The organism is Citreicoccus inhibens (assembly GCF_019039035.1).
Lineage (GTDB): Bacteria > Myxococcota > Myxococcia > Myxococcales > Myxococcaceae > Citreicoccus > Citreicoccus inhibens.
Genome location: NZ_JAHNZT010000008.1, coordinates 1 through 115,343 on the forward strand (window position 1 = coordinate 1; position 115,343 = coordinate 115,343).

At 68.7% G+C, this 115,343-nt stretch carries 53 protein-coding genes and 2 pseudogenes (1 of these 55 running past the window's edge); 32 read left to right on the plus strand and 23 right to left on the minus strand.

Annotation, left to right across the window (positions count from 1 at the left end; translation table 11 throughout):
- Positions 1-224: 224 nt before the first annotated feature.
- A pseudogene (locus tag KRR26_RS12600) lies at positions 225-518 on the plus strand (transposase domain-containing protein); the annotation flags it as partial.
- Here KRR26_RS12600 and KRR26_RS37815 read toward each other — a convergent pair.
- From KRR26_RS37815 to KRR26_RS12620, 6 genes and pseudogenes are all read right to left on the minus strand, one after another.
- Positions 406-792 (minus strand): transposase, encoded by a 387-nt coding sequence (locus tag KRR26_RS37815; RefSeq protein ID WP_407931717.1) that lies wholly within the window; start codon positions 790-792, stop codon positions 406-408. The pseudogene KRR26_RS12600 and the gene KRR26_RS37815 overlap by 113 nt on opposite strands.
- 796 nt (positions 793-1,588) lie before the next feature.
- Positions 1,589-15,154, minus strand: coding sequence for an RHS repeat-associated core domain-containing protein (locus KRR26_RS12605; protein WP_217079921.1), 13,566 nt, complete (start codon positions 15,152-15,154; stop codon positions 1,589-1,591).
- Between the two features lie 219 nt (positions 15,155-15,373).
- Positions 15,374-16,375 (minus strand): annotated as a pseudogene (locus KRR26_RS37820) (hypothetical protein); the annotation flags it as partial.
- Positions 16,375-17,154 carry a peptidylprolyl isomerase gene (locus KRR26_RS37390; RefSeq protein ID WP_217079922.1) on the minus strand — a complete coding sequence of 260 codons (780 nt, stop codon included), beginning with the start codon at positions 17,152-17,154 and terminating at the stop codon, positions 16,375-16,377. The pseudogene KRR26_RS37820 and the gene KRR26_RS37390, both read right to left, overlap by 1 nt.
- Before the next feature lie 71 nt (positions 17,155-17,225).
- Positions 17,226-46,265 carry an Ig-like domain-containing protein gene (locus KRR26_RS12615; protein ID WP_217079923.1) on the minus strand — a complete coding sequence of 9,680 codons (29,040 nt, stop codon included), beginning with the start codon at positions 46,263-46,265 and terminating at the stop codon, positions 17,226-17,228.
- A gap of 41 nt (positions 46,266-46,306) precedes the next feature.
- A complete protein-coding gene (locus tag KRR26_RS12620; RefSeq protein WP_217079924.1) occupies positions 46,307-47,161 on the minus strand; it encodes a peptidylprolyl isomerase in 855 nt (284 codons plus the stop codon).
- A gap of 214 nt (positions 47,162-47,375) precedes the next feature.
- Between KRR26_RS12620 and KRR26_RS12625 the strand changes: the two genes are divergently transcribed.
- Together KRR26_RS12625 and KRR26_RS12630 are read left to right on the plus strand one after the other, a co-directional pair.
- Entirely contained in the window at positions 47,376-48,338 is a 963-nt protein-coding gene (locus KRR26_RS12625) for a peptidylprolyl isomerase (protein WP_217079925.1), read from the plus strand.
- 160 nt (positions 48,339-48,498) lie between these two features.
- Positions 48,499-49,914, plus strand: a complete 1,416-nt coding sequence (locus KRR26_RS12630; protein WP_217079926.1) for a B12-binding domain-containing radical SAM protein — start codon at positions 48,499-48,501, stop codon at positions 49,912-49,914.
- Here KRR26_RS12630 and KRR26_RS12635 read toward each other — a convergent pair.
- From KRR26_RS12635 to KRR26_RS12650, 4 genes are all read right to left on the minus strand, one after another.
- Positions 49,907-50,728, minus strand: a complete 822-nt coding sequence (locus KRR26_RS12635; RefSeq protein ID WP_120208924.1) for an acyl-CoA desaturase — start codon at positions 50,726-50,728, stop codon at positions 49,907-49,909. The genes KRR26_RS12630 and KRR26_RS12635 overlap by 8 nt on opposite strands.
- Positions 50,729-50,778: 50 nt before the next feature.
- Positions 50,779-55,056 carry an AAA family ATPase gene (locus tag KRR26_RS12640; RefSeq protein ID WP_217079927.1) on the minus strand — a complete coding sequence of 1,426 codons (4,278 nt, stop codon included), beginning with the start codon at positions 55,054-55,056 and terminating at the stop codon, positions 50,779-50,781.
- 19 nt (positions 55,057-55,075) lie between these two features.
- Positions 55,076-55,477, minus strand: a complete 402-nt coding sequence (locus KRR26_RS12645; RefSeq protein WP_120208921.1) for a hypothetical protein — start codon at positions 55,475-55,477, stop codon at positions 55,076-55,078.
- 180 nt (positions 55,478-55,657) lie between these two features.
- Positions 55,658-56,197 carry an SLOG cluster 4 domain-containing protein gene (locus KRR26_RS12650; RefSeq protein WP_120208919.1) on the minus strand — a complete coding sequence of 180 codons (540 nt, stop codon included), beginning with the start codon at positions 56,195-56,197 and terminating at the stop codon, positions 55,658-55,660.
- A 691-nt stretch (positions 56,198-56,888) separates the two neighbouring features.
- Here KRR26_RS12650 and KRR26_RS12655 point away from each other — a divergent pair.
- From KRR26_RS12655 to KRR26_RS12790, 28 genes are all read left to right on the plus strand, one after another.
- Entirely contained in the window at positions 56,889-57,866 is a 978-nt protein-coding gene (locus KRR26_RS12655) for a sigma-54 interaction domain-containing protein (RefSeq protein ID WP_120208916.1), read from the plus strand.
- A 549-nt stretch (positions 57,867-58,415) separates the two neighbouring features.
- Positions 58,416-59,006: a DUF4255 domain-containing protein gene (locus tag KRR26_RS12660; protein WP_158611540.1), complete on the plus strand. Its 591-nt coding sequence runs from the start codon at positions 58,416-58,418 to the stop codon at positions 59,004-59,006.
- Positions 59,003-59,902: a hypothetical protein gene (locus tag KRR26_RS12665; RefSeq protein ID WP_217079928.1), complete on the plus strand. Its 900-nt coding sequence runs from the start codon at positions 59,003-59,005 to the stop codon at positions 59,900-59,902. The genes KRR26_RS12660 and KRR26_RS12665 overlap by 4 nt, the downstream gene beginning before the upstream one ends.
- A gap of 9 nt (positions 59,903-59,911) precedes the next feature.
- Entirely contained in the window at positions 59,912-61,873 is a 1,962-nt protein-coding gene (locus KRR26_RS12670; RefSeq protein ID WP_217079929.1) for a phage tail sheath family protein, read from the plus strand.
- 17 nt (positions 61,874-61,890) lie between these two features.
- Entirely contained in the window at positions 61,891-62,343 is a 453-nt protein-coding gene (locus KRR26_RS12675; RefSeq protein ID WP_120208909.1) for a phage tail protein, read from the plus strand.
- A gap of 1 nt (position 62,344) precedes the next feature.
- A complete protein-coding gene (locus KRR26_RS12680) occupies positions 62,345-65,131 on the plus strand; it encodes a hypothetical protein (protein WP_217079930.1) in 2,787 nt (928 codons plus the stop codon).
- 2 nt (positions 65,132-65,133) lie between these two features.
- Positions 65,134-65,622 carry a phage tail protein gene (locus KRR26_RS12685; RefSeq protein WP_120208906.1) on the plus strand — a complete coding sequence of 163 codons (489 nt, stop codon included), beginning with the start codon at positions 65,134-65,136 and terminating at the stop codon, positions 65,620-65,622.
- Entirely contained in the window at positions 65,622-66,359 is a 738-nt protein-coding gene (locus KRR26_RS12690; protein WP_120208904.1) for a CIS tube protein, read from the plus strand. Before KRR26_RS12685 ends, KRR26_RS12690 begins: the two co-directional genes overlap by 1 nt.
- A gap of 12 nt (positions 66,360-66,371) precedes the next feature.
- Entirely contained in the window at positions 66,372-66,545 is a 174-nt protein-coding gene (locus KRR26_RS12695; protein ID WP_158611539.1) for a hypothetical protein, read from the plus strand.
- An 18-nt stretch (positions 66,546-66,563) separates the two neighbouring features.
- A complete protein-coding gene (locus KRR26_RS12700; protein ID WP_217079931.1) occupies positions 66,564-67,640 on the plus strand; it encodes a phage late control D family protein in 1,077 nt (358 codons plus the stop codon).
- Positions 67,637-68,353, plus strand: coding sequence for a phage baseplate assembly protein V (locus tag KRR26_RS12705; RefSeq protein WP_120208901.1), 717 nt, complete (start codon positions 67,637-67,639; stop codon positions 68,351-68,353). The genes KRR26_RS12700 and KRR26_RS12705 overlap by 4 nt, the downstream gene beginning before the upstream one ends.
- Positions 68,353-69,900, plus strand: coding sequence for a hypothetical protein (locus KRR26_RS12710; RefSeq protein WP_217079932.1), 1,548 nt, complete (start codon positions 68,353-68,355; stop codon positions 69,898-69,900). The genes KRR26_RS12705 and KRR26_RS12710 overlap by 1 nt, the downstream gene beginning before the upstream one ends.
- 4 nt (positions 69,901-69,904) lie before the next feature.
- Positions 69,905-70,297, plus strand: coding sequence for a GPW/gp25 family protein (locus KRR26_RS12715; protein ID WP_120208898.1), 393 nt, complete (start codon positions 69,905-69,907; stop codon positions 70,295-70,297).
- 6 nt (positions 70,298-70,303) lie between these two features.
- Positions 70,304-72,580 carry a baseplate J/gp47 family protein gene (locus KRR26_RS12720; RefSeq protein WP_217079933.1) on the plus strand — a complete coding sequence of 759 codons (2,277 nt, stop codon included), beginning with the start codon at positions 70,304-70,306 and terminating at the stop codon, positions 72,578-72,580.
- A 2-nt stretch (positions 72,581-72,582) separates the two neighbouring features.
- Positions 72,583-75,357, plus strand: coding sequence for a phage tail protein (locus tag KRR26_RS12725; protein WP_217079934.1), 2,775 nt, complete (start codon positions 72,583-72,585; stop codon positions 75,355-75,357).
- Positions 75,354-76,751: a hypothetical protein gene (locus KRR26_RS12730; protein WP_217079935.1), complete on the plus strand. Its 1,398-nt coding sequence runs from the start codon at positions 75,354-75,356 to the stop codon at positions 76,749-76,751. The genes KRR26_RS12725 and KRR26_RS12730 overlap by 4 nt, the downstream gene beginning before the upstream one ends.
- A gap of 3 nt (positions 76,752-76,754) precedes the next feature.
- A complete protein-coding gene (locus KRR26_RS12735) occupies positions 76,755-78,068 on the plus strand; it encodes a hypothetical protein (protein ID WP_120208890.1) in 1,314 nt (437 codons plus the stop codon).
- A 21-nt stretch (positions 78,069-78,089) separates the two neighbouring features.
- Complete coding sequence (locus tag KRR26_RS12740; RefSeq protein ID WP_120208889.1) at positions 78,090-79,268, plus strand: hypothetical protein; 1,179 nt, start codon at positions 78,090-78,092, stop codon at positions 79,266-79,268.
- A gap of 42 nt (positions 79,269-79,310) precedes the next feature.
- Positions 79,311-81,167 carry a DOMON domain-containing protein gene (locus tag KRR26_RS12745; RefSeq protein ID WP_120208887.1) on the plus strand — a complete coding sequence of 619 codons (1,857 nt, stop codon included), beginning with the start codon at positions 79,311-79,313 and terminating at the stop codon, positions 81,165-81,167.
- Positions 81,168-81,219: 52 nt separating this feature from the next.
- Positions 81,220-83,271 carry a hypothetical protein gene (locus tag KRR26_RS12750; RefSeq protein ID WP_147423025.1) on the plus strand — a complete coding sequence of 684 codons (2,052 nt, stop codon included), beginning with the start codon at positions 81,220-81,222 and terminating at the stop codon, positions 83,269-83,271.
- 10 nt (positions 83,272-83,281) lie between these two features.
- Positions 83,282-85,402, plus strand: coding sequence for a hypothetical protein (locus tag KRR26_RS12755; RefSeq protein WP_217079936.1), 2,121 nt, complete (start codon positions 83,282-83,284; stop codon positions 85,400-85,402).
- Between the two features lie 10 nt (positions 85,403-85,412).
- Positions 85,413-87,449, plus strand: a complete 2,037-nt coding sequence (locus KRR26_RS12760) for an ATP-binding protein (RefSeq protein WP_217079937.1) — start codon at positions 85,413-85,415, stop codon at positions 87,447-87,449.
- Between the two features lie 17 nt (positions 87,450-87,466).
- Positions 87,467-90,859 (plus strand): phage tail protein, encoded by a 3,393-nt coding sequence (locus tag KRR26_RS12765; RefSeq protein ID WP_217079938.1) that lies wholly within the window; start codon positions 87,467-87,469, stop codon positions 90,857-90,859.
- Between the two features lie 8 nt (positions 90,860-90,867).
- On the plus strand, positions 90,868-91,764 hold the full coding sequence (locus KRR26_RS12770; RefSeq protein WP_217079939.1) for a WD40 repeat domain-containing protein: 897 nt from the start codon (positions 90,868-90,870) through the stop codon (positions 91,762-91,764).
- Positions 91,765-91,818: 54 nt separating this feature from the next.
- Complete coding sequence (locus tag KRR26_RS12775; protein WP_217079940.1) at positions 91,819-91,974, plus strand: hypothetical protein; 156 nt, start codon at positions 91,819-91,821, stop codon at positions 91,972-91,974.
- 25 nt (positions 91,975-91,999) lie between these two features.
- A complete protein-coding gene (locus KRR26_RS12780; protein ID WP_217079941.1) occupies positions 92,000-94,243 on the plus strand; it encodes a glycosyltransferase in 2,244 nt (747 codons plus the stop codon).
- The gene (locus tag KRR26_RS12785) at positions 94,240-94,992 is read left to right on the plus strand and encodes a glycosyltransferase family 32 protein (RefSeq protein ID WP_217079942.1); all 753 of its coding nucleotides are present in this window, start codon (positions 94,240-94,242) and stop codon (positions 94,990-94,992) included. The genes KRR26_RS12780 and KRR26_RS12785 overlap by 4 nt, the downstream gene beginning before the upstream one ends.
- A 157-nt stretch (positions 94,993-95,149) precedes the next feature.
- The gene (locus tag KRR26_RS12790; RefSeq protein ID WP_233577339.1) at positions 95,150-96,970 is read left to right on the plus strand and encodes a tetratricopeptide repeat protein; all 1,821 of its coding nucleotides are present in this window, start codon (positions 95,150-95,152) and stop codon (positions 96,968-96,970) included.
- Positions 96,971-96,997: 27 nt separating this feature from the next.
- Here KRR26_RS12790 and KRR26_RS12795 read toward each other — a convergent pair whose 3' ends face one another.
- From KRR26_RS12795 to KRR26_RS12820, 6 genes are read right to left on the minus strand one after another with little or no spacing between them, the layout of a single operon-like run.
- A complete protein-coding gene (locus tag KRR26_RS12795; RefSeq protein ID WP_217079943.1) occupies positions 96,998-98,086 on the minus strand; it encodes an NAD(P)/FAD-dependent oxidoreductase in 1,089 nt (362 codons plus the stop codon).
- Positions 98,087-98,131: 45 nt separating this feature from the next.
- Positions 98,132-98,584: a DUF6691 family protein gene (locus tag KRR26_RS12800; protein ID WP_120208872.1), complete on the minus strand. Its 453-nt coding sequence runs from the start codon at positions 98,582-98,584 to the stop codon at positions 98,132-98,134.
- The gene (locus KRR26_RS12805; protein ID WP_120208870.1) at positions 98,581-99,006 is read right to left on the minus strand and encodes a YeeE/YedE family protein; all 426 of its coding nucleotides are present in this window, start codon (positions 99,004-99,006) and stop codon (positions 98,581-98,583) included. Before KRR26_RS12805 ends, KRR26_RS12800 begins: the two co-directional genes overlap by 4 nt.
- A 45-nt stretch (positions 99,007-99,051) precedes the next feature.
- Positions 99,052-99,900: a sulfite exporter TauE/SafE family protein gene (locus KRR26_RS12810; RefSeq protein ID WP_120208868.1), complete on the minus strand. Its 849-nt coding sequence runs from the start codon at positions 99,898-99,900 to the stop codon at positions 99,052-99,054.
- A 7-nt stretch (positions 99,901-99,907) separates the two neighbouring features.
- Positions 99,908-100,216 (minus strand): rhodanese-like domain-containing protein, encoded by a 309-nt coding sequence (locus KRR26_RS12815; RefSeq protein ID WP_120208866.1) that lies wholly within the window; start codon positions 100,214-100,216, stop codon positions 99,908-99,910.
- Between the two features lie 8 nt (positions 100,217-100,224).
- Positions 100,225-100,926, minus strand: coding sequence for an MBL fold metallo-hydrolase (locus tag KRR26_RS12820; protein ID WP_217079944.1), 702 nt, complete (start codon positions 100,924-100,926; stop codon positions 100,225-100,227).
- A gap of 89 nt (positions 100,927-101,015) precedes the next feature.
- Here KRR26_RS12820 and KRR26_RS12825 point away from each other — a divergent pair, with 89 nt between their 5' ends.
- Positions 101,016-101,825: a sigma-70 family RNA polymerase sigma factor gene (locus tag KRR26_RS12825; protein ID WP_120208863.1), complete on the plus strand. Its 810-nt coding sequence runs from the start codon at positions 101,016-101,018 to the stop codon at positions 101,823-101,825.
- 6 nt (positions 101,826-101,831) lie between these two features.
- Here the strand turns inward: KRR26_RS12825 and KRR26_RS12830 are convergent, their stop codons facing one another.
- From KRR26_RS12830 to KRR26_RS12860, 7 genes are all read right to left on the minus strand, one after another.
- Positions 101,832-104,111 (minus strand): lantibiotic dehydratase, encoded by a 2,280-nt coding sequence (locus KRR26_RS12830; RefSeq protein WP_217079945.1) that lies wholly within the window; start codon positions 104,109-104,111, stop codon positions 101,832-101,834.
- The gene (locus tag KRR26_RS12835; protein ID WP_120208860.1) at positions 104,108-105,772 is read right to left on the minus strand and encodes a hypothetical protein; all 1,665 of its coding nucleotides are present in this window, start codon (positions 105,770-105,772) and stop codon (positions 104,108-104,110) included. Before KRR26_RS12835 ends, KRR26_RS12830 begins: the two co-directional genes overlap by 4 nt.
- Positions 105,769-108,111: a lantibiotic dehydratase gene (locus tag KRR26_RS12840; RefSeq protein ID WP_217079946.1), complete on the minus strand. Its 2,343-nt coding sequence runs from the start codon at positions 108,109-108,111 to the stop codon at positions 105,769-105,771. Before KRR26_RS12840 ends, KRR26_RS12835 begins: the two co-directional genes overlap by 4 nt.
- Before the next feature lie 49 nt (positions 108,112-108,160).
- On the minus strand, positions 108,161-111,415 hold the full coding sequence (locus tag KRR26_RS12845) for a serine/threonine-protein kinase (RefSeq protein ID WP_217079947.1): 3,255 nt from the start codon (positions 111,413-111,415) through the stop codon (positions 108,161-108,163).
- A 5-nt stretch (positions 111,416-111,420) separates the two neighbouring features.
- Complete coding sequence (locus tag KRR26_RS12850; protein ID WP_321202790.1) at positions 111,421-112,239, minus strand: hypothetical protein; 819 nt, start codon at positions 112,237-112,239, stop codon at positions 111,421-111,423.
- A 38-nt stretch (positions 112,240-112,277) separates the two neighbouring features.
- Positions 112,278-114,965 (minus strand): TonB-dependent receptor plug domain-containing protein, encoded by a 2,688-nt coding sequence (locus tag KRR26_RS12855; protein ID WP_217079948.1) that lies wholly within the window; start codon positions 114,963-114,965, stop codon positions 112,278-112,280.
- A 223-nt stretch (positions 114,966-115,188) separates the two neighbouring features.
- On the minus strand, positions 115,189-115,343 hold the end of the coding sequence (locus KRR26_RS12860; RefSeq protein WP_120208855.1) for a PhnD/SsuA/transferrin family substrate-binding protein. The gene runs 757 nt beyond the window's last position; only the last 155 of its 912 coding nucleotides appear in the window; its start codon lies off the right edge, out of view; the stop codon is at positions 115,189-115,191.

Genomic DNA, 115,343 nt, shown 5'->3' on the forward strand with positions numbered 1-115,343 from the left:
GACCACGGACCCGCCCCAGGCGCACCTCCTACCTCCGCCCTGAACACCCTTCCGGTCGCGGCGCTCGCCGAACACGGCACCCATCCGTCTTCAACCGCTCTCCACACGTCACTCGCCGGACGGTTACCTTCCGGTCGCGGCGCTCGCCGAACACGGCACCCATCCGTCTTCAACCGCTCTCCACACGTCACTCGCCGGACGGTTACCGCCGAACACGGCACCCATCCGTCTTCAACCGCTCTCCACACGTCACTCGCCGGACGGTTACCGACAACAACGCCGCGGAGCGGGCGTTGCGCGCCATGGCCCTTGGCAGGAAGAACTACCTCTTCGTCGGCAATGACGAGGCAGGTCGCAATCTGGCGGGGCTCAGTTCCCTGGTCGCGACGTGCGAAGCGAACGGCGTCAATCCCGAGGCGTACCTCGCCGACGTCCTGATGCACCTTGGCAGCCACTCCGCGTCGCGCTTGGACGAGTTGCTGCCGCACCGCTGGCAGCCGTCCTCCGCCCCCGCGCCTGACTCCTCTTGAGGTGATGCATGCCTTTGCATCCGGCCAACACCAACGCGCGGCGAGCATGCGGCGCGAACGGAAAGGTGCGTCCTTCGAACGCCACCCGTCGGTCGGTTACGAAGCGATTGCGCCACGCATACACCGTCGGCTCGCTCACTCCGTGACTCTTCGCGGTCTCCGGCACCGAGGCTCGCTCCACCTCGCGCAGAATCGCGATCATCTGATCTTCGCTGAACCGACCCTTCTGCACCGCCTGCCTCCGCTGTTCCCGGAGCGGCACCTTCTCGAGCTTCAACTGATCCGAAAATCCCAGAACATGTCACACCGTCGCGTTCGTCAAATGCGCCACCAACCAACTCAGCGTGGTGGCTATCTTGCCTCGAAGTGGGCAATCAGTTGCGGCCACCCATCGATCGAGGCACGGCATCTCATGTCTCTCACAACAACCCCGCCTGCGGAAAATCCAAGCAACCGGCAATCCTTCATCCCAGAAGGCCCGCACAATAGTCCGCCGCAGCATCTCCAGGCCAGCCCGCAGAGACAAAAACCAACCAACCGCCCAAGACCAACCCCACCAAAAAAACAAAACAAACACCAAGACAAAAGACAAAATAAAACCCACACGCCCACACAACACAATCCCACCCACCTCCCGCAAGTCCCTGAAGGAGAACCATGCCTCATTTGCCATCAGAGGCAACATGCACTCCCCCCTTAGTTGTCACAATATATCTCCCACTGCAAACTGGACACTCCCGCCCTGAATACAACACCCCATGAATAGCACAGCGATTGACACAATCTACCGGACGGCAATCCATCTCCGAGATCACTCCAGAATCCGCCTCGGCAAATCCAGGAAGGACCCTCAATACCTCCACGGCATCAACCCAACCACAGAAATGACAAACACGCACCCATCCTCCCGATCCAACAATCAACCCCAGCTCCTCCAGCGCCTCGGCCACCAAAACATCGCGCGTTCTCATAATCCACTTAACAACCTCAGACTCCCCCCCCGCCTTCAAGCGACACCATGCATCAAAATAGACAGACAACTCCATACCATCCCTCCACTAACGAATTGTTCCTCGTTCAGCCTGACTTCTAAGCCACTTCACCGCGCCGCCAGCATTTCGATCGTAATCCATATTATGCTCATCGATCGAAAACCTAAATGGCGGATTAACATTGCCTCGCACATCCTCCAGAGGGACCACCACTGAACTCCGCTGGGGAGATCCAACCCATTGCTTCTCCCAGAGAGCGGCCTGGTCTCCCTCAAAGGCCACCAACATACCATTCCGGAAAACAACATCACCACTAGCAACCGTCACTCCTCTAGGATGAGTATGAAAAATCAACATTGTCTTCGCATCTATCGCCCCCGCTGACACTGCCCCCGCATCTCCAGAGTATAGTGTATAGTACCCACCACCACCATTCCTTCCGGGGCCGTAGGTGTAGGTAACAGAAAATTCAATACCATTGTGCTTTCGCGTTAGGTTCCGCATTTCAGCCACGGTCGGGCGTCGTGGAATTCGCACACCACGAGAACCTGGCAGATTCTCGCCGACCTTACCTCCATAAAGCAAGTCACCAACAGGGTCTCCGGGCTCCCGGAGGACACCTGTCGCGACTGATGAACTGACTTCACCAGAAGCTTCACCTACAAGAGCCTTCGCGCCTTCGGAACGCGACATGACTCCTGAGCCAGGCTCGGTTCTTGCCGCCGGTAGGAATCTTAGCGAACCGAGAGCCAAGCGAAATCCGCCGCCCAGTACCGCTCCACGGATGCTGACATCGAGCGTCTGCGAGAGGTCGAACGAGTTGCGCCCATCAACAGCCAGTTCGACTCCCTGCTCCGCCGAGTCACCAAGGCCTCCAAGGAGGAAGCCCTCACCTGCTTCCAGTCCTACCCCCAACGCTAGCGTTGCAGCGCGACCCAACCCCCAACGCGTAGCCAAGCTCTCCGCTGCAGTCCCGGCGCCACCCACCAACCCCATTGTCGCCGCAATAATCAGCCCTTTTGAGGCACCAATCACAGCTTCACGGGTGTCCTGAACGGCCTGCTCGCTCTGAGTTAACAAAGTTGCAAGGGGGAATCCTGCGTGAGCCCACGTGGCGGCTGCTTCCAACTGTTCACGCGACTGACTTGGATGAGCAAGCATCCCTTGGTCAGCAAGTTTCTTCGCCGTCAGGGCTCTTCGATAGTCTTCAATTGTGTCGCCAGGCGCTTGTCCATCCGGATCAATAAATCGAATCGGGTTGCCGTTGGCATACAGCCAGGTTTGCATACCCGTTGGTACGGCCAGAAAGCTACCGGCTCCGATTGGGTCCTCAGATAGGAAGCGCCCTGTCCCTGAGTTGTACCACCGCTGCTGAGCGTAGGTAAGGCCCACATCCGCGTCCCAGGCATGGCCCGTGTACCCAATACTGGACTGAGTTGAAGTCGGCGCCGTGTCACTCCGGTACCCACCCCATGCGTCGTACCGCGACTCAGCTAGGATACCACCTGCATTCACCCGCCCCACTGCACTGCCAAGTCCATCGTGGAGAATGCGCTCGGAGCCCACGCCAATCACGAGGCCCAATGCGCGTGTGTACACCAACGCGGACGGTCCAGGCAGGCGTTCCTCGAGCAGCTCTCCGTCGCCCCACTGGTAAGTCGATAGAGACGCAGTGCCCGTCTTTCGCTGGACTCGGAGGCCGTCCCAGCCGTAGGTGTATGCAGTCGTGACGCTGCTACCTCCAGTTGGCGTCACGACAACCTTGGCCAGCCGCCCCGCTCCATCCCAGCCGTATGCCTTTTGAATGCTGGCGGACTTCTCAGACGTCACTCGGCCCGAGACGTCCGTCACATAGGTTACGAGCCGTTTGCGAGACTCATCCGACTCGAGCTCGTTGAAGACCCCTTCCAGTCCGCCTCGCGCGTCGAAGGTGTAACGCCAATGGCGGTCGGCTATCTGGTTGCCGAAACTCGACGACGACAACGACAATGCCCCTGCATAGCCTGACGCGGTCTCTTTCTCTTGCAGTCGCGTGCCATCATCGGCCAGACGGTAAAGCACAGCCTTTCCGCCTGGGTATCGGACTCCGGCCAGCCGGTCTGCGTCGTCGTAGCCATACTCCGTGACTTCTGTGTCCGTACCCGCCGCCCCCTGATACGTCTCCTTGAGTCGGTTACCTCGCCCATCATACTCATACTCAAACAGACTGTAGCGATCCGGTGCGGAACTCAGAACACTGCAGGCGGCGTCTTTCGTGCCATTCAGGATGGCCTTCATCCGGCCGCGCGAGTCGTAGCAACGGCGCTCCACCACATTGCTCCCCTTGACAGCAAGCAAACGTGCGCCACCGGCTTCCCATTCGAGCGCCGAAATCCCTGCAGGCCCCGTTACGGCATTGATCCGGTCCAGAGAATCGAATCCATACCCCACGGTTCCAGCCGCCGACTTTACGCTGTTCCGCTGGCCGTTCGTGGCGTATCCGAAAGTGACATCCTCCGTGCCTCGCGACTGTTTCCACAGTCGCCTGCGTGCGTCGTAGTGATATGCGCTCTCCACCGTCCCGCTCGCCCCGCGCGACTCCAGCATTTTCCACGGTTGGTCCGCGCCCGTGTACCTCAGCGTCACCGAAGTCAGCGTGGTGTTCCCAGCACTCGCGGGCCCTGGTTCGTAGGTCACAGTCGAGGCTCTGCCTCGCCCGTCCATGAGCGTGCGGATCGTGTCTCCGTTGCCGTCGACCTGTACCGCAACACCCGCGGCCCAGGTCGTCTGCCAGCGAGCGCTTCCCCGCGTCCGCAACACCTGCCGCCCCAAACTGTCATAGGCATACGTCTGCTCGGCCGTTGGGCTCCCGATGGGTGGCGTCACCTTGGTCAGCCGCAGGAGACCATCGTACGCGTACTCAAAGGAATTGGTACTTCCCGACTGGGTTACACCCAGCAGTTCGCCTCGCGCACCTCGCTCGTACTCCCAGACCTTCTCGTCAGCCGTTCCATAGGCAAACGATACCTTCACGACGCTACCATTGGCGTCGTACGCGTACTGGGTGCCGTCGTAGTCCCCCAGCTTCCCGTATCGCCTGGTCTTGAGCAGCCCTCGCGGCCAGTACTCGTAAAGCGTTTCGCGCCCGTCTGGGTCCTCACGCTTCTGGAGTTGGCCGTCGTTGTAGTAGGTGTACTTTGTCTCTTCGAGCCCCGTGGCCGCGGCCGCGCCAAACCTCTCGGTTTTCAAGACACCGTCGACATACGAATACGTCGTTGGCTGCGCTCCCGAGGGTTGCGCCTTCAGCACCTTGCCAGAAGCGTCATACTCCCAGGTGTCTGTCTCTGAGCCGATCGCCCGGGAGAGAACGTTCCCCAAAGAGTCCATCTTGTAGGTCGACACCTGCGTGTAGGTCTCCCCGCTCACGGTGTCTTTCTGCGTCTGAGTGGCCGTGCGATTCATCCAGGCCGTCGTCGTCTCGTAGAGATACGACTGGGTCCCAGATGCCCAGGTCTCCAGTTCATGGAGCGCCCGGCCCTGGTCATCCCGCTCCCGGTACTCGGTCTTCGCGGTCCACCCTGAGCCTTCCTTCACTTCGCGGGACAACGCCCAAGGCCCATCCCACGTCACGTCCAGCGTGCGCGTCGTTCCTCCCCCCGAGACCTCGAGGTTCACCAGACGCCCGCGCGAGTTCTCCTTTCGCTTGGTGATGATCGTGTTCCCGTCCCCAAGGATCGCTGTCTCCGTGACCTGCTGATCCGCGACGCTGTAGTCATAGGCCCACTTCATCTGCGGCGTCGACTTGTACGCGGCGATCGTCTTCGTCGAGAGACGCCCGAGTTCGTCGTAGTCGTAAGTGCACGTGAAGTGCACGTCAGGCCGATTCTCGACATGCACCCGTCCGGCATTGTCGAGTTCGTAGACCGAGGAAAACCCCTCAGCGTCGACCTCTTGTGTCTTGTTCCCAAGCGGGTCGTAGTAGGTCTTGGTGACAGCGTTCGTCGGGGAGGTATAAGACCAAACCTGCCCCCGCTCCGTGTACTCGAACTTCTCCACGGACGGCTGGCCATCAACGCTGCGGTGCACCTCCAGAACGCGGCCCGCGGGGTCCAAGAACTGCGTCTCGGTCTCCGTCCGCTTCGCCTGCGCGTTCTCGTCGATGACGCGCGACACCACGACCTTCAGCGGCCCCGTCGTGTAGGTTCGGGTCTCCAACTGCGTCAGTTCGCCTGTCGTTGTCTTCACGACCCGCTTGCGCTCAGTCAGGCGGCCCAGCACGTCCCCATAGACATACGTTTCGACCAGGCCCGACTCTCGGTCTTCCAGCCGGGTCAGCCGTCCTGCGCTGTCGAACAGTCGACTGGCGTGGACCGCACCCGTCGGACTCACGCTGTCGACACGTTGTGAATGCCCCATCGGGTCCAACGTCGTCATCACCTGCCCATGCGATCCCTGGGTGCGGCGCAGTTCATTTCCTTGCGCATCCAACTGCACGGTCTCGACATCGTTCTCGCCCCAGTCCCACGACACAGGGCGCCCGAGTCCGTCATAATCAATCTTGGTCTTCCGCCCCAGGCTATCGGTCGTCTCGATAGGGTTGCCCTCGACGTCTCGCGAGTACACCGCCTCGCTCAACAGGCCCTCCCGTAATTCCACTTTCACCTGAGTCAGGTTGCCCGACTCGTCATAGAAATAGTGGTGAGGGTGCCCCATCTCGTCGACCACCCTGGCCAACCGTCCTCCCTGCGCGTACGCATAGGAGCGTGTGACCTCGCGGGCAGGGTTTCCCACTTGAAAGGATTCAGAATCAAGTACTCCATCAACATACCTCATCGTTCGTTGATGGTTTGCGCTCGTTCCCGACGTCGCCTTGTTGAGGGCCTCGGTCACAGCCAGGACCAAGGTCCCGTCCGGCTCCGAGGTCTCTTGATAGGCATAACTCCAGCTCTCCGACGGAGTTCCTTGCCGCGTGAACCCGAGTTGCCGGCCCAGTGCATCATAACGATAGGCAGTCAAAGCCCCTGTCTCATTCTCAGAAGCAGAGAGCAGGCGGCCATAGCTGTCATACGTCAATGTGCGCGTCAGCGTGGCGAGGCCCGTGGTAACCGGAGCCAGTGTCAGCACCGAAAGCTGCGGCTGCCCTAGCGCATTGAACTGAGCGAACTGAACCAACCGTCCCGCCGAGTCCCGATACGACAACAGGATACCGTCCGCGTCGTACACCGCATTGGACATAACGGTCTGAGTATCCTGACCTTTCTTGACCGAAAGCGACTGGAGTTCACCGTTCGCGGAGCGGGGCGACTGCATCGTGACCAAGCCCTCCCCCGTCGAGACGGAAGTGGCCTCTGGCACACCAAACTGCGGATTCCACACATGCTGGGTCAGCGTGCCGTCCGTGGGCAATCCGCGCACCGGCGCACTTCCTGCGGGGACTCTGGTCAGACGCTGTTCAAGCAACTGCAAGCGGTCATTGGGCGTGCGCTCCACAGTTCGCAAAGACCGCGCAATCGAAGCAGTCTGGAAGACTGGGCCACCCCGATCATCGCTGCCCCATCTCGCTGTTCCAGCGCCCGCAGGCGTAGCCATGACTTTGTAGTTTCCCGAGTCATTCAGCGTCAGGCTCACCGGGACGTTGTCGGGCAACGTCACGCTTCGCGTTCTTGCGCCATAGTTGATGCTCAACTGCCCATCCTTCATCCCCGATTCCTTGACCCCTGAGACAAGCTCCAATGCGGTCAGATGCACGTAGGGTGGGCTCGTGACATTTCGATAATAGGCCGCACGCCAAACCGTTGGCTCATCCGCGGTCTCGGTAGCACCGTGGATGATTCGCGCGGTCTCCAGTTCGTTGCTGGAATTCCACCGATCATTCGCGCTCACGGACGACGAGAGCGGGACATAGGAGTATGCGTAGATCTGAGAGGGCTCTCCTGGAGTCCGGACCGCCCGCGTGAGATTGCCACGGTCGTCTCGGCTGAATGTCACCTTGTAGAGTTCCGTCACCCCAGACATGAGCGAGACAGACTTCAACCATTGCACCACGCTCTGTTTGGAGAGCTGCACCAACTCTGGGAGGGGATGCGGACCGGCGGCGACAATGGGCTCATACTCGAAGCTCAGTGCGAGGCTGCCTTTCTCGCCCAAGCGTTGGACAGTGCGGACCATGTCCGTCTGGCCGTCGTACGTCAGCGTCGTCCAGCCCAGACCATTCTCTCGACCGTGCGCATCCGCGTAGCGGGTCAGCAACCATCGTCGACGTCCCTCCGACTGCGCCCCCTGCGCGGGACGGTTGAACTCGAAGCGCTCGCCCGTGGACGTCGTGAAGACGACCTTGTCAGCTCGCTGCGTTTCGTCCGGCAACTCCAGCGGCGCATCTACCGTCAACTCGTGCCCATGCGAGTTGTCCGTCTTGCAGGAAGTCACGCTCCCAGCGTGTCCAGCGCGCACGTCCTTCGCACACGCGGGGAAGGCAAATGCCTGGCCGTTGATGACGACCAGGTAGCGACCCACTTCCTCTTCACGCACCCAACCTTCGTAGTTGTGCGTCCACCCCACTCCGAGTGGGCGCATCTCGTTGCTCTGATTGTTGTACGTGCGAGTAAATCCCATGCTGCCCGCGAGGAATGGAACCGAGAAGTCCTCATGCGTGAAGGACAGGAGCCCCGATGCCAGATTGACGCCATTCAGCGTCGGCTGCCCCACAGGCGCGGCATTCGAACTCGTGAATGAGCCCAGGGGGCGCCCCAGCCCACGGACAAGACGCTCCTTCTTCGGCGCAACGGGATCCACAACCAAGTACAGGGCAAACGCGGCCTCCTTGTTCCCCGGCATGCGCCCGCGCGCCAGATAGGCAGGCAGTGGCAGGCGGAACCGCCGCGTCCCCGCCGCCGTCATGCTTCGCGATTGCTGGAGTTCGGCCTTGATGCTGCCGCGCCCGGTGTCGGTCACGGTGTACTTGCCATCAGGCTGGCGCTGGACAGAGACCTCCTTCAAGAGATTCTCGGCCTCGGGGGCACACCCTTCATTGAGGCACAGCTTGACCACTCCCGCGGTGATCTTCGCGGGGTCGAGCATGAAGTCAGCCATCGCGGGCCTCGAGATGGGGCGCCCCACCGCTGGCGTTCCATCCGGCAGGGACTTCTCCACCGCGGCGTCGGCCGTGTACGACATGGAGACGGTCAGGTCATCCTTGCGCGCCGCCAACCCCTGGAAGTTGAAGCGGTACAACACGTTCTCGGCATTGCCGCTCAGGTACAGCTCGACGTAGAGGATGTCGCTCGCACTGAGGACGTCCGCAAGCGAGTCACCTCCACAGCTCGCGGTGATGGTATGCGCGGATGCGTCCAGCGTCAGCGGGCAGTCGATGCCGAATTGATCCGACCCCAAGCGCACCCGGTAATCACCACTCAGAGTTCCCGCGCGCCCCGGATCCTCAGGAGCCAGGAGGCTCGCCAGGAATTCATACGAGAGGTCCTGCGGGCTACTCTCGGGCAAGGCGTTGGGTCCCGTCTCCAGCGGCCGTGAGCCAGCGCTCCCTGTCGCGGTCACCTTCGGGGAATCCAGAGCCAGCACTCGGAACTCGTGCTCCCGCGCATAGTCGTACTGATCTGAAACCGCGCCAGCCGAGTCGAGACGACGGAACACGCTCTTCAGGAACAGAGCCCGTGCAGGCAGGCCCGGTGGATTCGTTCCACGCGGGTTCGGCTCCTCGAAGTGCGGCGGCGTTGCCTCGTTCTCGGCCGGGCTGACGTAGCCGTCGCCGTCCCGGTCTCGCTCGAGCAGGCGATTGCCCACCACGTGCAGGTAGTAGTTCGCGCGGACCAGGTTGTTGAGGGTCTTCTGCTTCCCCTCCTGATTGACCATTCGCAGCGACGCTTGGATGTTGACCGTATTCTGGCCTGGAGCCACCTGGAATGTCGTGACAGCCGGCTGCTCCACCGCCGTCCCCGTCACGCGGACAATCTGCCCCTCGAGCGCGGGTACCCCCTTGGGCACGTCACGCAGCTCCTGATCGTCCTTCAGACACGTCGCCCACTGCACTGGAGAGGCTGTGGGCGCGAGCTCGGAGCAGTAGACCTCCAGCGGAGTGCCATCCCGAGCGTCATCGTCGGTCAGGACTCCGGGAGCACAGATGCCACCGTCCGACATGAATCCTCGGACGCACGTCGCTCCGCCAGCGTCAGCGCCAGGGACTCCGCCGTCCTCTCCCGTCCGAGGCGCCCCCTGCTTCGCGCGGCGCACCCGCCAATGCGTCACCACCTGCACCGCGTCATCCCGCGTCGTCCCAGCGCCCCCCGTCCGGATGAGATGCGCCGCCGCGCTCTGCTTGAAGCCGTCATCCTGGGCGCGCCGCTGCACGCGGACGTCGATTTCGGGCGGATAGAGGTCCACGTCTCCGGGGATGCCCAGCTCCGCCTGGGTGCAGTGGGAGATGGAGAACGTCTGGTCTCCTTCCTGAATCTTCAGGAGGCCATTTGCATCCGCCGCGCACAGGCCGTCCGCCCCACGGGTCGAGGTGCTAGCGGGGGGCACCGTCACCGTCGACATGCCCGCGTAACCGGTGGCGTGGTTCACCGCGAAGACCACCAGCCGGTCCCCCGGAACCAACCACAAGAAGCTCCCCGAGGTTCCTCCACACTCGGCCCGGAAGAACTGCTTGTCCGCCTCGGTCTTTTGCCCCGAGGCCTCCAACTCCTGACATCGCTCTCGGGTCGCACGCGACACGCCATGGGTGGGCCCGAGCCTCACGCGCGAATACTCGCCCTGCGCTCTCTGCGGCGGGTGTTGAGCGTCCTCGCACACCTCTGCCAGCGGCCGCGTCACCGCGTACTTCGCCAGCGGGTGCTCCAGGTCATCCTCACGGAAGAAGTGCACCTCGGTCGTCGCCGCATCGTCCTCCGACACGGTGCGGAGCTGGCCTGAGACTGGATCCACCGTGGTCTGCGTCACGCCCTTGCAAATGCCAGGGACAGGACTGCCGTCCTTGGTCTTGAACGTGACGCGACCATGCAACAACCGAACATCCACGAGGACGTCCGCCCGCGTCGTTCCCCCCGGAGACAGCCAGAAATCAGGTGAGCAGGTCGAGAAGGAACTCCCCACGCTGTCGAAGCGGGTGTTGCCATTGGCATCCAGACGCGCCACCCACCGAGGCCCCAAGGGGATGTCCGCGCACGCAATGCTCATCGTGTTCGACGCGAGCAGCGGGACCAACGTGGAGTACTGGCCCGAAGCCGCCGTCGTCGCCGAGGTGTCGACCGTGCTGGTGATGTCCACCCGGACGCCCTGGAACCGAGCGGAGCCCTGCAGCGGGTCCTTCTCTCCCTCCTCCGAGCTGTCCGACTCCTTCACGAGAGTCAGCTTCGCGCGCCGAGGAGGCCCACTGCCGGCGTCCTCGACAATGGGCTCTAGCTGCGCCTTCAGACGGATGGCACGCGTGTCAAACCGCGTCGTCCCCGTCAGGGTGAACGTGGTGGCCCCAGGCGCAAGCGTCACCTCCGTGAAGAGGTAAACCTCGTCCTCGCCCTGGACGTGCCACTCTTCCCCTGCCTCTGGAGCCAGACGCCCGCCCGTCGGAGAGATGCCCTCCACTGTCGCGGTAACGACCGTCGGCGCGCCTCCCGGTGTCCTCGTCGATGAATACTGCGCAGAGAACTCAAGCGGGAGCGTGTAGGGCAGCTCCACCTCCACCGTCTTCGACAACGACTCGGCAGCAGGTGTCTTCAGCGTCAGCGCGGTGAGGTCTTCTCTCGGTGTACGCACGACGCCCCAGACGCGAGACGTCCCGCCAGGGAACGTGTCCAGGACTCCCAGCCCCACTCCCAGCGCAGCGCCCCATTGAGCATGGGCCGTACCAAGCACGGCCTCGCTCATCCGCTGCCACAGCGTGGGCGGAGAGCGGGCTGGCAGGAGTTCATTGAACCCCAGTCCGCCATCCGTCCCACCACCAGTGCTTCCCGGTACGCCACCGGCCCGAGCGATCGCGGCCTCGACCTGGAGCTGCTGCTCCGGCGTTATCTCCATGTAGCCGAAGTACTCGAATGAGGCCGAGGCCACGTCACCGTCTGAGACAATCCCCTCGGGGGTGACATGCCCGAAGCCCACTCGCTTGAGCGCGAGGCGCTTCTCATCCTGCGCGAGCAGCACCACCATCCGCCCCACCGCGAGCGATGTCCGATTGGGCAGCGTCAACTTCACGGACTTCATGAAGTGAACCTGCTCGGGCCCCAGTTGCCACAACGCCGCCACCGCAGCGCGGTCCTCAATGGGCACTGGCCGCGCGTACGGCGGCAACTCCGTCGCAGTGAGGAAGCCCGATAACGAGCCGTCCACGAAGGACACGCCGCCAGCTGGCACCTCCAACGTCATGGCCCCCTGCGTGCCGTTGAAGCGAACCGTTCCACCACTCGTGCCATCCACAGCCTGCGCGGAAGCACTGTTCACGGCCACCAACATGATCGGCCGGTCCTTCGTCTCCTGCCCCGCCGAGACGACAAGACTGCGCCGAACCGTGGGCAGCACCCTGCCATCCGAGGTCGTCCCCCCCTCGAACCGAAGCACCACCACGCCCGGCTGGATGCCCAGCAGCGCCCAGTTGCCGTCTGGTCCCGTCCGATCCGACGCGTCCTGTCCCACGACTTGCACGCGGACGCCCGACAGCGGCTGAAAACGCTCGTCCAGCACCACGCCACGAACCACCGTCAACGGGCGACGCACCGTGAACTCGCTAGAGAACGTGGCCTGCTGGTCTGGCCCTTGGCCGGCCTTCATGCCGCTCACCTTCACGATGACGCGCTCGCCCACGGGGAGGGCCTTGCGCGCCACGAAGGTCATCGTCTGACCTCCGGGCGCCAGCGAATAGCCGCCCTCCAGGAGTTCGCCGCGTGCCCGCACTTCGAAGTGTTGCGCTGCGGTCGTCTCATCCACGGGCTTGTTGAAGGCCACGCTCACCAGCGCATCCGTCTCCACGCCCTCCGTGCCCGAGGCCGGATCCACCCCGGTCACTGCCAGTGGCTCCTGCGTCGCGTCGCGGTAGCGCACCGTCACTCGCGCCGAGCTAGAGAGCCCCTGCGCATCCGTCGCGGTGACATCAATCGCGTTCTCGCCCAGGGACAGGGGCACCTGCGCCTCATAGACACCGGGCGACACCAATGCCGCGGCTCCCGTGCCGATGGAAACCGAGGACACCTGCGACGCGGAGGACACCCGAGCGCGCACCATGACAATGGGCTGCTCGGCCTGTGTGCCATCCAGCGGCGACAAGATCGTCACCACCGGGGCAACGCTTGGAATGAACAGGTGTTGCACCAGCTCGCGGTGGTTCCCCGCCAGATCCTCCGCGACGAGCTCAATGTCGTTGTTGCCCGCTTGGAGCGACAGCGCCACCGAGAAGCCTCCGGCCACAACCGGCACCGAAATGCCCCGCACCGTCAGGCTCGCGAGGTTCGCGTCCCCCACGGTCCCTTGGAGGAGATACGGGCTCTCCGAGACCAACGCGGGGTTGCTCGCAGGCCGAGTCACCTGGAGATAGGGCGCCGTGCGATCCACCGTCACTGTGCGCTGAGCCGCAGCTGTTCGCCCCATCGCGTCCGTTACTTGAATGGACAGGGATTGCGTTCCTTCCAACAGCGCCAGGGAGGCGCTGAAGTGCCGAGACGACACTGCGGCGGGCGCGCCATTCACCGTCACCTGGAGCGGGAGCACGCCCTCGTCCACCCGGCCTGTCACGGCGAAGCGCATTCCTCCCACCATGGTGCCGTCCGCGGGAGCCTCCACCACCAGTGACGGGGGCGCCTCGACGGTGCCGGCATCCCGTACGGGAGTGCCCGCATCCGTCCCCGAAACTCCAGCATCCTGCTGGGGCGGCGTTCCTGCATCGGCACTCCCCAAGCGGACCAGGTTCAACGTGGACTGCGCGGACTGCCCCAGCCGGTCCTCCACACGAACGAGCACCGCCCTGGGGCCTACGGGCACATCCAACGTGTGCGCGAAGCGACCGCCTGCGCCCACTGGAACCGCGACACCATCGACCGTGAGCCGAGGTGTGTCCGTGGGGTCCCCAACGGTCGCCTCCCCCCGTACCGTGACGAAGGACTCCGTAAACCGGTACCCCTCGGGAGGATCCGTCACCACCAAGGTGGGAGCAGCCGTGCCCACCGAGAGAACCCGCGTGACGGTGGAGGTATTGCCCGCCGCGTCGGTCGCGCTCACCACCACCTCGCGCTGGCCGGACTGCAGGACATACGTGGTGGAGAAGGCCCCGCCCCCCTCCAGCACCACCGGCGAGCCCCCGATCTTCACTGTCAACTCAGTCAAGTCGGTTGCGGTTCCGGATACCGCCACCGAGTTTCCCGTCACCGGGAAATGATCAATGGGCGCAGTCACAGTCAACGCCGGCGCCACGGTGTCTTTCACCAATTGAAACGACAACGCGGTCGAGTTGCCCGCATCGTCAAAAGCAATCACCTCGAACGCATTGCCACCTTCCATGAGTGGCACCACCGCTCGGTATTTGCTGTCCGGTCCCCGAACCATCGGGATACCACCCAGTCGCACTTCCCCCAGGGGGCCGTCATCGGTCGCGCGAACCACGACGCTGACCTCGGACGATTGCGTCACAAGGTTTGTCGAGGGCGACTCCAGCACCACCGTTGGAGCCACCGTGTCGACCGCGAAGTGGACCGTCACTCCGCGCTCGTTCCCCAATGCGTCCCGAGCCGTGACGACCAGCAAGTGAGTCCCCGTGGCAGAGATATGGCCACCATTGATGAAGGGCTGGCCATCCAGCGTCGCCGAGACCTCCGCCGCATGGGCATCCGTCGCGGAGAACGTCACCTGAACGGGGACTCGGTAGCGAGCGCCGTCAGCCACACCCACGATGGAGATCTCGGGCGCAGTCGCATCGATCGTGAAATGCGCCACGGCGGTCCGCTGATTGCCCGCCAGATCCTCCGCCCTCACTTCCAACAGATACGCACCATCCGCGGTGACGCGAGTTCCGCTCACGAACGGCGCCCCATTCAAAGTCGCCCCGACCAGCTTCAGGTTCGCATCCGATGCGCTGAAGGTGGGCGTCACCGCCTCGGCCACCAGACTGTTCTCGATGACCCCCGCCAGCGCGACCACCGGAGGCGTGAAGTCGAGCGTGAAGTGGCGTGTGGCCTTCGTCTGGTTCCCCGCCTTGTCCGTCGCGGTGACTTCAAAACTGTGCGCGCCCTCGGTCGAGACCAGGTCTCCACTCACGAATGGCTGGCCATCCAGGGTCGCCACCGGCGCCGCGTCCACGAGGTTCGCGTCGTCCACAGTGTACGTGACGACCACAGGCTGATTCCGATGGCTCCCCTCTTCGGGGCCGAGCACCGTCACGCTCGGGGGAACAGAATCGAGCGTGAAACGCAGCGTGGTCACACTGAAATTCCCAGCCCGGTCCTTCGCGACGATCTCCAGAGTGTGCAACCCATCACCACTGATGGGCGTTCCTTTGACGTACCCCACTCCATCGAGGGTGTAGGTATCCACCTCAAGGAACTGAGTCTCAATGTTGATGGCGGGCGTGACTGGCCCCCTCGCAAACGCCCCATCCTGGATGCCCGAGACAGTGATGACCGGCCCCGTGACGAGAATGGTGAAGCGGACGCGCTTGATCGCCACGCGTCCTACCTGATCTGTCGCCGTCACCAACAGCTCGTGCGGTCCATGAGCACTCACCGCGGTTCCCTGCATCCAGGGATTACCATCTAGCGTCGCCGACGACGTGGCCAAATAGCCTCCAGTCACCGACCAGGACGGCGTCACGGGCCCCCGTGTTACCAGCCCTTCCGTTACACCCGATACCTCAATGACGGGCGCCTGCCCTTCCAACACCACTGCCCGACACACACGGGAGATGTTCCCGCAGGCATCCATCGCGGATGCAGTAACGGCATTCAGCCCCTCAACGAGGGGAACATCAGCCTGATACCCATGGTCACCAACAATACTCGCGGGTGCCCCTGCGACGAGAACTTCAGTTGCCTCCGGACCGAATGTACCTGATGCGGAGATGGGAGAACTCGTAAAGAAAGAGCCATTCGACGGCTCGTACATCGTCAGCATCGGAGGCAGCGTATCAACATCAAACACAGACACACGCACACTCGAGCCCTGCGCATTCCGAGCAAACACGAATAATGTATTCTCCCCCTCTTCCAGCGTTACGGGCACCAGTCGGACTGCGTCCCCCGATTCAGGCAGCTCAATATTCGCCCCATTGAGTGCAATTTGGACTGACCCAACAGCCCCGACCGGCGCCAACATCAAAACAGGCAATGACCCAGGCCCATGTGAATAGAACGTCTGCGTGATCGAGTTCTTGAGTTCACGCAGCGTTCCGGTGTCAGCCATGACACATGGAAGCAGGTCCAGAGATGCCACTGCGACGCGAACCCGGCCGCCCCCTGTTGCAGAGACGACCAACTGATTGAGTCCCGCGGTCGGGACAGCTGCCCCTCGAACAAACAAGGGAGTCCCTGACGAAATAGAGCCAAGGGACTCCCCGTTAAGCTGCACGGTCGCAGACTGCACCTCATCGTGCCCCTGACCATCTCCATTCTGAACAACAACAATAACTGGCTCTCCGAGCAGGCGATGAAACTGTGCTGTCCCCTGGCTACCGCCCGGCACAACCATTACACCGCCCAGCCAAGACATATCGACAGATTCGAGGACCTCGGCCGCACAGGCAGGCGCGAGGTCCTGAGCCGAGAGCTTCATCCGCGTGGAGGCCTTCGTCGCCCGGGACTTCGGCTCGACGGGCTCAGACTTCCGCGGACATCCCGCGAGCAGCACCAGTGCCAGGACTCCCCAACCCCACACCCAAGCTCGGCTCTTCATCACTGCTCCCCCTCAGCCTTCTTCGTCCCCACCACACCCGACAGCCGCTCCGGGTAGCGCCGAACCGGAATGTCTTCTCGCAACCGGCGCATGAGCATCTCCTCGGCCTCATGACGAGCCTCTGCTGCCATCTGCCCACGCACCTCCTGGAACGTCGGAAGCACGGTCCGCGGCGCTTCCAAGGCTCGTGCGACGTGGAGCCCGAAGTCCGTCTCGAATGGCTCGGACACTTCACCTGGCTTCAGGGCGACCACAGCGCCGAAGAAGCGGGCATCAACCTGTCCCTCGCGCACGAGTCCCAGGTCTCCGCCCAGCGCCCCTGTCACGGTGTCCTCGGACAATTCGCGCGCAACGGCTGCGAAGTCCGCCCCGCTCACAATGCGGGCATGCGCCGCATTGATCTTCGCTTGCGCCTCAGCCCGCGCCCGACGATCCGCGCCCATGGCGAGCCGGACCACAATGTGGGCCACATGCACTTCCCGACGCGCCAATCCTTCTCGACGCGCCTCATACCGCGCGCTCAGGGACTCTTCGGTAGAGGTCTCACGCGCGACGCGGTCGAGGTACGCATTCGCGATCACCTCGCGACGTGCAGCCTCAACCCGTGCCGCAACCTCGGGGTCCTTCAGGAACTCGTCCTCCCGAGCCTTCTCGACGAGCAGCGTCCGCTCGACCACGGCATCGAGCGCACCCTCCACCGCCCCAGCCCCTTCGTGCGTCTGAAGCCACAGCGCCACATCCGCCCGAGTCACCGGCGTTCGCCCCACCTTCGCCACCACGTCGGCGGAGTCGCACCCCACGCCCCCCCACCCCAACACACCCACCAGAACCACCCCCAACAGCCCCTGATTCACTGTCCGCCTCCCAGGAACTCGCAGGCCGTTCCGGCCACGCAGTCGCCATCATCACAAGTCATGGTGCTGGTGGCACCACTCACAACGCTCGCAGTACATCGGCCCGCGGAGCCCGGCTTCCAGACGCCCGGCGTGAATGCCCCGCGCAGGCGTGACGCTCCGGCTGATGCGTCGGGTATCAACCAGGCCCCACCGTCCCAGGCGTCCTGCCCGTCGGCCCAAGAGCCCGCCCCTAGTTCGTGGCACCGGAACGCCCCAGCCGAATCCTGCTCACACCGTCCCGAGGCGCAGACGAAAGCCGTCGACTCTGGCTCACACCGAGCCCCTACTCCAAGTCGAGCCCTCTGGAGGGTGACGCGCGGAGTGTCACTGCCTTGGTGCGCACGCCGCACGAAGAGTCGAGCCCCTGTCGACAGCGGGCCCACCGTCTGTGTTCCCGCCATGCAGGCCAGAGGTACCGCGCCGCAGCCATCTTGGGCGAAAGCGACATCCGTGGCAGAGAACGTGAGGCTCTCGACCGCTCCGTCGAACGGCAGCGACAGCCAAGCTCCCGCCATGCCGGCGTAGCAGTTGGGCGAGTCGGCGACGCTTGTCACGGGGACCGACGTTTCGCCCGGCTTCAACGGGATGGGTAGTTCGCAGGAGGCTCCTGATCCCGCCGGCAAGCGCTCCACCTGTCGGGACGCGATCGCGCGCCCGCCCGAGCTGTCCACGACTTCAACCTCGACGCGCGCCGGACCTGTCGTCGAGGCCGTATAGGGCACCTGAACTGCTGGCGGCCCAATGGCGTCGAGCCGCCCGCCTGGAATCACGTCCCCATCGACGCGGAACTCCGCCCAGCTGAGCACCAGGTCCCGACTCGACCAAGCGGCAGACAACGGAATGGGGCGCCCGACGACCAGGTAATCAATCGCATCCAGTGACACCGAGGGCACCGCGGTCGAGGCCCCCACAACTTCAGACAGCGGCGACTCCGTCGTGTTCAACGAGGACAGGCCGGGAACTATCGACGGCACGGATGAAACCGCGAGACTTGGTGCGCTGTCGCTCGCCGGAAGCACCGTGTAGGTCCGAGTCGAACTCAGTGCGCGACCAAGAGGATCCTTCACCTCCAACGCCAACGTGACACTCTGGCCCACCTGCGGCTCGGGGATGCGCAGATCGTAGAACAACGGATAGCCGTAGTAGTTGGCATACGGAATATCCTGCGTCGCAACCACCGCACCATCCACCTGCAGCGAGTACACATACGGACCGTAAGGCCAATAGTATGAAGTATTGATGCGATTCACGTATGGCAGGGCGCGAAGCTGCGTGGGCAAGCCCCCCGGAGCGGCGGTGAATGCTGGAGGCGGCTCGACGTTGACTGTCACCTGAGACCTCGCCATCCGTCCGGTCCCATCCACGAGTTCCGCTGACAGCGTCTCACTGAGCGCGGTCTCAACCGCTGGCATCCGAATGGCAAGAACTGTCCAAAGAGTGCCCGGCTGCGGATGCATGACGCCTAGCAACCGAGAGCCCAGCCGAAGCGCAATCTGAGCAGGAGCAACCAAGTCATTGTGACGTACCGTGAGTTCTACGAACTGGCCGGAGTGATAGGTCGTCCCATTATAAACATCCACTGTAATGGAAGGGGTGGTGCTCACGACCTGAGCGACTCGGACGCGGGCAGGTGGTGACATTGCCGCCTTGCCATTCGCGCTTCTCGCAAGAAGCTGCACAGACAGTTCAGTCCCCGGGCTTGCTCGCATAGGCACTTGATGGATGTAGCGGAGCTCGCGGTCCGAGCTGGTCCCCACGATTTCACCGTCAATCAACAGGTCGAAGCTCTCGACATCGACGCCAGATGCCTCGCCCAAGACAACGAACCTGTCACCCGGACGCAGTTCCGACCCCGACACAGGTAGCGTGAGACGGACTGATGGCGCAGCGCTCATACGTGGCAACGGGAAGCGCCTCACACCGTGGATTGCATCAGCTACAACAATGTCCTCACCACTAAGGACCGCATCATCCGCGCGTCCCGCAGGGAACGAGGCCACCAACATCGGGACATCGACCTGCGTGAAGTCGAATACCTGCACACCCTTGTCTGCCTCACTCAGGACGGCAATGCGGCCATAGAGCCTGGCTCGGACAACAGCCCCTGCAGTAGCCAGCGTCACCCGTTGGGTCGCAGATGTCTCACCGACAGTCCACGCGGTGACCGTCGTGGCATTGGCCGTCACGGCCAGATCGCCTCGCAGAGCAACCGCACGCACAGCGACTCCGGGATAGCTCGCCAGCTTGCGCATGCTCCCTGAAGCATCGACGCCCAGCAAGCTCCACCCACCTGCATCATGTGCCACGGCACCGTGAGAATCATCACCCGCGATGTCAACGGCCCCGCTCGACATCAGCATGGAGGGGACACCCGTTCCATCGGGCAAAGCGAGAGTGGAAATCCTGCCACCATTCATCGCCCAGAACCGCCCCTTGGAGACCGCGAAGCGCGTGATAGGTCCCATCTGGGCCAACCAGTAGTTTCTGTACCAGCCGCCCATGCTCAAAGACAGTCGACCATCATCTTGCTCATCGCTCCACTCCACCCTACTTCCGAGCAAGTAATAGAGGTCATTCCCCGTCCGCTCGATCTGGCGGGCCGAATCCCTCGTCAACTGCGAGCGTTCGACGAATCGCGTTGGCGAAGAAGCATCGAGGTATCGGAACCCGGCATTGCCCGCCGCAACGACAACGCCTCCTCGATAATCCGTGAGCCCCATCGGAGCGTCCGAGAACAACATGGCGGCAGACGGGGTGTCTGTCGGCAGCACTGTATCGTGAGTCAGCGTTCGAGCCTCGATTCCCCATCGAGACGCGGTCAGGAGAACTCCGCTCGAGATCGCGATGTCCGCCCCTTCGAGATGTTCCGATGCCAGAAGCGTTGCAGCAATGGGCTCGCGGACATCCACGATCCGCATGCGCCCATCCGCGCACAACACGTACGCCAATCCATTCATGACGCGAAGTGCACGAGGTGTTGCAGGCAGCGGGACCGACGACAAGAACGTTCCGTATCGCAGGGCGTGCACTCGAATGGACCGCTCCGTGGCAATCACAACACGACCAAACTCTCGCTCTGCGGCAATGATGTTCTCATTGGGTTCAACCCACGAGGTTGCCCCACTGGCGCTGTCACTCGCGGTCAACCCTGTGCGGGCAGGAACATACAAACCATTCCCCGACTTCTGCATCGCCCCATCGACCTCCGCCCCCACCAGCACGCCAGTTCCACCATACGGGTACTTGACGAGTGGATGCTCGAGGTCGGACAAGTCCAACGCCGCGACAGAGTTTGGCGTCACCGTTGACGCATAGACCGCGCCTCCAAAGGCAGCCACGACTCCGAACTCGTTACCCAAGTGACTCACAACCACAGGCGCAGTCGGCTCGGCTGCATTCACAATGTCCACACCACCGGCGCCATAAGCCAACACGACTGTGTCACCTGTCACCGCCATCGAGAGCGGCCGGTTCGTCGCCACGAATCGTCCCTGCACGTTCAGGGACACCGGAGCGCCTCGCGTCAGGGCTCCAACCGTGAACCCCGTCGCCGTCCGGACGTAGACGCGGTCTCCGTGCACCACGAGTTGCTCGGCCCCTTCGAACGAAGATGTGAAGAGCTGTCCTGTCGCGGAGAGCATTGGGGCAATCACTTCCCATTTCACCGTCTTGTTCGTGACGTTGCCCATCCGGTCGGTCACCGTCACAAACAACTGTAGCGACGTGCCCACCGGCGTCGCCTCGGGCACCGTGTAGCGAATCGCCGCTCCTCCTGTCGTGAGCTCTGTGCCCCCCTGAATCAGTCGCTGCTCGACATGCAGCACCCCTCCCGCGTCAGAGGCCGTCACCATCGCCGTGAGCAGCGAGCCTGCGGCAATGCGACCTTCGGATGGCTCCAGCGCGAGGGACAGACTCGGCTCCGCGGTGTCATCCACCACAATGAGAGACAGCGAGACTGGATCAGACTCTCGGCCTTGCAGATCCACTGCCACAGCCTCCACCACGACATCACGAGAACCCGTCCCCGTCGGCATCAGCAGCGATGCCACGTAGGGGGCGCTCGGCACTCGCTGCTGCTCGACATGGCCCACCCGGAAACGGACTTCACGGACCGTAGCCGGCGACGTCGTGGCCAGCACGCTCACGCGCGCCCCCTCCAGAATGGGACCCGTCCCCTGCCGCGCCAAGGCCGTCACCTGAGGCACCGGCGCCGGCGTCACATCGTCCATGACCGGGAGCTGAGCCTGGACAACCGGGCCTCTGCGCCCCTGAGCATCGATGGCCACTGCCGTCACCGTAACGGACGTGCTCGAGGTGACCACCGGAGCCCGCATGACACCCGCCCAAGTGGGCGCAGTGAACGTGACCGGCGATTGGCCCGAGACCGTCACTTCGACCGCTGCCACTCGTGCCGGCTCCTTCGCCATGGGGCGAACCTGGAACTCCGTCCCCTCCAGGACCGAGCCGGGCAGCCCCAACCCCAACAGCACGGGCCCCACGCCATCATCCAGCAAGGACACGGTCCGCTGCGCGGTCACCCCATTCCCCGCCAGGTCACGAACGCGCAGCGTGAGCTGCGTGGAGGTTCCCAGCCGAGGCAGATCCACCGTGCTCGGCAGACGGCTGTCGAGCACCTCGATGACTCGCCCGTCGACGAGCAGCTCCGCCGTGTACGCATTGAGAGGATCAACCTCATCCGCCCAGGTCGTAGACAACGCAAGCCGTGCCCCGGGTGCAGCCGTGCTCGCTGTCGACAGCGTGAGCTGCGGCAAGCCCGGTCCTCGCGCCAATCCCAGACGAGACACCGTCTCCCCGCGAGCTGCGAACACCGTTCCGCCCATGGCCACCGCCCGCCCCCGAACCTCTGAGTACCGGCCAGCGACACGTGGCGCAGAGCGAGCATCCAGCACCGTCAGGCCCGTATCCGTGCCCACCAACAACCACGGGCCCAGTGCCGTCACCGAGACAGCCGGCGTCGGCAGGCCCTTCTCTCCTGAAGGCGTCAAGCCATTCCCGCTCCAGGTGAAACACTTCACCAAGGCGCCCGCGACACACACTCGGTCAGCGCCCAGCGCCGTCACCACGACCGCGCCCGTCGCATCAACCGAGGCGACCACCTCAGGCGCCGGAGGTACCGACAGGTCAACCACGGCGACTTCTCCCCCCGCCAGGACATACAGCCGCTCGCCCTGCGCGGAGATCCCCTTCACGGCTCCCAGTATGAGGCGCGCCTGCAAAGCGCCCACGGCATCGCGAACTTCGATTCCCTCGTCCGTACCCACGAGCCAGCCACCCCGGAAGGCGGCCAACGCGGAAGGCTCGCGGCGCAGCGGAATCCGGACCACCGTCGACAGGTCGGGCGGTAGCAAGGCCAGCTCACCAGCTCCCGCGACCCGCAGCGCCACCGCGACCTGGTCTCCTCGCGTCGCCAGGACCCCACTGTCGCCCTCGAGCGTCCGAGCCACGAGCAGGGCCCCATCCACACGCGCATGCCCCTCGATGCGGCTGCGCCCACCGCCGTCATCGCGCAGGACCCACAGGTGCTCGCCCATGAGCGACAGGTCCGAAACCGACGCAGGTCCTTCCAACGGGAGTTGCACGGCGGTGCCCGCCGCGAACACAGCCAATGCGCCTGTCGACTCGGCGGTCGCCGTTCCTCCCAGACCCGATGCCTCGGCGGACACTCGAACGCTCGCGCCCTCGGGGCCCAGCGGCAGCACGGCGCGGCCCGAGGAGTCTGCGATGTCGGAGCCAGCCACCTGGACATGCGGTGTGAGGCTGGCCCCCGTGGTCGCGGATGCGACTACGGAAACCTGTGAACCTCCTGCGAACACCGGCCCTTCGGGGTCAGCCGTCAGGGTCACCACCGGCGCCGTCGTTCCACTGTCACGCACGCGGATCTGCAGCGTCGCGGGGGCGCTCTCCACGCCCCCCTGGTCCTCAACCACCGCCCGCAACATGGCGGAACCGCCCGCGGCGCCAACCGTGGGAGCCACGAAGGTGTAGCTCCACGGTGGCTGGGTGAGGACGACCTCGTTCGTATCCATGGACAGCCTCACGCGGCGGATCCCCGCGGGGGCGACCGGATACAATGACACCGCCACCGGACTCCCCTCCACGAACTCGGTCCCCATCCCCGGACTGGAGAAGGCGACGTACATGGGCGCCGTGCTCGGCTCGATCGTGAGTCGCGAGGTCGTCGTGCCGATGTTGCCGCGCTCATCCCGCGCGCTCACCGTCACCACCACGTTCCTGTCCGCAGTGACGACCGGCGCGTGCCACCGAGCAATCCACGGCGAGCTCGTCAGCGTTGCCACCGCCACGCCATCGATCTCGAAGCGCACCGAGCGCACCGGGTTGGTATCCGTGGCGTTGACGCGCAGGTCCAGCATCGTGCCTGACACCACGCGCGTGCCATCCGCCGGCGACAGCACCGACACCACGGGAGGCGTGAAATCCGGCATCACGGTGAGCGCCACCGGAACGGCGCTGCCCGTCAGGCCACCTTCGTCCGTCGCCGACGCGGTCAGCACGTGAGCCTCCGCGCCCGACACCATCCGGGGCATGCGCACGCGATGTGTCAGCGTTCCGCGCTCTGTCGTCAGCGACGTATCACGCGTGAGGGATGCACCGTCCAGGCGAAGCTCCATCGCGCTGAGCTTCGTGTTGTCCGTGGCGGAGACGGCGACATCCAGCGTCGCGCCCTCCTCAATCGTCAGCGCCGCAACCGAGGGTTGGGTGAATGTCACCGTCGGCGGGACGTCGTTGACGATTTGCACCGTCACCTGCACCTCGGTTGAGTTTCCGGCCCCGTCTTCTGCGCGCGCGAGCAACTGCGACGTCTTGCCCACCTTGTCAGGCGACCACGTGTACGCGAAGACACCGTTGCTCCCGACCAGAGGCACGCCATCCACGGTCAAGGCCCTCGGGCCCACGATGCCGGAGTCGTCCGTCACTCGAACCTCGAGCAGCCATTCGATCTGGGCCGTGAACAGCTCGCCCATCTCGACGGGCCGACCTGAGTTCTTCACGACCAAGGTCACCATCGGGCTGGTGACGTCCACCGTTCGGAACGACGTGGTGCCCCCCTGGGTGATGGCGTTCCCCTTCAAGTCTCGGACGCCCTGCACACTCAGCACGTACTGCGTGGTGGACAGCAGCGAGACCGAGGGCATCAGGGTCAGTCCCATGCCATCCGCGGTCATGGACACGGTCGCCGGCTCGGCAATCGTTCCACGCCACAACTTCGCCTGAGCGACGCTCGCCGCGTCGATGGGCTCATCGAACCGGACCGTGAACCGGCTGGTGAGAGGCAGGTTCTGCCCACCCACGACCTCCGCAGGCGCCCAAGCCACCACCAGCGGGGGCCGCATATCCGTGCGCTCCACGGAACCCACCAACTCCACCGTGGGTCCCCCCGGCTGAACGAGCTTGATCGTGACGGCCCCCAGCGGCCCCTCTGGCACGAACAGGCGCAGCTCAGTCGGGCTCACTGCGTTGCTCGGCACCTGACCGCCGTCCACCGTGACCACGATGCCGCGCGTGAAACCCGTTCCCGTCAGGGTCACCCAACCGCCTTGCTGGGCGACCTTCGACGGAGCCACCGCCGTCACCGACAGTGGCGCGACATAGACGAAGCCACCCTCCACGAGCACCCGGTCGCCAGCCGCCGAGCGCAACTCCACCGTCACAGGTCCCGCTCCCGCTGCCGCCGGGGCGCGCACCCGCACCAGCGATGCGGTCGCAGGTTGGAGCAGCACGGCGGGCACACCACCGAAGCGCACGTCTGACACAGCGTCGAGCCGCATCCCCGTGATATCCACCAGGACGCCTCCCGCCACGTCACCATGATCCGGCGTCAGAGAGGCCACCTGCATCCGAGTCTCGGCCGCGCTGCCCAGAACCGAGTAGCGCCACGGGGCCGCCAGCACGCCGCCCCGAACATCGGTGGGCGCGAGCGTCGCTTCGACCGTGTAGCGCTGGCCCACTGCAAGCGACGGGGACGGCTTGAAGCCACGCGTGAAGCCCGAGTTCGCCGCAGTGCCCGCCACGGGCACATTCCCAAGGTAGGACTTGACGAGCACGTAGCTCGCCTCGGCCTGCGCCTGGGAAAGCAACGGCGACACCGTCACGGAGCTCAAGCCCTCCGCAGGCACCTCACCTCCGGGCGAAGGCTGGGTCCCCACCGTCACGGGATACGGCAGGTGGTACACCTCCATGCGCGTGGCGTTCGCCGCCACCGCCACGCCCGCCACCACCGCGACGTGCTGGCCCGCGAAGTCGAGCGCGGGCGCCCACGTGCGCTCCACCAGTCCATTCGTGGTGTCCACCCACGACAAGCGCTGGCGGCCCCCCACCCAGGCCCACGGCCCGAACAGCGACACCGACAACGCGTCATTCCCCGCGGAGCCCGAATCCCACGTCCCCACCAGTTCGGGAGCGTCCAACTCGGTCGCGTCGACCAGGCGCGCGCCCACTCCCAAGCCCAGCAACAATCGGTTGCCATCCGCCGCCATCGAGTGGGCTGGCGCAGGCAGTCCATCCAACTGGCCCAGAAGCTCCAACTGGGCATCATCGAAGCTGCGAATCTCGAGACGAGACATCGTGCCGTCATCGACGAGGATGGCCAAGCCCCCGCGGATCCGCTCCATCGCGCGGATGTTTCCCCCAAACACATAGGCACGCGCGACCACGCGGAACACACCGTCCACGCGTCCCAACAGCGCCAGCTCATTGCCGCCCCCCATGGCCACGTAGGCCGCGCCAGGCGTGGCGACAATGGCCGTGGGCGTCACATCGGCCGGAGACAGGAAGATGCTCTCCTGCTTCTGCGGCACACACGGCACGCGGGGACCCATTCCACACGAGCCCAGCGTGTAACGAACCACCACGCCTGCGCCCGCCAGGAAGGCCTCGTCCCCACTCACACGCAGGGCCGTGGCTTGGGGCACTCCCGAGACCGCGCCCAATTCGTACGGCACCTCCGCCACGGACAAGTCCAGCGCCGAGAGCTGCCCCGCATTCGCGACGAGCAAGGCATTGCCCACCCGAGCCATGGCCTCGGCGCCCACGCCAAAGGGGCCACGAGGCTGGAGCGTGAACATGAACGCGCCGTTCCACGATGCCCCCACTGGACCTGCCGGCGCTGGCGTTGCGATCCGCACCTCCGCGGCGCCCGTGATTCCATCCGGCACCCGCACCTGCAATGTGGTCGCGGACAGCAGCCGAACCTCGGTGGCCGGCAGGCCCCCGAACGTCACCAGCGAATCCGAGAACAAGCCCTGGCCCGTCAATGTGACGTACGCTTGGCTGTTGAAGGGGGCGGAGGCCGGCGACACGCCCGCGAGGACCGGCGCGACCAGATAGCGATACGCCCCGAGCTTCACATCCGACAGCCCACCCACGTTCTCCACGCGGACCGCTGCGGGCCCCGCCACCCCCGGAGGCACCTTCACCGTGATGGAGCGCCCATCCGGAGCCACGGTCCTCTGCAGGACCGGGGTCCCCCCGATGCTCACCAGACAGCCGTCCACGAACTGCTCACCCTGAATGAGGACGGTGTCCCCGCCTGCCTCCAGGCCGTATCCCGGAGTCACTCCGGTGATGAGCGGACGCTCGGCGCTCGCGGTGGAGGCCGTGCTGAAGCGGATCTCCACATCCACCCCGAGCTTGCCGCCCGCCAGGTCCGAGAGGTCCTTCCCCACATGCAAGCGGTAGCGCGTGCCGCTGAGGAGCGGCGCATAGGGCTCGAGGAGAAGCTCCGCGCCCTCCGTTGTCGAGACCGCACGCCGCGCAACCCGGACCGGCGTCGCCACGCCGTCCTCCGAGACGAGCGTGACGGCCCCCGCGGTGTTCATGTCCGGGAACGCCGTCAGACGCAGACGCATCGGAGTCCCTACCGCCACCCGCTCGCCTTGCGCTGGGGTCGACCCCACCAACTCCAGGTGGTCCATCGCCACCGCGGCCAGGGCACCCGCCAGGACACCCAGGCGCGACGCCTCCTTCTGGAGCGGCAGCTCCACGGCCTGGCCCGCGACGTCCAGGAACATGGTGCCCACGAGCAGATGGTCATCCGCGAAAGCCAGGGTCCTCGCATCCCCCACGACCCACGCCCGCTCCAGCGCAGTCGGAGACTGCCCCACGGGAACCGCGAAGCGCTGGACCTTCCCACCGCCCGCAGCGACATAAGCCACGCCGCCGCTCACCCACGTCTGCTCGGCGGACATCCAAGTACGGCCCTGGGGGTCGCTCAGCACCAGACTCCCCGCTGGGGCCGGATTCAGCGGGTCCGCCATCTCCACGATCGCCACCTGCCGCACACGACCCAGCGAGGCGAAGGCGCGTGAACCGTTCACCGTGATGTGACGCGCGGGCGCGGACAGAGGGAACCCTGTCCCCACTTCCGGCAGATCGCCTCGGGTCGCATCCAGAACATGCAGCCGTGGCGCCGCCGCGTTTCCGTCCGCGACCAGCAGATAGGTGCCATGGAGCGCGAGCGCCGTAGCGCCTCCGACCACCGCCCGCTTGCCCACTGGCAAGGGCGCCTCGGTCTCGCCGAGCCGATACTGAGACACGCCCGCCGCGTCCGCGACGAACAAGAGCCGGTCCTGGACCACCACATCCATCGCCGCGCCGGTCGTCACGATGGCCGGCTGCTCCACCGGTGCCGCGGGCAGCGAGACATTCCAGCGCTTGAGGCCCGCTGCCCCCGCCGCCATGTAAAGCATGCTGCCCGTCATCGCGAGCCGCCGCCCACCTCCCGCCGCAGGGAAGCGCAGCGTCTTCTCTTCACGCAGCGAGGGCAACTCATTCAGTCGAGCGATGAGCAACCCACCCTCATCCGTGGCGCGAGAGGCCTCGTAGACCGTCCCATCCTCTCCCACGATGGGCGATTCCCCCCCCAGCGCCGCGTATGCAACACCGTTGTCCACCAGGACGTGCGCCACGGGCAGCGTAGGTAGCCGCGCCACTGCACCCGCGCCGTACAAGAAGGACTGCGGCAGCGCGAACGACTGCCCCACCACGGACACCGAGACGTCCACCAATCCCGCCGTGTGCGGAGGCACTCGCGCCACCGCCTGCTCCATCGACAGCACGCGCACTTCGAACGAAGGGGTATCGCCAAACGAGACGGACATGCCCGGCTGGAACCCCTTGCCCGTGAGCGTGACCCCAACACCGCCCTGCTGCGGCGACTGCGTCGGCGCCACCACGAGCAAGCGCAGCGGGTCTCGGTACAAGAAGCCACCCAGCCGAGAAGCGCTCAAGCCAGACGGCCCGTCGATGACCTCCACCCGCGCGGGGCCAGCCGCGGCGCCAAGCGACGGGGGCACTGTCACGGACAGGGTGTCCGCGGCAATCCACGCAACTGTGGCCTCCTGGCCGCCCACCAAGACGCGTGTCCCAGGCGTGGTGCCCTGGGCGGGGCGGAAGCCCGCCCCAGTCATTCGGACCACCGTATTCGCGTTCGCCAATCCCGAGGCGGGCGTCAACGAGCCCAACACAGGCTGGAGCGCGCCTGCGGGTGCGAGCGTGAAATGCACCGACACCGGCACAGCCAGCGGCCGCGTGTCGAAGGCGCGCACGCCCGACGTCACGGAGACCTGCAACTCGTCACCTTCTGCGAGGGTCCCCGGCTGCGGGGTGAACATCACAGTGGATCCCCGCACCGCGTAGACCTTCTCGAGCGTTCCCGAGACGTCGCGCCACGCGCCCCCATGTCGAGCACGCACGAAGAACGTGGAGCTCGTCACCGAGTCCTCTGCCACCGGCAACGTGAACCGGACCTGAATGGGAGTTCCCACCGGGACGACGGCGCCCTCCGCGGGAGTCACATCCACAGCCAGCAGATCCGTGGGAGGCACCTCGATGATGGTCGAGCTTCCAGATGTCGCCGCGAACAGCGAGCCGCCCACCTCCGTCAAGCCAGTCACTGGCGCCCCCAGGTCCGTTGCCTGGAGCAACCGAGGATGGCCTTCGTCACTCAAATCGAAGACATGCACCTTCGTCCCGACCGTGACGAAGGCTTGCCCGCCGCGGACCAGCAGGCGACTCGCAACGAGCTGCTCATAGCTTCTCGTTCCGCTCAGCACGGTCGCGCTGCCCAAGCGCGCTCCCTGTCGGTCGTACACCGTCAGCGACAAACCCGCGCCCGTGCCGTTCACCACTTGCGAGGTGAGCGCGTAGAGGCGGCCAGGGCCGACGTCGAGCGCCAGAGCATCCGCGTCCAGCGGGACCGAGGTCGGCGTGGACAACCGGGGCCCGCTCGCCTGGAAGACCTGGATGGCGCCCGGGGCCGCCTGCGGGTCCGTCACGCTGACGAAAACCTCCGGCCCCACCACGCGCACACCTGTCGCCCATCCGAACGTGGTCGCGTGATCCGCCACGAAGGGGAACGCGGGCTCGGAGACATCCACCACCGATAGGCCCAGCGCATCCGTCGCCAGGAACGCGACCGAGCCCGACACATCGAGGCCTCGCACCGACGTCTCGGTGAGCACCCCACCCAGCCGCAAGGGACGCTCCTCGACCTTCACGTCGAAGATCTCCAGCCCTGCGAGCCCCGGCGTCGACACGCCCGCGTACAGCGTATCCCCGCGCAGGCGAATCTCCGAGGCCACACGCGGCGGGAAGCCCGGCAGGGACAGCGAGGTCCCCACCGGCATGTCGTACGAGAAGAGGCCCACCTGGACAGGCGCCTCGTCGGGCCGCTGAACCTTCACAGGCACGAGCGCCGCACCGTCCACCGCGGGCGTCGTGAAACGCAACGCCGACAGGTCTCGGATGTCCACGTCCACCGCGGGCGCGTCACCGACAAACACCTTCGTCCCAGGAGCCAGCGCGCGCGCGCCGGACAGAGCCAGCGTCACCCGGGTGCCACCCTCCACCGGGCCATGGTCCGGCGTCAGCGTCACGGGGGCTCCCGCGAGCGAGTCCAGGTACAGCACCGCGGACGGCAGCGTGCCCGTGGGCCCGCCCCTGTTCTCAACGGTCAGGTCCGCCGGCCCCGCGAGCGTTGCCCCGGGCACCGTCACGCGCAGCTCCGTATCGGACAGTACCTCGAAGGTCGCGGACGCGCCGCCGACCATGACTCGAGCCGTACCCGTGAAGCCCGCTCCCGTCACGGTGAGGAGCGTGCCGCCCGCGAGGTCAGCCGTGGACCGAGAGACCGCCAGCGGCTTCGGCACATGGCTGTTCGCCGCCGCGGTCCGGAAGTCCAGTCGGAACGGGACAAGCAATGCCCCCCCGCGCTGGTCCGTCACGGTGGAGTCCACGGACAGGTGGTAGTCCCGACCCGGGCTCAACGCGCCGCCCGCGCGCACAGTGAGCACCGCGTCCGAGACCTCCAACGTCACCGGCACGTCCTCGTCGCCCGGACCCACCAGTCGCACGTTGCGCGACGTCACTCCCGAGGTCGCCATCGCCCGATTGAACTGCACCGTCAGCACCACGCTCTCGGGCGGCACCGCAGCCTGTCGCTCCGGGGCAAAGCCCGTCACGAACAGGAACGGCACGGACAGCTCAGACACACGGTCACGACTGGCCAGCAGCAAGCGGTCCTGTACGGACACCACGTCCCAGGCACGCTCCACGTTGCCACCGCTCACGAGCTGCGGATTGGTGGGGTCCGATACATCCACCAGCACCACGCCACCTTCGGCCGATGCCACGAAGAGCATGTCGCCCAAGAGCCGCAGGCGCTGCGGGTGCCCTGGCGCATTCGAGAGCTTCGAATCGAACGGAATGGACGCATTCGGAAGCAGCACGGGCACCGAGGGATCCGCCACGTTCACGAACAACAGGCCGAAGTCCGCAGCGGCCACGATGGCCACGCCTCGCACCACGACCACATCCGTGAGGATGTAGGGGAGCGGGAGCTGTCCCACCACCCCCGCCCCAGGCCGCGCTGAGCCATAGACGAGCAACTGCCCCGTCGACGCCCAGCCCACATGGGGCAGAGCCTGATCTCCCGCGCCATGCCCCGTCAGCGAAGTCTCCGGAGGCGGAGGCAGATCGCGCGGATCACCGGAGTCCGGCGGGCAGTAGTAGAGCCCCTCGTGCGAGCCCGTCACCACGAAGGCACGCCCCTCCGCGACGGTCGCGCCGAAGACATCCGGGAGTTCCCCCAATGAACCGAGGAGCACCGGATCCTGCGGGACGCGCGCATCAAAGAGCGCGACGGAACCCGCCTCTCCGTATGCGCGCAGCGAGCCAGGACACTGCTCGTTCATGAGCTTGTGCAACTCCGTGCCAAGCACCCACGCCCCCGTCGGCGTGGGGAGCACGCGAGTGGCCAGCATCGTCTCGCCGCTCCCGCGTCCGTTGAGCGCGGCTCGCCCCAGCAGCGGCAGGCTCCGCGTGTCCGTCGCGTCGAGTACCGTCAAGCCACTCTGGCCGTTGGCCACGTACAGCCGGCCATCGCGGGCCGCGACATCCAGCGAGTCCGGCATGACTTCGATGTCCGGCAGCGCGGTGTCGTTCACGTAGCGCATGCGCACCGCGAAGTAGCGGTCAACCAGCACATCCGGCGGATCCACCACCTGAGCGGCAGACGTGCGCGGAGCCCCGGGCCGCGTCGCATCCAGCACGAAGGCGCGGTACGACTCCGGAATCGTCCCCTGCTTCGTGATGGGGCCGACGTAGTCCTGCGCGAAGCGGTTCCCGTTACCACTGGCACCAGCCGCAACGAACACCTGCAACGGCTGGGCGGGATTGGCCACCAGCGCCTGGGGCGCGGTGGCCACCGTGCGCTCCTCTCCGGAGAAGGGCAAGCCGTAGCCCATCTTGCTCGCCGCGCTGGCGCGAGACATCCCATCGGGCGCCACCACCGCCACCTCGGCGGCACCGAAAGAACCCGCCGGAGCCACCGCCGTCAGCGTGTGGAAGGACGTCACCTGGACGTCCGACGCGGGCAGCCCTCGCACCAGCACCCGCGTGGCCCCGAGCGGATCCGCCCAGGCAGGCAGGAAACCATCACCCACGACACTCACCGTGCTACCGCCTCTCGGGTTGAGGAAGCGCGGAGTGGCCTCGGTCGCTCGCAGCGGGGCCGCATACAAGAACCCGCCCGAACGCCGAGCCTGCAGCCCAGACAACTCCTGCCTGACTTCCACGTCCGCCAGGCCCACTGCTCCCGGAGGCGTCATGACCTCGAGGCGAGTGGACGATGCGGCCCACACCTGCGCCGGCAACCCGCCAATCCACACCGTCGAGTCCGAGGTGAAGTGGCTGCCCAGCACCTGCACCCGCTGGCCACCCAGCACGGGGCCCACGCGAGGAACCACCTGCGAAATCACCGGTGCGGCCCCCAGGTCCGCCGCGGCGATGAAGGACACCGAGAACGGGGCGATGAGCGCGGCCCCCCCGGGCGTCTTGAGCGCCTTCGACACGGACAACCGCATCACCGCGCCCGCGGGCAACGGCTGCGATGGCCGGAACACCATCGTGCTGCGCAGATCTCCCTCGCCGCCCACCTCCGGCGCCGGCCCCTCGACGGGCACACCATTGGCCGTCAGCGAGAAGGCCCCCGGCGCCGTGGCGGGATCGAACGCCGCTGACAGGAAGACCGTGACGGACGGCAGCGTCCTCGGGACCCGATCTCCCTCGGCCACACTGGCGCCCACCACGGACAGTTCGGACGCATCGCCAAACTCCAAGGACCAGCCGCGAGCGCCGCGCTCGCGCATGCTCACGAGGCGGCCCCCGCCGAGCGCCACTGACCGAGCGTCACCTCCGTCATTCCCAGCGACGTGGTAGAGCAGCTTCGGGTCGAGCAGGTCGCTGAGGTCCACGACCGCCACACCCGCGCTCCCGGCTGCCACATAGGCCACCCGCCCGGCGAGCCGCACATCCCAGGCAAAGCCCTTCACGTCCACTGCGGCCAGGCGAACCGGCACCGTGGACGACACGTCCACCAGCACCAGTCCCTCGGCCCCCGCCGCCACCACCGCCACATCTCCCAGCATCCTCACGCGCTGCGCCGAGATGGGCTGAGCCAAGGCGCTCACGGGCACGGGCGCGCCCGACATGGACCAGACCTGCATGGCGCCCGCGCTCACGCGGAAGTCCGCGTCACGCGTCCCCGTCCCGAGCACCGCCCGGTCACCCCAAACCGCCACGGCCTGCGCTCCCGGAGGAGCCTCCACTTCATGAACCGGGAATGCCTCCACCGAGATATCAAACGAACGCAGGCCGCTGGCCGCGGCGGCCGCGAGCAAGCGGTCGCCTCGCGCATCCACGCCGAAGACGCCATGCTCTCCCGCACGCGTCACGCGGCGCAGGACGGGGGATTCGGGATGATCCACATCCACCACCGCCACCGCCCCCTGTTTCGTTCCGCCCGCCGCAGCCGATGGAATGACGAGGCCCACGTACAGCAGGTCTCCCCCCTCGGGCGGATACGCGATGGACGTTGCCTCCCCAGGGAGGGTCAGGCTCCCCAGTCGGCGGTCATCACGCTGGTCACCGTTGTCATCCACCAATCTGCCCCGCTGGTCCGGGGGAATGGGCATGCCCACCAGAGGTCCGAAGCGCCGCAGTCCCGACAGGTCGATGACCTCCAGCGCCGAGCCACCCACCGTGAAGGCCAGGTCGCCCACCACCACCGCATCCCGCAGCGGATGCCCCAGTGCAACGGCGGCGCCCGTGGGTTGATCGAATGTGAAGCCACGCACCAGCGTGCGCGTGGTTCCGTCCGGGTTGGTGACCGCCACATCCACTGGCCCGCGCAGCCCATCCGGCGTGTAGGCCTGGATAAGCCCCAACCCGAGCACGCGCACTTGGTCCGCGAGCCGACCGCCAAACTTCACCTGCACGCCACCATCTGGCGCGAAGCCCGTGCCTGCGATGAGCACCCGCGTGCCGCCGGACGTGGGCCCACGCGCTGGCGTCACCGACGCGACCGAGAGCGGATCCACGTAGAGGAATGCACCCACGAGGTCCGCACGACTACCGCCCGGCGCGACCACCGTGAGCGTGGCGGCCCCCGCTCCACCCGCAGGCGCCTTCACGACCGCCTGGGTGCTCGACACGAGCGACACGAGCTGCGCGGGGACATCGTTGAACCGGACCTCCATCCCCGTCCCGAAGCCCGTACCTGACAGCGTGACCAGGGTCCCTCCCGCGGACGGCCCCTGACGGGGCGTGAGCGTGGAGACGGTGACTGGCACCGCCGAGGGCTGCGTAGCAGTGGTGAACTCCGCCACGAAGGTCCCAGGCATGGGCGTCGAGTTCTTCCGGGCATGGAGCCCCTCGACGCGAATCCGGTACGTCTGGTTGACGGCCAATCCATCCCGAGGAACGAGCGTCAGCGTGGTTCCCGCCGTATCGGCTTCAACGCGCGACAAGGGCACAGGCACGCCCGCCGCCGAGCCGTTCATCTGCACCAACTTCACCGTGGACGCATCCGCATCCAGGACGGATTGGCTCAACAGAACGTGCGGAGTGGTGCCCACGTAGACAGCGGTCTCTCCATCCGCGGGCACGCTCCCCGTGACCACGGGGAACGGCACTCCCACGACGACCAGCGCATCGCCCGGGACCTGAGCTCCGATAGGCACAGGCACCGTCTCGGACACGGTCCCCACGACCACATCCCCATCCACCGCCACATCGGACAGCTTCGCCGCAGGGAACAGGTCCACCGCGTCGACAGCTTCGGGGCGCGTCGGATCCGACGCCATCATCACCTGGAGGAGCGCCGTGTTACCGGAAGCGCCCGCCACGCCCAACTGGGCCCCGAGCGCGGCCGACGTGAAGCGCATGCCGGCCACCAGCGGCGTCACCGTCGAGACCTCGTGAGGACGGGTCGGCGGTGCCAGGGACAACGTGCGCAGCGCCTCCCCCACTACGGACAGACCTCGCCGGCCCGAGAGCGCGATCGCAGAACTGCCTCCACCCAGCTCGCCCACGACGGGCAGCCCCGGCATCGCGAGGTCGGCGACGAGCAGGCGCCGCTCACCGCCCCACAGCGCCCTCAACACCGCGTAATGGCCAGACACAGCCACGTCCTCGATGGACGGCTCGCGCTGCGAGCCCTTGAAGAGGAACTTCGTCACGCTGCCCAGCAGCACCGGGCGATCCGGCTCCATCAACGAGAACAACGTCACGCCCGAGCCTCCCGACGCCATCAGCGCCAGGTCACCCGCGAGCGCCAGGCCCGTTGCCTTGCCCACGCCCGGGACCGCCACCACCAGCGCTGGCGAGGTCGGAGTGGTCACGTCGACAACGAGCAGCGACGGGACGCCTTCGCCCACCACGTCCACATACGGCAGGCTCGCACCGTTCACCGCCACGTAGGCGCGCGAGCCCCGCACCGCGAGCGCCACCGGTTCGTAAGGAGCGGGCATCGACATGCCGCCCATCACCGAGGCCTGGCTGGGCTGTGCCACGTTCACCACCGACAGCGCGCCCTGGATGCTCGACCGCTGCAACTCCACCACGTCCTTCGCACCGGTCGCGACCGCCGCCGGCGAGAGCACGTAGGCCTTGCCGGCCGACAGCGCCACCTTCACGGGCGGCAACGGCGGGAGGCGTCCCGCGACCGGCCCTCCCTCCCCCGATACCTGGCGCCCCACCACGGACGACACCGCAAGGTCCGTGTACAGGTAGGCGCCGGGCACGACCACGCCGCGGCCGTCCGGGTTCGTCACGCGGACATCCGCTGGACCGAAGTTCCCGGACGGCATCTTCACCGTCATCAAGCCCGGAGACAGCACGCGCACGTTGGTCGCGGCGTTGCCACCTACCGTCACGGTGGCGCCTCGCTGGAACCCGCCTCCGACCAACTCGACCGTGTTGTTGCCCGCCAGGGGTCCGGTGGCCGGGGAAACGAAGTTCACCTCGAGCACCTTCAGGAAGAGGAAGCCGCCATACAGCGACCCCTCCAGTCCATTGGGGTTCACCACCGTCACCGTGGCTGCGCCCTCGAGCTGCGCGGGAGTGCGGGCCGTCAGGCTCGTGCCATCCGCGGCCACGACCACCTCCGAGGCCTCCGCCCCAGAGAAGAGGACGCGAGCCCCAGTCGTGAAACCCGTGCCGTGCACCGTCACGACGGTGCCGCCTTCCAGCGGACCCGACGCAGGCACTACCTCGAGAACCGACGGCAGTGCCGCACTCACCGCGCGCGTGGTGAAACGCGATCGGAAGGTCTCGCCCAGGACCAAGTGTGTGGAGGTGGCCACCTCCGGCCGCACCGTGAGGAAGTAGTCCGTGGAGACCACCAGCGGCTGCATCGGGCGCAGGCGCAGCAGCCGCCCCACGACCTCCACCCGCATGGGAACCGGGGGACCCAGCTCCGGATCTCCCGCGCGCAGTACCACCGTTTCGGGCTTGATGCTCTCAAGGTCCGGCGCCGTGGAGAACTCGACATCAATGTTCAGTTCATTCGCGGCAACCGGCACCTGACGCGCGCCGTCCAGCGGACTCACGGACATGACGACCATCCGCTCCAACCCGTAGAGCGCCAACGACCCATCCACCGTCGTCACCGCGCCCCCAGCGGCCGGGACCACCTGGGCCACGCGAGGCAAGTTGGCGCGAACCAGCGTGTTCGCAGAGCCGTTCGGATTGACCATCGAGACGGCCATCAGCCCCTTCACGGGCTGGGCATTCGCGTCGACCAGTTGGGTGGTTCCCAGGACCAGGTTGCCCGTGGCCGCCACGGACGCCAGCCCCGTGGCCAACACGTCCTGGCGCGCCAGCGCATGCGGCAGCAGAGAGAGCAGGCGCGGCGACTCGGGCCGCGTCAGGTCCACCACCGCGAGCCGCGCCCCCGGGCCATCACAACCGACGAAGGCACGAGACCCGACCGCGGAGACGGTCAGCGCCGCGCCAGGGACGGCCACGAAGCCCCGCTGCTTCAGCCTGGGATGCCGCGGGTCGAGCACGAGCAGGCCCGCGTCGCCCGCCGCCACGAGCAGCAGCTCCCCGGCGACGAAGACGTCGCGCGCGCCACCGAGCACGGGCACCGTGAGCACTCGCTGCGGCGCCGTGGGCACGCCCACGTCCACCACCACGACCCCCGCCGAGCCATTGGCCACGTACGCGAGCCGATCCTTCACGGCCACGCCCCGCACCTCGTTGCCCGGCAGGTCCACGCTGCCGCGCAGCACGCGGGTGCTTGCGTCCACCACCGACAAGGTCGGGGGCACGTAGGCCCCTCCCGCCTTGAGCCGCGAAGGGGACACCACCAGCGCGTACTGCCCCGCCATCGTCATCGCCGCAGGCGGCGCGTCGAGCGGCACCAGCCCCAGCGCGACCAAGGGATTGTCGCCCTGCGTCGCCTGGATAAACGCCACCGCATTTCCCGAGGGCGAACTCTGCGGACTCACGCCAAAGCCGCCCACCGCCACGAGGCCCGCTGAATTCGCTGCCACGGGCCCGAGCGGTGCGGCCGTGTTGAACGGGCTCAACAGCTGCGACGGGCGCAGACCGATCTCCACCTTCACGGCGCTGGATTCCGCGCGGTTCTCGGACGGGTCCACCGCCGCCGCATGCAGCGTCACCAGTGAGCCCGCCCGCCCCCCGGGCACGAGCCAGTTCAGGGCATGCAACGGCCGGTTCGAGGGGCCCGGACGCGTCTCCGCCGTCGATCCGAGCTTCGTGCCATCCACCCAGAACTCAACGAAGTCGACCCCCGCGTTGTCACGCGCCGCCGCGGACAAGGTAACGGTTTCACCTTCCGTCACGAGGTCATAGGCGGGCGGATCCACCATCTCCACTTCGGGAGGCACGGTGTCTCGCACGGTGCCCACCGTCACGGGCACGGACACGGTCTCCTGCCCCGCGGTGTCCACCGCCACGGCGGTGAGCGTGAAGGTCCGGTTGCCACTGCCCACCGGCGCGATGAACTCACCGACATACACATTGGGCGCGCCAGGGATGCCCGCGGGTGTCTCGGCGGTCGCCACGCGCTTTCCGTCCACCAGGAAGATGACCTGCCGGATGCCCCCATCGGCGTCCGTGGCCTCGACCTGCATGCGCACCGGGCGCCCATCGAAGACGTTCGTGCCGGGCAGAGGCTTCTTGATGGCCACCACGGGACGGGCGTCCGGAACCACCTGGACCTGGAGCGGCGCGGAGCGCGTCTCCTGCCCCGACAGGTCCACCGCGCGAGCGCGCACCGTCAGCGTCGTACCGACGAGCGACGCGGGCGCCTCGTAGTCAAAGTCGTAGGGCAACACGTAGCGCCGAGCCACCTCGGGCAGGGAGTCCCCCGTCCCCACATCCAAGGACACCGAGGCCACGCCCACGCTGTCCTCGGCCGTCACCGAGAACCGGCGCTTCAGCCCCGCGACCACCTGCGTGGGACCATGGAGGGCCACCGTCGGCGGTTCGTCCTTCACCACTTTCACCGAGACCTGCTGCTGCGACTTCAACTGCGAGCTGTCGGTGGCCTCGGCGATGAACGTCAGGGTGCTGCCCCGAGCCCCCATGGGCACTCGGTACGAGAAGCGATACGGCGCGACCGGCATGGTGGCGAGCGGCTCAGCACTCCCCGCCAGACGGAACACCACGCTGGCCACACTCACGTTGTCCTCGGCCTTCGCCTCGATCTCCAGGCGCATGCCCTCGACGATCTCCGAGCCCGCCGCCGGCGCCAGGAACGCTACGGTGGGCGGCTCGGTATCAGCGTGGACTGGCACCGTCACGACGGGAGCCAGGGACTCCTGGCCCAGCGTGTCCCGAGCCCGCGCGCGCAACGTGAGCGTCCGACCCGCGGACCCATACGGCACCGGCACGCGGAAGGAGAACGGACGCGTGGTGCCCGTGTAGCGCAGCGTTCCACCCACGCCACCCTCGACGAGGACCTCCACCCACGAGATGTCAACATCGTCCTGGGCTGCGACCACCACGGCGAAGTCGCGGCCTTCCGTCAGCGTGTCCCCCGCGTGTGGCTGCGCCAATGCCACGGTGGGCGCCTTGTCCGCCACGACTGGCACGCGCACGAGCTGGCTGTTTACCCGATGGGGGAACGAGTCCACCGCGGATGCCTGGAGCGTCATCTCCGTCGCGCCCCGCGGAACAGGCACCTGGAACGCGAACGGCGGACGCCGGAGCACCAGCGGCGTCACGGAGCCATTCACCGACAGCTCGACCGAGTGGATGCCCACATCATCCTCGGCGGACACGACCACCGTCGCGGTGCTGCCCTCGACCACCGAGCGACCATCCGGCGGCGCGATGATGGCGACCGCCGGCTCGCGGTCCCGCACCACGTTCACCTGCTGAATGAACCGCAAGCTCCACTTCTGGCTCAAGTCCCGTGCCCGAGCGGCCACGAAGTACGGCGCGCTCTGAGCGCCCGCCCCGGCCAGCGTCGCGAGCGTGGGCGCCGTCACCGCGTAGCTCACGGGAGGGGCGTACACGTCGAACGGCGACGAGGGCAGCGCGTTCTCGGGTGGGAAGCCTCCCGCCACGTACACGACCTGGAGCGCGGCTTCGCTCGGTCCCGCGAGGATTTCCACACGATCCACGAAGACGTTGTCCCAGGCAGACACCTCCACCTGGAAGGGCGTCTTCTCAACCACGCTCTGGCTGGGCAACGGCTGCAAGAGGGAGACGACGGGCGCGCTCGTGTCGGCCACCACCACGACGACCTGCTCCTCGGAAGACGCATGGCCCTCCAGGTCTGTCGCCACCGCGCGCAGCGTGAGCGACGTCTGGGTCCGGTTCGGGTCCAACGCCACGAATCCGGGCGGCAAGCGCACCCGACCGCCATAGAGCTTCAGGCGGGACACGTCCTGGAATGGTGCGTTCAATCGGAGGACCGCCGCCCGCACGTCCGGATCCAACGGAACGGGCAAGTCGTTCTCCACATGGTCGGCCAGCACGGGGATGGCCTGCGCGTTTGCCTCGAGGACCTCCAGCACGGGCTGCCCGTTGATGAACCACTGCACGCTGCGCACGCGCGTGTCATCGCCTGCGACAGCCTGAAGGAAGAGCTGGATGCTTCCCTCGGAGAGCGTCGCATTCGGCGCGGGCGTGGCAATGGCCACCGCGGGCGCGCTGGCGCGGCGTCCCTCCACTACGAGCCGGGCCTGCCCCTTCTTCCCTTGGGTGTCCGTCACAGTGACAAGCAGCACGGAGGGCTCACCGTCACGGCCGACGGGTGGACTGAACCCAACGCGCCGAGAGGCCAGCCGGACCGAGGGCGATACCACCTCGCTCAGCACCACGGCATCCCGGAACCGCACTTCGACCGAGGCCACGCCCACGTCATCCAGGGCATCGAAGGCCAGGTTCGCCACGGTGCCCTGCAGCAGTCGGACGAAGCCGCTCGCCAACTCGGGCGCCGTGACGCTCTCCACGTCGGAGGCCAAGGAGTTCCAGCGGACCGACGGCCCTGCGTCCGGGCGCACATCCACGAACGTGGAGGCAGACACCGAAGCATTGCCAGCGCGATCACGCGCCACCACAGACAGCGCCACGGGCGCACCGTTTGCCGGACGGCGCAGCACCAGCGACGTGCTGACGCTGGAACCTGGACGCGTGAAGGACTCGACCGTCAGGCCGTCCACCCGCAGGTCCGCCGACTCAACCTCGACGTTGTCCTGGAACGACAGGGACACCGCCACCGGCGAGCCCTCGACGACCGCGCTCCCATTGGCCGGATCCGTCACCATCACCGAGGGGACCTGGGTGTCTGGCTGCACGCGCAGGGGAATCGCCGCCATCGCGCGCTTGCTCGCGGTGTCACGTGTGAACGCGCTCAGCACCGCAGCACGCGGCGCCCAGCCCATCGGCGGACGCAGTCGCGCTTGTGGCTGAATGGTGCGACCAGGGGTCACTGAATGAGAGTCCAGCAGGCCCAGCGCGACCCACTCGCCCCCTGCCACCACTCGTGCCTGGACACCCAGGGCATCGAACACGAGCCCCGTGCGGGACACCACGATGGGCTCACCCGCCGTGGACTCGGGAAGCAGCTCCACATCAACTTCATCGACTTGGACATCCGTCGCCGGGAAACCGAGATCCACCTCGTACAGCGGGGCCCGGAGCACCACCTCGCCCCGTCCCAGGGGATACGCCGCGAGGAAGTCGCGCACGGACGCGGAGGTCTCGGCTCCCGCGCGAATGCGGTAGCGATAGGCGACCCGCGCTCGCGCTCCCTTCCCCGTCGGGGACGGCGCCACTCGCAGCTTGACGCGGCCCGGGGCATTCCCCAGGTCGACCGAGGTCGGGGGAACGATCCGCAGCGCCCCTGCATCCACCGACGCCCGGAACGTCTGGGCCTGCCCGAAGCTCCACGTCACTTGAGACGCAGTGCCTTCCGGCAGGGCATTGGGGACCGAGACCTCCACTGCATCCGGCGTCTCCGTAGAAAGCCGCGCGGCCGAGGTGGAGAGCACGACGAAGCCAGACTCCAAACCCACGTCGTCCTTCAGTTCCACCTGGATCTGCTCGCGACGCTCCTCGGTGATGGCTGTACCTGACTGGGGACGGATGACCGCGACCGAGGGGGCCGCATCCGCCACGAGCACGCGCGTCAGGCTCGCCTCGGTGACCTTGAGGGTCGAGTCCACGGCCCGCGCGGAGAATGTCAGCACCCGCGTTCCCGCACCTTGCGTTGGCAGCAAAACCGGAACCGTCACGGCGACACTCGCGCCCGGCGAGTAGGCCGGGAGGTGAAGTGGCTCCCCGTCCAAGCTCGCCTCCAACGCGCGGACTTCACCGTCATCACTCGCGGCCACGGTGAGGTTCACGGTGGTCCCCGCCACGCACACGCGCTCGTCCGGCCCTCCAGCCAACGACAACGTCAGGCGCGGAGCCTCCTTGTCGAGCAGGGGCTTCACGACGAAGTCCACCGCCGAGGTCTCCGTGACGTTCCCTGCGGGGTCGAACGCACGGGCCACCAGGGTGTGCTTTCCCTCCGCTATCGCCCCGAGGGAAACGGTGCCCGCGAAACTCCCCACATACTCTCGGCGGGTCAGGATGCTGCCCGGCCCCAGCGGATCCGGAACGCGGGTCTCCTCGAAGCGCTCCTCCGCGACCCTCAGCGGATCCGAGCCATCCGTTTGCTGCCGCACGACCCCGTCCACGAGCACCGCGACGCGGGACACCCGGACGTCGTCACGCACTTCCACGCGCGCACCCAGTGAGCCGTTCAGCACCACCTCCAACGGGGTTTCTCGAGAAGGCAGCGGCGACACCAGCAGCGCGGTCGGTGGCTGCAGATCGCGAGTCACTTGGAGCGCGACCATCGCCGGCTCCGAGTTCTGCCCCCCGGTGTCGCGCGCTACGACCCCCACCGTCTCCGGCTGGCCCAAATGGGTGATGGGCGCACGAACCGTCACCACCTGAGGCGTGCGCACATCTCGCGCAGGCCCCGTAGCAGGCAGGGTTCCCTGGAGGATGTCGCCAGACACCCCCACCCACCCGATGACGCCATCGTCGTCCGCGAGCATCACAGCCACCGGCACGTCCTCGCCCTCGCGGTAGGGACTGCCCGGCGGAGGGGAGAGCACGGTCACGGTGGGCGGTTGGTCTCGCACGGCGAGGACCGCGATCCTCCGCTCGGCCGTCTGGCCATGGGTGTCGGAGGCCACGGCTCGCAGCTCCAGACTCTGAGGCTCCGTCTGAGTCGGGGGCTGCGCGGGGATGGGCACCTGGAAGGTGAAGACCTGATAGAGGCCATCCCGCACGCCCTCTTGCAGCCGGGCCACGCGCTGCGCCCCCAGGTACAATTCCGCCCAGGCCACCGCCACATCGTCCGAAGCCACCACCTCGACGCTCAGCGTCCGGCCCGCGAACACCCGGGCACCCTCGGCTGGCGCTCGGAACCCCACGAGCGGTGCCTGCGTATCCTCGACAATCTCCACCGAGACCTGGGACTCAGCCGTCGCGTCCGCGCTGTCCGTGGCCACCGCCTTCAGCACCACGCCGCGGGCCGGCCCGGAGATGGGCACCTCGAAGCGGTATGGAGGAACCGCCCGCGTGGCCACGGAGGTAGCGCCCAGGAAGAGCTCCACCTTCTTGACCGCCACGTCGTCCGAGGCATCCACCACGACCTCGAGCTTGCTGCCCACCGTGACGTGCTGACCGGAAGTGGGGCGGCGCAGTGAGACCTCGGGAGGCGAGTCACCCAACGCGTGGATCAACACCTCAGGCGAGAACCCCACGTTGCCCGAGACGTCATACGCACGCGCCCGCAGGCGGTGGTCCGCCCGACTCTGGAGCAAGGAAGGCGCCACGATGGCATGGGTGACGAAGCTGCCCGGAACCCCAGCGTTCTTGGGGGGTGCGGTGTCCGTGAAGACGACCGCGTCGTCGACGAGCAGCTCCACCTTGCTCACCTCGACGTCGTCGAGCCCCGCCACGCTCACCAAGAGTTCTTCGGTCCGCACCACCTTCGCCCCCTGGGAGGGCGTGACGAGCGCCAGCGACGGTGGCTGCACATCCGGCGTGGAGAAGATCGTGACGGACTGGCGGGTCTCCTGGCCCGCGCTGTCTCGGGCCACCGCGTCGATGACGAACGTCTGCCCCGCCGATGTGGGAGGCAGCAGATAGCTCACGGCATAGGGCGCCGCGCTCGACAAGCCCACGGGCGCACCATTCACGAACCAGCTCACCTGGACGGGCTGCTGCGAATCATCCAGGGTCGCAGCGAGCAAGGACACATGCGAGCCAGCCAGGACGCTGCCCTGATGCGTAGGGCTCAGGATGCTCAACTGCGGCGGTGAATCCGCCTTCACCACCGCGTTGAACGCCACACGACGCTCATTGCCTCCCACGTCGATGGCCTGGACCTCGATCTTCACGCGCTTGCCCAGGCTGGTCGCGGGCGGCGTCCACGTGAACGCGAAGTCCTCCGAGCCCGCGGGCGAACTCCCCAGCGAGCCCTTCGACAGCCGGGTGCCCGCCACCACGGCCCCATCCACCCACAAGCGAACATCCACACCAAAGGCGAGCGCGTCATCCCCCAGCGAGCCCGCCACGACGAGGGGGGCGCCCACGGTCGCATCGGTCATGGGCCCCACTGGCTGACTCAAGGTGAGCAGCGGCGCGGTGTCCGCGGCGATTCGCACGGCGAGCGCCTCCACCGGAACCTCCGCGCCCGAGCCATCCACCGCGGCCGCGCGAATGACGGCCGAGGTCCCCGCGGCCGTCTTCGGCGGAACGAAGCTCACCTCCCACAGCGGGACAAGGACCGGCTCCTGGCCCTTATCCGTCGACTTCATGCGGATCTCGACGCGCGGCGCGACGGCCATGCCCAGGGGCGCGTCATCCACCGTGAAGCGAACCGACTGGAAGTCTCCCGGCGCCAAGGCGCCCGAGGTCCAATCGCCGCTTGTCACCCGGAGAATCTGCGGCAACCCGGCGACGAGCAGCTGCCCTGCCTGAGGCGCCTCGTAAACCACGTGCCGCGCGCTGGGCGCAGGGACTCCAGTCACCGCGACCCGAACCTCTGGCGACAGCCGCTCCTGGTGCGCGGTGTCCACCACCCGGGCGCGGAGCACCAGCGTGCCCCCCGAGTACGGAGGCGCCTTCACCTGCAACACATAGGGCGGAGAGGTATCGGACACCGTCGGTACGCCGTTGACGAGGAAGTCCACCCGCGCGACGCCCACATCATCCGAGGCAGTCGCCCGCACCTCCAGACTGCCCCCGGCGACCACCGTCGCGGGAGCGCTGAGCGTCACGTCTGGCAACCCGTCACGCGCATCCACCTTCAGCGAGACAGGGGCCTGTCCGGGATACTTCGCGAAGACCCGCGTGGGAACCGCGCGAAGCGACGTCACCCGTCCGTCCGGAGAGACCGTCAGATTGGAGGCATCCTCGGAGCTCCACTGCGTCCCCAACTCCGCGGGCGTCAGGTCAACCCGGGTGCCATTGGTGAGCACGCCCTCCAGCCGAAGCTGGAGTGCTGCGCCTACCCGCTCGATGACCGCCGCCGTCGCGGGCAGCGCGGGCAGAATCTCCAGCGACGCGAGGACCGCTTTGGAGTCCACCACCACCGGCACCGAGGCCGTGTAGCCGGCATACGCCACCGTCACCGTCGTCGTGCCATTGGCACGCGCCACCACCTGCCCATCGCGCGTGACCATCGCCACGGACTCGTCCTGGGAGGTGTACGTGGCGCCGCTCGACGCACCACTGACATTCACCTCACCTGCGATTGCGAACTTCGCCGTCGCCGTCAGCGTGACTCGCTGCCCGGGCCCCTCGGACAGCAGCAGGGGCGAGGGGCCAGCCCGCAGGGAGAGCACCGGATCAAACGCGTTCGAGTCCGTGAACTCCACCGTCGAGGTGTGGACGGTGCGGCCGAACGGATCCACCAGCGCCACGTCCGCGACCACCACACCATCGGGAGGAATGGCAGGCGTGCGCACAGGCAAGGAGAACGTCACCTGCCCAGGCGACGTCAGACGGGGATGGGCCACCAGCCGGCGCGCCACCACGAAGGCGTTCGCCTCCACGTCATCCAGGTCGCCCTTCACCGTGCGCAACAGGGAGGATGACGCGCCCGTCACCGTCAACTCGGCGCGCGCCACAGCCCCCTGGAAGGCAACATCCACCAGCAACTGGCTCGCATCCGAGGACGCCCGTACGCGCACTGCGTTTGACGCGAAGCCCGGCGGCGGGGCGCCCGCATCCAGCACCGCTTGGGCGGTCGCGGCCTGCGTCCCCGACGACACCACAGGAGATGCGCGCACCGTGAGGCGGCCATCTACCGGGAGTGGCGCGCTCAGCGGCACCAACACATGGAATGGAACCGCGCCCGCCTCGTCCCGCGAAACCACGGTCCGCGACAGGTCCGCGAACGCGCCCGCCGAGACCGACGTGCCCTGCACGCTGACGACGACCTGACGGGCGTCGCCCCCCTCGACCTCGAAGCCCAGCTCCACCGAGCGAGCCCCTGGCTGCGGAGGCACCACCGGATAGATGGCCACCACCGACGGCGCGGACTGCGCCACGGCGAGGCCCGGCGTCGCGCACACGAATGCCAGCACGACACCCAGCGCCCCCAGGCGCCACGTGGAGAGCCACTGCATGGTCTTCCCCCTCTCCCCTCAACGCGTCCCCGACGCGCCGTCTACTCGATATGAACGTCCGCCGCGTCCCGGAGCCGGGCCCGCAGCGAATCGAAAACCTTGCGCTGACGCACTGGCGCCAGCCGCCCCTCGACCTCTCCCCGCACCTCTTCGAACGGCGGAATCCGCCCCTCTCGCCGCTCGATGAGCTGGAGCACCGCGAACCCCTCCGCGGTCTCCACCACCGGTGACACCTGGCTCACGTCACGCAGCGCGAACGCGGCGTCCTCCAGGCGTCGGTCCTTCAACTCGCCTCGCGCGAACAGGCCCAGGTCCCCCCCCAGCGCCCGCTCTGGCCCATCCCCGCTGCTTTGAATCCGCGCCAGCGTTTCCCCCGCCTTGAAGCGACGGACGAAGCCCTCCGCGCGGGCCCGCGCCTTCGCGCGCTCCGCGGCACTGCTTCCTTCCGGCACCGCCGCCAGCACTCGCCCCACATGCACGCGCTCCGGCTGCGCGTAGTCCTGTCGGTTCGCCGAGTAGGCGCTCCGCAGCTCCGTCTCGGTGGGGGCCGGAGCCGTCCGCTCCTCATCCGCCAGCAAGGCCTGGACCACGAGACGCTCTTCCAACTCCCGCACCTGCCGGGCGATGTCCTCACGCTGCCCGATGCCTCGCCGCTTCGCCTCGTCCACCAGCAGTCGTTTGTCGACCAGGGATTGCGCGAACTCGCGCCGGCCGGCCGGATTCTCGAACTGGGTGCGGAGCGCGGGCGGCAGCCGCAATGCCTCGCGCTGAAACTCCTCGCGCGTGATGACGCCGCCCTTGAAACGGGCCGCGACGGCCACCGAGGAAGACGCAGTCTGTGCCGGAGACGAGGCAGCCGACGGCGGCTGGCAGCCCGCCAGTACCAACCACGCCACCCATCCCCACCCCGCCTTGTTGGCCTGACGCAAAATGTCCTCGAATCGCAAAGCAGCTGGACGCCGCGCAGTCTGCGCGATCTGCCAATTCATTTTCAATGCCCTACCCCATGCACGTTTGAGTGATGTCGGCCCGCTTTGGTACGGTGCCGGCGGCCACGTTTCCCCGTCGAGGGTCCGCCCTGTTCGGAATTACCATTAGGATTTGCAATTCATGAACATCCTGAAGATAGCCGCAGCGTCAGCCACAGCCCTGTTTCTCCTCGGTGCATGCAAGGGTTCGGGTAGCGGAGCGGCCAGCGAGGCGAAAGGCGCCGTGGTTGCTCGCGTGGGCGAGGGAACCATCACGGCCCAGCAGATCGAGGCGAAGCTGGAATCCCAGCCCCCCCTTATCCGCTCGCGCTTCGCCACGCTCGAGGCGAAAAAAGAATTCCTAGACAACATGGTGCGCTTCGAACTGCTCCTCCAGGAAGCGCGGCGTCAGGGATTGGAGCAGGACCCCGAGGTGAAGGGCACGCTGGAGAAGCTGCTGGTGCAGCGGCTCATCCAACGGCAAGCGGAGCAGGCGGAGGCCCGGCCGCTCACCGAAGAGGAATTGAACAAGTATTACCAGGATCATTTGTCCGAGTTCGTACAGCCAGCCAAGGTACGCGTGTTGCAGATCTTCCTGGCGTCGGCCGCGAACGATTCCAAGCACGCGGCGGTGAAGGCCGAGGCAGAGGCGCTCTACGCGGACATCCGCAAGAAGGAGTCCGGCCCGGCGAAGATAGCCTTCTCCGAACAGGTGAAGGCCCGCTCCGATGACGCGGTGTCGAAGGCGGCCTCGGGAGACCTGGGCACGCTGACCCACGAGCAGCTCTCCGCCCGTTGGGGGAAGGCCGTGGCGGACGCGGCCTTCGGCCTCCAGGCCATGCATGACCTGGCGCTGGTGGAGTCCGAGCGCGGCATGCACGTGCTCAAGCTCATGGTGCGCGAGCCCGCGCTCGAACTGACGATGGAGCAGGTCCGCCCGCGCATCGAGAGCCGCGTGCTCCTGGAGCGTCGCACCGGAGCGGTCGACACACTCGTCGCGTCGCTCAAGAACAAGACAACCATCCAGGTAGATGACGCCGCCCTGGGCGCGGTCCGGGTCCAGACGGACGGCGTGGGCGCCGCGCGCCCCAGCCCGACGCCCTGAATCCGGGACTCCGAGACAGGCCCTGATATCGCTTTCGTCCGAGGTTTTTTGCCAGGGTTGAATCACCGGGTCATTCTGATTCCACGGAATGACCGGGGGGCTCACGACCGAGCACGGGCCCAAGGCCGGCGTTCCTCGCCAAGAGCCTGGAAGCCACCGCATGCGGATCGCTGTCATCGCCACGTACACGCACCCTACCCGGCTGCGCGTCAAGGAACCCTCCATCATGCAGTCCTCCGTCCCGGAGCTGATCGCGGGACTGTGTCCCGTGGACGCCGAGGTGGAGATCTTCAACGAGAAGGAGACGGACATCCCGTTGGATCGGGATTGGGATCTCGTCTTCTTCTCGTACCTGCACTCGTACTACGAGCACACCAAGGTGCTCTCCACGCTGCTGCGCCAGCGCGGCATCAAGACGGTGGGCGGAGGGCGCCACGCCAGCTACTTCCCCGACGACGCCGAGCGGTACTTCGACGCGGTCATCACCGGCGAGCCCGAGTCCAACGTCCCCGCGCTCATCGCGGACTTCGAGCGGGGCGCGCTCCAGAAGCGCTACGCCTTGCCCTCGAAGGGCGCGGCGGCCATCCAGCCGTACCGCTACGAGCTCATCGACTTCACGCACAACAAGGTGCGCCTGCCGGGCATCGAGGCGTCACGCGGGTGCCCGTTCTCCTGCAATTTCTGCGTCCTCACCGGCAACGAGCGCTACCGCTTCCGCCCCATTCCCCAGGTCATCGACGAGATCCAGACGCGCATGCGCTGGAACCCGAACTACCTCGGGATGATGGAGGACGCGTTCGTCTTCCTGGACAACAACCTGGGCGGTTCCCCCAAGTACCTGCGGGAGCTGTGCGAGGCCCTCATCCCGCTGAAGAAGACCTGGGGCTGCGCGCTGACCTTCAACGTCCTCAAGGACGAGTCGCTCGTGAGGCTGATGGCGAAGGCGGGCTGCCGGTACGTCTACACGGGCCTGGAGTCGCTCAACCCGGACTCCATCAAGGCGATGAACAAGGGCCAGAACAAGCTGTCGGAGGTGGACGCCGTCATCCAGCGCGTCTTCTCCGCCGGCATCCTGTTGTCCTTCGGCCTCATCGTCGGCTCGGACGGCGACACCAACGACTACCTGCTCAAGCTGCCGCAGTACCTGGCGGACCTGCGCTACTTCTCCATCACCTTCCTGGGCATTGTCTGCCCGTATCCCGAGACGCCCTTCTTCCGCGAGCTGCAGGCCGAGGGACGCCTGCTCCCGGGCACCATCAGCCGCGACTATGACGGCTACACGCTGTGCCACCGCCCCAAGCAGCTCCACCCCTCCGAGGTCATCGAGCACTTCCACCGCCTGTGCAGCGAACTGGGGAGCCTGCCCAACATCGCCAGGCACTACTGGTCCAAGCTCACGATGAGCGCCATGCCGCGCTACAAGACGACCATCCTCTTCTCCGGACCGGAGATCCTCAGCATCCGCAATCCGGTGAAGAACCCGGCGCGCCGCTACATCGCGGGCATGGATGCGCTGGAGGAGTGGGACGTGCGGCAGATGGCCGCGCTGGGCCTGGAGCCCCAGCGGCTTACCTGAGGTTCGGCGTGGGCAGGTGGACCTGCCGCGCCAACCCCACCGCGCGCAAGCAGCGGATGAACGTCCAGCCCACGTCCACCTGCCACCAGACCCAACCGTGGCGGGCGGACGCGGGGAACGCGTGGTGGTTGTTGTGCCACCCCTCGCCCAGCGCGAGCACGCTCACCCACCAGACGTTGCGGCTGTGATCTCGCGTGTCGTGCACCCGCGTACCGAAAGCGCGCGCGTGGCACACCGAGTTCACCGCGTAGGTGCTCTGCATCCAAGACACCATGGGCAGGAAGAAGTACGCGGGCAGCGTGCGCCACCCGAGCGTCAAGCCCAGCACCAGCACCGCGATGACCTGGGGCCCCAGGCGGAAGCGCAGGAGCCAGTGGTAGTACCGGTCCCCCGCGAGGTCCTTGCACCACGTGCGCCACGCGTCGTCATCCGTGGACGCCTCATTGAGGATCCACCCCATGTGCGCGTACCAGAGTCCGCGCTCGGGCGAGTGCACGTCGCCCTCCGTGTCCGCCTTCGCGTGATGGATGCGATGCGTGGCGGCCCAGAGCAGCGGGCTGCCCTGCCCCGTCAGCATGGCCACCGTGACGAGGCCGTACTCCACCCACCGGGGACACTCGAAGGCGCGATGGCAGATGAGCCGGTGCAGGCCCACCGTCGTGCCCAGCCCCATGGCCACATAGAGCGTGAGCGCCACCGGCAGCGCATGGGGTGGCCAGGGCAGGACGAAGGCCGACGCCGCCAGGGCATGCACCACCAGCATGTACACGACGATGATGAGGCTGACTCGGAAGCGCGGTGACTCAGCGGACATGACGGAACTCGGAGGGTGGAACAAAGGGATGCGCCGCGCGAGGCGAGGGCTCAGGCCGAGGCACGCTCCGGAGCGGAGAGCGAGACCCCCGCGGCCGTGCCCGCCTCCAGGCGATCGATCCGTCGCAGCTCGGCGCGAGCGCCAATGTCCGTGAAGAGGGCGCGGGCCCGAGCCAGGAACGCCGCCCGGCGATGCGGCAGCGCCACCGCGGCATCGAAGTAGGCCACGCCCGTCTCCCACCGGTTGGGGCTGGCCTCCAGCACCGCGATGGCTTGAAGGAACACGGGTTCGGCGGCCGCCACACCCTTGCGCAGCCGCAGCGCCCGCGCGGTGACCCGCAGGGCCGGCCCCTTGAGATACGGATACAGCCGAGCGATGGCGCGCGCCTTGAAGCAGCTCCGGCGGACGACCCGCCACAGCTCCGCGCGGGGCACCACCGTGGCCCCTTCCTCCAGCGCGAAGAGAGCGGCCTCGGCCGCGTCCACCAAGCCCACCTGAAGGAAGGGCACCAGCACCTGATAGCTCCAGATGGTGCTGAAGGCGCGCACGGCCACCAGCGCCGCCTCCTCCACCTGGTGCTCGCGCACCGTCACGTTGGCCAGGTGGTTGAGGCTGGCGCACTGGTTGGCCAGGTCATCCACCTCCACGCTGATGCGCAGCCCCTGCTCCAACTCGGCGCACAGCTCCCCCACGTCGCCCTGGCCCAGCAGGTAGCGACACATGGGGCTCCAGGAGTGCGCCCAGCCCTGGTGCATCAGCGCATTGAGCTCTACGCCAATGGTGCGCATCTGCTGGTAGAGCTGGTCGGCCGCCTCGAAGCGCGAGCAGAGGAACTCGCCTGTCGCCTGCATCATGAGGCACGTCTGGCGCTCCCAGCGCTCGCCCACCAGACGGAGCGTGGCCACGGCCTGCTCCTGGTAGTCCCGCGCGCGCCGCAGCTCGTTGCGGAAGAAAGCCTGGATGCCCAGGCGACTGAGCGCGAGTCCCTCCGCCACGGGGTCCCTCGCGCGCCGCGCGTACTTCAAAGCCCGCTCGCAGTAGCGCAGCGAGCGCTTCACCTGTCCCGAGCCGAACAGCAGCGACGCGAAGAAGCCACTGGCCAGGCTGACCGCGTAGTCGCTGCGCGAGCGCCGGGCCATGTTCACCGTCACCAGCGTGGCCCAGGTGAGCTTCTTGATGTCCGCGAAGTAGTAGATGCGGATGAGCGAGAAGAGCGTGGAGAGCTGCCGCAAGTACTGAGACAGCCGCGCCGAGGGCAGCGGTCGCAGCACCCAGGGCAGCACCATCGTCAGCGCCAGGAGCAGCAGGTTGCCCAGCGTGCGCACCCCCAGGGCCAACAGGTTGCCGGGCAGGCTGCGGCCCATCAGCACCAGGGACTTCTCCAGGTGCTGCGTGGCGCGGCTGGACTCGCCCTTCTCCTGGTGTGCTCGGCCCAGCCCCAGGTGGATCTCCGCCTGCCGCGCGACGAGCTGCTCGTCCGCGAGGCACTGCTCGAACATCAGGATGGCGCCCGCGTAGTTGCCCGCCTGGAGCAGCGTCTCGGCCAGCTCCTGCATGACGGTGCGCGTCTGCCGCAGCACCTCGTCAGGATCCATTCCCTCGACGGTGCCGAGCAACTCGAGCGCACGGTTGTAGTGGTGCAGGGCGTCGTCGTTGGCGTACTGCGCCCGCGCGCCGCGCGCCGCCATCAACGTGTACTCCAGGCCCTTGAGCGGATCATTCCCGGCCAGGAAGTGGTAGGCCAGGATTCCGGCGGACTGGAAGGGATTGTCCCCCGCGCGCGCTTCCAGGTAGCGGGCCAGACGCCGGTGCAGATCCTCGCGCCCCGACACGAGCAGCGTGTTGTAGGCCACGTCCCGGATGACGATGTGCTTGAAGATGCAGGTGAACGGCTCCTCCATCTCCAGGAGGATGAGGCCCAGCTTCGTGAGCGTGTCGATGGCCTCGCGGATCCGCGAGGCCCCCACGGACTCCGGCGCGAGCGCCGCCACCGCGTCCAGCGTGAAGATGCGGCCAATCACCGAGGCCACCTTCACCACCAACTGCTCCGTCTCGCTCAGCAGGTCGATGCGCGCGAGCACCACGTCCTGGATGGAGTCCGGCAGCGTCAGCCCTTGAAGGCTGCGCTTCAGCTCCATGCGCTCCTCGCCCAACCCCACCGGCCCCACGTAGCCCTGCTCCACCAGTCCCTGGACGATGGACTCGGTGAAGAACGGGTTGCCCTGCACCTTGGCCAGCAGCAGTTCCTCCAGCCCGGTGTCCGGCGGCGTCATGCGCAGGTGCAGGCGCAAGAGCTCCCGGGTCTCGTCATCGTCCAGGCTGGACAGCTCCAGCGTGCGCAACCCGGTGAGCCCTTGGAAGCCTCGGAGCTGCTCACCGCCCGGCCGGAGCGTGACGAGCAGCGTGATGCGCAGCTCGGACAGCCGCGCGGCCACGTGCTCCAGCAGGTCGATGGAGATGTTGTCCGCCCAGTGCAGGTCCTCGAAGAAGAGGAGCAACGGCTGCACGCGGCTGAGCCTCTCCAGCAACAGGAAGATGATCTGGAACACACGCAGCTGCTTGCTGCGCGCATCCAGGTTGCGCGTGACGGCGGCCTCCTCCACCGGCAGGCCCAGGATGCCCGCCATCACGGGCAACCACTCGTCCTCCACGCCCTCCAACCCCTCCAGGCCCTGGCGCAGGCGCGCGAGCTGCGTCTCCAGATCGTTCGCCTCGTGGAGTCCGAACGCCTGGATCAACACCTCCTTCCACGGGAAGAAGGGCGTGAACATCTCGTACGAGTAGCAGATGCCGTACAGCGAGCGGGCGCCCCGGTCCTCGGCGTCCTCGACCACGCGCGCGCCCAACCGGGACTTGCCGATGCCCGCCTCACCGGACACCACGCACAGCCGGCCCGCGCCGTCCAACGACTCCTCCACGGCCTGCCGCAGCACGTCCTGCTCGCGGTGCCGTCCGACGATGCTCCCGCGGCCCTTGATGAACAGGCTGCGGCGAATCTCCGACTGGAGGCGATAGACGGGCACCGGGCGCGCCACGCCCTTCAGCTGGGCGGCGCCCACGAACTCCGAGATGAAGCCGCCCTGGTGGAGCCGCCCCTCGGTGTGGGCGTCCACGTGGATTCCGCTGCCTCGCCCGTGCGTCATGAGGCGGGCGGCCATGTTCACCACCTCGCCCAGCGCCGAGTACCCCTTGCGCCAGGGCGAGCCCATGTCCCCGCAGTAGGCGTGGCCCGTGGCGATGCCGATCTGCAGCTCCTGCACGAACGGGAAGGCGTCCTTCTCACGCTGGAGCTTGCACGCCAGGCGGCACGCCAAGACCTCCTTGTTCGGCAGCGCGGTGGGCGCGCCGAAGAGGACGTAGAGCACGTTGCCCTTGTCCGTGAAGTCCGTCATCAGGAGCACGCCGCCGTGGTGCGCGCTCTCCCTCTGCACGAACTCGTAGAAGGCGTTGAGTTCCTCGGTGAAGGCCTCTGCCTCGGAGGGGCCCCGCGCGCTGGTGAAGCGCAGGAAGAAGCAGGTGACGTCGCGGAAGTCTCCCGAGAACTGCTGGTGCGCCGTGGTGATCTTCGTGAAGAGGACCGGGTTCAGCAGCAGCGCGCACCGCCCCACCAGCTCCAGGCCGCCGGGCGTGGGCCGCGCCTCCACTGTGCGCGCCTCCAGGGCCGCGGCGGGGTCCAAGCGGAAGCAACCGTCGTCGCGCACCTCGCCCCGGCGCGCGGACTCGGGCACGAGCGCCCAAGCCTGGGCGCTGAGGATGACCTCGCCCACCGCGGCGCGCTTCTCCGCGAGGACGGCCTGCGCGAGCGGCTCGCCGATGAGCGCCGGGTGCATCCACAGGCCCGTGGAGCCCATCACGATGCGGTGCGATTCACCGAACCCCACGCCGATGCGTGACGACACGCCGAAGCGCTGGCCCAGGAGCTCGATTTGCGCGAAGCGCGCCAGTCGCCGCTGAACCTGGAGCGCGCACACCGCCGCGCGCTGCACCACGAGCGCGTCGCCCTCGTCCGGGAGCGGCTCGAAGCAGGTGAGGATGGAGTCGCCCGCGAACTGGTAGATGTCCCCGCCGTGCTGGCGCACGACGCCAATCATCTCCGTGTAGTAGCTGGTGAGCAGGCGCTGGAGCGCGTCGATTCCGCGAGGCCCCGCGCCGCTCAGTCCCACCACGATGGGCGTGAAGCCCGCGATGTCCAGCAGGAGGATGGCTCCGCGCACCGGCTCCACCGGCGGCAGGGTGTACGCCTCCGCGTCCGCCAGTCGCGCGAGGACGGCGGCTGGGATGTACGGCACCAGCGACGCGACGACGGGGTCTGTGCTCTCCGGGAGCATCCGGGCGGTCTTCCTCGGCTCAGGCCAGGGTGGAGAAGCGGAGCCAGAACGCGATGACACAGACCGCGCCATACAGCGGAATCTCGGCCGTCTCCGCCCACGGTTGCGCGCGGCGCAGCGCGCCCCAGACGTGGACCCCCACCATCAATCCTCCCACCAGGCCGATGAGTTCGAAGATGGCCCGGTGGCTCTTGGGGTCCGGGACGAACTGCACCACCGTGATGATGACCGCCAGGGCCACGCCGCCCAGGCATCGGCCGAAGTACACCGTCAGGTCGTTGTTCCCCGTGGGCAGCTCCCAACCGAACCACTTCGCCCATCGCATGGGGATGAGCAGCAGCGGCAGCGCGTAGACGAACAGGAAGAACGACGTGGAGACGACGAGGAACCAGCTGGCCAGGGGATACTGGGCATTGATCATGGCGGCGACGGGGTAACGGCCGGGCGCCAGATTCTTGAACGCCAGAAGTCCGCCCCCCGCTGTCGCATCCTAGACGTTTCACCCGGGGGCGTGTGGGCCTTGCGCACCCCAGCGCGTGCGGCCGTGCCGGGGCGGGTCAAACGCACCCCAGACCTGACGCATCGCGTTCAGGCTCCGGCGTCAGCCCACCTCGCGGGTGGCGGCGAGGAGGAACTCGGTGACGCGCTCCAGCGAGACGGTGCGCTCCAGTTCCGGGGGGAAGTGGCGGAACGCCTCGGGGGGGCCGTGGAGGATGATGGGCTTGCCGTAGCGCAGGGCCAGGGCGCTCTCGGAGGCGGTCCCCTCACCGCCGGGCAGGCCCACCAGGGCATGGGGGGTGAGGACGTTGATGTGATTGCGGCTCATGGGTTCGGTGCCGTGCTCACCGCTGAGCGGCAGGTGCGTGTAGATGGGCAGCTCGATGGCCCGATGGGGGTAGCCCTTCCGGGGCTCGTAGCGCCCTCCCCCCGCGATGCCCCCAGGGACGATGCCAATGGAGATGCCTCGGCGCCCTCGCACTTGAACGAAGGCCTCGGCCGCCGCGCCCATGACCCCGCCACCCGCTCCCGTGAGCAGGTCGAATCCGGACTCGGCGATCCATCTCGCCAGGGGCACGACCACCGGCACATGCGCCTCCTTTCCCGAGCCGAAGACCCCGATGATGCGGCGTTCACTGCGCATGGACCGCGCCTCCTGACTGCCACCGAAGAATCCTCCAAGCTGCGCAGGGCCCCCGCCGCCCGGAACTCCGTGCCGCCAGACCCGACGCGTCGGCCGTCCACCAGCGAAAGGATCCAGCCTTCGACAGTGACGTAGTTGTCGGTTGATTCGCCTGGCGCTCCACCCACCCGAGCCCCCGCATGTCAGCCCCCTGCTCTACCTTCCCGCACGTCAGCCAGGAGGCCGACCATGTTCGACGCCTGTGGTGGATGTGAGCGACGTGGCAGTGCGGGTGAAATCTTCGACTGGTGCGCGCATTGCGAACTGTCGCTGTGCCCCCGGTGCATGGCACGCGGCTGCTGCGAGTCCCTCCCCGCGCGCTCCGGACGCAGCGCGCCACACGCGCTGCCCGAGCCTCCTTGCGAGGACCGCACGCCGCTGCCGGAGCACTTTGGCGGACGCTGCTGCACCCGCGCCCGCGCCATCGCGTGCTCCTGCGCATTTCATTGGGTCTGCGAGTCGCATGGCGACCTGCACGTGGGCACCCACGACTGACGGCCTCGGGCCCGCAGTGTCGAGAGCGACCTGACAGGTCCCCAGTACCCCTCCTACCTCCGAATCAATGGCGACTCGGACGTTTCTTAAAAGACCGCTGATTTCTCGAACGACGAGATGACCTCGCAGGCGGTCAGGTAGGACACGGGGGGAAGCCATGGTCGCCATCCTTGGTCGCAGCCGCGCGCATGTCCGACTGCTGGACATGGTGTCCTCCGCTGCGACGCACGACGTCGAGGTCCTGATCCAAGGGCCCAGCGGGGTGGGCAAGGAGCTGTACGCGCGGCACATCCATGAGCGCAGCCACCGAACCACGCAGCCCTTCGTCCCGGTGAACTGCGGAGCCGTGCCACCGGAGCTCTTCGAGAATGAGCTGTTCGGGCACGTGAGCGGCGCCTTCACTGGAGCCAAGGCGCGCGCCCAGGGGTTGGTGGCCGAGGCGGAGAACGGCACGCTGTTCCTGGATGAAGTGGATGCCCTGCCGCTGTCCGCCCAGGTGAAGCTGCTGCGCTTCATCCAGCAGAAGGAGTACCGGCCGTTGGGGGCGTCACGCGCCTTGCGGTCGAACGTGCGCATCATCGCCGCCACCAATGCGGACCTGCTCACGGAGGTACAGGCGGGCACCTTTCGCTTCGACCTCTTCTTCCGCCTGCGGGTGGTGCCTCTGGAGGTGCCCGCGCTGCGCGAGCGCCCCGAGGACATCCCGCTGTTGATGGAGCACTTCCTCCAGCGTTACGCCGCCGAGTACGGCAAGGCCCCCGTGACCTTCTCGGATGCCGCGCTGGAGCGGCTGCGGACCTACTCCTGGCCGGGGAACGTGCGCGAGTTGGAGAACTGCGCGCGCTGTCTGCTGTGCACTCGCGCGGGCTCGCGCGTGGACGAGGGAGACCTGCCACTGCTTCCCCAGGCGAAAGCCACACCGGAACTGGATGCGCGTCCTCGCCCCCCCGCGCAGCGCGAGCCGTTTCATGAAGCCAAGCGCAAAGTGGTGGATGCCTTCGAGCGAGCCTATGTCGAGGAGTCGCTCGTCGAGCACGCCGGCAACATCGCCGCCGCTGCGCGAGCCAGCGGCAAGCACCGCCGCGCCTTCTTCGAGCTGATGCGACGGCACGGACTCACCCTGCGAACGCGCTGAGCCGCCCATCGCTCGCGACTCGTCCCTCGCCCGTCTTCAAGCGAGGATGACCCGCTCGCCCGGGCTCGCGCGGGCATCCTCCGTGCTGAGCTGAGGCAGCGTGCACGCCGGGGCGCAGGCAGAGCCGCGGCGCCATCACAGGCCTCCCAGCGGAACACCGCCACGCTCGCCGCACTGCCAACCTGCACTTTTCTGATCCACTGCGATGACGCGGCCACCCGCGCCCGCGTGGACCTCCCTCATTCACACGCATGACGCGACTTTTCCCCTGCCGCGGGCCGGGCGGCCGAGGGCCGTCACGACGGTGGACGCATTCATCCACCCCTCCGTTCCGAGCAAGCCCGCGAGGTTATGCGCACCGGGGTGGATGTTTTCGTCCACCGCGCCGTCGCGCAGCGCTCCGCGAGACGTAGCAAGTGCGCGCAATCCCGTGGATCCGCCACGACATCACGCGTGGCCCGGCAGTTGCTGTGGAGGAGCCAACGCTCGGCACGAACTCCAGGGAGGGTTCGGAGCCTGGATGGCGCGGACGCACGGGGGACACAACGGGTGGCGACGTACGCGGCAATCGCATCGGTGGGGCAGGCCATCCTGGCGCTGCTCGAGCAATCGTGCCCGAAGCCAGAGTTCGAGGGCGCGAAGTTCGAGCTGTATCAGGCGGGCGACTTCAAGACGCCCATGGACGAGGGCATCTCCCTCTTCCTGTATCGCGTCGCGCCCAGCACCGTTCGCCGCAACCTGTCCGGACGGGAGGACGCACTCGGCCGCCGCGCGAGACGGCCGCTTCCGCTGGACCTCTGTTACCTCCTGACGCCGTGGGCGAAGTCCGCCGCGAAGCAGCACCGGCTGCTCGCCTGGAGCATGCGGACGCTGGAGGACACCCCCACGCTCACCGCCGGCTTCCTCAACCACCACGGCCGGCCCGAGCCCGACACCTTCCTCCCGGACGAGACGGTGACGCTCGTGCAGGACACGCTCTCCATCCAAGACATGCTCAACGTCTGGGAGGTGGGCAAGCCCAACATCCAGGTGTCCGCGACGTACATCGCGCGCATGGTGTTGATTGAGTCCGCCATCTCCGACACGCAGGGCCCGCCCGCGCAGACGCGCGCCTTCGGCCTGGGGAGGACCGAGGGATGAGGCCCGCCCCGCGCGTGCTGGAGACGCTGTCGCGCGTGGCGCCCTTGGGCGTGCGCTTCCGCGACGAGTTGATGGGAACACTCGTGGGCGACGGGCTCGACGTGAGCGCGTACCCGGAAGGGCAGCCTCACCTGCGCCGCCGGGCGAGCGTCAGTCGCTCGGGAGTGCACGTCCTGTCGGATCTGCCTGGGCTTCGCTCCTTCGAAATCGGCGGCGCGGAGATGGGGGACGCCGCGTGGTGGGCCCAGCTCCCGCCGCGCCAGCCCTTCACCGTCGAGGTGGAGGATTCGCTGGGACGCTTCCTGCCGTGTTCGTTCCGCGCGGAGCTGCCTTTCCGTGGCCTGTTCGAGTTGGACGAAGCCCCACCGCCGGGCTCGCCACCCACTCTGGCGAGGCCGCCGTCCGTGCCGCTGTTCTCCGCGCCCGCGCGCGTCACCGGCACACCGCTGGCCGTGCTCCGCGCGGAGCTCTGGGACACGCACGCCCGAGCGCCCGCGGCCTGGGCGCGCGTGGAGGTCACTCCCGAGGGAGGCCCGGTCGCGCGCGGGGTGACGGACGCGCAGGGCCGGCTCGCCCTCTTCTTTCAGTACCCCGCGCCCGTGGACCTGCCCCCGGGCTCGTTCGCGGATGCGTCGACGCTGCCCTCAGGTCCACCCTTGCTCGAACAATCGTGGGCGCTGGCGGTGCGAATCCACTACGCGCGGCGCTCGCCCGTGCCCGCGCGGCCTGACCTGCGCGTCACCCTGTCCCAACCATCCTCGTGGGTCTGGCCGGATGCGGGCACCTCGCTCGAGTTGCTCGAGCCCACGCTGCGATACGGCCAGGAGCTCGTCCTGAAGACCCAGGGCGCACCGCGTTCCCGGCTGTGGATCACGCCCACGGGTTCACCTCCCTAGGAAAGACCGATGCCCGAATATCTTGCTCCCGGCGTATTCGTCGAAGAGACCTCGTTCCGTGCCAAGTCCATCGAGGGCGTGAGCACGACCACCACTGGCTTCGTGGGTCCTGCGCGCTACGGGCCCGTGGACCTGGAGCCGGACCTCATCACCAGCGTGGTGGAGTTCGAGCGCGTCTATGGCAACCGCCGCCAGCTCGACTTCAAGAAGGCCGGCACGCTCCACAACTACACATGGCACGCCGTGCGCGCCTTCTTCGAGGAAGGAGGCAAGCGACTGTACGTGGGCCGCCTGTTCCGCCAGCTCGATGACACGACGTACAGCGGCATCGACGCGACCATCGACATCACCACGGGCTCCGTCCAGAGCGCCTACAACGACGGGCACGCGAGAGCGCTGCTGGAGCCCGCCGCGACGAACAAGAAGAAGACGCTGCTGCTCACCGCGCGCTATCCAGGCTCGGCGGGCAACCTGCGCGTGCGCTTCTCGTTGCGACTGGGCCAGAACGTCCTGTCCTTCGAGGGCAGCACGCCCAAGGTGGGCGCGCTCCTGGAGAAGGACGTGGTGTTGCTGCGCGACACCCAGTCGCCGCTGGCCAGCCCCGTGGGCGCCGGAGAGTTCTATCTGGCGACCTGGAGCGAGGACGTCCAGGACTGGGTCTTCACCGGAGGCCCCGGCTCGCCCATCGCCCTGTCCAGTCTGACCAAGGACGAGGGCTACGAGCTGCGCGTCCTCACCCTGGCGGTGACGGTCATCCCCACGGATGAGCCCGCGGCCTCGCAGGTCTGGGACGGCCTGGCCCTGGACCCCACGCACGCGCGCAATGGCTCGGCGGATTCGCTCACCGACCGATTCCTCCTGGATGCCACCCAGCCCGCGAAGAACCGCGATGTGCCGGTCATCATCGACACGCAGCAACTCAAGACGGGCCTGGAGGTCCTCCAGGCGTTCCTCGACGCGAGCCTCGCCAGCCCGGTCATGAGCCCCGCGCTGGAGCTGGCGCTGGACAATCCTGATTCTCCAGAGTCCCAGCGCTCTCTGGAGGTGCTGCTCAAGGGCGGCGTGGATGGAGAGCGCCCCCAGGGCGATGACTACCTGGGCCGGCAGATCCCCAACACCACGCGCAAGACGGGCCTCGTGCAGTTCGAGGACTTGGAGGACATCTCCATCGTCGCCGCGCCGGGCTCCACCTTCGGCTACGAGAACGGCTACGGCACGCACGCGGCCACGGTGCTCAACGCGCTCATCAGCCATTGCCAGCGGATGAAGTACCGCATCGCGGTACTCGACAGCGGCAATGGACAGACGCTGGGGCAGGTGCGCGCCCAGCGCGCGAAGATCGACTCCAGCTACGGAGCGCTCTATTACCCGTGGGTGAAGGTGCTGGACCCGGTGACGCGCCAGCCCATCTTCCTGCCACCGAGCGGCTTCGTGGCGGGCATCTACGCGCGCAACGACGTCAACCGCGCCGTGTACAAGGCCCCCGCCAACGAGGTGGTGAACCTGGCGCTCGGCTTCGAGTCCAACCTGAGCAAGTCCCAGCAGGAGGTTCTCAACCCCGAGGGTATCAACGCCTTCCGCTACTTCGAGGGGCGCGGCTACCGGCTCTGGGGCGCGCGCACGGTGAGCTCGGATCCCGAGTGGAAGTACGTGAACCTGCGCCGATACTTCGCCTACCTGGAGCGGTCCATCGACAAGGGGACGCAGTGGGCGGTGTTCGAGCCCAATGGCGATCAACTCTGGGCGAGCGTGCGGCGCACCATCGAGGACTTCCTGCTCAATGAATGGCAGACGGGCGCGCTGCTCGGAGACAAGCCGGACAAGGCGTACTTCGTGAAGTGCGACCGCAGCACCATGACCCAGAACGACCTGGATAACGGTCGGCTGGTCTGCCTCATCGGCGTGGCGCCGCTGCGTCCGGCCGAATTCGTCATCTTCCGCATCGGGCAGTGGACCGGAGACCGGAAGTAACCCGGGAGGATTGAGCAATGGCTGTCCAACGAGAGCGCCCTTATGTGCAGTTCAACTTCCTGGTCGACCTGGGAACCGGCAGTACGGATGGAGCGGATGCCGGGTTCCAGGAAATCAGCAACGTGGGCATGGAAGTCACCGTGGCGGAGTACCGCAACGGCAACGAGAAGGAGAACAGCGTCCGGAAGATCACCGGCCTGAACAAGGCGACGGACGTCACCATGAAGCGCGGGGTGATTGGCTCGCTCAGCCTGTATCGCTGGCTGGATCAACTGCGAAACGGCGATCCCAACGCGCTGCGCACCGTCACCATCCAACTCCAGAACGAGGACCACACCGCGGTGGTGCAGACGTGGAAGCTCTTGCGTGCGCGCATCGTCAAGCACTTGAGCGGCCCCTTCAACGCGAAGGGCACGGACGTGGCGATGGAAGAGCTGACCCTCGCGTACGAGCGCCTGGAGATGGAGTGACGTGAGTCGCCCGGCCGCCAGACGCCTTCCCGGCATCCGCTTCGAGGTGCAAGCGCCTCCCGTCGAGGAGGCGCTGCCCCGCATGGACGTGGCGGCCTTCGTGGGCTTCGCCGCGTCCGGGCCGCTCCACGTGCCCGTGGCCGTGGAGGACCCGGCCGACTTCGAGGCCGTGTTCGGAGGGGCCCCCACGCTGGCGAGGGACCCGGTGACTGGCGAGGTGGTGATGGCCCACCTCGCCTCGGCGGTCCGGGCCTTCTTCCGCAATGGAGGCCGGCGGTGCTGGGTGGTGCGCGTGGCCGGGGACGGAGCGAAGTCCAACACCTTCCCCGTCCCTGGGCTGGTGCGCTGCTCCGAGTCCGGCAAGGTGACCGCGGCCGTGGCGCACGCGCGCTCCGAGGGGAGCTGGTCCGACGACGTGCGCGTGGCCACCAGCCTCACTCGCGAGCTGCTCGAGCTGGGCACGTGGTCCGCCGTGGGGACGGACGTCGTGCTGGAGGTGACGGTCCCCGGAGGTGTCGCACCCGGAGATCTGCTCCGCCTCACCTTCGGCGACGGTTCGCTGGCGCTGCTCGTCCCCGTCGATGCCGCCGAGTCGGTGGACGCGACCCAGACCCTGCCCATGCCCGGCCTTGCTCCGCGCCGGGTGACGCTGCGGGTGCGCAGCCCCCGCGCGCGCTGGCTCCAGACAGGAGTGGGCCTGGGTGCCCTGCCCCTCTTCGCGCAGTGGACGCGCGGAGACGGCCAGGTCGTGACGATTCCCGTGCTCCAGGTGGATGACCCAGGCGCGGCCTCGGACCGTCGAACCCTGACGCTCACCCTGGACACGTCGGCCGAGCTGGCGCCCGAGCCTGGAGCGGTGCTGCGAGTGGTCGCCGCGGGCACGGGTGAGCACTGGCTGACGGTGGAGTCACGGGTGCTGGGCCAGGGCACTGGCGTGGTTCAGGTGACGGGCGTGGCATCGCGCGCGCTGACCGCTCCGCCCCTGGATGTCTCGTCCACGCCTGTGTTCTGCGAGCGCCTGACGCTGAGCCTGTGGACGCGGCGTGGCGACGAGCAGCCAGCGCGCCTGGACCTGCTCGGACTGTGTCCCGCGCATCCTCGGCACTGGGGGTCTCTGCCCACCGATGTCCGCCGAGCCTGGGACGAGGAGCCCGAGTCACTCCCAGGGCGACTCCCCGAGGTACGGCTGCCGGGCGACTGGCGACAGGGCATCCCTGTGTCTCGCTTTCCCCTCGCGGGTCCTGGGCCGGAGGGCGAGGCCTTCTCGTTCCCACTGGGGATGACGGACGTGCCGGGCGGGTGGCTCGGGTGCGTGCCGCCCCCGAGCGAGGCCTTGGTCCGCGATGGGCTGAATGACTTCGGCTCGGAGCTGTTCCTGGACCGCGACCTGCGCGACCTGGGCACGGACACGCTGATGGCCCAGGCCGCGTTCCTGCGGTACCAGGCCAGCCAGCCACGTGCCCCGCGGGGCATCCATTCCCTGCTGTGGCGCGCGGACGTCACGCTCGTCGCCGTGCCCGACCTGGTGCATCGGCCCTGGGTGCGCGAGCCCGTGGCCACCTACCCGCCCGCGCAGGCCGGGGACACGCCGCCACAGCCCGCCTGGGGCACCTTCCTCGACTGCGCGCGCATGGCCCCTCCCGCGCCCACGGCCCTGCTCGCCACGCCCTCCACGCCCGAGGTTGGACAGGCGTTCACCGTGCAATGGAGCGCTGTCACGGGCACGGACCTCACCTACGTCCTCGAGGAGGCCACACGCCGCGACTTCCGCGACGCGGTGGAGCTGTATCGCGGCGTGGACCTTGCGCGGACGCTGCATGGCCGCACGGCCGGGAGCTGGTACTACCGCGTGCACGCGGAGCGCTCGGGAACGCCCGGCCCGTATGCGCCCGGCGTCCTCGTCTCCGTCGTCCCCGCCGTGCACTGGCGGCTGGAGCCCGTGGCGTCCTACTCCCCAGAGCCCTTGCTGGCGGTGCAGCGGGCCCTGCTGCGCATGTCCTGCGCCCGCGGCGACATCCTGGCCGTGCTGAGCGTGCCAGCGCACTACCGAGAGGACGATGTCATCGCGCATGCAGGGCTGCTGCAGTCGCCCATGGCTGGGGCGTCCGAGGGAGTCCCAGCGCTGGGCTTCGCGGAGGAGAACGCGCTCAGCTACGGCGCGCTCTACCACCCGTGGACCTTCGTCTCCGAGGAGCAGCGGCCGGACGTGCCACTGCGGATGCCTCCCGATGGGGCGACGAGCGGAGTCCTCGCGCGGAGGGCCCTGGAGCGTGGCGCATGGGTGGCGCCAGCCAACGAGCCATGGCGCGCGGTGGTGGCGCTCACGCCCCCCTTGGCTCGCGAGCGGTGGTTGGACCTTCAGGACGCGCAGGTGAACGTGGTGCGGCAGGAGCCCCGGGCCTTCCTCACGCTTGGCGCCGACACGCTCGCCGTGGACTCGGACGTGCGCCCCATTCATGTGCGCCGGCTGCTCAGCCTCTTGCGTCGCGCGGCACTCAAGCTGGGCGCCGCGTATGTCTTCGAGCCCAACGACGCCAGTTTCCACCGCCTGGTCCAGCGCGGCTTTGAAGCGCTGCTCGGCGACCTGTTCGTCCGCGGCGCCTTCGCGGGCACCACGCGCGAGGGCGCCTTCCAGGTGGTGACGGGGGACGCGCTCAATACCCCGGCCCAGACAGAGCAGGGGCGCTTCTTCGTGGACATCAAGGTAGCGCCGTCCCAACCGCTCACCTTCCTCAACGTGCGGCTCGTCCAGAGTGGCGACCGCGGGCTCGTCACGGAGGCGCGTTAGCCATGGCCACCCCGCAGGACGAGACCGTCATCGCACCCTTCACCGCCTTCGCCTTCGCGGTGGAGATCGAGATTCCCGATCTGGTGCCCAAGGCCTGCAGCGCGGCGTTCTCCGAGTGCGATGGCCTGGAGATGTCAATGGACGTGAAGACCATCCGCGAGGGTGGCAACAACGGGCGGCAGATTCGCCTGACGGGCGCGCTCAACTTCGGACAGCTCACGCTCAAGCGCGGCATGACCGCCAGCTTCGACCTGTGGGACTGGTTCGAGGAGATGCAGCGCCGGCCTCGCCTGCGTGCCAACGCGGAGGTCGTCGTCTTCGCCCCGGGGCGCGCGCAGACCGAGCGCGCGCGGTTCGTCCTGTCGCGCTGCCTGCCCGTGAAGCTCAAGGCGCCGCCGCTCAATGCCAAGGACGGCATGGTGGCCATCGAGGAACTTCAGCTCGCCTACGAGTCGCTGACGCGCAAGCGCCTGTCTCGGGGAGGTGCGTGATGGCGGAACCCACTCCCCTCGCGAAGGCCGAGCTGCGACAGCTCGACGCCAACTTCGAGAACGAGATCGAGAACGACACCTGGGCGACGGTTCAGTTCAACCCGGAGACGCTGAAGGTCAGCTTCGCCAACCAGGTGCAGACGCCCTCGGGTGGCGGCGACCAGCGCGGCACGCCCGCGCGTCAGTTCGTAGGGGCCGGGACCACGAAGCTCGCGGTGCAGCTCTGGTTCGATGTGTCCGGACAGGCCGAGGGTGAGTCCGGCGCCGTGGACGACGTGCGGCAGCTCACCAAGAAGGTCGCGTTCTTCATCACGCCCAAGAAGGACGGCGACAAGCTCGTCCCTCCCGCGGTGCGCTTCGTGTGGGGCAGCTTCCAGTTCGACGGAATCATGGAGTCGATGGAGGAGTCGCTGGAGTTCTTCTCGCCTGAGGGCAAGCCCCTGCGCGCGAGCGTCTCCTTCGGGCTCACACAGCAGAAGATCACCGCCTTCGTGTTTCGCCCCACGGACGCGCCGCCGCCCAGCGCGCCCCGAGGGCCGAGCGGCAAGGCCCCAGGCACCGCGCCCATGACGTCCGCGACCCAGGGCTCCACTTTGCAAGGCATGGCCGCGAGTCAAGGCAAGGGCAGCGACTGGCGCGCCATCGCCAGCGCCAACGGCATCGAGAACCCCCGGCGACTGGCTCCCGGACAGCTCATCGACTTGCAGGCCGGCGCGAGCGTCGGCGTGAAGCGCTAGCGGAGACACACCATGGCCCTGGTCATCAATGAGATGGAGGTCACGCCCGAGCCCGCGCCCACGCCGGCGAACACCGGCGCGAGCGCCCCCTCGTCCCCCGAGAAGTCTCGCGCCCAGCACGCCACCGAGCTGTCCCGCTCCCTGGCCCGCCACCACGCCCGCGCCGAGCGCGTCCGCGCGCACTGACCCCGAGCCCCTCCTCCCATGGCCGACGGAACCACCACTCGACTTCGCATCGCCCGGCCCACCTTCAAGGTGGACGGACAGGAGCAGGGACCGCTCGCGTCCGCGTTGTTGGAGCTGTGCGTGGAGGAGTCCACCGACGGGCTCTATCGCTGCGAGGCGACGTTCGGGAACCTCGGGCCCAAGGACGGCGGTACGGGCTTCCTCTATTTCGACCGCAGGCTGCTGGACTTCGGGAAGACCTTCTCCGTGTGGCTGGGCCCGGATGTCCTCTTCGAGGGGCGCATCACCGCGCTGGAGGGTCTCTTCCTGGAGAGCTCCCCGCCCGCCATCACCGTGCTCGCGGAGGATCGCTTCCAGGACCTGCGGATGACCCGGCGCACCGCGACGTACGTGGACGTGACGGACAAGCAGGTCATCGAGCGGCTCGCGGGAAAGCATGGCCTCACGCCGGACGTCCAGGTGCGCGGCCCCACGCATCCGGTCCTCGCACAAGTGAACCAGAGCGACCTCGCCTTCCTGCGCGAGCGCTGCCGGGCCGTGGACGCGGAGCTGTGGATGGAGGGGCGCACGCTCCACGCCAGGCATCGCGCCGCGCGCCCCCAAGGACAGGCACTCAAGCTGGGGATGGGCAACGAGCTGCGCGAAGTGGTGGTGACCGCGGACCTGGCGACGCAGCGCTCCGCCGTGAAGGTGAGCGGCTGGGACGTGCACGCCAAGGACGCGCTCACCCACGAGGCGGGACCATCCGTCCTGGGCGCGGAGCTGGGCTCGGACGAGAGCGGCGCGAGCCTGCTCGCCTCGAAGCTGGGCGAGCGCAAGGAGTCGGTGGTGCACACCGTGCCGCAGAACAGCGACGAGGCGAAGGCCCAGGCCGAGGCCTGCTTCCGGCAGATGGCTCGGCGCTTCGTGGTGGCACGAGGCACCGCGCAGACGGACGTGAAGCTGCGCGTGGGGGCGCGGGTGGAGCTGTCTGGCGTGGGGCCCCTCTTCACGGGGACGTACACGCTCGTCGACGTGAAGCACGTGTTCGACGGTGCCAAGGGACTGCGCACCGACTTCGTGGCCGAGCGACCAGGATTGGGGAGGCCGTCATGACGGAGCACTCGCCCTGGGAGCAAGTGACGGACTCACGCGGCGCGCATGGACTGGGGGGCCGCTTCTTCGGCCTCTATCCAGCGAAGGTCGTGGACATCAAGGATCCGAGCAATCAGGGACGCGTGAAGGTGATGCTGCCCTGGTCGCCGGACTCGGGCGGCGAGCAGTACACGGCCTGGGCTCGACTGGCCACGCTGATGGCGGGAGGGGGGCGCGGCACCTGGTTCGTCCCCGACGTGGAGGACGAGGTGCTCATCGGCTTCGAGGCCGGTGACCCGCGCCGGCCCTACGTGGTGGGCGCGCTGTGGAACGGCAAGGACCATCCACCCGAGTCGATGGACACCGGAGGGAAGAACGCCCGGAAGGTCATCCACTCGCGCAACGGCGTGGTCATCACCCTGGACGACACGGACGGTCACGAAACGCTCACGCTCACGACCCCGGGCGGTCAGACGATGACGCTGAAGGACGGGCCTGGCTCAGTGGAGGTGAAGGACAGCAACGGCAACTCGGTCAAGCTGGAGGCGAGCGGAATCACGGTGACGTCGTCCGCGAAGGTGACGGTCAACGCGAGCATGGCGGAGATCTCCGCCAGCCAGCTCACCGTCAACGCGGGCATGTCTCGCTTCAGCGGCGTGGTGCAGGCCGACACCGTCATCACCAACAGCGTGGTCAGCGCCTCGTACACGCCGGGCGCGGGGAACGTGTGGTGATGGCCACCACCCTGCCCCATCCGGTCCAGTGGGTGACCGCCTCGCCGCTCTGGGCAAGCGCCGGAGACGACGCCCCGCGCATGCAGGCACCCGGGCTCCTCCAGTTCGACTCGGATCGCTTCATGGAGGAGTTGTCCGAGCGACTCCAGGCCGAGGCGCGGCCGGACCTGCGCGACCTGGTGGCGAAGTACGAGAGTCACCGCGAGCGCTACCCGGGCGAGCCGGACGATCCGCCCACGACGCCGCTCAAGCTCTACCAGCCCGCCCACGGGCGGTTCTACCTGGTCGCCGCCAGCCTGGTGTGCCGCCTGCCGGGGCTCCCGGACCACGTGGTGGACACCGCGCACGGCGACAAGGCCGCCTTCGTGCTGCGCCGGCGCGGCGCGGGGGGCGTCGAAGAGGCCTGGGTCCCGGACACGAAGGACGCGCGGAAGAATCGCCGAATCTGGCAGCCCCTGGCGTCCGAACAGGCCTCGCGGCTGGCGACGGGGGAGGAACAGCTCCCGCTCTTCCCCGTGAACTTCGCGGTGGAGGGGAAGCGCCGGCGCATGCTCGTGGGGCTCATCCCCACGTCCAGTCAGGCCACCTTCGAAGCCGCGGAGGCCTTCCAGCCCGCGGACCCGCAAGTGGCCTTGAAGGAGGAGGCCGAGGCGAAGGTCGCCGGGACCTACGAGCAGCTCAAGCGCTGGAAGGACTTGCCGGGCGGCGCGGCCCAGGCCGATCGCGACGAGCAGACCGCCGCGCAGAAGGAGGTGTCTCGATTCCTCCTGCTCGACTTCGCCACCCTGCTGGCCACGCGCATGCAGGCCTTCTGGACCGCGCTTCCGGGAGGCATCAACCCAGGCGGCGCATGCTCGGATTTGTATCAACTGCTGGCCAATCAACCCGTCGTCCCGGGCTCGGCCACGACGTGGCGCGCCGCGCTCACGTGGGCCTGGGAGCACCGTGCACAACTCGGGCGAGGAGAGAGCGCGGGGCTCGACTTCAACCTGCGTTCGAGCGGCGTGTCACCTGATGCCCTGCGGGCCGCGTTGCTCGCGGCGGTCGTAACGGGGACGTACACGCTGCCGTCGGAGCCCGTGCCGGTGGCGAAACTCCAGGACCCGGGTGAGACGCACTATGTGCTGCGCTGCGTGTACCTGCGGCCGGCGTGCGGCCCGCTGTGTCCGCCGGTGGTGAGTACCGCGACAGAAGACTTCCGGCTCGCGCCGTTCTTCGACCCGGATGCACCGGGGCGGCCGGTGCGAATCGTGCTGCCGGTCGACACGAGCATTCGGGGGCTTCGCAAATTCAAGAAGAACGTCGGCTTCGCGTTGTCCAAGGGGCTGCGCAAGCAGATGTCTCGCGTGCAGGACCTGAAGAAGACGATGGACGGAGAGCTGGATGCCGGCACGTCGTTCAACCTGGGGGAGCTGTGCATGTTCTCCATTCCCATCATCACGCTGTGCGCGTTCATCGTGCTGATGATCTTCTTCAGCCTGCTCAACATCATCTTCTGGTGGATGCCCTTCCTGAAGATCTGCCTGCCGAAGGTGAAGGAGGGCTAGCCGCATGGACACCGGTAAGTTGCTCGGGCGTGGCATCAGCTTTCCTCCGCGGGTGGGGCCGGACGGGCGCATCCAGTGGTCCGAGGGCGAGCGCAATGTGCGCGAGTCCATCCAGGTCATCCTGGGAACACAGCAGCGGGAGCGCATCCTGTTGCCGGAGTTCGGCGGGAACCTGGCGCAATCGCTGTTCGAGCCGAACACCGTCACGACACGTCATCAGCTCGCCGAGCGCATCAGTCGCGCCCTCGCTCGATGGGAGCCGCGGATCGCGGTGGACTCCGTGACGGTGGAGCAAGACCCGGCGGACGCGCGCAGCGCCATCGCCACCATCACCTACAAGCTCGTCGCCACGGGGGCGAAGGAGCGCATCAACCTGGGCGTCACGCTCGCGGGATAAGACACCGTGCCACTGACCCTCCCCACGATTGACGACCGCACGTACCAGCAACTGCTGGATGAAGCGCTCGCGCGCATCCCACTGCACAACCCCGAGTGGACCAACTTCAATAAGTCCGACCCGGGCGTGACGCTGCTGGAGCTCTTCGCCTTTCTCACGGAGAGCTTGCTGTATCGCGCCAACCAGATTCCGGAGCGCAACCGGCTCAAGTTTCTTCAGCTCCTCGGGGTGCCGCTCCAACCCGCCGCGTCCGCGCGGGGAATGGTCGTGCTGCGCAACGAGCGCGGCGGCGCTCCTCAAACCCTCACCCTGAGCGATGGCGTGGAGGTGCGCGCGGGACAAGTCCCCTTCCGCACCGAGCGCGGGCTCGACGTACTGCCGGTGGAGGCGGCCTTCTTCTACAAGAAGGCGGTCACGCCCGAGGCGCGCGTAAAGGAGTACTACCAGCAGCTCTACGCATCCTTCACCGTCACGCAGCCGCCGCCCGCGCCGCTGAGCAGCCTCCAGTTCTACGCGACGACGCCCTTCTCTCCACGCGGCACCGAGGCGCTGGACCTCGGCGCGGACGCGGTGGACCAGGCGCTGTGGGTCGCGCTGTTGCTGCGGCCCGCGGATAAGCGCCTGCCCGACGCGGCGACCCATGCGCGCGAGGCCTTGCGCGGCCGCGTCCTGACGCTCGGCATCGTTCCCGCGGAGACCTCGAATGGGCGCTCGCTGCCACCGGGTGAGCGCGCCACGCCCACGGGCTCGGCGGTCCTTCAGTTCCAGGTGCCGCGGCTGCCGCCCGGCGGTGTGCTGCCCGAGGACCCGGCGCTGCGCAACGCGGCCTGGCGCACGCTGACCACCGTCGAGGTCCCGGCCTCGCCCACGGTGGTGGACATCGCGCTGCCCGCGACCGAGGAGGAGCTGCGGCTGTGGACGAACCTCGATCCGCTGGAGGCGGGGACGCGGGACTTCCCGCCCGCGCTCGACAACGAGGAGCAGGCGGGCCGTGTGCTGACCTGGCTGCGCATCACCAGTTCGGCGCCGACCGCCACCCGATTGCTATGGGTGGGCCTCAACGCCGCGCCCATCCGGCAGTGCGAGCAAGTAACGGGCGAGGTGCTGCCGCTGGGCACGGGCGAGCCGGACCAGCGCATCAAGCTGGCGCGAGTGCCGGTGGTGCCGGGCTCGGTGCGCCTCACCGTGTCCGTCAACGACGTGGAGACGGAGTGGACAGAGACCGATGACTTGATGAGCGCGGGTCCGGAGGTCGCGGTCCCTGACGCTCGCCTGCCTCCAGGCGCGTGGGCCGCGAGCACGTCCCCCGCCAAGGTGTTCACGGTCGATCCGGAGTCCGGCGAGCTGCGCTTCGGCGATGGCGCGCACGGCGCACGACCGCCGCTCGGGTCCACGTTGCGCGCCAGCTATGACCACGGCGTTGGCCGCGCTGGCAACGTCGGGCCCGGAGCCATCGCGAGCGGGCCTTCTCTGCCCACGGGAATGAGCGTGGAGAATCCGCTGCCCACGTGGGGAGGTGCCGACGCGGAGGATGCCAGCCAGGGCGAGAAGCACATCGCTCGATACCTTCAGCATCGGGACCGGCTGGTGACGGCGCGAGACTTCGAGACGCTCGTGCTGCGCACCCCTGGTGTCGCCGTGGGGCGCGTGGAGGTGCTCCCCGCCTTCCACCCTGCGCTCTCCCCCAACGAGCCGGGCGACGCGCCGGGCGCCGTGACGCTCCTGGCCATCCCGCGCAACGCGCCGGACCCGTCAGACTCGGCTGGACCCGACAGCTTCCTGGATGCCATCGCCTGTTGGATCGCCCCGCGACGTCTGGTGACGACAGAGGTCTTCGTGCGCCGCCCGCAGTACCAGCCTGTTTGGGTGACGGTGGGGGTGGACCTGGTGGCCGGTGTGTCGCAAGCCGTGGTGACGGAGGCCGTGCGCGCGGCCCTCGAGGACTTCCTCTCGCCCTTGCCCCCGGAGGACACGGACCTGCTGGAGGTGACAGCGAACCGGGGTTGGCCTCTTCGCAAGACCGTGGTGGCGCTGGAGTTGTCCGCCGTGTGCAGCCGCGTGCCGGGGGTGGCCTGGGTGCGCGGGGTGCGGCTCGGACTCGCCACGGGCGCGGAGCAGGACAGCGTGCCAATGCGGGGCATGCAGCTGCCTCGGCTCGCGGGCCTCTCCGTGGCCGTGGGGGACGCGCCCTCGCTCGATGCGGTGCGCGGCACGGGCCCGGTGTCCAGCGGCCCCCAGCGGCCATTCGTGTCCGTCCCGATCGTCCCCGAGGAGTGCCGCTAACCATGGACGCCAACGGCACGCGCTTCCACCTGCTGCTCGGCCGCGACGACTGGGGTCGCTGCACGAGCGACGGTCAGCCGCTGGGGCAAGCCTGGGAAGGCTCGCCCGCGACGCCCGTGGACCTGGCCTGGGACACGGTGCGCTCCGAGCTGGCCCTGCGCTCGGAGCTCTACGCGTTCGTCGCGGGCACCGGTGACCGGCAACCCGCGATGGAGGATCGACGCGGCGCCGCACGCGACCGATACGGGAACTTCTATTGGATCGACCGCGACGGTCGCACCGTGAAGGTTCTGTCCAGCGGCTCTCGACTCACGAGCGACTTCTGGCCGGCGCCTCTGGACGCAGAGAGCGAGACTCGCGCGGGAGAGTTCGGTCCCATGGCCTCGCCCGGCCCGCGCGCGCCGCTGCCTCTCTCGGGACTCGCGGTCACCGAGCACCACTACCTCGTGGTGGGCACGGTCGCACCCGCGGGGCTCCTGGTCTTCGACCTGCACTCGGGTGGCCCTCCGACGCACTTCCTCTGGCCCGCGCCAGCCGCCGGTCTCCCCTTCACGCCGTGGGACCTTGCCGCGACCCCCGCTGGGGGCGCCGTCGTACTTGACCGTGCGCATCAGCGGCTCTGGTACCTGGATGCGTCGCTGCGCGCGGTGCGTACAGGCGCCGAGACGGTCGTCACCGCGTCGAAGGTGGACGCATTTCAGCCTCGCGACGGGGGCTTCACGCGCCGCACCGCCGCGGAGACGTTCCCCGAGCCCGTGGCCCTGGGCGGCCCGGGCCCCCATGCCGCGCGAGACCCCATCTCGGTGGAGGTCCTCCAGGATGGCCGCGTCGTCGTGCTGGACCGAGGCCTCGCCGATAGCCGGCTGCTCGTGTTCCGCGACGGTGTGCTGGAGGGGACACCCGTACCGCTGGAGGTCACCAGCCTCGCGCAGCCGGGGAACCCGTCGTTCAGCTTCCCGTTGGTGGCGCATGACATGGCGCTCATCCGAGGTGAGGGCGGCGTGCCAGACCGCCTGCAGGTGGTCGCGCGGGACGGGAACCAGGCCTTCGCGTTCGAGCTTCACGGCGCACCGGGCGCGCAGCTCGGGGCCATGCCCCTGGCCGAGTACCTGCCCATGCGGCTGTTCGGAGGCAAGGCGCTCATCGCGTTCGCGCAGTGCGCCTACTACGACTTCGGAGACACCTTCATCCCGCTGGTGGCGCAGCGGCGTCCCCGCTTCGCGCCGAGCGCGACGCTGCGCACGCCCGTGTTGGATGGCCGCACGCCCGAGTGCGTGTGGCACCGGCTGATGCTCGATGCCTCGATTCCCCCCGGCGCTTCCGTCACCGTGAGAAGCCGTGCCGCCAACGAGGTGGCGGAGCTGGAGACCCAGCCTTTCTCCGAGGAGCCCGCGCTGCTGAAGCGCGCGAGCGGCTCCGAGCAGCCCTTCGCGCCCACGGCGCGCGGCGAGTACCGCGGCACCTTCGAGGTCCTCTTCCAGCGCGCCCGAGGCCGCTACGCCCAAGTCGAGCTGACGCTCACGGGGGGCGGGGGCACCACGCCGCGGCTCTTCGCCCTGCGCATCTGGTACCCGCGCTTCTCCTACGCCGAGAACTACCTGCCCGCCCTCTACCGCGAGCAGCCCGAGTCCGCCGGCTTCCTGGAACGATTCCTGGCCAACGTCGAGGGATTGCTCACGCCCTTGGAGGACCGCATCGCCGCGGCCCAGGTTCTCTTCGATGCGCGCGGCGCGCCACCCGAGGCGCTCGAGTGGTTGGCCTCCTGGTTCGCGGTGGTGCTGGACCCCGCCTGGGATGAGCCGAGACGGCGGCTTTTCCTGCGCCACACGATGGACTTCTTCCAGTGGCGCGGCACCGCGCATGGCCTCCGCATGGCGCTGCGCCTCGCCTTGGACCCGTGCGTGGACGCCACCCTCTTCACGGAGGACGTGGACCCGACCCGCGCGCGGATCCGCATTGTCGAGCGGTTCCGCGCGGCTCGCACGCCCTTCATCGCGCCCCTCACCACACCCGCTGGAGGGCTGCGCGTCGTCGCGCCCGCGCCGCGCTGGGAGCCCACTCAGGGCCGGGCCCTGCTGGTGTCGCGCTACCGCGAGGCCCTGACGGACGCGGGCGTCACCGAGGCGTCGTTGCCGGACACCTATCCGCTGCGTGCACCCGCCGATCCAGCCATGGCCGAGGCCTGGCGCGACTTCTGCGTGCTCTCGCTCGGCTTCGTTCCCGCCGCCACCGACGCGGACGTGCCGCGCTGGCGCGAGTTCCTGGCGCGCCGCTACCAGCAGTTCGACGCCTTCGCGCTCGCGCATGCCAGCCATGCGGCGGAGTTCTCGCAGGTCGCGCTTCCCACGGCGCTGCCAGCGGACGGGGCCGCGCTGGTGGACTGGTACCACTTCGAGACGGTGGTGCTGCCCGTGCGCGCTGCGGCGCATCGCTTCACGGTGGTGCTCCCCGTTCCCGAGGGAGGGGCCGCGCTGGAGCAGCGCGAGCAACTGGAGCGCGCGCTGCGCGTGGTGGAGTTGGAGAAGCCGGCCCACACGGTGTTCGACGTGAAGTTCTACTGGGCCATGTTGCGCGTCGGCGAGGCCCGGCTGGGCGTGGACACGCTGGTGAATCTGGGCAGCCGAGCCCCCGAGCTGATGCCCGCCATGCAGCTCGGACGCGAGTACCTGGCAGAGAGCCATCTGGCCCCGAGGCCCCCGCAGGACGCCGTGGACCGGCGCATCCTGGGGAGGGAGTCGCTCGGGCGTCGTTCGATTCAGGGGAGTGACATCCAATGAGCGGCTTTGGTCCGAGTACCACCACTGCGCAGCGCGCCGCGCCCGACCCGACGAAGCACGTCAACTACGTGCTGGGCATGGTGCTCGGCGTCGACGACTTCACCCAGGAGTTCGCCTACCTGTCCGAGCGCGACCGGTGGCTGGCGCGTGACCTGCTGGGCTACGGCACGGCCTGGGGTTTGGCCATCACCGCGGGCCTGGGAAGCCGGGGCCCGGAGGTGCGCGTGGCCCCCGGCGTAGCGCTCAGCCCCCGCGGACAATTGGTGCGCGTGACGCCAGCGCAGTGCGCGTCTCTCAATGACTGGCTGCTCGCGCAAGGCACGACGGTGGACGCCCGCGTCGTGGCCGGAGTCCTGCGGCTCTGGGTGGTGCTCTCATACCGGGACTGCGAGACGGACTCGGTTCCGGTGCCCGGCGAGCCCTGCCGCACCGAGGACGACTCGATGGCGCCCTCGCGGCGCACGGATGACTTCAAGTTGGAGTTCCGCCTCGCGCCCCCCGAGGAGCCCACGGAGGAGCAGGCGGTGCGCGACCTGGTGCGCTGGCTGCGCGCCCACATGGAGGTCGTTCCGGACGCGACAGGCACCGCCACGCTGGCGGATCTTCTCACCGCCCTTCGCGCCGCCGTGGTGCAGCCCTCGCCGCTGAGTCCGGAGACGGATTGGCTGTTGGACACGTCTCCGGCCGCACCGCTGCGCGTCTACGCGGGGGACGTGGAGTCATTCCTCCGGGCGGCGCTGCGCGTGTGGGCGACGGAGCTGCGCGCGCTGTGGCGCCCCAACTGGCTGGGTGAGGCCCAGGGCTGCCAGCAGCCCGTGAATGCCCTCCCCGCCTCGGACGTGGACTGCGTCCTGTTGGCCGCGGTGGACGTGCCGGTGGTGAAGGAGCTGGGGGGGGGAAACTGGAAGGTGAAGGACGCCACGCCCATTGTCATCGATGAGGCGAGCCGCCCCTTCCTCTGGCACTTGCGACTGATGCAGGAGTGGGCGCTCGCGGGCCTCGCGCGAGACACCACCGCGGTGCACCGCCCCGCGTCGCTCCCGGACTACCTGATGGTGGCTGCCGGCACCGTGCCCATGGATCCCGCCGGTGACGCCAAGAGCGCCTACAACGGACTGAAGGCCTACGCGGTGGGCGCCGCGGATGGAAAGGTGTCGTTCACCTTCAACGGCTACGCGAACAAGCCAGACACGTGGCAGTACGTCATCAAGCCCCTGCTGGTGGCGAACACGGCGGTGCAGGCGCCCACCGTGTACCTCGTCGCCTTCGATGAAAAGGGCTTCACGCTCCAGGTCTTCGACAAGGGCCTCGTGGTGCCGTCCGCCACGCTCATCAAGCTCCAGGTCGTCCTGGAGGTGAGCCAGTACTTCCTCAAGCCCGTCACGCTGAGGTAGCCCATGCGCATTGCATTGGACACGCCGTTCCTGAAGGACGGCATCCGCTCGACGAACTTCTTCAACGGACGATTGCTGTCCGCCGAGGACCTGAGCCGGGAGCAGGCCGCGCGCGACGCAGCCCAGGAGCGCCTCGGCCGTGCGCTGGGCGAGGGCGTGGCGTATGGCCTGGAGGTGGGCCTCTCGCTGGACAACTCGCCCAGCACTCCGCTTGTCACGGTGCAACCAGGCCTGGCCCTCAGTCGCGACGGAGAGGCCCTGGAGTTGCTCCAACCCGTGGAGGTCTCGCTCCTCCAAGGCGCCGTCGAGGGCGCGGCGAGCGCGGCAGCGGGCTCGGGGGCCTTTGGAGCCTGCTCGCTGCCCGGCAGCACCTACGTGTCCGGAACAGGCATCTACGTCCTGGTGATGGCGCCTGCGTCCGGACGCGAGGGACGCGCCGTCGCGAGTGGCCTGGGTGGCGTGCAGTCTGGCTGCGATGCCAGGCAGGTCGTGGCGGGGGTCTGCTTCCGGCTGCTGCGGTTGGACCAGGACGCCGCGCTCACGAGCGCGCTGGCCTCCAACGCCCTGACGCTGCGCAACCTGGTGGCCCATCAGTGCTTTGGCACCACGGACCCGGATGCCTCGTCCTTCGTAACGTGGCCCTTCGCCGAGCCGACAGGGGGATACGGCCTGCTGGACGCGCTCCGTTCGCGCTTCCTCACGCCCTGCGACGTGCCGCTGGCCCTCTTGCACTGGAAGGACGGCGCGGGCATCCGGTTCATCGACATGTGGGCCGCGCGGCGGCGCGTGGCGCGCGTGGGCAACCCCCTTCCGTGGCTGGCCGGCCCTGGTGACCGCCGCGAGGTGGAAGCCGAGGCGATGTATCTCCAGTTCCAGGAGCACATCGAGCGGCTGCGCGTCGACGCGGTCAACCCGGGCACCGTGCGAGCCACGGACCACTTCGCGTATCTGCCCGCGGCGGGCATCCTCCCGCTCGGCGGATACACGGGCACGCGTGGCTTTGACTATCTCAAGTTCTTCGAGGGGCTCACTGTACGGGCGCCCATCAACATCGAGGGCGCGCGGCTTCCGTCGCTGCTCTCTACCGCGCGCGCGTACCCACCCATCGAGCTGGCCCGCAAGGAGCTCATCTGGCTCTACGTCGTGCGCGAGAACCAGCAGGCACTGTCGGCCCTGACAGGCCCCAAGCCCCAGCCGTATCTCGTCTTCGCCACGGGACACATTCCCTACTGGGGTGACCCGCGCTTCGACACGTCGAAGTGGAACTACGCGAACTACGCATCTGGCGGTCCCAGCGCGGATCAACCCGGCCCCTGAGCCTCGAGGAGCTACCCTTCCATGTCCCTTCCTTCCAAGGTCAAGCCGGGCGATCTCATCAGCTCGGCGCTGTTCAACGACCTCGTCGACTACCTGAAGGCACAGGACCAGCGATTGACGCAGTTGGAGGCGTCCATCGCGGTGCTGGCCATCCTGGACGTGCTCCCCGCGGGACTCATCCGCATGGGCACGGAGATGCGGGTGCTCGGCCGAGGCTTCGGCACCGCGGGGCTCAACACGGTGCTCATCGACACGGTGATGGTCACCGCGTTCAAGGCGGGCAGCTCCGACAGCCAGCTCATCTTCGACCTGCCCACCATCCCCAACGTCCCACCCGAGGGGAGACCCGTCAGCCTCTCGGTGAGCAACGCGCGAGGGTTCGCGTCCACCACGGTGCAGGTGGGCCAGGCCCTGCCCACCGTTCCGGACGGAAGCATCCAGGCCACCATGGCCCAGGCGCCCACCGGCACCATCACCGCGGGCGGCACCTACGACTTCTTCTACACGCTCAAGGTCATCTCCAACATGGACGAGACCTTCAAGCTGGCGGCCACGCTGCAGCCCACGGGCACGACGGGCACGTGGGTCACGCAGGTGACGGACACCACGACCCAGCGGACGCCCCTGCCCAACGGCGAGCTGTTCATGGCCCGCGGCGACGCGCCCAACGGCACCGTGAAGCAGATCGTCGTCCGCGCCACCGTGCCAGCTGGCGTGACGGGCAGCGCCAAGCTGCGCTTGGTGATGACCTCCAAGCTCAACGTGCAGTTCACCGGCTCGTCTGGAGACTTTGGCTTCACGGTGGGCAGCACGTCCCAGACGCCCACCATTCCGCTGTCGCGCACGTTGGTGTCACCCACCGGGGCGCTCAACACCACGACAGACGAGGTCCAGGCGTCGCCGGGCACGCAGGTCACCTTGCGCTTCGCGGCGGACATCCCCGTCGCGGGCACATACCAGGTGACGCTGAGCCTGCCCGCGGACACCACCAACCTGTGGGGCGCGAAGCTGTCCAGCGCCTCGCCGAGCACGCCGCTCGTCTGGCAATTCAATATGTCCGCCGCGGGGTCCACCAACATCTACGTCACCGTGCAACCCGGGGCCACCGCGCCAGCCTCGGCGGACTTGTCGATGACCGTCGTGTCCACGACGGACTCGTCCAAGTTCGGGCAGGTATCTCAAAAGCTGAAGCGAGTCTGAATCGCCCATGCACCCATGGGCAAAACAAGGGGGGTCGGAATCGTGAGTCGGTCTGACAAGCATTCAGGTGGCACCATCCGCGCGCTCAGCGCCTTATTCCTGGCCATGTTCCTGGCCGCGGCGCCTCGCGCGGACGCGGCCACCGCGCAGAAGCTGTGCTTCCGCAACGTGACGGGCGTGCCAGGAGTTCCTGGGCCGCCCACGATTGACGGAAACGTCGCGGGGGACCTGGGGTGGACGGGCTCGTTCCGCTACGAGTTCGGCAACGGGACGAGTTCCTCCCACGGCGTCATCCAGGGCAGCCGGGATGGCGGCAATGTCTATCTCTCGTTCGAGGTGAACAACGACGCCACGTTCGATGACGAGGACGTGCTGGTGCTCACCTTCGACGTGGGCGGGGCGACGAATCGCTATCGTCGCCTGCACCTGTTCCCGCTCTTCGCGGGGACGGGGGCCGCCGCGGACGCTCGGCTGCGCGAGGTTCAGCTCTGGCAATCCGGCACGCTGGACGGGAGCGGCAAGGTCGTCTGGGGCACGGGGACGACCATTCCGCACGCCTCACTGGTCGCGGGCACGTTCTGGCTCGACGCGAAGGTCAAGAGCACGGACGGCGGCGTGGGCCACAAGAGTTGGACCGTAGAGATGAAGATTCCTGTGGCGGCCAGCGCGGCGGCCCCGGGCATCAACTTCCCCCCCGGCACCGACTTCAAGCTGTTCCTGGATGCGTTCCGCGTGGACTCGCTGATCGCCATCACTCCCTCGCTCCAGTGGCCGAGCAACGCGCCGGTGCCCGCCAACTTCGTGGACTTGGAGAACGCCACGCCCGCTCCGGCGGACTGGGGCGCGGGTACCTTCGGGACGACCGGCTGCGGCGGCGTGTCCTTTGACTACAACGACATCACCACGAACAACTCGCCGTCGGGCCTCATCAAGCTCAATGCCCCCAACTCCTTCCGCGTCAACCTGCACAACAACTCGGAGAGCGACACGGGCGTGAGCCTCTCGGCCAATGACATCAAGGCCACGTTCAAGATCGCCAACTTCGGCTTGCCGGCACCGCTGAGCTGGCAGCCCGTGCCCGCAGCCAACAACCCGACGCCCCCCGGCTCCGTGCCCCCCATCTCCAGCGCGATGCTGAGCACTGGCGACTGGACGCTGACGGCCGCGCAGCAGGCGGACTACAGCGCCCATCCGCACCAGTGCATCCTGGCGGAGGTCGAGTCGGGCGACGCGCGCACGCTGTTCATCAATCGGAGCGCCTGGCGCAACATGGACTTCGGGACCGCGTCCACGTTCGAGCGCACGGCGGAGATCGCGACCCAGGGCTACAAGCTGCCGCGTGAGGCGAAGGCGCACCGCATCGAGCTGCTCGCCTCCTCCGAGTTCGCGCCCCTCCGCCAGAGTGAGGGGACACGTCAGGCACGCGGCACCGAGGCGACGTGGCTCTTCCACGGATACCGCCACCTGGGCGCGGGCATCACCATCAAGAAGAAGGCGTTCGAGGTCGTCGAGCCGGTGGGTTCCTTCGGCTACGTCATCCGTCACGAGCTGTCGCCCAACGACACGACCGAGAACCCGGCCTCCAAGTGGCGACTCGACGTGAAGGGCATCCCGCTCAATCCGCGCGCTCGTGAGATGCCCCCGACGATGCGCTACTACCTGGCGGATATCGAGGACGGGAAGACGCTCGCCATCACCACGCGGGCCGAGTACCCGGAGCCCAACGGCGAGACACAGGACGGTGGCACGTCCGGCGGCACCGACGGCGGTACGGGGGGCCATGGCGGCACCATTGGGGAGAGCTGCGGGTGCAAGCGCACGGGGTCCGCGAGCACCGTGGGGCTGATGGGCATGCTGATGCTTGGCTTCATGGCGAGCCGCCGGGGCCGGCGCGAATAACGGCGTGAGGACACTGCGGCCCCTCGACGACGAGGGGCCACCGAGGAGCCACATGAACACACGATGGAGTGCAGTGCCGCGCTGGCTTCCCGCGCTGGCGTTGGGGAGCGCCGCGCTGCTGGCGAGCCCCGCAGCGCGCGCGGATGACAACGCGATGTGCATGCGAGATGCGGGCGGCGTCCCGTTCAGCCCGGGCCCGCCCACGGTGGACGGCCTCATCCCCTCCGACAAGGGATGGACGGGTGCGTTCCGCTACGAGGCCAGCAACGGCACCGACAAGCCGCACGCCGTGATTCAGGCCGTGCGCAGCACCGGCAATGCCTTCCTGTCCGTGGAGGTGAACAACGACCCGCACTTCGACGCGGAGGACGCCATCGTCCTCGCGTTCGACCTGGGCGCCGGGCCCAAGCGATACCGGCGCCTCATCATCTACCCGCTCGTCGAAGACGGGAACGGCGTGGAGGCCAACCAGCGCCCCGCGCAGCTCGACTACTTCGAGTCCGACACCGCGACGGGGGGCGTGGTGGACTGGGGCACGGTGATGCACAAGGTGAACGCCGAGTTGGATCCCAACGCGCCCGGGGGCTTCTGGCTGGACGCGAAGGTGAGCACGGCCAGCGCGGGTGCCAACGACAACTCCTGGTTCGTGGAGATGCGCCTTCCCAGCGCGAACCTCAACCTCGCGGGCGCCACGAATCCGCGCGTCTACGTCAACGTGATGCGCGTGAACAACCTGGACGCCTCCGTGCTGTCGGAGCGCTGGCCGACGGGGACTCCGCCGCCGCTCGGGTTCCTGGATACGTCCACGCCTGACACGAGCACCTGGGGTGCCCTGTCGATGGGAGGAGGCGGAACGTGCACGGGGCTGTCCATCAAGGCCTCGGACATCCGCACCAACAACAGCTCGCCCACGCTCATCATGAATCCGGGCGTGGCGGGACAGAACGTGTTCCAGGCGGTCGTCACCAACAGCGGAAGCACGGATGCGTCCGGGGTGCGAGCGACGTTCCGAATCGCCAACTTCGGCCTGCAGACGGATCAGAGTTGGAAGGCGGTGCCCGTGGCGAACAACCCGAGCCCACCCTCGGGAGTCATCGCCAAGAACGGCGGAACCCAGACGCTTCAGATTCCGTCATGGATCCTCAATGCCCAGGAGCAGACGGACTACACGGGGCATGCGCATCAATGCATCCTCGTGGACCTGACCTCGGGAGGGACCCCGGTCACGTTCATCAACAGCTCCGCCTACCGGAACATGGACTTCGGCACCGCGTCCGTGTTCGAGCGCACCGCGCAGCTCGCGACCCGCGGCCTCCCCACGGATCCGGTGAAGAAGGTGACGCGGCTGCGACTGGACACGGTGAAGGGCATGAAGGTCCTCAACACCGACGGGCAGAAGGGAGACACCCCCAAGCGCGTCGCGCGGATGACCTGGCTGTTCCACGGCTACCGCGAGACGGGGCAGACCGTGACCATCCGGGGCACGCCGTATCGCCTGCTCGATTCGATGGGCTCGTTCGGCTACGTGGTGGACCACACCACGCCTCCCATCATCCCGGGCAAACCTCCCGAGGAGGAGGCGGTGCTCAACCGGAGGTGGCAGCTCCAGGTGAAGAGCGCGCGGCCCGAGTTGCCCGTGCGCGCCCTGCCCCGCCTGGACCTCATGAGCGTGCCGGACCGGCTGGTGCTCTTCCCGCGACGCCCTCCCATCGAGAAGGACCTCGGGACGGTCCGGCCTCAATTGGCCGTCACGCCTCCGGTGCAAGGCCCTATCTCGACGCTTCCGCGTGACCGCGCCGGGAGCATCCTCACCCGAGCGCCCATCCCGACCCGGCCCTTGCCGGACCTCCCCACGCGCCCGGTGCCGACGCTGCCGACGGGAGTCGAGGACAAGGACACGCCGGCCACCTACTACATCGACGTCCCCGAGGGTGAGTCGGTGGACCTGGTCACTCACGCGGAGTTCCCCGAGGCCCAGGACGGAGGCAAGCCGGTGCCGGACTGTGGTTGCCGCCGGACGCCCACCACGGGCGCATCGGGCGTCACGGGACTCCTATTCCTCGCGTTCGTGGCCCGTCGGAGAGGTCGTCGCGACGATGCGTGACGGAGCGGGCGTGGGCGAGACGATCATCGGGCGGCTGAAGCTGCGCGGGGCGGACTTGGAGCCGCTCTCCGCGAAGCTGCGCCTGGAGAGCCTGTTGAGCGGCGCCCACCTCGCTTCTCTCGGGCTGCCTCCCTCGGCAACCGTCTGCATTCGACGGTTGGCGGATCCCCGACCGGGGATGTTGCCGGTGAGGCAGCTCGCCGTCCGCCCTCCTCCTCTTTGGGAGGAGGCATGGGTCAAGGCCCTGCGCGCCCAGGTTGCGAGCGCGGCACGCCCCGCGCAGGGCGCAGTGCCCGCGGGCACCGAGGCCGTGCTGTTCCTGGACCGCGCGGAACTCCTGGCCTGCCTCGCGAGCGATGTCTGCCGAGGCACGGCCGCGTTGAACTGGTGGTGGCGCGGCCTGTTTCCCGCGGCAGATTTCGCTCGGTGCATGGTCGAGGAGTGGCTGCGCCGCCCCGAGTACGTCCCCGCCGCGCTCATCCACGTGGCAAGTCGCCGCGAGACGTCCCTCGTCGCCGCGCGCTTCAGCGAGGACGAGGCACGCGTGCTGCTCGCGCGGGTCTGCGAAGTCCACGGCCTCACGGCGCTGTCCTTGGTGATGAACGAACCGCTGTCCGCGGGAATGGAATCCGTGGCGGCTTCCACTTCCGCAATCGAGCATCCGGGCCCCGTGACTGCACTGCGGCCCGCCCCGCCTTGGGAGTCATGGGCTCCGGAGACGCAAAGCCTCGGGGCTTCGATTGCGCATCAAGCGTGGATCGGAGTCTCGCTGATGATTCAGCGGGCTCCAGCCGTGATGCGGCTGGCGCCGTTCATCGAGGCCGCGCGCGCATGGCGGCAGCCAGTTCGACCGCCACGCGAAACCGAACGCCGTGAAGCAACTCCTCTTGCGAACTCACCGGAGTTCGAGCCGACCCAGCGTGTCGCGGCGCCTCGCGCCTCCTCCGCAACTGGGGCGGACTCCGCGCCGAGCCCTTATCCGTTGGTGGCCGATTCCCCCAGGCGAGCACCCGATGCCTTGGAGCGGGCGCTCGCGGAGGCGGCACCCGAGAGTCTCCCGATTCGGCGCGAGGCCGGTCCTCGCCGTGTTACCGCCGCGCCGCGCTCCAGTAGCGACCTTGGAACGCTCACGCACGCGCCACAGTCGTCGGACGGGAGCGTCTCTGCTGCGACTCTCGACTCCATTGTGGAGGCGCGCTCGACGAGCATCGCGCCGACTGCATCCGAGCAGGTTCAGGCGCCCGTCGATTCTGGATTTTCCCCCTCATCGACTGTGCGCCTTGAGCCGCCTTCCGCGAGAGCCTGGGGGCTGCCCATCGCCACCGCGCTCGGCGGTCTCTTCTATCTCGTCAATCTGGGGCTCTTCCTGGAGCTGTATGGCGACTTCTCCCAGCCGCGATTCCAGGGCCTGTCCCTGTCTATCTGGGACTTCGTCGCGCTGGTGGGACGACGACTGTTGAGCGACATCCGCCCGAACGATCCCGTGTGGACTGTGCTGGCCCAGCTCGCGGGACGCAGGCCTGGAGAGGCGCCCGGGCATGGCTTTGAGCCGCCCCATACGTGGCGCATTCGACCCGCCTGGCTACACGCCTTCCGCGCGGCTGAAGCACATCCATGGACCTGGAGCGTCACAGGCGGGCGGCTGCGCGTACGCCATCCTCGCGGGTTCCTCGTGCTGGATGTACCGACTGGAAGCGATGACACGACAGCGCCTCACCCGAGCACGGCCGCCACGGCCTCGCTTGACGCGGCTTCGGTCGTCGCTCGCGACGCAGTCGAGGCGCTCCTGCTCAACGAGCTTGCTCCCTACGGAGTTACGGACATGGCCTGGCTCGAGCTTGGAGTGGTGCCCGCCCCCGAGGCGACTTCTCCGCTCGAGCGGTGGTTGGCCTGGCTGATGCCTTATGTCCGCGCGCGATTGGCGCGGGCGTTGGGCCTGGCGCCGGGGGAGGAAGCGACGCTGGAGCGCAGGGTCTTCGCCCACGATGCGCTGCTGCATTTGACGGCGACACATGTCGACGTGGTGCTCTCGCTCGCGCGACTGCCGCTGGAGGTCCGCGTGGCGGGCCTGGACCGTGATGTCGGCTGGCTCCCCGCCGCCGGGCGTCACCTGACCTTCCATTTCGACTGAGCGAGGCGTCATGTCCGACACGCTCGAACACTTCAAGCTCCACTTCTTCGCGGCCACCGCACGAATGCTGGCTCAGGCGTCACGCGTGCTCGGCGGAGCGGAGTCCGTGCTCACGCGCTTCCCATTCCTCTCCGCCTACCGACAGGAGCTGGTCGAGCTGGGGATGGACGCGCCGGAGATGGACACCGATCCCCGCCTGTGGGCCGAGGTCCTCACCACCTGGGAGTCAGACGTCGCCGGGCACCTGCCCCTTCGCGCACTGCGCGAGGCCTCGGGCCTGGAGTTCGATGCCCTGACCCTCTTGCTCGCCACCGGCATGGTGGAGGAGGACGCGCGCTTCGGTGCCTTCTTCGCCGTGATGCAGGGCACTCCCACCGTGCACCGCCCCACCCTGGGCTTTCTCAACGCCTGCTGGCGCGCCGAGGAAGACCGAGGCGAGACACGCGCCGCCCTTCGGCGCCTGATGAATCTGGGGCTCGTGGAGGTCGTCAATCGCGACGCACCCCGCTCGGAGTGGGCGCTGCACGTGCCCGGAGTCATCTGGGACGCGCTGCGCGGGGAGACCGCCGAGACCCCGACGCCCTGGTTAAAGTACCACCCCCTCTGCTCTCTGGAGCGAGACGAGCCCCTCCTCGTTCCCGCGGACTTGATGGACGCCCTGGAGCGACTGCCTGCGCTGCTCGCCACGGGGGAGGTGCGCGCGGTGGTGATTCGGGGACCTCGGCACAACGGCCGCCGCACGCTCCTGCGCGGCGTGGCCAGTGCGCTCGGCCGTGGGGTCCTGGAGATTGAAGGCCCCCAGACGCGCGATGATGCCCGCTGGCAACTGGTTGGCCCGCTGGCCACGCTGCTCCACGCGCTTCCTATCGCGGTGCTCGATCCAGCCCCGGGCGAGGCCGCCGAGGTGCCTCGGCTGGCGGGTTTGGACGGGCCGCTCTGCGCGGTGCTCGGGCGCCTGGGGGGCGTGGGTGGCGAGGGCGTGGAGCGAGCCCTGACGCTGTCGGTGGACATGCCCGCTCCGGACGAGCGGACTCGGCACTGGGAGCGAGCGCTCGCGGGCCGCCCCTGCCCCGCGCTCTCAGAGCTGGGCGCACGCTTTCGTTACACGCGCGGCAACATCCGTCGCGCGGCCCGGCTCGCGCTCGCGCAGGCCGCCCTGGCCGGACGCGAGGCGGTGCTCCCCGAGGACGTACGCGAGGCAGGACGCGCACTGAATCGGCAGGCGCTCGACACGCTCGCGGTGCGGCTGTCCTCCACGGGTGACTGGGGTCAGCTCGCGGTGGGCCACGAGACGATGCGCGAGCTGCGCCACCTGGAAGCGCGCTGTCGGAGCCGCGAACGACTGGGCGCCACCGTGGGTGACTCCCTGGCGCGACAGCTCACCTCGGGCGTGCGCGCTCTCTTCCAGGGCCCCAGCGGCACGGGCAAGACCCTGGCGGCGCGGCTCATCGCCTCGGCGCTCCAACTCGACGTGTACCGCGTCGAGCTGTCCTCCGTGGTGAACAAGTACATCGGCGAGACCGAGAAGAACCTCTCCCGCATCTTCGCGCTCGCGGAGGAGTTGGACGTGGTGCTGCTGTTCGACGAGGGCGATTCGCTCTTCGCGCGCCGCACCGAGGTCAGCTCGTCCACGGATCGCTACGCCAACCTGGAGACGAACTATCTGCTCCAGCGCATCGAGTCCTTCGAGGGGATCCTCCTCGTCACGACAAACGCATCGGAGGCCATCGACCCGGCCTTCCAGCGGCGCATGGACGTGGTGGTGGACTTCCGCGCCCCCGACGCCACCGAGCGCTGGGCCATCTGGCAGATGCACCTGCCCGCCGCGCACACAGTGGAGGTGACGTTGCTGCGTGAGGTGGCCATGCGGTGTGACCTGAGTGGCGGGCAGATACGAAACGCCGTCCTGCACGCGTCCCTGCTCGCCCTGGAGGAAGGCGCGGCCCTGGGCTCGGCGCATCTGGAGGCTGGCGTGCATCGCGAGTATCGCAAGGCCGGAGACGTCTGTCCCCTGCGTCGCGCTGGCGCGACCTCCCTGCGCGGCTGAATCGAGGAACGACGCGAATGGCCGCCCCCACCCGAGCCGCTGCACGAGCATCCGCCCCCGCCCGCTCGGGTGGCGCGTCCGCGCGCGCTGGCGGCGGCGCCACGTCCGCGGACGCTCCGGGCGGAGCCGCGGTGAAGGTCAGCGGTGACGCGCAGAAGGACCCCAAGTTCCGCAAAGTCATCGAGCAACTGGAGAAGAGCGCCAGGAAGACTCGCAAGCACCCTCCCGCGTCGCAGAAGGCTTCCGAGGCCCAGAAGGCCGCCGTGTCTCCGCCGAATGAGCGGAGCGCCGGCGCCCAGGCCAACCAAGTCGACGCCATGAAGTCGGCGGAGGCCCCCAAGGCAGAGCCCAACGGCTTCCTCGCGCTGCTGCGCGCGGAAATCGAGAAGGTGATGCCCAAGAATCTCGACGACGCCGACAAGTTCATGAAGGGCAACGAGACGGCCCAGGTGAAGGGCGCCGTCGCCGGAGGCGTCCAGGAGCAGAAGGACACCGCCGCGGGCCCCACCGAGCAGGCCACGGCCGCCCCTCCCGACACCGGGGCGGTCCCCGCTCGCGCCTCCGAGGCGATGCCTGTCGAGCCCGCCGAGGCCCAACTGCCCGTCGCCGCCGGCGAGGCCATGCCCGCGCCACGCCCCGACGCGCAAGTCCAGGCCCTCCAGCAGCCCAAGCAGGACGCCACCCAGCAGATGAAGGACGCGGACCTCACGCCTCAGCAACTCTCCAAGGCGAATGACTCGCGCTTCTCCTCCGTCCTCTCCGCCAAAGCCAACGTCGAGAAGGTCGCTACCGCCGCTCCCTCCAAGTACACCTCCAGCGAGAAGGCCACGTTGGGACAGGCCGTCGCCAAGGCCTCCTCGGACGGCAAGGCGGGCCTCGGCCAGATGGCCGCCGTCAAGGTGTCTGGCAATTCCAAAGTCAAGACTCGCCAGCTGCTCGCCAAGCAGAAGGACGAGGCGCGGCGCAAGGAAGTCACCGACACCATCGAGAAGCTGTACCAGCAGACGAAGCTCAAGGTGGAGACGAAGCTCTCCACCCTCGAATCCGACGTCATGCGCATGTTCGACGTGGGCGCCGAAGCCGCCCTCTCGGACATGAAGTCCTACGCCAACCGCGAAATCGACAAGTACAAGGATGACCGCTACTCCGGCATCCTCGGCAAGGGCCGGTGGATTGCCGACCTCTTCCGCGACGTCCCCGAGGGAATCAAAGTCATCCTCCGCGCCGCGCGCACCCGCTTCGGCTCGAAGATGGATGCGCTCGCCGTCCGCATCTCCTCCACCGTCGACTCCCGACTCTCCGACGCCAAGGCCGAGGTCAACAAGGGCCAGGCCGCCATCAAGTCCTACGTGGACAGCCTCCCCAGGGACTTGCAGTCCGTCGGGCGCCAGGCACAGCAGGAGATGGCCAGCCGCTTCGACGAGCTCCGCAGCGGCATCGACGCCAAGAAGGACGACCTCGCTCAGAAGCTGGCCCAGAAATACAAGGAAGCCCACGACAAGGCCGACGCCGCACTCAAGAAGCTCGAGGATGAGAACAAGGGCGCCCTCAAGGGCCTCGTCGACGCCATCGCGGAAGTCATCCGCATCATCGCCGAGTTCAAAGACAAGCTGATGGGTGTGCTCCGCAAGGGCGCCGACGCCATCATGCTCATCCTCAAGGACCCGATTGGCTTCCTGGGCAACCTGCTCGCCGCCATCAAGCAGGGCTTCCATCAGTTCGTCGCCAACATCTGGACTCACCTCAAGCGCGGCTTCATGAAGTGGCTGTTCGGCTCTCTCGCGGAGGCCGGCATCCAAGTCCCCAATGACTTGGATGTCTGGTCCGTCCTCAAGCTGGTGCTCGACGTGCTCGGCCTCACCTACGCCTGGATGCGCGGCGAGGCCGTGAAGCTGGTGGGCGAGCGCAACGTCGCCCTCATCGAGAAGCTCGTCGAGTACATCTCCGTCACCTTCAAGGGCGGGCCCCAGGCCCTCTGGGAGAAGCTCAAGGACGACCTCGCCAACCTCAAGGCCATGGTCATTGACGCCATTCAAACCTGGCTCATCGACACCATCGTCAAGCAGGCCGTCGCCAAGGTCGTCTCCCTGTTCAACCCGGCCGGCGCCTTCATCCAGGCCGTCCTCGCCATCTACAACGTCGTCATGTGGGTCATCGAGAATGCCTCCCGCATCCTCGCCCTCATCGAAGCCATCGTGAACTCCCTGCACGCCATTGCCTCCGGCGCCATCAGCGGCGCCGCGGACTGGATTGAGCAGGCGTTGGGCAACCTCATCCCCATTGTCATCGGCTTCCTCGCGCGCCTCATCGGCCTGGGCGGCATCTCCGCCAAGATTCGCGAGTTCATCACCAAGGTGCAGACCAAGGTCCGCGCCGCCGTCCTCAACTGGCTCAAGAAGGCCTTCGAGTGGGTCAAGAAGCTCTTCGGCGTCAGCGGCAAGAAGGCGCAGGACTCGGATTCCCAATCGGCGGAGTTGCCGGCGGCGAGGATCAAGAAGCCCGTCTCGATGGCGGGCGAGGGGCATACCGTCACGGTCAACACCGAGAACGGGGAACTCGTCATCACGATGGCAAGCTCCCTGGAACGCAGGCTTCGCCCCGCCATCGGCGCGGCCACGACGGAGGTTCAGAAAGACACGAAGCGCTCCAAGAAACAGAAGAGCGAGATCCTGGCGGTCCTCAGCAAAGCCGCCTCGGATGCGGACGAGAAGACCATCAAGAAGGCCTGGGACGCAGAGGGCACCGGGAAGAAGCGTGGCGACCTCAAGCTGCGATTCCAGCAGTTCATCGACACGCGCCTGGCGCCCGTGATCGCGGACCTCCTGAAGCTGGGCGGCCTTGGCATCAAAGCCCTCGATGCGGTCCTCGCGGGACCTCCCGCGGTTCGCAAGCTGCCCGCTGGTTATCCGGTGCGGACGAAGCTCTACGAGCGAGGCAGTGGCTGGAAGTCCGCGCGCCAAGACTTCCACGACTCCGCCAAGAAGACGCTCGTCGCGCAGGTCAACACCTACGTCACGACGAAAAAGAAGACCCAGGTTCTGGCGCTCATCGCGGCGGACCTGCTGCCCGCGGCGGCGGAGAAGCGCTACGACAAGGGCACGCTGGACGATAAGTACGTCCGCAAAGTCGACCATCAGGTCGATCACATTCGTCCGCTCGCGCAGCATTGGAAGAACGGTGGGTACAAGAGCGGCGACGATGCACGTTGGCGCGCCACGATCGACCCCACCAACTTCCAACTGCTCACGGCATCGGCGAATGCGAGCAAGGGAGGCCTCGGCCATCACTTCGGGGACAGGCCCGAGCTGGCATCGACCTTCACGAGTGTCTATGCCGAAGGTGGGATCCCCAACGCGCTCCGCATCGACGGGAAGCCGCTCTTGGATGACAAAGACCAACCGCTGGATTGAGGCCGCACATGCCGACCCGCTCTCGGACAGTTCGCCTGCCCAACAAGAAAGTCATTCAGAGCATCGATGTTGACTCGCGAGGTGAGCAACTGGCCATCGGACAGGAGCGCCTCACCCTCATGAGTCTCGTCACCCAGAACGTCACCCACACTCTCGACGTGGGGACAGGCGAGAATGTCCTCTGGGCGCGCTGGTCTCCGGATGGCTCGAAGGTCGCGTTCACGGATACGCGTCAGCGGGCCAGCGTCTATCACCTGGCCACGAAGAGCACGCGGGACATCCCGCTCGAGGATCCCGACATCCAGTGGCTGGACTACGCACGAGCGAGTGACCGCGTCCTCATTGGAGGCCAGCGGCTCCATGTCTGGGATGACGCCAAACAACGACTCATCTGGGAGTTGGAGCCTGCCCAAGAACTGCTCGAGGTGCCCCTCGTCGGCTGCCTCAGCCCGGATGGCGAAACCGTCGCGGTCGTGGGCTCGGAGCGTGGTGTCGTCCTGCTCTACAAGGTCGGCGGCAAACGCCCCACCCACCGGCTAGAGACCGCGCCTGATTCCGGGCGGTGGTTGGGATTCGATCCCACCATGCGTTACGTGGCGTGTCTGGAGTCGCATGCTCACGGACTGTTCGTCTGGGATCTCAAGACCCGCAAGCGGCATCTGCCCGACACCTTCAATGACGAACTGACCGTCTTCTGGAGCGTTCGATTTGCCCCCTCGGGAAAGCAGATCGCCATGGGGACCTTGGGGGGCGCGGTCTGGGTCCAATCCCTCAAGGACGGAGCCCTTCTCTACAACGAGAAGGAGCACAAGCGCCGCGTCTGGGACATTGCCTTCACACCTGACGGAAGCGAGCTGTTCTCGGGCGGGGATGACCACACCCTGCGCTATCGCTCCTGGTCGTGACACGAAGAGGACCTCTGCCATGCGAAGCACTTTCACCGGTTTCGTCGGCTCGCCATGGGCGAGGACTTTCCGCCGGGGACGTTGAAAGCCTTGGTGGACGACCACACGAGCAGGCTCGCACCCGATGACGCCCATGCGCGCGCGACGCTGCACGTCATCTTCACGATGAGTTCCCTGCACGGCGCGGTGGACCACGACGAGTTGGACTGAAGCCGGCCCCCACGCGAGGACGCCCATGCTGCGCAATACCTTCGCCTGTCTCGTGCACGAACAACGCGAGTGCGTCATCGACCTGGTGAGCAACCTGCACCACCTGGATCCAGGCTCGCGCATCCTGCTCTACAACGGCGGTCAGGACGCGGCGCTCCTGCAAGACTTTCCGTGGGAGCAATACAACGCCGTCGTCCATCCCACCCCACGTCCCATGAAGTGGGGCTGGCTCCACGACTTCGCGCTCGACTGCTTCCGCTTCGGACTCCAGCACGAGCCCTTCGACACGATGACCATCGTGGACTCGGATCAACTGGGGCTGCGCCCGAGCTACTCGGAGTTCCTGGCGCGCTTCCTCGCGGAGCATCCGGGCGCGGGGCTGCTGGGCAATATCCAGACACCCCAGGGCCCAGGCGCCAACGCCGCGCCCGCCGTGAATGCGCGCCGCGAGCTGGACCTGTGGCGCCCCTTCCTGCGCAAGTTCCCCGACGGCGAGTCGAAGTTCGTCCACTGGACCTTCTGGCCCGCGACGGTCTTCACCGCCGCGGCGGCCAAGGACCTGGTCGCGCTGTGGGACTCGGACACGCAGTTGCAAGAGGCGCTGCGCCGCTCGCGCATCTGGGCCACGGAGGAGGTGCTCTTCCCCACCCTCGTCGCGCTCCTCGGGTATCCGGTCCTCCAGAACCCGTGCCGGTATGACGTGGTGAAGTACCGCGTGCGCTACTCGCGTGCGCAGCTCGATGCGGCCCTGGCGGACCCGACCGTCTTCTGGGCACACCCCATTCCTCGCAAGCACGATGACCCGCTGCGGGCCCAGGTCCGGGACCACTTCGGCGGATACCCGCTCGCGACCGCCACCGCGCCGTCCACGCCCGCCGAGCCCGCGCCGCGCCTGCTGCTCACCTGGCCCATCCTCGCGGAGATGCGGCGCCTGGAGGGCTGGCTCTCCGACGTGGAGGCGGACCTGCTCATCGCCGCCGCCGCGCGCGCCATCCAGGCGCTGCCCGGCGCGCCCGCGCTCGTGGAGGTGGGCAGCTACTGCGGCAAGGCGACGGTGGTGCTGGGCCGGGTCGCCGAGGCGCTCGGGACGTCCGCGCCGGTGCATGCCATTGATCCGGGCGACGGCGTGGTGGGCGACCGCCAGCGCGGCCTCCAGAACCTGGCGCCCACGCGAGACACCCTGGCGCGCAACCTGCGGATGGCCGGACTGGACTCACGCGTGCGGGTCCACGTGGCCCCCGCGCCTTGCGTGCCGTGGAGCGAACCCATCGGGCTCTTGTTGGTGGATGGGCTTCATGACCACGCCAGCGCCTCGGCGGACTTCCATCACCTGGAGCCCTGGCTCGTGGAGGGCGGGCTCGTCGCCTTCCACGACTGCGCGGACTACTTCCCGGGCGTGCAGCGGCTCGTGCGCGAGGTGCTGCGCGAAGGGCGCTTCATCCGCGTGCATCAAGCGGAGACCCTCGTCGTGCTCCAGAAGCGGGTCGCGCGCCCCGCGGCTCCACCTCGGCCCGAGCCGCGCACCGAGGCGGCCCCTCCGCGGGTGACGTCCGAGGGCCCGCTCGTCTCCTGCATCCTCCCCACGCATGAGCGGCGTGCGTTCGTGCCGCTGGCCCTCCGCACGTTCCTCGCGCAGGACTGGCCTCGACGGGAGCTGCTCATCCTCGACGATGGACAGGACGCCATCGCGGACCTCGTGCCCAAAGACTCACGCGTGCGGTACATCCGCCTGGACCGGCGGCAGACCATCGGGGCGAAGCGCAACCTCGCGTGCCAGGCCGCCGCGGGCGACGTGGTGGTGCACTGGGATGACGATGACTGGTCCTCGCCGCAACGGCTCTCTCGGCAGGTCGAGTGCTTGAAGAAGAGCGGCGCGGAGGTCTGCGGCCTCACCCGCGTCTACTATCATCAGCCCCTGGCGGATCGCTCTTGGCAGTATGTGTATCCCGAAGGGCGCCGTCCCTGGGTGGCGGGCAACTCGCTCTGCTACGAGAAGTCTTTCTGGCGCCGCAATCCCTTCCCAGACATCAACGTCGGAGAGGACGCGCGCTTCTTGTGGAGCGACCCGCGTCGGCGGCTGTGCGTGGTGGAGGACGCCTCCATCCTGGTGGCCTTCATCCACGGGGCCAACGCGGATCCCAAGCGCATCCACCATCGCTTCTGGCACCCGCACTCCTCCGAGGCGCTGCGCTCCCTCATGGGGAGTGAGTGGGAAGACTATCGACGGGCGGCGCTGGGTGCCTCCGCCTCGCAGGGTGCCGCGCCATGACTCCCTCCCTCTTGTTCTGCTTCCACGGAGGCCCGCTGCGGCCCACGGCCATCGCCGCCGTCCGCTCGGCCATCGCCCACAACCCGCAGGCGACCGTGCGCGCGTGGTGCGACGCCTCGGCCCTCGCCCTGTATCAACCCCTGCTGCCCTCGGTGCGCTTCGAGGATCTGGCCCTGCACTTCGAGGCGCTGGGCACGACGCGGGTGGACATCGCCGCGCGCCGCATGCGGGCGCTCGCGCTGTTCCGCCATGGCGGGTGGTACCTGGACGCGTTCGACACCCTCACCCTGCGCCCCCTCCCCGCCGTGGAGCGCTTCACCGTGGGCGAAGAGTGCTGGGACCCTCGGCGTCGCTGCGCGGGCGTGTGCGCCAGTCCGCCCGGGGACGCGTTCGCCGCCGCGTGGCTGGAGGCCATGAAGGCCGTGCCCGAGCTGGTGTGGGATCACTGGACGGATCAGACGGTCTGCAACCGCCTCATCGACTCGCGCCGCTTCGCGGTGGAGGCGCTGCCCACGGGGCGGCTCAACTGGCCCTCGGAGAGCGGCTTCACGGGGGAACTGCGCCTGTCCGAGGACCAGATTGCCTGGCTCCTGGAGAACGCCTGGGTGCTCCACTACTTCGGCCGGGGCGCGCGGGGCGTGCCGTACAAGGAGATGAACGCGACCACCTTGCGGCGCTGTCGCACCCTCAATGGGTGGCTGCCGAGGCTCATCCTCCACCACGCCCGGGCGCTCCCCCGCACCGCGTGACGCGGCCGGGCACCGGGTTCGTTTGCGTCACTTCCTCAGGAGATGAGACACTGCGCGGGCCGGGGGCGCTCCCCACCCCGGTCCTCGAGGAGCAGTCCGTGCGCGACGTCTTCGATCTCCCCCTCCGTTCCGCCCCCCTCTCGTTCTGGGTGTCCCCGTGAGCCGCGCGCTGGCCGTGTCCGTGGCCGGGGGCAGTCCGTCCTCCCTTCCTTCTCGCGCCATCGAAGTGGACGCGGGCATGGCGTTGCCCGTGGCCTTCGGGGGACTTCGGAAGATCCTCCGCGCCTGTGAGGATGCCGCGCCCGAGCCGGTGCGCGCCCTGGCTCGCGCCCGCCCCGCGGAGTGGAATCGACTCTTCCCGGGCGCCATCGACGGGGCCCCGGACCTCGGCGACCTCGCGCTCAGTCCCTCCGAGCGGCGGCTGCACCGCGAATCCGAGCAGGTGTTCTGGATCCTCACCGTGGCGGCGCAGGCCATCGTGGCGGCGCTGCGCGCCAGCGGGCGGCCCCTGGTCATCCACGGCGCGGGAGAGTGCGACCTCGTCAGCCTGCGCGCGGTGATGCGCGCCGCCGAGTGGGGCCGGCTGGAGGGCCTGGAAGGCACGGTGGTCCTCACGGACTGGAACGTGCGGCGCCCCTACGGCGCCGAGTGCTTCGAGCCCCGCCGTCGCGCCTACCTGGGGGCGCTGTGCGAGCGCATGCGGACGGCCAGCCCGCAGGGGCTGGGCGTGGTGTCCTCGCGGCAGTTGGAGCCCGCGGTGGACCTGGAGGGGCGCTACCTGCAGCTCGTGGTGGACGCGTCGCTGTCGCGCGAGGAGCGCGTGGCGGCGGCCATCCTGGCCATCCGCGCCTGCTTCTTCACCTCGAACTACGAGGGCGCGACGCTCGCGGCCGAGCAGGGGCTGGCGCTGCTGGGGACGGGCGCGGACGGGGCCTCGCCGCAGGGCGTGGCCGCGGCGTGGGAGCGGCTGGACACGGGCTTCGCCACGCCGGCCATCGAGATTGACCGAGGCAGCCTGGGCGACGGCGACGAGCTGCGGGCGCTCCTGGAGCGCAGCCTGGGCGTGGTGCACGTGTACACCGGCGCGCATGACGAAGCGATGGCGGCGTTCGGGCGTGGCCTGGAGTGCCGGCTGCCCCCCGAGATGGTGGCGCGGCTGCGGATGTTCCGAGCGCTGACATTGACCAAGCGCTTCGGGCAGCTCCCGAACGCGCGCGAAGAGGTGGAGGCGGGGCTGGCCGCGCTGGCCGGCTGCACGAGCGCGGACCGCGCGCTCCAGGAGGGGTGGCTGCGCAACGTGTGCGCGTTGACGTGGTTCTCCGAGCGCAGGCTGGACAAGGCGCTGGTGGAGGAGAAGCTCGCCATGCGCTGCGTGGGCGACCTGCACGACGCCAGCGCCACGCACCTGAAGATCAACCTCATCTCCAACGCGAGCTATCTCCAGGAGACGGCGCGGCAGCTCCCGGAGTCCATCGCCACGTGGCGGCGCTTCGAGAAGATCAGCGAGAACTGGGGCGTCAACTTCGCCAAGCACCACCGCTACCGGCTCGCGGGCCTGGAGCTGGCGGCGGGTCAGCGAGACGCGGCCGTGACGCACTTCATCGAGGCCTACGCGGGCGCGGAGCAGCTCCAGGACGCGTTCCACCGGCAGGTCATCGCGGCGGAGCTGGGGCGCTTGTTCCTCGACGAAGGCCGGGCCGCCGAGGCCGTGGACTGGTTCGCCAAGGCGGAGGAGCAGGCCCGCGCCATCGGCGAGCCGCTCAAGACAGCGGAGAGCGTGGCGGGCCTCGCCGTGGCGGGAGGCCGCTCGGACTGGAGCGAGGCGGTGCGCTGCGCCCGCGCGAGCAGCACCTGGCCCAAGCAGACGCAGGCGCTGCTGGACGCGCTCGCGAGCGGTGACGCCCAGGCGGTCCAGGCCGTGCTGCCTCGCGCGCGCACGAAGCTGAACCGTCCGTTCGACTCGGTGACGCTGTACTGAGGCCGCGGGGCGCGGACCCCGCCGCGCTCAGCCCGCGAGCCGCGCGGGATCGAACGGGGCCGCGATTTCACTGCGGCCCTGCGTGATGAGGTCCACCAGGGCGACGGCCGCCAGCGCGCCGGTGAGGATGCCCTGGCCCCCCAGCCCCGTCGCGACGTACGTCTGGCGCATGCCGGGGAAGCGCCCCAGGTAGGGACGGCCATCGGGCGTCGCGGCGCGCAGCCCGGCCCAGGCGCGCACGAAGCGGGCCTCGCGCAGTCGGGGCGCCAGCTTGGCCACGGTGGCGCTCAGGTGCAGCAGCCCCGCGGGCGTCACCTGCTCGACGAAGCCCGCGTCCTCCTCGGTGGCGCCCACGACAATCTCGCCCGCGCGCCACGGCGCCAGGTACGTGGAGCCCGAGACGACCCGCGACAGCTTCAAGCCCGGGGCGTGCACCACCAGCATCTGCCCGCGCAGGGGCTTGAGCGGCAGCCCCGGCACGCCCGGAATCTTCGTGGACCAGGGGCCCGCGGCGACCAGCACGTGCTCCGCGCTCAGCACGTCGCGGTCCGTCTGCAGGTGGACCCGGCCGTGCTGTTCCGACAGCGAGCGCCCGGACTCACCGAGCCGCAGGCGGACGCCCGCGCGCAGGGCCTCGTGCAGGAGCGCGTTCAGGTAGCCCTCGGTGTCCACCATGTGGCCGTGCTCGGACACGAAGGCGCCGAGCAGCGGCGTGCCCTCCAGCGCCGGCTCCAGCTCGGCCAGCTTCACCGCGTCCACCCAGGTGCCCAGGCCCTCGACGTCGCGCGCGGCGGACTCGGCCAGCGCGTCACGGCTCTTCGAGTCCGGCGTCACGCGGAGGATGCCCTGCCCTCGTCGAAGCTGCGCGCTGTCTGGCAGCGTGGCCAGCTCTTCGGCGAGCAGCATGCGGCCCGCCCGGGCGAAGGCGAGCATGGGCCCATCATCGAACAAGCGGATGGAGGGGATGGCCACCCCGGCCGCCGCGCGCGAGCCCCGGCCTCCGGGCTCCACCGCGTCCAGGACGGTGACGCGAGCGCCCAGGGCCGCGAGCCGCCGCGCGGCCGACAGTCCCACGACGCCCGCGCCCAGGATGACGACGTCGGTTCCTCGCTCCATTCGGTCCGGCCCTCGTCCCGCGGTGCCCCTCCGTGGGGCACGCGCTCAGGACGAGGACGTTACCAGTCCGGCCGCGCGGCGCGCGCGCATCCCCTCCACGAGCCGGAAGAGGAGCATGCCTCCGAGCATGGACGCGCCGAACAGGAGCGCCGTCCGCGTTCCCGAGGCCAGCGACACCAGCGCGGGCCCCGGGCAGTAACCCGCGAGGCCCCAGCCCACCCCGAACAGCGCGGCGCCGCCCACCAGCCGCGCGTCCACCCGCGCCTTGGAGCGCGCCGGGAACTCCGAGGCGAGCACCGGCGAGCGACGCCGCCGGATGAGCCACTGGAGGGGCGCATGCACCGCCAGCGCGCCGCCCATCACGAACGCGAGCGACGGGTCCCACGCGCCCGAGAAGTCCAGGAAGCCCACCACCTTGGCGGGGTCCGTCATGCCCCCCAGGCCCAGGCCCAGTGCGAAGAGCAGCCCCGCGAGCGCCGCCATGAGTCCGGCCTTCATGCCGCACCTCCCAGGACGTGACGCACGACGAAGACGGTGAGCGCCCCGGCGGCCATGAACGTCATCGTGGCCGCCAGCGAGCGCGGAGCACCATGGGCCAGGCCGCAGACACCGTGGCCGCTGGTGCAGCCATTGCCCAGCCGCGTGCCGAAGCCCACGAGCAGGCCCGCGGCCACCGGAAGCATCGCGCCCGAAACAATGGGCGCGCCCAGCAACCCCGGCGCGAGCGAGCGCAAGAGGAGCCCACCCGCGACGAGTCCTCCGACAAAGGCCGCGCGCCAGCCCCATTCGCCCGCGACCGGCGCGAGCAGTCCTCCGGTGATGCCGCTGATGCCAGCGGTCCGGCCGTTGAACAGCAGCAGGAGCGAGGCGGAGAGGCCAATGAGGGCCCCGCCCGCGAGCGCGGCGAGAAACGGATGCATGAAGGTGAATCCTCGAAGAAGTGACAAGGGAGAGCCTCGCGCGTCTCAGCGCGAGGGGACAGTGGAGGATGCCGCGGCGGCCGGCGCGGGCGCGGTGGCGGTGACCGGCTGAGCTCCGCCCAGTCGCGCCAGCGTGTCGCGGTTCTTCATCAAGATGCCCGCGCCCATCACCACCAGGAACACGGAGAACGCGCGCTTGAGCGACGCCTGGGACACGAAGTGGGACGCCCATGTGCCCACGAGGATTCCCACCACCGCGACCGCGGTGAAGCCGGCCAGATAGCCCCAGGGCACCACCACGTGCCCGAGGTAGCCCGCGAAGCCGACGAACGAGTTGAGCGCGATGACGAGCAGGCTCGTGCCCACCGCCTGCTTCATGGGCAGGCCGAGCAGCAGCACGAGCGTGGGGACGATGAGGAAGCCGCCCCCCACCCCCACCAGCCCCGTGATGGAGCCCACGCCCAGCGCGGACAGGACCAGGAGCGGGATGTTGCCCGGGCGTCCGCCCTCGGCGCGCTCCGCGCCCTGGGCGGCGTCCGCGCGGCTGTTGCGGAACATGAAGAACGCGGCCACCAGCATGATGATGGCGAAGAGGACGAGTTGGAGGACGCCCGGTACGTGCACGGAGAACCTCGCGCCCGCGTAGGTGCCCGCCATGGTCAGCGCGGCGAAGGGCAGCGAGGCCCGCAGCCGGACGTTGCCCTTGCGCCAGTGGCTGGCGGCGCCCACCAGGCTCGTCATCCCCACCACGGCCAGGCCCATCGCGATGGACTGCTTGGGGTCGAACCCCAGCACGTACACGAGGATGGGCACCGTGAGGATGGAGCCGCCACCGCCCAACAATCCGAGCGACAGGCCGATGAGCGCCGCGAGGGTGAATCCCAGAAGAGGCATGACGAACTCAGGAGGACTCGCGCACGGCGAGCATGCCGCCGGCGAGGTTGTACAGCGAAACAAAGCCCTGGGCGGCCAACACCCGCGCGGCGCTCACCGAGCGCTTGCCAGAGCGACAGATGAGCAGGAGCGGTGCGTCCCGCCGCCATGAGGCCGCCGCGGACTCCAGCGTCCCCAGCGGGACGAGCTCCGCGCCGGGCAGATGGCCCAGCGGGCCCACGAACTCGTCCGGCTCGCGCACGTCGATGCGGCGGACCTCGGGGCCCAGCGTTCCGAGTTGGGCGGGGGTGACGTCTTGGTAGAGAGCGGTCGTCATGGGCGCACTCACGGGGAAGGCGGCGTGGAAGGAAGGCGTCCACACTCGCGATTGGCGGGAACGGCCAGGTGGATCTTCTTGGGGTTGGGGAGCCGCAGGTTCTCCATCACCTGGATGAAGTCCTCGCGGCTCTTTCCCGCCAGCCGAGGGTTGTGCTGCTTCTCCTCGGCGATGCTCGTCGCCGTGTGGCCTTGATAGTCGTGGCCCGGGAAGACGAGCGTGTCATCCGGCAGCGCGAAGAGCACGCGGGTGATGGAGTCGTGGAGCTGGCCCGCGTTGCCGTTCTGGAAGTCGGTGCGTCCGTTGCTGCGCACGAGCAGCGCGTCGCCGGTGAACACGCGGTCGCCCAGGAGATAGCTGACGCTGTCGTCGGTGTGGCCCGGCGTCGCGAGCACCTGGAACGACAGCGCTCCCACTCGGAGGGTGTCACCGTGCTTGACGTGGCGGTTGGCGCAGGGCGCGCCCCCGTCCCCGCCCACCACCTCGCAGCCCGTGCGCTCGCGCAGCACGCCGGATGCGGTGACGTGGTCGGCGTGGACGTGGGTATCCAAGACGTGGGTCAGCTTCAGCCCCAGCTCGGACACGCGGCGCAGGTCGCGCTCCACCTGCTCGAGCACGGGGTCGATGAGGACGGCCTGGCGTGAGAGCGGATCCCCGATGAGATAGGTGTAGGTAGAAGACTCGGTGTCAAAGAGTTGGCGAAAAATCATTCCAGGAACCTCCGACCCGTGAGAGCCAGAGCGGCCGGAAAAGGATTCACCCCGGGGCGCGGCGCCCCCAGACTTCGAGGCGACAGGGCATGGGCGACAAGAGCGACATGGAGCTGGTGAAGGCCGCGAAGGCGGGGGACACGCGGGCGCTCGAGGAGCTGCTCAGCCGGCACGAGAAGCAGGTGTACCGCTTCGGCCTGCGCATGTGCGGCTCGGAGGAGCAGGCGCGCGAGGTGCTCCAGGAGACGCTGCTGGCCGCCTTCCAGGGCATCCACGCGTTCCGCGGCGAGGCCGAGCTGTCCACGTGGCTCTACCAGGTCGCTCGCACGCACTGCCTGCGGGCCCGCCGGCAGCGCGCCGGTGCCCCCGTGGAGCACGAGCCCTTGGATGCGCCCGGGGCCCAGCACGTGCCCTCGTCCGAGCGCACACCGGACGAGGCCTCGCACGCGCGGCAGCTCGGCGAGGTGCTGCACACGGCCATCCTCGCGCTGCCGGACACCTACCGCGAGGCGCTCATCCTGCGTGACGTGGAGGGGCTGAGCGCCGAGGAGGCCGCGCGCGTGGTGGGCATCGAGGTGCGGGCGCTCAAGAGCCGCCTGCACCGCGCGCGCAACCAGCTGCGCGAGGACCTGACCACGCTCCTCGGAGAGAGCACCGTGGACACCGGTAACGGCTGTCCCGAGCTGGCCCACGTGCTCGCGCAGGACGCCGCGGGGGACATCGACCAGGCCACCTGCGTCCGCCTGGAGGAGCACCTCGCCACCTGTCCCAACTGCTCGGACGCATGTGACTCGCTCCAGCGCACGGTGTCGTTGTGTCGTCGCATCCCCGGGGACGCCGTGCCCGCGCCGGTCCGCGCCGCGGTGAGGCAGGCCCTCACCCGCGCCCTGACGCCCTGACTCGCGCTATGCGCGGGTGAACTGCATGCGCAGCTCGCAGGTGTAGCGCCCGCGCTCATCCTTCAGCCACAGCTGCTCCGGCGCGGGATACATCTCCTCCAGCGACAGGCGCTCCGCCTCCCGCGCCAGATGCGACAACAGGTCCAGCGCGAACGGGCTCGCCGTGTCGATGAGGTACGGCTTGCGCTCCTTCGACGTGCGCATGAAGACGAAGCGCGGCCACCCCTTGGCGCGACGCTCACGCTGCACCGCGAGGAAGAGGTCGAACCCCGTCACCTTCGCGAGCCGTTCCGCGGGCAACTCCCAACGCTCGCGCTGGTACACGGCGCCCCCCACGCTCAGTCTCGGCAGGTGGCTGCCGGACGTGCGCAGCGGCGCGTGCAGCACCTGCGGATGCGCCAACGCCGCGAACGGCGGGTACGAGGAGAAGTCGTCCAGCGGCATGTAGAGCCAGAGCCGCTCGCCCTTCCCGTCCACGAGCACCGGGCCCTCGCGCGTCGGCAGCACCTTCACCGCCGCCGGCGTCAGCGCGCCCTCCTCCACGTCCAGCACGTCCGACACCGAGTACAAGAGGCGCCGGCCCGGGAACACATAGAAGCCCTTGTTGCGCCGGCGAATGGCCATGCCCACCAGCCCCTTCGCCGCGGGGTCTGCCTTCAGCCAGCGCTCCGCCACCGCAGCATAGCGCGCGCGGTCCGGATAGAAGGCGCCCAGCCAGCTCCACAGCAGGAGGTGGTGGTGCACGCGCGCGAGCATCACCTCGAAGCCCTCGCCCTCCTTCTTCGCGAGGCACACGTCCGGCAGCGCATAGCGGCCTCCCGGCGCGGAGGTGCCCAGGAAGTCCACCGGCAGCGTGCGCGCGCGGGCGGCGTCCTCCTCCAGCATCACCGGCGGCACCGGCGAGAAGCGGCTGCCGGCCACGTTGTCCGGGCGCAGGCGCACCGCGTAGTCGAGGAAGTCCACCGGGCGCTCATCCGGGCCCAGCGCGTCGCGCACTTGCTCGCGGAAGCCGCGCTGCACCCGCTCGCCATACGCCGCGGACAACGCGAGGGGAGCCGACAGCGCGGTCTCCAGCGCCTCCGTGAAGCGCTGGCCGAAGCGCAGGCGGAACGGGGAGCTGGCCTCTTCGTAGATGACCAGGCGGTCCGCGTAGACCTGTCCTTCACCTCGGCGCGCGGGCTTGCCGGTCACCTCGGTGAAGCGGGCCTCCAGGCGCGGCAACAGCCCGCGCCGTCCCGTCAGGTCCGCCGATTGGAACTCGCTTCGCAGGTGCTCCAGTCCGTCCAGTCGCTCCAGCCAGCGCGTCCGGGCCTCGGACTCGGGCAGCGCGGCCACCGAGGCGCGGACGCTCTCGAAGGTGCCGAAGTCGTTCGGCTGGAAGGCCAGGCCCCACAACAGCAGCGCGCCCTTCACGAGCGGAATCGCGAGCCGCTCCACCGCCTCCGCCGCGACGCCCAGCACCTTCGCGGCCTGCGTGGGCGTCGGATGCTCGCGCAGCACGGCGAGCAAGGCCTCGGCCTCTTGCGAGAGCGGGACATCCAGCCCCAGCGGCGCGCAGACCGCTCGACCCGGCGTGAGCGTGAAAACGGGGTTGAGGCGCAGCGGCAGATGCGGGCGCAGGGTCCGCTCACGGCCCACCGCGCGCGCCAGCTCCGTCACGGCCCAGAACGAGAAGAACGTGCGCCGGCGCGTGTCCCCGCTCGGCACGGTGCGCACATCGAACGCGTCCTCGGACGTGCGCTCCCCGTAGGAGATGGGGCCGAAGAAGCTGGTCGTCTCGTTCTTCGCGCAGAAGCGCTGCAGGTACGTGTACACCTGCCGCTCCACGCGGCGCGCATCGGACGTGTCGGGGCGCGCATCTCCGCTCAGGTAGCGGCGCCACACGTTGTCGAACATGGCCGGGCTGGAGAGGAACACCGCCTCCTGGATGCCCGCGTCCCCTGCCCGCTCGCGCAGCCGCGCGCGCAGCCCCTGGCGCTCCTCGGCATAGCGCGCTTGGAGGGCGGCGCGCTGCTCCCGATGCCGCACGAGCGCGGCCTGGAGCTCCGGCCCCACGCGCAGCTTGCGCGCCGGCTCACGGCCCTGCGCCAGCGCCTCGCGCAGCGCGTTCGCATCCGCCTCCGACGCCTCGGCGCGCACCGCGTCCACGAGCGCGTGCTCGACGTCCAGCAGCCGCGCGGCCTCGGCCTGGAGCGCCGAGGACAGGCCGAGCGCCTCCAGCCAGTCGAAGGGAAAGCCCGCGTGCCGCAGCACGAACACGTCGCCCAGCGTCCAGCGCTCGCTCATGCGTGCACCCGCTCCAACACGGCCTTGCCCACGAGCGCGTCCACCAGCTTCGCGCGGTGGGCCTCGGGGACCTCGCTGAGCGCCTCGGAGACCTCGGTCGCATGCAGCAGGGTGCTCAACTTGGGGGCGAGGCGCGTGTCCAGCGCGAGCACGCTGCCGGTGCGCAGGTTCGCCGCGTACCACGAGGGCTTCGCCACGCCATCCAGCGACGCGGGCAGGTCCACCACCGCGCAGTCCGTGTCCAGCCGCACCTGGGTGGACACCTTCGCCCCCCGCGCCTCGCTGCCCGGCGGGGAAGAGAGTGCCGGCACGCGCAGATAGGCCCCGGCGACACGGCCCGGGCTGAGCGGCTGGCGTCGCAGCAGGCGCAGCGCGAGCGCGGACAGGACTTCTGGAAGCCGCGCGGCTCGCAACGTGTCCGGGACGTCGAAGGGCCGGCTCCGCGCGAGGTCTCGGTCCGCGGGAGGCGTGCCGGGCTGCACCCAGCGCTCATCGAACCGACGTGCCTCCGGCCCGCGCTCCAGCGCCCAGTGGAAGGGCCGCACGCCGGCGATCCAATCGAACAGCGGCTCCGCCAGCAGCGTCGCGAGCGTCTGCTCCAGCGCCCCCTCGTCCACCGCCGGCGCGCCCACCCACCACTCGGCCACCACCGACACGCCCGCGCGACGCAGGTGCTCCATGCCCCGGCGCAGGAAATCCACTGACAGCGCGTTGCCCTGCGGATCAATCACCAGCCCATCCCGGATGGCGCAGAACCCCACGACCGCGAGCTGACAGCCGCTCTCCACCAGCGCCTCCGCGCGGAACAGCGTCCCCAGGGCCACGTGTCCCGCCCAGGGAGCGCCGCCCGTGAAGGCGCGCACCTCGCTGGCCGTGCGCGCCCCCAAACGCCAGCGCGGCGCACCCGCCGTCACGCTGGCCTCGGTCCACACCAGGTCCGTGCCCTTGCGCTCCTCCGGCGGAGGGACGACGACCAACTCCATCAGGTCGGGGATCCACACCGGCATGGCGCCGTCGGGCGCGTCCAGCCCCGCGGCCACGCGCCACCGAGGCACCTCTCCGCCCTCGGGGAAGGTGGCCCGCTGGAAGGGGCTCAGCCGCGCCAGCGCCGCGCGGTGCAGATGGACGAAGGGCCCCGCCAGCTCCAGGGCCACATCGGGCGGACACTCGCGCGCGAGCCACGCCGCCGCGGGCAGCTGGAGGTCTTTCTCCAACCACAGCCGCACGCGCGTCGCGCCCGTGAACTCCTGGATCGCCCGCGCCAGGTCCTCCTGGTACGGCAGCGGCGCATCCAGCGCGCGCAGCACGTCCTCGCTGCGCTCCGTGGAGCCGTCATGCAGCGCCACGTCGTCGAGCCGCAGCTGCACCTCGCTCGGCGCACCCGAGAGCGCGGTCAGCACCGCCCCCAGGGCGCGCAGCGTGCCGTGCCCGGCGTCCGAGTCCCGGGCGCGCAAGGCCTGGGCGGCCTTCAGGAGCAGCAGCTCACGCAAGGACTGCGGGGTCAGCGCCCCGTGCGCGCGGGCCTCCGCCTCGGCGGCCACGGAGTCCGAAGCGAAGACGCGGCGGCAGTAGTCACGCGCCACGTCGAGGACCCGCCAGCCCTCGGGCGCCTCGGCGCGCAGTGTCACGTCCCGATGGGGCGGAAGCACGAGCAAGTTCATTCGCGGACCTCGGGCGTCTCGGCGCCCCACAACAGCGTGCATCGGAGCTCGACGGTGTGTCGCCCCTCTTCCGAGCGTAACCAGAGCGCCTCCGGTCCGGGGCGCATCTCCGACAGCACGACTTCTTCCTTCTGCTCCAACAAATTGAGGAAGACACGCAGGAGCACCGGGCTCCGCACGTCCACCAACACGGGTTTTCGCTCGTCCTTGAACTTGGCGAACACGCAGTCCGGCATCCCCTTGGCGTCCCACACCGCCACCGCCGCGCGCAACCGGGCCCGGTCATCGCGCGCCCCCTGGAGCGCCTCCCGCTCCTCGGGGGACAGGCGCCACTGCTCGCGCTGCACCACCACGCCGCCCACCGTCAGCCGAGGCGTATGCGCCCCCAGCGACACTCGCAGCGGGCGGATCCGCGGCAGCGCGAACGCGGTGTGCACCGGGCTCTCCAGCTCGCCGTTGTGGAGGAAGACCTCCGAGCCCAGGCGCTTGGACACGAGGCGCACGCCCTTGCCGTCACTCTCCACGAACAGGTCATCGAACGGAAGCCGCCACGCCGAGGCGCGCGCGCTCACGCCCCCCAGCTCCACCACCGGCCCGGGCAGCTCCGCGGGCAGCAGCCCCGTGCGCCGCGACGCCAGCACCGTCACCAGCGGCCCCGGCCGAGACAGCGTGGCCAGCGCGCGCACCATGTCCCCTTCCACGCGCGCCCGCGCCTCGTGGAACTGAAGCGCCCAGCCCCACACGAGCGCCGTGTCGTGCACATCGCCCAGGACCAGCTCGTAGTCGCCGCGCGCCCAGGCCTCCACGCTCGCCGCCCCCACCAGCACGTCCACGGACGTGACGAGCGGCAGCGTGCGCGCCTCGACCGGGGGCGCCACCTCCAGGGCACCGCCCACCTCGACGACCCGCGCGGCGGCATCCGGGACTGCCCGGGCCAGGGCGTCGCTCACGCTCGTGTCGAAGGGCACCGGCCCCTCCGAATACGCCGCCACCACCTTCCAGAACGGCACGGTGCGCACGCCCAGCCGAGCCGCCAGCGCGGTCCGCGCCGCCTCGCGCGTGCGCCGCGCCGCCTCGCCCATCAGCGTCAGCGCGGGCACCATCCGCGCCTCCAACTCCCGCGCGCGCTCGCCGCTCACGGACACGCGCAGGTCTCCCCCGCACTCCTCGCGCAGGGGCAGGCGGTCCGTGTAGAAGTTGTGCGCTTCCGCGCCGCCTCTCGCCGCCTCCCCCGAGGCCGAGCGCGCGGTGGGAGGCGCCACGCCCCAGTGCTCCCGGGCCAGCCGCGCGAAGTCCTCCTGCACCGTCATCTTCGCGGCGGCATCGGCGGCGCTGTACCGGGCCATGCACGCCGCCAGCGCCGCGAGTCCACGCGCATGACGCCGAGACGCCGCGCCCGGAAGGCCCGCGACTCGCTCGGACAGGTCATCCACGGGGTGATGCGCGGCGGCGGGGACTTCCAACGGGTGCGTGAGCAATCCCTTGTCGCAGCCGAGCCGGGCCGCCTCACGCGCCAGCCCGGGCTCGACGCCCAGCGAGGACGCCAGCGACGCCAGGGGCCGCGTGCCATCCGCCAGCTCCACCAGCCGAGGCAACAGCTCCTCGGCGCTCGCGGGCGCGGGCGCGGCCTTGCGACCGGGGACTTCCGCGAAGGCCTTGCGGCGCAGCACCAGCCACGGCGCCACGTCTGGATCGAACGCCACGGCGCGCACCAGCCCCTGCACCAGCCACGAGGCCGCGAACGTATTGCGCCCCCGCAGCACGCGCGGGCCCGACCAGCGCACCGAGACCCCCGTCGCCGCCTCGGGGGCGAGCGCGCCGTAGTTGATGGGGCCAAAGAAGCCCATCGTCTCGTTCTTGGCGCACACCCGTTGCAGGTAGCTGGCCACCTGACGCTCCAGCCGCGCGCCCTCGCGGCCGGACAGGAGGTCCTTGGCCACGGGCGGGCTGGAGCTGGCGATGGCCTCCAGGAAGCGAGGCTCGCGGCGGAAGGACGCCAGCGCCGCATCGGCCGCGTCCCGCTCGCGCACCACGGCGGCGTCGAAAGCGGACTCCGCCGCCTGGGCCTCGGCCGCTCGCGCGTTCCACGCCGCGAAGCGCTCGGGAGACTCCAGCCCCTCGGTGTCCACGGGACGGCCGGCCTTCAGCGCCGCGAGCACCGCGCGCGGCGGGCGCTTCACGCGCGGCCCCTCCGCACGAAGCGCGTCGAGCGCGCGCCGCTCCGCCTCCAGGCGGCGCGCCCAGGCCACCGCCTCGGGCCAGCCGAGGCGTTCCAGCCAGTCAAACGGGAAGCCCGTCGTGCGCACCACGACGTGGGGGAAGAGGGACCAGCCCTTCATGCGTCACGCACCCTTCGGAGGCGGGCGCGGGGGCGCCCGACGGTGGCGCTCAGTCCTGCGTCCGCGCCGGGACGGTGATTTCCTGCCCGGGCACCGCCATGACCCACAGCTCGCGAGCGGGCTGCCCGGCACAGCTCACGAGCACCTTCAGCTCCCGCCCCGCCTCGATGGGCGCCTTCGTCACCGGCGTCGGGGTGGGCAACACCGCGTCGCCCACCTTCACCTGGCACCCGGACGGACCCGCTTGGATCGTCAGGTGCCCCGTGGCCGCAGGCAGCGACGCGGGCGCATCCGCCAGCGTCCGCACATCGACGTGGTCCCGAGACTGGGTCGTCCCGAAGCGGCGCAGCTTGCCCTCCATCGCCGTGGACACGAACAGCGTCGAGCCCGCCTCGCCCCCGGGCACCGCGCCATCATCCGCGCGCATGCCACCGACGTAGACATGCTCGTCCGAGCCCACGCCCACGAAGCGCGAGCTGGGGCCACCGCTGAAGAGCACCGCGGCCCCGCCCACCACCAACAAGCCACCCGCCGCGAGCGCCACCCAGAGGAACGGAGACCGCTTCGCCGCGACCGGCTCGACGGATGCCGAGGGGCGCGCCGCCCCGGGCGCCACGGCCGGAGCCGCGGGCACCGAGGGACGCGGCACGTTGGGCGCCACCGCGGGAGCCGCGGGCGAGGACGGACGCGGCGTGCTCGGGGCCACCACCTGGGCCCCGGGGGACGAAGGACGCGGCGCACCGGGCGCCACCGCCGGCGTGGCGGGCATCGAGGGGCGCGGGGCGCTGGGTGCCACGGCGGGCGCCGCGACCGAGGGCCGCACCGGCGCATGGCCCGGATTCGACGGGCGCGGCGGCGCGGCTACCGGAGCACGCGGCGGCACCGGGTGCGCGGCTGGAGTCAGCGCGGCGTCGAGCGGCACCACCTCGGTGCGATCCTGGGGCTCCAGCTCATCGAACTCCGGGAGCGGGGGGGCGGGCGGAGCCGCCACGCGCGAGGACCCCGACGGCGTGGTCGGCGGGCGCGGGGGCGTGCCCGTCCCCACCGTCGCGGGACGTGGGCCACTGCCCGAGCCGGTCACCGCCGGCCGGGGACCGCTGCCCGAGCCGCGCTGGCCTCCAGGCGCCGCCATCTCGCCCGAGCCCGTGCTCGCCGAGGGGATGCTCCCGCTGCCCGTCCCCACCGGCATGGGCCGGGGATGACTGCCGGTCCCGCTGGCGGCGGCAGGGGTGAACTCCGCGAGCCGATCCCCCAGCGTGTCCTTGAAGTACTGCGCCACCGCCGCCGGAGACGAGTTGAGGCGGTGGTGCGCCATCACCGCCTCGATCTCCTCGCGCATCGCCGCGGCCGAAGGCGTGCGCCGCGCCGGGTCCTTCACCAGCGCGCGGAGGATGAGGTCCGAGACGTCCTGCGGAATCGCGGGCTTGAGCTGCGAGGGGACCGGCGCCGGATCCCTCACGATGGCCGTCAGCGTGGCCGCGTCGTGGTCGCGACGGAACGGGAGCTGACCGGTGAGCAGTTCGAAGAGGACCACGCCCAACGCGAACACGTCGTTGCGCGCATCCAGCGGGCGCCCCGACGCGGCCTCCGGCGAGATGTACGAAATCTTCCCCTTCAGCACGCCCGCCTGCGTGTTCTCCTCGCCCGCGACCTTGGCGATGCCGAAGTCGCTCAGCTTGATGGCGCCATCCAGTGAGATGAGCACGTTGTGCGGGCTCACATCGCGGTGCACCACCGGGTGCGGCGTCCCACCTGGGTCCACGTAGCTGTGCGCGTAGTGCAGGCCCGCGGCCACCTCGGCCACGATGCGCAGCGCGTGCTCCAGCGGGAGCGCCAGGCCCTTGCGGCGCAGCTCGTTGATGAGCTTCTTCAGGTCCGGGCCACGCACGTACTCCATCAGGATGTACGCCACGCCGTCGGACACGCCCACGTCGAAGGTCTGCACCACGTTGGGGTGCGTCAGTCGCGCGTTGGCGCGCGCCTCCGCGAAGAGCATGTCCACGAACTCGGGGTTCTCGGCGAACTGCGCGAGAATCTTCTTCATCACGACGTACTTCTCGAACCCCTTCACGCCCACTTGCTTGGCGAGGAACACCTCGGCCATGCCGCCCTGCCCCAGCCGGCGCAGGATCTGCAGCTTCGTGCCGCTCAGGGAATTGGAGATGTCCGTGGAGGCGCCCTGCTTGCTCCCCGAGCCCTCCGAGTTCGCCGTGCCGAACAGGTACTGACTGAGCGCGCGCGGCTCCAGCCCCTCGATGTCCTCCAGCGGCCGGTCCGTCAGCGGCGTGCGCCCCAAGAACCCCTGGAGCTGGGGCATCGAGGGCACGCGCGCGCTGCCACCGCAGATGGGGCACGCGCTCTCGAAGGACTGCTGCGCGCGCAGCCGCGACAGGTACTCGTGGGCCTGGATGCGCTGGTGGCTCAGCTGCCCGCAGTGACGGCACTCGCAGGGCAGCCACAGCGTGGCCATGCGCGCGGGGAGCTGCTTGGACGAGCGCGCCAGCGCCGCGAGCGCGGGAGGCGGCACGCGGCACATCACCACCTGCGCGCCCTGCGCCGCCGTCTCCAGCACCTGCTCCAGCTTGCCCAGCGCCTCGGGCTCCACCACCTTCACGTGGCTGAAGTCGAAGGCGACGCGGCCCTCCAACCCGGACGCCAGCCGGCGCACGTTGAGGTCGCCCTTCAGCGCGCTCGCCAGCGTGATGTACGTGATGTCGTCCTGGATGATCTTCAGGTGCGAGGCCAGCTCCGGCTGCTCCGCGGGCATGCTGGCCCGCAGGTAGCGCATCACCACCGGGTCCACCGTGCCGAACTGCTGGCGGGTGCCGTAGTCGAAGAACTCGCTCGGCTGATCCGCGAACTCCAGCGGGTTGGCGCACACCGGGCACGCGTGCGCGGGGGCCTTGCCCTCGGCCAGCACGGCCGCGTCGTCCACCAGGTTCACCACCCGCAGGCGGTCCTCGGCGCAGGTCCGGCAGGTGTAGGGCGCCAGCACGGACAGCACGCGCGTGACGCCAGCGAAGCCCTCCACCATGTTGAGCTGATCCACCACCACCGGCGGCGCGTGCACCACGTACATGCCCAGCGCGCCCGCGGGCAGCTTCGCGGCGAACTCGCTCCAGCGCCGCACGCCGAACGAGCTGATGCGCTCCACGCGCCCCAGGTCCAGCACCAGCAGGCCATTGAGGTCCGCGCTGGTGGCGTTCAGGGGGAACGTCTCGTCGATGACGCCGGAGATCCGCACGTGGGTGATGGTCCCCACCCGGAGCCGGCTGATGTTCGCGTTGCTCACGTGGCTGTCCACCGGCCCTACCTCGATTCCTGACTGAACAGCAGCGACTTGGGCCGCGAGGCCCGACGCCGCGACTCGCCCAGGTCCACGACGCTCACGACTCGCGATTGCAGGCCGGCCACCACGCGGACGGCCACCAGATCGCTGTGCTCCAGGATGCGCCGCAGCCCCAGGCCCGCGCCGCCTCCCGCCGAGTCCACCCGCACCTTGCCACCCCACCCTTGCAATGCCCGGACATACGGCGCCGGCGTGAGCCGCCCGAAGCGGTCCACGGCCTCCAGCCAGATGCGACCGCCCTGCGTCGCATAGGCCAGCTCACAGGCATCCTCGGGCGCCACTTCCTGCACCTCGGTGCGCCGATGCGCGTACCGAGCGCGCCCGTCCTCCCCCGCCGGCGCATCGAGCAGCGCGTTCGCCGCCAGCTCGTGCACCACGTCCGCCGCCAGCGCCGCCGCGTTCCGCGAGCCCCCGGCCTCCCCCACCGCGACCGCCGCCGCCGCCGCCACGACGCCAATCTCCGCCACGCGCCGCAGCGAGTGTCGCGTCACCTCGGCCCCTTCAGGCAGGAGCGACGCGCCCCGCAGCAGCGCGCCCAGCACCCCGGCCTCCCACGCGGACGGCATCCCGGAAGACTCGCGCAGCGCCAACATCAGCGCGGGGATGTCCCGCGCCAGCAGCGCCGCGTGCTCCGCGCGCAGCAACCCGTCGAAGAGCACGAGCCGCCGCGTGGTGCCCACCGGGGCGGCTGCGCCCTCGAGCGACACACCGCCCCGTGCGAGCACGGGGACGGCCTGCGCCAGCAACGCGGGAGAGAGGGACTCATCCGGAATCAACAAGATGCCGCCTGCCTGCGGTGGGAAACGGGATGCACGATCTAGTAGCGCACCTTGAGTTCGCTGAACACCGCCAGGGGCGGCGCCGGGAACCCATGGGACTCCTCGTACTTGGCGTTGAAGAGGTTGGTTCCCAACAGTGACACGGAGATGCCGTCGTGGATGTTGACACCGACGCGGGCGCTGGCCGTGACGAAGCCCGCCAGCCGCACGCGGGAGGTGGCCAGCCCCGTGGTGGGGTCCACGTTGAAGCCCGGGTCGAACCGGGGGCCCACCACGAGCGCATAGAGCTCCGCGAACGCCGCCTTGCCAATGTTCGTGCGCCCGCGCAGGTACAGCCGGTGGCTGGGCGCGTAGTCCAAGGTGGACTTCTCCCCGTCGCCGTAGGGCACCGCCTTCGCGTCGAGGAACTGGTAGGCGATGTCGAAGGACGAGTTGAGCGCCGGCACCTGCGCGGCGGCCTCCAGCTCCGCGCCCGCCACGTCCGCGTTGCCGATGTTGCGGAACTGGGACACCGAGCCGAACACCAGCTCCTGGTTGATGAAGTTCTTCGCGCGGTTGAAGAAGCCCGTGCCCGTCAGGCGCACCCGCCGGTCAAAGGGCCAGAAGTCCACCGCCGCCTCGAAGGTGTCCAGCGTCTCGGCGCGCAGGTCCGCGTTGCCCACCAGCGTGGCCGCGTACATCTGCTGGTTGATGGCCAGCTCCGCCAGCGTGGGGGCGCGGAAGGCGCGGCCGTAGTTGGTGCGCACGGTGAGCAGCTCGGGGATGGCGTGGAACACCACGCTGGCCCGCGGCGACACCTGATCCGTGCGCGTGTGCCAGACCGTCTCCGGAATCTGGTAGCGGTCGTAGCGAGCCCCCGCGCTGAGCACCAGCCGGCTCATCGGCCGGTACTCCGCGTCCACGAAGCCACCGAGGATGGTCTGCCGCGTGTCGTCCATCGTCAGGGTGGGCAGGACGTTGGGGTTGTTCACCACGTCGTTCTTCACGTCACCGCCGAACGTGACGTTGAGGTCGCCCATCGAGAACAGGGCCCGCGCCTCGCCACCCAGCCGGCGCCGCTTGCCCAGCGCCCGCGTGGGGTCGCTGTCGAACGCGCTCTCCAGCGTCACGTCGCGGCGCTTGAAGAAGGCATAGGCCTGGGCGAACAGGCGCAGGTTCTCCGTCACCTGCTGATCCACCTGGGCCGCGGCGTTCAGGTTCTGCGCGCGCTCGGTGTCGTCCGGCGTGTAGTGGCACCGGCCGCAGTTGCCCACGGTGGAGATGTTGGTGCCGCCCGGACGCCCCAGCTTCGCGTCGGTGTAGGCCGCGTCGAGTGACACCGGCCCCACCTTCATCTTGCCGCTGACCTGGTGGACCCTCGAGTCCTCGTTGGTGTCCACCTGGCCCGTGTGAGGGTCATTGAAGAGCTGCGGGCCGTCCGAGCCGTACCCGTAGTACCCGAGCAGCGCCTCCACCGGCCCGCCGCGGCCCGCCACGTTGGCCTGCACGCGCCACGTCTTGTCCTGCCCCGCCAGCACGCGCGCGTCCATGCCCACGCTGCGGCCCTCGGGGATGAGGTCCGCGGGCTGCCGCTCGATGAGGTTGATGACGCCGCTGAACGCGTTGGAGCCGTAGAGCGAGGAGCCCGGGCCTCGGATGACCTCCACCTGCTTGAGGTTGGTCATCGGCGTCGTCTCGTCCGCGTAGAACTGGCCCGTCCACGGGTCCGTCAACGGCCGGCCGTCCTTCAGCAACAAGAGACGGTTGGAGAGGTAGTTGGAGCCCAGGCCGCGCGAGCTGACCGCCGCCTTGCGCATGGAGCCCCGCCGGCACTCCATGCCGGGGAAGTACTGGATGGCCTCGCACAGCGAGAACTGGCCGGTGCCCTCCAACTCCTCGGCCGGAATCCACGACACGGTGAGGGGCACGTCCGAGATGCGCTGCCTGCGCTTGGAGGCCGTCGTGACGATGGCCTCGCTCTGCATGCGGCTGACCGACTCCTCCAGGGCGGAGGCGCCCGCGAGCGGATCCGGTCCATCCAGCCCCGCCAGGCCCGCGGGGGGCGGCATGGGGCGATCCATCGTCGGCTGCGAGAACGGCGCGCTCGCCGGGATGTTGTCGTGCACGGGCGCCGCGTGGGCCGGCACCGTGGCCGTGGCCGGAACCGTGGAGGACGCCGCGGGCGCGTCCAGCGGCAGCGAGCCCGTGGCCGGCACCACCGCGGGCGCCACGCCCGTGCCGGAGACAGTCTCCAGCGAGGGTGAGCCCGGCGAGGCCACCGGCAACGGCTCCGTGCCCACCGCGTGGCGCGGCTCGGACGCGGGCGGAACGGGCGGCGTGTCACTGGCGAACGGGTCGTCCGTGGACGGGCCCCCGCTCAGCGACGTCGCCGGGTCCACCGACGTGGCCGGCGAGACGGTCCCCGGAGCGCCCTTCGCGCCCTTGCGGGTCTTGGCCACGCGCGGCTTCGAGGGATCTCTCGGCACGCGCGGCGCCGCCGTCTTGCCCTCCTTCGCGGCCTTGGGGTCCTTGGCGACCTTGGCGTCCTTCGCGGTCCGCTTCTTCGCGGTCCGGCTCGTGGGCGCCTTCGTCGTCGCCGTCTGGGCGGACGCGCTCGCCGAGGTCAGGGCCAGCAGCGCCCCCATCAGCAGAGAGCAACCCAGGGAGAAGCCCAGGCGCGCCGTCCGCCGCCCAGGGAAGTCCTTCGCCGCGGCATGCCGCGGTCCACCGTGCTCAGTCGAGTGCATCGTTCTCAATTCCACGGGTGCAAGCTGGGAGAGCCGTGGTCCTGGACGTCCGGTTGGCAACGGGCGCGTCCCCGACTTATCCGGGAATTCCTCGTTCAAGCGAAGAACGCTCCTGTTGTGGTTTTGACGGTACCGCAGAAAATCCGCTCGGGCCAAGTCGCGGCTCTCAAGCTCTGACATTTTGAAAGTCGAGCCGCGCTCCGAGCCCTCTGGACGCAGGGCGTCAGTCATCGGGCTGATCCGCGGAGACGGCGAGGTCCTGGGTGAAGGGCGGGAGCGCGGGACCCAGCTCGTCGGACTTCACGAGCACCGGGGCACTCACGCGCACCTCGGGGGCCTCCGCGAACACGGGCTGACGCCGGGGCGGGCCCTGCGCCA

Excerpts from the sequence above, each read along its gene's own strand:
- KRR26_RS12615 (WP_217079923.1), bottom strand. The coding sequence starts at position 46,265 with ATGCAGTGGCTCTCCACGTGGCGCCTGGGGGCGCTGGGTGTCGTGCTG.
- KRR26_RS12625 (WP_217079925.1), top strand. The coding sequence starts at position 47,376 with ATGAACATCCTGAAGATAGCCGCAGCGTCAGCCACAGCCCTGTTTCTC.
- KRR26_RS12630 (WP_217079926.1), top strand. The coding sequence starts at position 48,499 with ATGCGGATCGCTGTCATCGCCACGTACACGCACCCTACCCGGCTGCGC.
- KRR26_RS12635 (WP_120208924.1), bottom strand. The coding sequence starts at position 50,728 with ATGTCCGCTGAGTCACCGCGCTTCCGAGTCAGCCTCATCATCGTCGTG.
- KRR26_RS12640 (WP_217079927.1), bottom strand. The coding sequence starts at position 55,056 with ATGCTCCCGGAGAGCACAGACCCCGTCGTCGCGTCGCTGGTGCCGTAC.
- KRR26_RS12645 (WP_120208921.1), bottom strand. The coding sequence starts at position 55,477 with ATGATCAATGCCCAGTATCCCCTGGCCAGCTGGTTCCTCGTCGTCTCC.
- KRR26_RS12650 (WP_120208919.1), bottom strand. The coding sequence starts at position 56,197 with ATGCGCAGTGAACGCCGCATCATCGGGGTCTTCGGCTCGGGAAAGGAG.
- KRR26_RS12655 (WP_120208916.1), top strand. The coding sequence starts at position 56,889 with ATGGTCGCCATCCTTGGTCGCAGCCGCGCGCATGTCCGACTGCTGGAC.
- KRR26_RS12665 (WP_217079928.1), top strand. The coding sequence starts at position 59,003 with ATGAGGCCCGCCCCGCGCGTGCTGGAGACGCTGTCGCGCGTGGCGCCC.
- KRR26_RS12670 (WP_217079929.1), top strand. The coding sequence starts at position 59,912 with ATGCCCGAATATCTTGCTCCCGGCGTATTCGTCGAAGAGACCTCGTTC.
- KRR26_RS12675 (WP_120208909.1), top strand. The coding sequence starts at position 61,891 with ATGGCTGTCCAACGAGAGCGCCCTTATGTGCAGTTCAACTTCCTGGTC.
- KRR26_RS12685 (WP_120208906.1), top strand. The coding sequence starts at position 65,134 with ATGGCCACCCCGCAGGACGAGACCGTCATCGCACCCTTCACCGCCTTC.
- KRR26_RS12690 (WP_120208904.1), top strand. The coding sequence starts at position 65,622 with ATGGCGGAACCCACTCCCCTCGCGAAGGCCGAGCTGCGACAGCTCGAC.
- KRR26_RS12695 (WP_158611539.1), top strand. The coding sequence starts at position 66,372 with ATGGCCCTGGTCATCAATGAGATGGAGGTCACGCCCGAGCCCGCGCCC.
- KRR26_RS12700 (WP_217079931.1), top strand. The coding sequence starts at position 66,564 with ATGGCCGACGGAACCACCACTCGACTTCGCATCGCCCGGCCCACCTTC.
- KRR26_RS12705 (WP_120208901.1), top strand. The coding sequence starts at position 67,637 with ATGACGGAGCACTCGCCCTGGGAGCAAGTGACGGACTCACGCGGCGCG.
- KRR26_RS12710 (WP_217079932.1), top strand. The coding sequence starts at position 68,353 with ATGGCCACCACCCTGCCCCATCCGGTCCAGTGGGTGACCGCCTCGCCG.
- KRR26_RS12715 (WP_120208898.1), top strand. The coding sequence starts at position 69,905 with ATGGACACCGGTAAGTTGCTCGGGCGTGGCATCAGCTTTCCTCCGCGG.
- KRR26_RS12725 (WP_217079934.1), top strand. The coding sequence starts at position 72,583 with ATGGACGCCAACGGCACGCGCTTCCACCTGCTGCTCGGCCGCGACGAC.
- KRR26_RS12730 (WP_217079935.1), top strand. The coding sequence starts at position 75,354 with ATGAGCGGCTTTGGTCCGAGTACCACCACTGCGCAGCGCGCCGCGCCC.
- KRR26_RS12735 (WP_120208890.1), top strand. The coding sequence starts at position 76,755 with ATGCGCATTGCATTGGACACGCCGTTCCTGAAGGACGGCATCCGCTCG.
- KRR26_RS12740 (WP_120208889.1), top strand. The coding sequence starts at position 78,090 with ATGTCCCTTCCTTCCAAGGTCAAGCCGGGCGATCTCATCAGCTCGGCG.
- KRR26_RS12750 (WP_147423025.1), top strand. The coding sequence starts at position 81,220 with ATGAACACACGATGGAGTGCAGTGCCGCGCTGGCTTCCCGCGCTGGCG.
- KRR26_RS12760 (WP_217079937.1), top strand. The coding sequence starts at position 85,413 with ATGTCCGACACGCTCGAACACTTCAAGCTCCACTTCTTCGCGGCCACC.
- KRR26_RS12765 (WP_217079938.1), top strand. The coding sequence starts at position 87,467 with ATGGCCGCCCCCACCCGAGCCGCTGCACGAGCATCCGCCCCCGCCCGC.
- KRR26_RS12770 (WP_217079939.1), top strand. The coding sequence starts at position 90,868 with ATGCCGACCCGCTCTCGGACAGTTCGCCTGCCCAACAAGAAAGTCATT.
- KRR26_RS12775 (WP_217079940.1), top strand. The coding sequence starts at position 91,819 with ATGGGCGAGGACTTTCCGCCGGGGACGTTGAAAGCCTTGGTGGACGAC.
- KRR26_RS12780 (WP_217079941.1), top strand. The coding sequence starts at position 92,000 with ATGCTGCGCAATACCTTCGCCTGTCTCGTGCACGAACAACGCGAGTGC.
- KRR26_RS12785 (WP_217079942.1), top strand. The coding sequence starts at position 94,240 with ATGACTCCCTCCCTCTTGTTCTGCTTCCACGGAGGCCCGCTGCGGCCC.
- KRR26_RS12795 (WP_217079943.1), bottom strand. The coding sequence starts at position 98,086 with ATGGAGCGAGGAACCGACGTCGTCATCCTGGGCGCGGGCGTCGTGGGA.
- KRR26_RS12800 (WP_120208872.1), bottom strand. The coding sequence starts at position 98,584 with ATGAAGGCCGGACTCATGGCGGCGCTCGCGGGGCTGCTCTTCGCACTG.
- KRR26_RS12805 (WP_120208870.1), bottom strand. The coding sequence starts at position 99,006 with ATGCATCCGTTTCTCGCCGCGCTCGCGGGCGGGGCCCTCATTGGCCTC.
- KRR26_RS12810 (WP_120208868.1), bottom strand. The coding sequence starts at position 99,900 with ATGCCTCTTCTGGGATTCACCCTCGCGGCGCTCATCGGCCTGTCGCTC.
- KRR26_RS12815 (WP_120208866.1), bottom strand. The coding sequence starts at position 100,216 with ATGACGACCGCTCTCTACCAAGACGTCACCCCCGCCCAACTCGGAACG.
- KRR26_RS12820 (WP_217079944.1), bottom strand. The coding sequence starts at position 100,926 with ATGATTTTTCGCCAACTCTTTGACACCGAGTCTTCTACCTACACCTAT.
- KRR26_RS12825 (WP_120208863.1), top strand. The coding sequence starts at position 101,016 with ATGGGCGACAAGAGCGACATGGAGCTGGTGAAGGCCGCGAAGGCGGGG.
- KRR26_RS12830 (WP_217079945.1), bottom strand. The coding sequence starts at position 104,111 with ATGAGCGAGCGCTGGACGCTGGGCGACGTGTTCGTGCTGCGGCACGCG.
- KRR26_RS12835 (WP_120208860.1), bottom strand. The coding sequence starts at position 105,772 with ATGAACTTGCTCGTGCTTCCGCCCCATCGGGACGTGACACTGCGCGCC.
- KRR26_RS12840 (WP_217079946.1), bottom strand. The coding sequence starts at position 108,111 with ATGAAGGGCTGGTCCCTCTTCCCCCACGTCGTGGTGCGCACGACGGGC.
- KRR26_RS12855 (WP_217079948.1), bottom strand. The coding sequence starts at position 114,965 with ATGCACTCGACTGAGCACGGTGGACCGCGGCATGCCGCGGCGAAGGAC.